This is a genomic window from Streptomyces sp. NPDC020379 (genome assembly GCF_044387105.1).
Taxonomy (GTDB): Bacteria; Actinomycetota; Actinomycetes; order Streptomycetales; family Streptomycetaceae; genus Streptomyces.
Window position 1 is genome coordinate 113,330 of sequence record NZ_JBIRVR010000006.1, and the last position, 113,177, is coordinate 226,506.

A 113,177-nucleotide genomic window follows, 5' to 3' on the forward strand; every position below is an offset into this window, starting at 1 on the left:
CGTGGCGAGCTGCCGGGCGTGACCAAGAGCTCCTGGTAACAACCCACTTGGGTTGACCAGGACTCTCGGTAAGCATCTGGTCGGCGGGCGCCCGCCCCACACTCCCGTAGAGTGGAAGGGTTGGGCGCCTGCCGCCCGAGACCGCCCGTGGGCGTACGCCCACTTAAAGTCGCTTACTACGCCGTAGGTCCCCGCGCCGCACCCGTCCCGACTCTGCTCGGGGAGAGGGATGGCGCAGATAGGAAACCCCGGCGAGAGAGGCCGAAGGCCAAACATGACCATGACCGATCCGATCGCAGACATGCTGACCCGTCTGCGAAACGCTAACTCGGCATACCACGACACCGTGTCGATGCCGCACAGCAAGATCAAGTCGCACATCGCGGAGATCCTCCAGCAGGAGGGCTACATCACCGGCTGGAAGGTCGAGGACGCCGAGGTCGGCAAGTCCCTGACCCTCGAGCTGAAGTTCGGCCCGAACCGCGAGCGCTCGATCGCCGGCATCAAGCGCATCTCGAAGCCGGGTCTGCGGGTCTACGCAAAGTCCACCAACCTGCCGAAGGTCCTCGGCGGCCTGGGCGTGGCGATCATCTCCACGTCCCACGGTCTCCTGACCGGCCAGCAGGCCAGCAAGAAGGGCGTGGGTGGGGAAGTCCTCGCCTACGTCTGGTAATCGGGAACGGAGGAATAGCCAATGTCGCGTATTGGACGGCTGCCCATCCAGGTTCCCGCTGGTGTGGACGTCACCATCGATGGCCGTACGGTGCACGTGAAGGGCCCCAAGGGTTCCCTCACGCACGCCGTTGCCGCGCCCATCGAGATCGCTAAGGCCGAGGACGGCACTCTTGTCGTCTCGCGTCCCAACGACGAGCGTCAGAACAAGGCCCTGCACGGCCTGTCCCGCACGCTGGTGGCGAACATGATCACCGGCGTGACCGCGGGCTACAGCAAGGCTCTTGAGATCAGCGGTGTCGGTTACCGCGTCCAGGCGAAGGGCTCCAACCTGGAGTTCGCCCTGGGCTACAGCCACCCGATCCTGATCGAGGCGCCCGAGGGCATCACCTTCAAGGTGGAGTCCCCGACCAAGCTCAGCGTCGAGGGCATCGACAAGCAGAAGGTCGGCGAGGTCGCGGCGAACATCCGCAAGCTGCGGAAGCCCGACCCGTACAAGGCCAAGGGCGTCAAGTACGCCGGCGAGGTCATCCGCCGCAAGGTCGGAAAGGCTGGTAAGTAAGCCATGGCATACGGTGTGAAGATCGCCAAGGGCGACGCTTACAAGCGTGCCGCCAAGGCCCGCCGCCATGTCCGCATTCGCAAGAACGTGTCGGGTACGGCGGAGCGTCCGCGCCTCGTCGTGACCCGCTCGAACCGCGGTATCACCGCTCAGGTCATCGACGACATCAAGGGTCACACCCTGGCGTCGGCGTCGACCCTGGACGCGTCGATCCGTGGTGGCGAGGGCGACAAGTCCGCGCAGGCCAAGCAGGTCGGTGCCCTGGTCGCCGAGCGTGCGAAGGCTGCCGGCGTCGAGACCGTCGTGTTCGACCGTGGTGGCAACAGGTACGCCGGGCGCATTGCCGCTCTGGCTGACGCCGCCCGCGAAGCCGGGCTGAAGTTCTAAGCCCCGGTTCCGGAGCTAGCGGACGTAACAGAGAGAGGTAAATCCAATGGCTGGACCCCAGCGCCGCGGAAGCGGTGCCGGTGGCGGCGAGCGGCGGGACCGGAAGGGTCGCGACGGTGGCGCTGCCGCCGAGAAGACCGCGTACGTTGAGCGCGTTGTCGCGATCAACCGCGTCGCCAAGGTTGTCAAGGGTGGTCGCCGCTTCAGCTTCACCGCGCTGGTCGTGGTGGGCGACGGTGACGGCACCGTAGGTGTCGGATACGGCAAGGCCAAGGAAGTTCCCGCGGCCATCGCCAAGGGCGTGGAAGAGGCCAAGAAGAACTTCTTCAAGGTCCCCCGCATCCAGGGCACCATCCCGCACCCGATCCAGGGCGAGAAGGCGGCCGGTGTCGTCCTGCTCAAGCCCGCGTCCCCCGGTACCGGTGTTATCGCCGGTGGCCCGGTGCGCGCGGTGCTCGAGTGCGCCGGCGTCCACGACATCCTGTCGAAGTCGCTCGGTTCTTCGAACCCGATCAACATCGTGCACGCCACGGTGACCGCGCTTCAGGGCCTTCAGCGCCCCGAGGAGATCGCGGCCCGTCGTGGCCTGCCGCTGGAGGACGTCGCCCCCGCCGCACTGCTGCGGGCGCGTGCAGGGGCGGGTGCGTAATGGCTCGCCTCAAGGTCACGCAGGTCAAGTCCTACATCGGTAGCAAGCAGAACCACCGCGACACCCTTCGTTCGCTTGGTCTCAAGCGTATGAACGACGTGGTCGTCAAGGAGGACCGTCCCGAGATCCGCGGCATGGTGCAGACCGTCCGCCACCTCGTGACGGTTGAGGAGGTCGACTGACATGGCGGAGCAGAACCCGCTGAAGGTCCACAACCTCCGGCCCGCCCCGGGCGCCAAGACCGCCAAGACCCGTGTGGGTCGTGGTGAGGCGTCCAAGGGTAAGACCGCAGGTCGTGGTACCAAGGGCACCAAGGCCCGTTACCAGGTTCCGGAGCGCTTCGAGGGTGGGCAGATGCCCCTCCACATGCGTCTCCCGAAGCTCAAGGGCTTCAAGAACCCGTTCCGCACCGAGTTCCAGGTCGTGAACCTGGACAAGCTGGCCGCGCTCTACCCGCAGGGTGGCGAGGTCACGGTGGCCGATCTGGTCGCCAAGGGTGCGGTTCGCAAGAACCAGCTCGTCAAGGTCCTGGGCCAGGGCGAGATCTCCGTGGCGCTGCAGGTGACGGTCGACGCCGTCTCCGGCTCCGCCAAGGAGAAGATTGCCGCCGCCGGCGGCACCGTCACCGAGCTCGTCTGAACTCGTTGATCTGACAACCGGGGATGTCCCAAAAGGGGCATCCCCGGTTGGTCGTTCCAAGGGGGGCACGGTCGCCGGTAAGGTGGCGTGCACTGTTAACCTCCGCGCGGCCCCTGTCCGTGCGGATTTTGACTGATATGTATTCGTCGATCCTCAAGACCGTCACCTCTCGCGTCCCGCGTGAGAGGCGCAGGAGGCACCGTGCTCACCGCGTTCGCCCGGGCGTTCAAGACGCCCGACCTGCGCAAGAAGCTGCTGTTCACGCTGGGCATCATGGTGCTCTTCAGGCTCGGTGCGCATGTACCGGTCCCGGGCGTCAGCTACTCCAACGTCCAGACGTGTATGGACCAGGCCAAGAGCGGCCAGGGCCTCTTCGGCCTCGTGAACATGTTCAGCGGTGGCGCGCTGTTGCACATCACGATCTTCGCGCTCGGGATCATGCCGTACATCACGGCAAGCATCATCCTGCAGCTGCTCACCGTGGTCATTCCCCGGCTGGAGGCCCTCAAGAAGGAGGGGCAGTCCGGGCAGGCCAAGATCACGCAGTACACGCGCTATCTGACCGTCGCGCTCGCCATCCTGCAGGGCACCGGCCTGGTGGCCACCGCGAGCAACGGCGCGCTGTTCAGCGGCTGTGCGGTCGGCAACCAGATCGTTCCGGACAAGTCCATCTTCGCCACCGCCACCATGGTCATCACCATGACCGCGGGCACCTGCCTGATCATGTGGCTCGGTGAGCTGATCACCGACCGCGGCATCGGCAACGGCATGTCCATCCTGATGTTCACGTCCATCGCGGCGGGCTTCCCGAGCGGCCTGTGGGGCATCAAGCTCCAGGGCAAGCTGATGGGCGGCTGGCTGGAGTTCGGGCTCGTCATCATCTGCGGCCTGGCCATGGTCGCGCTGGTCGTCTTCGTCGAGCAGGCCCAGCGCCGCATCCCCGTGCAGTACGCGAAGCGCATGATCGGCCGCCGGTCCTACGGCGGCACGTCGACCTACATCCCGCTCAAGGTGAACCAGGCCGGCGTGATCCCGGTCATCTTCGCCTCGTCGCTGCTGTACATCCCGGCGCTGCTGGTGCAGTTCACCGGCTCCAAGGCGGGCTGGGCGACGTGGGTCAACTCCAACCTCGTCAAGGGTGACCACCCCGTCTACATGGTCACGTACTTCCTGCTGATCGTCTTCTTCGCCTTCTTCTACGTCGCCATCTCCTTCAACCCCGAAGAAGTTGCCGACAACATGAAGAAGTATGGTGGGTTCATTCCGGGCATCCGGGCCGGCCGTCCCACCGCGGAGTACCTGAGCTACGTGCTGAATCGCATCACGTGGCCCGGCTCTCTCTACCTGGGCCTGATCGCCCTGGTGCCCACCGTGGCACTGGTCACACTCAACGCAAACCAGAACTTCCCGTTCGGGGGAACCAGCATCCTGATCATCGTGGGTGTCGGTCTGGAGACTGTGAAGCAGATCGAGAGCCAGCTTCAGCAGCGCAACTACGAAGGGTTCCTCCGCTGATGCGAATCGTCCTCGTCGGGCCGCCCGGCGCCGGCAAGGGTACGCAGGCCGCGTACCTCGCCAAGAATCTCGCGATCCCGCACATCTCGACGGGTGACCTGTTCCGGGCGAACATCAGTCAGGGCACGCCGCTCGGGCAGAAGGCGCAGGAGTACATGCGCGCCGGTCAGCTCGTGCCGGACGAGGTCACCATCGGGATGGCCAAGGACCGCATGGAGCAGGCGGACGCCGAAGGCGGCTTCCTGCTGGACGGCTTCCCGCGGAACCTCGTCCAGGCCGAGGCCCTGGACGAGATCCTCAAGGCCGAGAACCTGGCGCTGGACGCCGTCCTGGACCTGGAGGTCCCGGAGGACGAGGTCGTCAAGCGGATCGCCGGCCGCCGGATCTGCCGCCGGGACAGCAGCCACGTCTTCCACGTGATCTACAACGCGCCGAAGACCGAGGGCGTCTGCGACGCCTGCGGCGGCGAGCTCTACCAGCGTGACGACGACCACGAGGACACGGTCCGTGACCGCCTCGAGGTCTACCACACGCAGACCGAGCCGATCATCGACTACTACAAGGCCCAGGGCCTCGTGGTGACGATCTCCGCGCTCGGCCCGGTCCACGAGATCACCGAGCGCGCGATGGCGGCTCTGGACCGCGCGAACGCCTGACGGACCCCGGTCCTCCCACGGCCGCGATGCCTCACCCGGCATCGCGGCCGTAGTGTTGTCCGAGCAGTTTTTAGTTTGCGGCACCATCCGTGACGCGGCACCGAGAGAGGCAGCACCCCATGGTGGAGATCAAGACTCCCGAGCAGATCGCGAAGATGCGCGAGGCGGGGCTGGTCGTCGCCGCCATTCACGCGGCCACCCGGGAGGCGGCCGTGCCGGGTGCGACGACCAAGGACCTGGACGAGGTCGCCCGCAAGGTGCTCGCCGAGCACGGCGCGAAGTCGAATTTCCTCGGCTACGGCGGCTTCCCCGCGACGATCTGCACCTCGGTGAACGAGGTCGTCGTCCACGGCATCCCGGACACGAAGACCGTCCTGAAGGACGGCGACATCATCTCGATCGACGCGGGCGCGATCGTGGACGGCTGGCACGGTGACGCGGCCTTCACGGCCTTCGTGGGCACCGGTCACGCTCCGGAGCTGGTCGAGCTCTCCCGGGTGACCGAGGAGTCGATGTGGGCCGGCATCGCGGCCGTGAAGAACGGCAACCGCCTGGTGGACATCTCCAAGGCCATCGAGGGCTACATCCGCCGCCAGCCCCGCCCGGCCACCGGGAAGTACGGGATCATCGAGGACTACGGCGGGCACGGCATCGGCAGCGAGATGCACATGGACCCGCACCTGCTGAACTACGTCTCGCGCAAGCGCGGCAAGGGCCCCAAGCTCGTCCCCGGCTTCTGTGTCGCGATCGAGCCGATGGTGAGCCTCGGCACGGCGCGCACGCACGTCCTGGAGGACGACTGGACGGTCCTCACGGACGACCTGACCTGGTCCTCCCACTGGGAGCACTCCGTCGCCCTGACGGAGCAGGGCCCGCTGGTGCTGACGGCGGTCGACGGCGGCAAGGCGAAGCTGGCGGAGTACGGCATCACGGCGGCGCCGGACCCGCTGGCATAAGGATCTCTGCGGCTGGGCAGTCACCCCTGGATTAGTCTTTCGGGTTGCCCTGACGTAGACTGACGCGTCGGCTCTCGTGTATCCGCATGCCTGCTTTTCGCAGGTGGTGTTCGATCACGAGAGTTGATCAAGGTAGCCGATTCGAAAGGCGAAGCGTGGCCAAGAAGCAAGGTGCCATCGAGATCGAGGGCACCGTGATCGAGTCTCTGCCGAACGCAATGTTCAAGGTGGAGCTCCAGAACGGTCACAAGGTCCTCGCGCACATCAGCGGCAAGATGCGGATGCACTACATCCGCATCCTCCCGGATGACCGGGTCGTCGTGGAGCTCTCTCCCTACGACCTGACGCGTGGCCGGATCGTCTACCGCTACAAGTAGATCTTGTCGACGCCCCTTCGCGGGGTGACGGCACTGACCCGGAGAACCTGACATCCCATGAAGGTCAAGCCGAGCGTCAAGAAGATCTGCGACAAGTGCAAGGTGATCCGCCGCCACGGCCGGGTCATGGTCATCTGCGACAACCTGCGCCACAAGCAGCGCCAGGGCTGACGCAGAACCTGCACTTCGCAGTTACTTCGCGCGACGCACAGCAATACGTACATACGCAGGGCCCGTCCAGCCTTGGCTGGCGACACCTCCGGCGGGGGCCGGGGACTCGGAACGTACCACCGCTCCTGATCCAGGACGGTCGGCGGTCGAGAGCGGCACTGTGGAAGACCCCCGAGAATCAACTGGAGCCATTCAATGGCACGCGTTTCCGGTGTTGACATCCCGCGTGACAAGCGCGTGGAGGTTGCACTCACCTACGTCTTCGGTATCGGCCGTACCCAGTCGCAGGCGACTCTCGCCGCGACCGGTGTGAACCCGAACACCCGCGTTCGTGACCTTCCCGAAGAGGACCTGGTCAAGATCCGCGAGTACGTGGACGCCAACCTCAAGACCGAGGGTGACCTCCGTCGCGAGATCCAGGCCGACATCCGCCGCAAGGTCGAGATCGGCTGCTACCAGGGTCTGCGTCACCGTCGTGGCCTGCCGGTCCACGGTCAGCGCACCAGCACGAACGCTCGTACCCGCAAGGGCCCGCGTCGCGCGATCGCCGGCAAGAAGAAGCCGGGCAAGAAGTAGTCCTCAGCGGACGCTCACCAGCGGTCTTCGCTGTAGGACCGATCACCTCCACTCCACAGGAGTAAGACATGCCCCCCAAGGGACGTCAGGGCGCAGCCAAGAAGGTGCGTCGCAAGGAAAAGAAGAACGTCGCTCACGGCCACGCGCACATCAAGAGCACGTTCAACAACACCATCGTTTCGATCACGGACCCGTCCGGCAACGTGATCTCCTGGGCCTCCGCCGGCCACGTCGGCTTCAAGGGCTCCCGCAAGTCCACTCCGTTCGCCGCGCAGATGGCCGCCGAGTCGGCTGCCCGTCGCGCGCAGGAGCACGGCATGCGCAAGGTTGACGTCTTCGTCAAGGGCCCGGGTTCCGGTCGCGAGACCGCCATCCGTTCGCTCCAGGCGACCGGCCTCGAGGTCGGCTCGATCCAGGACGTCACCCCCACCCCGCACAACGGCTGCCGTCCGCCGAAGCGCCGCCGCGTCTGACGCTGTCGCGTGAGGCGTGACCGCTTCGCGGTTGCCTTGAGGGTCTGGGCGGTACGGCTCTTCGGAGCCGTACCGCCCGTACCCTTGTAGTACCTCAGGACATCAAATAGTGGGTGTCCATGACTGAAGGATGCTTCGCATGCTGATCGCTCAGCGCCCCTCGCTGACCGAAGAGGTCGTCGACGAGTTCCGCTCCCGGTTCGTGATCGAGCCGCTGGAGCCGGGCTTCGGCTACACCCTCGGTAACTCCCTGCGTCGTACGCTCCTCTCCTCGATTCCCGGTGCGGCGGTCACGTCCATCCGGATCGACGGGGTCCTGCACGAGTTCACCACCGTGCCGGGCGTCAAGGAGGACGTCACCGACCTCATCCTGAACATCAAGCAGCTGGTCGTCTCCTCGGAGCACGACGAGCCGGTCGTGATGTACCTGCGCAAGCAGGGTCCCGGCCTGGTCACCGCGGCGGACATCGCCCCGCCGGCCGGCGTCGAGGTGCACAACCCCGACCTGGTCCTGGCGACGCTGAACGCCAAGGGCAAGCTGGAGATGGAGCTGACCGTCGAGCGCGGTCGCGGCTACGTCTCCGCCGTCCAGAACAAGCAGGTGGGCCAGGAGATCGGCCGTATCCCGGTCGACTCCATCTACTCGCCCGTTCTGAAGGTCACCTACAAGGTCGAGGCGACCCGAGTCGAGCAGCGCACCGACTTCGACAAGCTGATCGTCGACGTCGAGACCAAGCAGGCCATGCGCCCGCGTGACGCCATGGCGTCCGCCGGCAAGACCCTGGTCGAGCTGTTCGGTCTGGCCCGCGAGCTCAACATCGACGCCGAGGGCATCGACATGGGCCCGTCCCCGACGGACGCCGCCCTGGCCGCCGACCTGGCGCTGCCGATCGAGGAGCTCGAGCTCACCGTTCGGTCGTACAACTGCCTCAAGCGCGAGGGCATCCACTCCGTGGGTGAGCTCGTCGCCCGCTCCGAGGCCGACCTGCTCGACATCCGCAACTTCGGTGCGAAGTCGATCGACGAGGTCAAGGCGAAGCTGGCCGGCATGGGCCTGGCCCTCAAGGACAGCCCGCCCGGATTCGACCCGACCGCCGCCGCCGACGCCTTTGGCGCCGACGACGACGCGGACGCGGGCTTCGTGGAGACCGAGCAGTACTGATCGGTCTTCGGCTGCGGGTCGGCCGTGGCTGATCGCGCAGTTCCCCGCGCCCCTTACGGGGCGCGGGTCTCCGACGGGCAACCGCCCGCTCGGATACTGACCCCGGTACCTGATACGGCCGGGGCAGACACCTAGGAGAAACACCATGCCGCGTCCCACCAAGGGTGCCCGTCTGGGCGGCGGTGCCGCGCACGAGAAGCTGATGCTGGCGAACCTCGCCAAGTCGCTCTTCGAGCACGGCCGCATCACCACCACCGAGGCCAAGGCCCGTCGCCTGCGCCCCGTGGCCGAGCGTCTGATCACCAAGGCGAAGAAGGGCGACATCCACAACCGTCGCCAGGTTCTTCAGACGATCACGGACAAGAGCATCGTCCACACGCTCTTCACCGAGATCGCTCCGCGCTTCGCCGAGCGTCCGGGTGGCTACACCCGTATCACCAAGGTCGGCAACCGTCGTGGCGACAACGCCCCGATGGCCGTGATCGAGCTCGTCGAGGGTGAGATCGCGAAGAAGGCGACCGTCGCCGAGGCCGAGGCCGCCACCAAGCGTGCGGTCAAGGAGTCCGAGGCTGCTGCCGAGGCTCCGGCCGAGGAGTCCAAGGACGCCTGACGCATCTGATGCGCGCAGTGGACGGGTCCGCTCCCTTCGGGGGCGGGCCCGTCCCGCATTTTCTGAAAGAGGAACGCGGTGAGTGACGAAGTTGAGCCCGGCTTTGTGCGGGTGCGGCTGGATCTGTCGTACGACGGCAAGGACTTCTCCGGCTGGGCCAAGCAGCGCTCGGGCCTGCGTACCGTGCAGGGCGAGATCGAGTCCGCCCTCCGCACGGTGACGCGGTCGTCCGAGACCTATGAGCTGACGGTCGCCGGCCGTACGGACTCCGGGGTGCACGCCCGTGGCCAGGTCGCGCACGTCGACCTGCCGGCCGAGGTGTGGGCCGAGCACGAGGAGAAGCTGCTCCGCCGGCTCGCCGGACGGCTGTCGCACGATGTGCGGGTGTGGAAGGTCGCGGAGGCGCCGGCCGGTTTCAACGCGCGCTTCTCGGCGATCTGGCGGCGGTACGCCTATCGGGTGACCGATCACGTGGGCGGCGTCGATCCGCTGCTGCGCGGTCATGTCCTGTGGCACGACTGGCCGTTGGACGTCGACGCGATGAACGTCGCCTCGCGCGCGCTGCTCGGGGAGCACGACTTCGCCGCGTACTGCAAGAAGCGCGAAGGCGCGACCACCATCCGCACGCTCCAGCAGCTGAGTTGGGAGCGGGACGCCTCTGGTGTCGTCACCGCGACGGTGAAGGCCGACGCCTTCTGCCACAACATGGTGCGTTCGCTGGTGGGTGCGCTGCTGTTCGTCGGTGACGGGCACCGGCCGGTGGACTGGCCGGGCAAGGTGCTCGCCGCGCGGGTGCGCGATTCGGCGGTGCATGTGGTGCGGCCGCACGGGCTGACGCTCGAAGAAGTGGGTTACCCCGAGGATTCTCAACTGGCCGCGCGCAACCGGGAAGCGCGCAACAAGCGCACACTGCCCGGTGCGGGTTGCTGCTGAGTTCCGGGTTCCGCCACGAGGTCCGCGGCACGGCTCCGCCGTGTCGTCCTCAGACGCCGGACGGGCTGGTCGGGGCTGAACTCAGCCCAACCAGCCCGTCCGGCGTTTGACGTTCCGTCAGGCCGCCTCAGGGGCGGGGCAGCTGACGGCCAGATCGCTGTTGACCGTGAAGTACGGCTTGATGCCGTCGATCACCGGATAGATGTCGGTCTTGTTGCGGTCGACGATGTCACCGATGAGCCGGGCGATACGGATCGGCTCGGCGTCGGGGGCCGGGCGCACGGCCAGGTCCCAGACGGTGTTCTCGTCCCCGGCGCGGGCGTGGCGCAGGTCGGCGTACGGCAGGTTGAAGGTGAAGGCCGTGCCGTTGACGACCGTCACGGGAACCGTGACCGCCGAGGCCGCCTCGACGCGCGGGGTGGCGACGAGGACGGGTTCGCTGCCGGGGGTGAACTCCGCGCCGTGCAGGGTGCCTTCGACCGTCAGGGCGTTGTTGCCCTGCCGGACCGTGCGGGCCTCGGCGTGCTGCCCGCGGTTCCAGGCGCGCAGCGCGAGGAAGCCGTCGACGGTCGGATAGGGCACCCACCAGGTGAACGGGGAGCCGGTCAGCGGCTCCAGCTCCACCAGGCCGCGGCCCTCGGCGAGGTGCGAGACGACCCGGCGGCGGGCGCCGTCGTCGCCCCGTACGACGTGGAAGTCCCAACGGCCTTCGCCCAGGCGGAGTTCGCGGCGGTCGAGCACCGCGGTGTAGGGGCCCTTGCCGTCGGCCGCGGCCTTGAGGGGCACGCTGATCGGCTTGCCCTCCTTGCGGCGGGTGACCGTCAGGGAGAGCTTCTCGCCGGACAGGCCCTTGCGGTCGACGAGGACCACGAGATTGCCGTCGGCGTCGACGCGGCAGGACGCGGTGCAGCGCAGCGGCTTGCGGACGATCTCCTTTATGGCCGCCTTGACCGCCGGGGTGGCGGGCTTGGCCACGGAGCGGCGCAGCGGGCGGAGGAGCTTGCCGGCGGTGCGGCGCAGCACCTTCGACAGCGGCACGGGCGCCGGCTTGCGCGGCTCGCTCGGGGCGCTGCCGACGGGGGCGGCGGTGGTGCCGGTGTCGCCGCCGAGGCTCTCGATGAGGTCCTCGTAGCGGCGGGCGATGGCGTCCGGCTGATAGCGCTCGGCGGAGACCAGGGCGGCCTTGCCCATGGCGTGCCGGAGTTCGTCGTCCTCGATCAGTTTGAGCAGGCCCTTGGCGATGGCGTCACTGTCGAGGTTGGTGACGAGCAGGCCGTCCTTGCCGTCGCTGATGATCTCGCCGGGGCCGTGCGGGCAGTCGGTGGCGACGACGGGCACGCCGCAGTTCATGGCCTCCACGATCGTCATGCCGAAGGACTCCTCGCGGGAGGTCACGGCGGCGATGGAGCCCTTGGCCCACTCGGTCTCGATGGGGGAGTGGGGGCCCATGAGGCGGACGTGCTCGTTGAGGCCCAGCTTGTCGATCTGCTCGCGCAGCTTGGCCTGCTGGGGGCCGCGGCCGTAGATCCGCAGCTTCCAGTCGGGGCGGGCGGCGGCGACGGTGGCCCACGCCTTGACCAGCAGGTCGTAGCGCTTGACGGGGATGAGGCGGCCCGCGGCGACGACCAGCTTGACGGTGCTGTCGGAGGGCTCGACCTCGGACGGCGGGACGCCGTTGGGCAGCGCGATCAGCTTGGTCTTCACGCCCGGGAAGTGCTCGCGGTGGGTGGCCGCGTCGGCCTCGGAGACGGCGGTGTGCGCGTCCAGCAGCGGGATGGCGCGGTCCTGGGCGGCGCGGATGTTCGGCTCGTGCGTGCCGTAGATCCGGTGCTCCTGGCCGATCTTGAGGTAGCGGTCCTGGCCGAACTCCGCGAGATACATCACCAGGCCGGGGCGGGTGGCGATCACGACATCGGCGTCGGTGCGGGCGAGGTGCTCGGCGACGCGCTTGTCGGTGAGCGCGCTGAACTGCGCGCCCTTCGCCTCGACGGGCGGGATCAGCGCGCTGTCCTGCTCCAGGGCCGGGTTGTCCCGGTCGGCGCCGGTCTCGGCGCGGGTGTCGATGAGGTGGACCAGCTTGACCTTGCGGTGCAGGGGGAGCTTGGGCGTGCCACCGGTTCTGTGGATCGACACGATCTCCACGTCGTGGCGGGCCGCGAGGGCACCGGCGACGTTGAACGTGGAGCGGATCGTGCCGCCGATGCCGTAGGCGTTCTGCAAAAGGAAAGAGATCTTCATGGCGGTGTGTGCGCGGCACGTCGGCGCCGCGTCCGTCCTTCCCCCTGGCCTGGGTGTCCGGGTCTGCCCCTTGTGCGGACCGCTGGGCCAAGTGTGGGTCGGGTGCGGTCCGATCCGTCGGTAAAGACCGTTGGGAGGGGTATCGGTTGCCTGCGAAGCCTACATTGTGGCTTGAGTCACAGGCCGTGGGTCAAGGGGGTGATCGCCCCCGCCGGCCGTGCGCCGGAGGCGCTCGGACAGCCGTCCAGAGGGTAACCGGAGCGCCGGGCGTGGCGCCCGGACGGACCCCGCGGGCGCTGGGACGCTGGGGGTGTGAAGGCGATGGTGGCGGTCTCCGCGGTCGTGGCCCTCGGGCTGACTGCCGGGTGTGGTGTCGATGGCGGCGGGTCTCGTGGGGCGTCCCGCCCGGAGAAGGCGGCGGTGCCGGGTCCCGCCGAACTGGGACGTGTGGAGCTGGGCGCGCACGAGGTGCCCGGCTTCCGGATCGAGAAGGCGGGCGAGGGCGCGGCGGGCGCGGGCACGCCCCGTACGGACACCGAGGCGTGCCGGCCGCTGGCCGACGCGCTGGGCTTCCGGCTGCGGCCCGCGCCCACCGCGACGCTGGTGCGCACCTTCGCCAAGACCGGCGAGGACATGGACTTCGAGGGCCTCATGGGCATGATCCGTGTCTCGGAGTACGCGGGGGACGGCGCGGCCGACACCCTGGAGGCCCTGCGCACGGCGGCCGCCGCCTGCGCGGACGGTTTCCGGATGCGAACGGGCGAGGGCGAGCCGCAGGAGTTCGAGGCGGTCCGCACGCTGTCGCCGCCCGAGCTGGGGGACGAGGCCGTGGCGATCCGCCTGGAGAACGTGGCCGAGCGGGCGCCCAGCCTGATCACCGCCGTGCGGTCGGGGACGACGCTCGCGATGTTCTTCGCGACGAGTCTTTCGGATCCGGACGGGGTGACGGTGCCGCTCGCGCTCGTGCGGGCGCAGGTGGCGAAGCTTCGGGGGGTGGCGGTGGGCGGGAGCTCTCCGGCCTCGGCGCCTGTGGGGGGCGGGGAGGATGACGAGGACGAGGATCCCTCGGGGTGAGCGTGCCCGGCGCTTGCGGCGGGCTTTTTCCCCTGCCCGCCCCTTCCCGGCTTGCCCCCCACGCGGCGGAGCCGCACATCGGTGCGGCCGGGAAGGGGCGGGGCTGGGGAACGAAAAGCGCTACGCCCGCGGCGGTGCAGACCGCACCGAATCCGCCGCCTGGGCCTGAGCCCGGTACATGATGCGGCGGAACGTGTAGTCCGACACGTCACGACCAGCCGTCAGCGCGGCGGTGTCGCTCTCACCCACCGCTTTCCCGTTCGCGTACCCCGCCACCGTGAAGTACGCGTAGCGCCCCTGCGCGTTCGCCGTCAGGCGGCAGGCCGTCGCGCGGCAGAAGGCGGGGTCGTTGTCGCCGGAGAGGGAGGCGATGTTGCCGGAGGACTGGTCCTTCGCCTTGGCCGCGGCCGCCTTGTCGTCGAAGACGGCGACGCCGACGGTGACCGCGATGCCGTCCCGCACGTACGTGGCGCGCAGCACCTCGCGGCAGCCGTTGTCGGTGAGGACGGAGCCGAGCGCGCCCTGGGTCGCGGAGGCGCAGTCCGTCGTGGTGGCGGTGGCGGTCTGCTCGTATTTGCGCTTGTACAGGACCGGCTTGGTGTGCGGGAAGAGCGTCTTGGTGCTCAGCGGCGCCTTGTCCTTGTCGGCGCTGGATATGAAGTCGAGGGGGTTCGGCGGGGGCGGCGGGGCGGATTCGGAGAAGGACGGTTCCGGGCCGCCGGAGGAGCTGGGCAGCTTCTGGGGCGCGGGCAGGCCGGACTGCTTGCCGCCGCCGTGCGAGCCGGTGACCGCGAAGGTCACGGCCGTGGCGACCGCGGCCGTGGCGAGCGCGCCGCCGCCACCGAAGAGGAGCCACCTGCGGCGGCGGTCGCGGGCGGCGGTGTCGTCGGCGAGGGCCGACCAGTCGGGTGTCCGCGGCGCGTCGGCCGCGGGCCCCCAGGGCGGTGGCTGCGGGGGCGGGCCCCACTGCGGAGTCGGCCGATGGGGTTCCCCCGGGGCCCCGTGCGGCCCTCCCTGCCCAAAGCTCATGGCGTGCATCGTAATCCGGTTGGTCGCACCCCTCACCAGCGGCGACAATCCCACCCATGGGACACGTCGAAGCAGCGCACCTGGAGTTCTATCTTCCGGACGGCCGGGCGCTGCTCGGCGACGTCTCCTTCCGGGTGGGGGAGGGCGCGGCGGTCGCGCTCGTCGGTGCGAACGGCGCGGGCAAGACGACGCTGCTGCGGCTGATCTCCGGAGAGCTCCAGCCGCACGGCGGCACGGTCTCGGTCACCGGCGGGCTCGGCGTGATGCCGCAGTTCGTGGGCTCCGTGCGTGACGGGCGTACGGTGCGTGACCTGCTGGTATCCGTGGCGCAGCCGAGGATCAGGGAAGCGGCGGCGGCCGTGGACCGGGCCGAGGACGCGATCATGACGCGGGACGACGAGGCCGCGCAGATGGCTTACGCGCAGGCCCTCTCCGACTGGGCCGAGGCGCGTGGCTATGAGGCGGAGACCGTCTGGGACATGTGCACGATGGCCGCGCTCGGTGTCCCGTACGAGAAGGCGCAGTGGCGCGAGGTGCGCACGCTCTCCGGCGGTGAGCAGAAGCGGCTCGTCCTGGAGTCGCTGCTGCGCGGTACGGACGAGGTGCTGCTCCTCGACGAGCCGGACAACTACCTCGACGTGCCCGGCAAGCGCTGGCTGGAGGAGCGGCTGCGCGAGACGAAGAAGACCGTGCTCTTCGTCTCCCACGACCGTGAGCTGCTCGCCCGCGCCGCCGAGAAGATCATCAGCGTCGAGCCGGGCCCGGCCGGGTCGGACGTCTGGGTGCACGGCGGCGGCTTCGGCACGTACCACGAGGCCCGCAAGGAGCGCTTCGCCCGCTTCGAGGAGCTGCGCCGCCGCTGGGACGAGAAGCACGCCCAGCTGAAGAAGCTGGTGATCAACCTCCGGCAGGCGGCCGCGGTCAGCCACGAGATGGCCTCGCGCTACGCCGCCGCGCAGACCCGGCTGCGGAAGTTCGAGGAGGCCGGCCCGCCGCCGGAGCCGCCGCGCGAGCAGGACATCCGGATGCGGCTGCGCGGCGGGCGCACCGGGGTCCGGGCCGTGACCTGCGAGAAGCTGGAGCTCACCGGCCTGATGAAGCCGTTCGACCTGGAGGTCTTCTACGGCGAGCGGGTCGCGGTGCTCGGCTCGAACGGCTCCGGCAAGTCCCACTTCCTGCGGCTCCTCGCCGGTGACGACGTGGCCCACACGGGCACGTGGAAGCTGGGCGCCCGCGTGGTGGCCGGGCACTTCGCCCAGACCCACGCGCACCCCGAGCTGCTGGGGCGCACGCTGGTGGACATCCTGTGGACCGAGCACGCGAAGGACCGGGGCGGCGCGATGTCCGTGCTCCGGCGGTACGAGCTGGAGAAGCAGGGCGACCAGCCCTTCGAGAAGCTGTCGGGTGGGCAGCAGGCGCGCTTCCAGATCCTGCTCCTGGAGCTGGCCGGGACGACGGCCCTGCTGCTGGACGAGCCGACGGACAACCTGGACCTGGAGTCGGCGGAGGCGCTTCAGGAGGGGCTGGAGGCGTACGAGGGGACGGTGCTCGCGGTGACGCACGACCGGTGGTTCGCTCGTGCGTTCGATCGATTTGTGGTGTTCGGCTCGGACGGCCTGGTCCGGGAGGTTCCGGAGCCGGTGTGGGACGAGGCGCGGGTGGCGCGACGGCGGTAGCTCCGCGCCCGCGGGCTGCTGAAGCCCGCCGCGGGAGTCACCGCCCCGCCGCGGCCGTAGCCCGTACGGCCTAGCTGGCGGGGCCGTGCCACCGGTGAGACCATGTGTTTTGACCCCGCCGGTAGGCGACCGGTACTCTACGAGTTCGTTATGCGTATTGGCTTGGTCGTTCTCACGCGAGGGGCCCTTACGCTTGCTCATCGGGCCGAAAACCACCGGTGCGCGTTCGGGTTGCGTCCCCGAGTCGCCGCCAGTGTCGGTTGACCGCCCGGAGAGACGTGTCAGGACCCACACTCACTGAAGAAGCGAAGGCTACGACCGTGCGTACGTACAGCCCCAAGCCCGGCGATGTCACGCGCCAGTGGCACATCATCGACGCGCAGGACGTCGTCCTGGGCCGTCTGGCCTCCCAGGCCGCCAACCTGCTGCGCGGCAAGCACAAGCCTGTGTACGCCCCGCACATGGACATGGGTGACTTCGTCATCATCATCAACGCCGACAAGGTGCACCTGTCCGGCAACAAGAAGACCCAGAAGCTGGCGTACCGCCACTCCGGCTTCCCGGGTGGTCTCCGTGCCGTTCGTTACGACGAGCTGCTCGACAAGAGCCCCGAGAAGGCCGTCGAGAAGGCCATCAAGGGCATGATCCCCAAGAACTCCCTCGGCCGTCAGATGCTCTCGAAGCTGAAGGTCTACTCGGGCAGCGAGCACCCGCACGCCGCCCAGCAGCCCGTCCCGTTCGAGATCACCCAGGTCAAGCAGGGCTAGTCCCGGCCACCGCCGACCAGACAGAAAGTATCTGAGGAGAATCGTGGCTGAGACCACCGCCGAGACCCCCGTCATCGAGGACGAGGTTGGCGTCGAGGAGTACACCACCGAGACCGAGATCGTCGAGGGGGAGTACACCTCTGAGTCGCTCGCGTCCCGTTTCGGTGACCCGCAGCCGGCCGCCGGCCTGGGTCGTCGTAAGAACGCCATCGCCCGCGTCCGGATCATCCCGGGCACCGGCAAGTGGAAGATCAACGGCCGCACCCTTGAGGACTACTTCCCCAACAAGGTGCACCAGCAGGAAGTCAACGAGCCCTTCAAGGTGCTCGAGCTCGACGACCGCTACGACGTTGTCGCCCGCATCGCGGGTGGCGGCGTGTCCGGCCAGGCCGGCGCCCTGCGCCTCGGTGTGGCCCGCGCGCTGAACGAGGCGGACGTGGAGAACAACCGCGGCCCGCTGAAGAAGGCCGGCTTCCTGAGCCGCGACGACCGTGCGGTCGAGCGCAAGAAGGCCGGTCTGAAGAAGGCCCGCAAGGCTCCGCAGTACAGCAAGCGCTAAACAGCGGCTTCGCTGCTTCTGCTCGAACGCCCCGGCGGCACGCTCCGTGCCCGCCGGGGCGTTCGGCTATCGGCGGCACGGGGCGTATACCTGGATGTACCCGGGCGCAACGCTCCGGTTCCGGATTCGACACCTTTCTTTCGCGGGGGCCCCTCCCGGGCCCCGTAACCCCCGCGTTTTTTCGGAGGACACCAGTGGGACGACTCTTCGGTACGGACGGTGTGCGCGGTGTGGCCAACGCCGATCTGACAGCCGAGCTGGCGCTCGGTCTGTCGGTCGCCGCGGCGCATGTGCTCGCCGAGGCGGGTACGTTCGAGGGCCACCGCCCCGTGGCCGTGGTGGGACGGGACCCGCGCGCGTCCGGGGAGTTCCTGGAGGCCGCCGTGGTGGCCGGGCTCGCCAGCGCCGGTGTGGACGTCCTGCGGGTGGGCGTGCTGCCCACGCCGGCCGTCGCGTATCTCACGGGGGCGCTCGGCGCGGACCTCGGCGTGATGCTGTCCGCCAGCCACAACGCCATGCCGGACAACGGTGTCAAGTTCTTCGCCCGCGGCGGCCACAAGCTCGCCGACGAGCTGGAGGACCGGATCGAGAAGACCTACCGGGCGCACGCCTCCGGCGAGCCCTGGGACCGGCCCACCGGCGCCGGTGTCGGCCGGGTCCGGGAGTACGACCAGGGCTTCGACAACTACGTCGCCCACCTCATCGGCGTGCTGCCCAACCGCCTGGACGGCCTCAAGGTCGTCATCGACGGCGCCCACGGCGCGGCCGCCCGTGTCTCCCCCGAGGCGTTCGCGCGGGCCGGCGCCGAGGTGATCACCATCGGCACCGAGCCCGACGGCCTCAACATCAACCACGAGTGCGGCTCCACCCACCTGGACAAGCTGCGTGCCGCCGTCGTCGAGCACGGCGCCGACCTGGGCGTCGCCCACGACGGTGACGCCGACCGCTGCCTGGCCGTGGACGCCAAGGGCAACGAGGTCGACGGTGACCAGATCCTTGCCGTCCTCGCGCTCGCGATGCGCGAGGCGGGCTCGCTGCGCCAGAACACCGTCGTCGCCACCGTGATGTCCAACCTCGGCTTCAAGCTGGCCATGGAGCGCGAGGGTGTCGACCTCGTCCAGACCGCGGTCGGCGACCGCTATGTGCTGGAGGAGATGAAGGCCCACGGCTTCGCCCTCGGCGGCGAGCAGTCCGGCCACGTCATCGTCCTCGACCACGCGACGACCGGCGACGGCACCCTCACCGGCCTGATGCTGGCGGCCCGCGTCGCCGCGACGGGCCGGTCGCTGGCCGACCTCGCCGGGGTCATGGAGCGGCTGCCGCAGGTCCTGATCAACGTGCGCGATGTCGACAAGTCGCGTGTGAAGACCTCCGAGGAACTCGGCGCGGCTGTCGCCGCGGCGGAGGCGGAGCTCGGGGCTACCGGGCGGGTGCTTCTGCGTTCCTCGGGGACGGAGCCGTTGGTGCGGGTCATGGTGGAGGCGCCGGACATCGAGCAGGCGAAGTCTGTCGCGGAGCGGCTCGCTGACGCGGTCAAGTCGGCGCTGGGCTAGGGCTTTTCTCCCCGGCCCCGCCCCTTCCCGGCCGCACATCGGATGCGGCCGGGAAGGGGCGGGGTGGGGAAACAGCGCGCCGCGGGCCCCCACCCGCGCATACCCCTAAAGCTTGCGCAGCGACAGCCGCTGCACCTTGTGGTCCGGACCCTTGCGCAGGATCAAGTTCGAGCGCCCCCGAGTCGGCGCCACATTCTCCAGCAGGTTCGGCTTGTTGATGGTGCGCCAGTTGCGTCTCGCGTAATCCAGCGCCTCCTCCTCCGGCACCTGCGTGTACCGCCGGAAGAACGAGTGCGGGTCCTGAAACGCCGTCAGGCGCAGCTTCTTGAAGCGGTCGTAGTACCACCGCTCGATGTCCTCCGCCCGCGCGTCCACGTAGACGCTGAAGTCGAAGAAGTCGGCGAGCCCCACCCGCGTGCGCCCGTCCTTGCCCGGCAGGGCGGGCTGGAGGACGTTGAGGCCCTCGATGATCAGGATGTCCGGGCGGTGCACGGTCAGCCGCTCGCCGGGGACGATGTCGTAGATCAGGTGGGAGTAGACCGGCGCGGTCACCTCCTCCTTGCCCGCCTTCACATCGGCGACGAAGCGGGTGAGGGCCCGGCGGTCGTAGGACTCGGGGAAACCTTTCCGCGACATCAGGCCCCGCCGGTGCAGCTCCGCGTTGGGCAGCAGGAAGCCGTCCGTGGTGACCAGCTCGACGCGCGGGTGCTCGGGCCAGCGGGCCAGCAGCGCCTGGAGGAGGCGCGCGGTGGTCGACTTGCCGACGGCGACGCTGCCCGCGACCCCTATGACGAAGGGCGTGCCCGGCTGCGAGCCGTGGCCACGGGTCCCGGCCTCGCCGAGGAAGGTGTTGAGCGTGCCCCGCAACTGGCTGGTGGCGCCGACGTAGAGATTGAGCAGCCGGGAGAGCGGCAGATAGACGTCCCGCACCTCGTCCAGGTCGATGACGTCGCCGAGCCCGCGCAGCCGCTCGACCTCCTCCGCGGTCAGGGGCAGCGGGGTGTTCTCGCGCAGGGCGCTCCATTCCGCGCGGGTCAGGTCCACATAGGGGGACGAGTCGCGGCGGCGCTGCTGCTGCTCTGAGGTGGTCGGCACGGGCCCATTCTGCGCGGGCGCGGCGCGCGGCTCACTTCCGGGTGGCGGAAGCGGGGGTTCTCACCGGTTTCGGGTGACTCGTGTGGCGCCGGACGGTGAAGTTCCGCGGAGGCCCTGTACCTACTGGCGGGTCAGGACTACGGTCCCCCTCTCCGGCCACCGGCACCCACCACCGGCCGCCGCACCCCCGCTAGGAACGCCGTGTTCGTTCTCCTCGCCCTGCGTAACTCCGTCAGGGTCTCCCTGCGCCACTTCGTACGCCGCCTCGCGCGCCGCCTGCGCCCCGCCCCGGACGTCCGGGTGGCGGCGGACCCGCGCCCCGACTTCGCCGCGCTGGTCGCGGGCGAGCTGGCCGCCGAGCTGCCGGACGAGGACCTCGGCCAGGACCTGGACGACTGCCTGGACCGCTATGAGTTCGGCAGCAAGCCGCGGTGCGAGGAGATCGAGTACCTCGAACTGGTCCAGGACGCGATCGACCGCATCGAGCGGGGGCGTTGAGGGGCCCACGGGGGCGCGTGGACACTTCGGTGCGCCCACGTTCCGCCATTGGGGGCACCCGCCCGCCCCTGGGCCGTACGCTGCTGCGCATGTGCGGAATCGTTGGCTATGTGGGAGGGCAGTGCGCCCTCGACGTCGTATTGGCCGGGCTGAAGCGCCTGGAGTACCGCGGCTATGACTCGGCCGGGGTCGCCGTGCTCGCCGACGGCGGGCTCGCGGCCGCGAAGAAGGCGGGCAAGCTCGCCAATCTGGAGAAGGAGCTCGCCGACCGCCCGCTGCCGTCCGGCCCGACCGGCATCGGCCACACCCGCTGGGCCACCCACGGCGGCCCCACCGACGCCAACGCGCACCCGCACCTCGACAACGCGGGCCGCGTCGCGGTCGTCCACAACGGCATCATCGAGAACTTCGCCGAGCTGCGCGCCGAGCTGGCCGGCCGCGGCCACGCGCTGGGGTCGGAGACGGACACCGAGGTCGTCTCGCACCTGCTGTCCGAGGCGTTCTCCTCCTGCGGGGACCTCGCCGAGTCGATGCGGCAGGTGTGCCGCCGGCTGGAGGGCGCGTTCACCCTCGTCGCCGTGCACGCCGACGAGCCGGACGTCGTCGTCGGCGCCCGCCGCAACTCCCCGCTGGTCGTCGGCGTCGGGGACGGCGAGTCCTTCCTCGCCTCCGACGTCGCCGCCTTCATCGCCCACACCCGCGACGCCCTGGAGCTCGGCCAGGACCAGGTCGTGGAGCTGCGCCGCGACGGTGTGACCGTCACGGACTTCGACGGCGCGCCCGCGGACGTCCGCGCGTACCACGTGGACTGGGACGCCTCCGCCGCCGAGAAGGGCGGCTACGACTACTTCATGCTCAAGGAGATCGCCGAGCAGCCGAAGGCCGTCGCGGACACCCTGCTCGGCCGGATCGACGCGGCGGGCACGCTGGCGCTGGACGAGGTGCGCATCCCCGCCTCCGTGCTGCGCGAGGTCGACAAGGTCGTCGTCGTGGCGTGCGGCACGGCGTACCACGCGGGCATGATCGCGAAGTACGCCATCGAGCACTGGACGCGGATCCCGTGCGAGACGGAGCTGGCGAGCGAGTTCCGCTACCGCGACCCGATCCTCGACCAGCGGACGCTGGTGATCGCGATCAGCCAGTCCGGCGAGACGATGGACACCCTGATGGCCCTGCGGCACGCGCGGGAGCAGGGTGCGCGGGTGCTCGCGATCTGCAACACCAACGGCTCGACGATCCCCCGCGAGTCGGACGCCGTGCTCTACACCCACGCCGGGCCCGAGGTCGCGGTGGCGTCCACGAAGGCGTTCCTGACCCAGCTGGTCGCCTGCTACCTCGTCGCGCTGTATCTGGGCCAGGTGCGCGGCACGAAGTGGGGCGACGAGGTCCGCTCGGTCGTGCGCGAGCTCTCCGCGATCGCCACGCAGGTGGACGAGGTGCTGGAGACGATGGAGCCCGTACGGGAGCTGGCCCGCTCCCTGGCGGACAAGAACACGGTGCTCTTCCTCGGCAGGCACGTCGGCTATCCGGTGGCCCTGGAGGGCGCCCTGAAGCTCAAGGAGCTGGCCTATATGCACGCCGAGGGCTTCGCCGCCGGTGAGCTGAAGCACGGCCCGATCGCGCTGATCGAGCGGGACCTGCCGGTCGTCGTGGTCGTCCCCTCGCCGCGCGGCCGCTCGGTGCTCCACGACAAGATCGTCTCCAACATCCAGGAGATCCGCGCGCGGGGCGCCCGGACGATCGTGATCGCCGAGCGGGGCGACGAGGCCGTACGCGCCTACGCCGACCACCTCATCGAGATCCCGCGGACTCCCGTGCTGCTCCAGCCCCTCGTGGCCACCGTGCCGCTCCAGGTCTTCGCCTGCGAGCTCGCCACCGCGCGCGGCAACGAGGTCGACCAGCCCCGCAACCTCGCGAAGTCGGTGACCGTCGAATGATCGTCGGAGTGGGCATCGACGTCGCCGAGATCGAGCGCTTCGACGCGGCCCTGCGCCGCACGCCCGGCCTGGCCGGCCGGCTCTTCGTCGAGCGCGAGCTGTATCTGGCGAGCGGCGAGCGGCGGGGCATCGCCTCCCTCGCCGCCCGCTTCGCCGCGAAGGAGGCCGTGGCCAAGGCCCTGGGGGCGCCCGGTGATCTGCTGTGGACGGACGCGGAGGTGACCACCGAGCCGACCGGCCAGCCGCGCCTGGTGGTCACGGGCACGGTCGCGGCGCGCGCGGAGGAACTGGGCGTGCGCTCCTGGCACGTCTCGCTGAGCCATGACGCGGGCATCGCGTCGGCTGTGGTGATCGCGGAGAAGTGAGGGGGCGTCCTCGGAGGCCGTACGGGCCTGTCCGTGCCGCGCGTTGACGATCAGGTGCGGCGTATCCCGCCCGTCCGGCGTCCGGGGATGTTCAGCGCGTGGTCCAGCCGCCGTCGACGGGGACGGTCGCGCCCACGACGAAGGACGCGCGGTCGCAGGCGACCCACGCGGCCGCCTCGGCGATCTCCTCCGGCCGCGCGCCGCGCGGCAGCGGCGACGACCTGTGCATCGCCTCCGCCGCCTCCGGAACGCTCCGCAGGTATCCGGCGGCCTCCTCGATCAGGGTGACGCCGGGCGCGAGGGCGTTGATCCTGATGCCCTGCTCCGCGTATTCGGCCGCCGCGGCCTCGGTCAGCCCGATGACGGCGTGCTTCGCGGCGATGTACGGCGCGGCGGCGGGGATGGCGACGAGCCCCGCGACGCCGCTGTTGTTCACGATGGTGCCGCCGCCCTGGGCGAGCATCGCGGCGATCTCGGCGCACGCAGTTCCGGACGCCGTGCACGCTGGTGTCCATGATCCGGTCGTAGACGTCGTCGGCCACCAGGTGCATGGGTGACGGGGCGGTCCACACACCGGCGTTGTCGAACGCGATGTCCAGCCCGCCGAAGTTCCCGGCGGCGGCCTCGACCGCGTGCGCGGCCTCGCGGGGGACGGCGATGCCGGCGAGCTCCTCGGTGAGCGCCGGCTTCTCCTCGCTCCGCGCGACAAGGGTGACGGCCGCTGACGGCAGCTACTGGTACGCGAGGAATGGAGCCCTGACCGGCCTTCGTCCCGGGGGCGGTTGACGGGGGTGCTGAGTAGCCTGTGCCCGTGCATCCAGCGAAGGAACACATAGCGGCCGTCATCGGGCAGCGGGCGCAAGGCAGCGGCTATCTGCTCGCCCCACGTCTCGTGCTGACGGCCGCCCACGTCACGGAGGAGTCCGTGCGGGTGGCTGTTCCCGGTGGCGTCGGCCTCGTGAACTGCCGGACGCTGTGGACCCGGGGCGACGAGAAGGGTGACGTCGCCCTGCTCCTCGCCGAGCGGGACCTGGTGCCGCCGGAGGTGGCGGCCGCCTTCGAGCCGGTCGTCTGGGGGCGGGTCGGTGACCTGCGGGTCTGGCGCGGGGCGCAGGCGGTCGGCTTTCCGCAGGTCGCCCGGGACGCGTACAACGAGCTCGACACCGAACAGCTCATCGGCACCCTCAAGCCCGGCAGCGGGCTGCTCGGCGGCCACCACGTGCTCGACAGCGACCACAGCGCACCGGCCGCGCCGCCGGACCGTGGCTCGCCGTGGGCGGGGATGTCCGGCGCGGCGGTCTTCGTGGGCGGCCTGTTGTGCGGTGTTGTCCGAGAGGACCCGAGCGGTTGGCGGCACGGACGACTGGTGGTGACGCCCATGTTCCGCATCTGGTCGGATCCGGAATTCCTGGACCTGTGTGCGGAGCATGGCCACAAGCTGGTGTCGCGTGCGCTGGCTTCCTCTTTGGAGGCCGAGGAGGAGACGTTCGAGCGGCGGCTCCGGGAGTATCTCGGCGGCCGTGCCGGGGAATTGACGATCGTCGGCCTGACGCTGTCCGACACCGAAGGGGAGGCATGGCCGCTGGACCCGGCCTACCTGAGCCTGGAGATGACGGGCGTCGAGCGGCTCGCCCCGCGGCCGGGGCGCGGCGCGCACTGGGACAGGGGGACGGGCTTCGACCCGGGTCACCGGCCCGGGAGCGGCTGTCCCCCGGTGACTTCCCCGCGCCGCGCCGAGGCGGCCCTCGCCGGACAGCGCCGCGTCCTGCTGCGCGGCGCCGCGGGCTCGGGCAAGACGACGCTGCTGCAGTGGCTCACCACGCTCACCGCGAAGGGCGAACTGCCGCCGGGCCTCGACCACTTACGCGGCTGCGTGCCGCTGCCGCTCCCGCTGCGTACGCTCATCCGGCAGGGCGGCCTGCCGGGCCCGGAGGAGTTCCTGCACACCGCTGCCCGGCCGCTGTCCGGGCAGCCCGCCGCCCGGGGCTGGGTGACGCGGCGGCTCGCCGAAGGACGCGTCCTGCTGCTGATCGACGGGGTGGACGAGGTCCCCGAGGCCGACCGCCGCCGCACCCTGACCTGGATCAAGGAGCTGCTCGCCGCCTACCCGGACGCCCGGTACGTCATCACCACCCGCCCCGCCGCCGTACGGGAGGGCTGGCTCGCGGACGCCGGCTTCACGGAGCTGGAGCTGCTACCGATGAGCCGTGGCGACGTCGCCGCCTTCATCGACCGCTGGCACGCGGCCGCGTGCCGGCGCGGAAGCGAGCGGATCCCGGCCTTCCGGGCGGCGCTCGCCAAGGCGGTGGTGACCAAGCCGGACCTCGGCCGGCTCGCCACCAACCCCCTGATGTGCGCGCTGATCTGCGCGCTCAACCGCTCCCGGCGCGGCAGCCTCCCGGACGGCCGGATGGAGCTGTACCGCGCCGCGCTGGAGCTGCTGCTCGTGCGGCGCGACCGGGAGCGCGACATACCTGGCCCGGGGCTCGACCACGCCCAGCAGGTCGTGCTGTTGCAGAAGATCGCGTACTGGCTGATCCGCAACGGCCGTTCCGAGATCGAGTGGCCCAAGGCCGTACGGATCGTCGAGGGCGCGCTGCCGTACATGCCGTCGCTGGCGGAGCAGGGTGACGCGGCGGGCATCCTGCGCCATCTGGTGCTGCGGAGCGGGCTGTTGCGGCAGCCGACGGCGGACACGCTGGACTTCATCCACCGCACGTTCCAGGACTACCTGGGTGCCCAGGCCGCCGTCGACGAAGGGGACTTCGGCGTCCTGGTCGAGCACGCGCACGACGACCAGTGGGAGGACGTCCTGCGCATGGCCGTCGGCCACGCGAACCGGCGCGGCCGGGACGAGCTGCTGGGGATGCTGCTGGACCGGGCCGCCCGGGACGAGCCGCACCGGCAGCGGCTGCGGCTGCTGGCGGCGGCCTGCCTGGAGCACGCGACGGAGCTCGACCCGGCCGTACGCAGACGGGTGGCCGACGCGGCGCTGCGGCTGGTGCCGCCGCGCGACGTGCAGTCGGCGAAGGTGCTGGCCCGGGCGGGCGGGGTCATCCTCGACCTGCTGCCCGGTCCCGGCAGTGAGCGGCTGCAGAGATTCGGCAGCAAGTCGGACGAGGTCGCGCACGCCGTCGTCGTGGCCGCGACGACGGTGGCGGACGCCCGGGCCATTCCCCTGCTGTCCGAATACGCCGGCCACCGGCACCTGAGGGTGCGCGCCCAGCTCGCCTGGGCGTGGGACCGGTTCGACACCGAGCACTACGCGGACGACGTGATAGCCAAACTCGCCTACGCGGGTGAGGGGTTGGAGGACCTGGAATTCGTGCTGCAGTCGAAGGCCCAGGTCTCCGCGCTGAAACGGCTCGGCGGCCGGCCGTGGGTGCGGTGCGTGGGCGCGCTCACGGCGGACGACCTGACGGACCTGGGCACGCCGGTGCTGAACACGCTGTCGTTCCGCTCGAATCCGGACGTCGTCGATCTCCGCGCGCTGAGCTCCTGCCCGCCGCCGGCGGCGCTCGGCATCGCGGAGTCGCGCGGGTGGTCGCACCTGGGCGCCGTGCACAGCGAGGCACTCCACACGCTGAACCTCGCGGTCAGTCACGACCCCGGAGACCTGGACGCCGTGGCGGACATGGCGAGGCTGGAGGTGCTGGCCCTCGACTGGCCTCCCATGGAGCCACGGCCGGGCCTGGAGCTGTCCCCGCCGCCGGGCCTCCAGTACCTGCGGCTGGGCTGGGGCCCGTCGGCCGAACTGCGGCTACGGGACGCGGAGGGGTGCCGCGCGCTGAGGTCCGTGTCGTACTTCGGCGTCGGGACCGACGTGCGCGGACGCCTGGCGCTGGAGCACCTCCCGGCGCTGCGGGAACTGAGGATCTCCGGCGAGTCCTTGATCACCTGGGCGTCCGCCGAGCCGCTGCCGGGCGTGGAGCGCCTGTTCCTCGAAGAGCCACGCGATCTCGCCGGGCTGACCCACCTGACGCGTGTCTTCCCCCGCCTTCAGGAACTCTGGTTCTACTGCGGCTCCTCGACGGAATCCCTGGACGCGGCCCGCTTGGCGGACCTGAAGTCCGCCCGCATCTCCCTAGAACACAGCGGCCCGGTCCTCAACGCCCACCGCCTCCCCGCGGGCACGGATCTGACAGTGGGGGTGGAGCGACGGCATGGATAGTGCACCGCTCGTCCGTCAGACACCCGTTCCCGGTCAACCGCCCCTCACCCCTCCGCCACATCCCGCCACACCCCCCGCAGCGCCTCCGCCACCGCCGAGGCCGTGAGCGGGGCCTGGCCCAGGGAGCGGGCCGCCAGGCCATGGAGGTAGGCGCCCACCGACGCCGCGTCGTAGCCCGTGAGGCCCGCTGCCAGGAGGGCGCCCGTCAGGCCCGACAGGACGTCGCCGCTGCCCGCCGTCGCGAGCCAGGGGGTGCCCGTGGGGTTGACGCGCACCGCGTGGCGGGCGGCGGCGATCGCCGTGGTGGAACCCTTGAGGAGGGCGGTGGCGCCGTAGCGCTCGGCCAGGGCGCGCACGGACACCAGACGGGCGGACTCGACGCGTTCGCGGGTCTGGCCGAGGAGGACGGCGGCCTCGCCCGCGTGCGGGGTGAGGACGGTTCCGGCGGCGCGGGCCCGCAGGGTCTCGGGGGAGAGCGGGCGGAGGCCGTCCGCGTCGATGAGGACCGGGACGTCCGAGGCCAGGACGTCCTCCAGCGCCTGCCGCGCGTCCGCGCCGTCACCGAGACCGGGGCCGACGACCCACGCCTGTACCCGCCCCGCCTTCGACGGCGGGCCCGCGGAGACGAGCGTCTCGGGGAAGCGGGCGATGACCGCCTCCGCCGCGGGGCCGACGTAGCGCACGGCCCCCGCGCCGCCGTGCAGCGCGCCGGCCACGGCGAGCACCGCGGCGCCCGGATAGCGGGCCGAGCCCGCGACGACGCCGACGACACCGCGCCGGTATTTGTCGCTCTCCGCCTGCGGGCGCGGCAGCAGCCGGGCGACGTCCGCGTGCTGGAGCGCCTCGGCGTCCGGCCCGGACGGCAGCCGCAGCCCGATGTCGACGAGCCGCAGCGCGCCCGCGTGTTCGCGCGCGGGGTCGAGCAGGAGGCCGGGTTTGTACGCGCCGAAGGTGACGGTCACGTCCGCGCGCACGGCCGCGCCGCGCACCTCGCCGGTGTCCGCGTCGACGCCGCTCGGCAGGTCGACGGAGACGATCGTGCCGCCCCCGGCGTACGCGGCCCGTGCCAGCGCCTCCGCCTCCGGCCGCAGCCCGCCCTTGCCGCCGATGCCGACGATGCCGTCCATGACGAGGTCGGCGCGGCGCACGGCCCGGTCCGCGGCCTCGGCGGAGGCGACCCGCCCGCCCGCGGCCCGCAGCGCGGCCAGGCCGCCCGCGTGCGTGCGCTCCGGGGCGAGCAGGACGGCGGTGACGCCCGCGCCGCGCCGGGCGAGCCGGGCGCCGGCGTGGAGCGCGTCCCCGCCGTTGTCCCCGCTGCCGACGAGCAGCGCGACGCGCGCCCCGTACGTACGCCCCAGCAGGTCCGCGCAGGCGGCCGCGAGCCTGGCGGCCGCGCGCTGCATCAGGGCGCCCTGGGGGAGCTGTGCCATGAGCGCGCGCTCGGCGGCCCGTACGGTCTCGACGCTGTACGCAGTCCTCATGCACCCCAGTGTCACCTTCGGGCCTTCCGCACGCTCCTGTATCGCGGCGGATCCGGCAGTGGGAGCGCATGGAAACGGACACCTGAGAGACTGACGGGGATGAACGAGACACCGATGCGCGCCCGTGCCCTGGTCGACCTGGCCGCCCTGCGGGCCAACGTACGCCTGCTGCGCGCCCGTGCGCCCCGGGCGCAGCTGATGGCTGTGGTCAAGGCGGACGCGTACGGCCACGGCGCGATCCCGTGTGCCAGGGCGGCCCGTGAGGCGGGCGCGGCCTGGATCGGCACGGCCACGCCGGAGGAGGCGCTGGCGCTCCGCGCGGCCGGTGACCGGGGCCGCCTGATGTGCTGGCTGTGGACGCCGGGCGGGCCCTGGCGGGAGGCGATCGAGGCGGACGTCGATGTGTCGGTGAGCGGTCTGTGGGCCGTGCGCGAGGTGAGCGAGGCGGCCCGCGCGTGCGGCCGCGCCGCCCGCGTACAGCTGAAGATCGACACCGGTCTCGGCCGCAGCGGCTGCCAGCCCGACGACTGGCCGGAACTGATCGCCGCCGCCCGCGCCGCGGAGGACGCGGGCCTGATCGAGGTCACCGGTGTGTGGTCGCACTTCGCGTGCGCGGACGAGCCGGGCCACCCGTCCATCCAGGCGCAGCTGCGGGTCTTCGAGGACGCGGTGTCCTACGCCGAGGCGCAGGGCATCGAGCCGGAGGTGCGGCACATAGCCAACTCCCCGGCGACCCTCACGCTGCCGGAGAGCCACTTCGACCTCGTCCGCACCGGCCTGGCGATCTACGGCGTCTCGCCGGGCCCCGAGCTCGGCACGTCCGCCGAGCTCGGCCTGCGGCCCGTGATGACGCTCTCCGCGTCCCTCGCCTCCGTCAAGCGCGTGCCGGGCGGGCACGGTGTCTCATACGGGCATCACTACGTCACGCCGGGGCCCACTACTCTCGCCCTCGTTCCCGTCGGCTACGCGGACGGGATCCCGCGCGCCGCTTCCGGGACGGGGCCCGTGCTGATCGGGGGCAAGTGGCGGACGGTCGCGGGCCGGGTGGCGATGGACCAGTTCGTGGTCGACCTGGGCGGCGACAGCGCGCGTGCGGGCGACGAGGCGGTGCTGTTCGGACCGGGCGACCGGGGCGAGCCGACCGCCGAGGACTGGGCGCGGGCGACCGGAACCATCGCCTATGAGGTCGTCACGCGCATCACCAGCCGGGTGCCTCGCGTCTATGCCGGTGAGAACGTGGACGTGGACGCGGGTGTGAACGGCGCCGCGCGGGAGAACGTGAACGAGAGCACGGACGTGATCGGGCAGGAGAGCTAGGACACGGGGGGCACGGCATGAGCGACAGCGCGAAGACGGACGGGACCGGAGTGACCCGAGTGGCCGATGTGGCCGGCCTGGGGGCCGCCGCGGTCGATGCGGCCGGGAGCGCCGGGTGGCGCCGGGGCGCGGGTGTCGCCACGGCCGCGATCGGCGTGGTGGCCGCCGGAGCCGCGGTCGGCGTGGCGGTGGAACGCCTGACCGTGGGGCGCGGCGTACGTCGCAAGGCCCGGCTCGCGCTGGACTCGATGGGCCCGTACGGCACGCTGCGGGGCCGGCCGGGACGGGCGGTCGCCGAGGACGGCACGGAGCTCTACTACGAGGTCGACGAGGTGGGGGACGCCCCGGCCGGCTCCTCCGGCGGCGCGCAGGAACCGCTGCTGAAGCGGATCTTCGGGCGGCGCCCGCCCCCGCCGGTCACCGTGGTTTTCAGCCATGGTTACTGCCTCAGCCAGGACGCCTGGCACTTCCAGCGGGCCGCGCTGCGCGGGGCCGTCCGCACGGTCTTCTGGGACCAGCGCAGCCACGGCCGCTCGGAGCGCGGCCGCTCCCAGCTGGACGGGAGCGTTCCGGTCTCCATCGACCTGCTCGGCCGCGATCTCAAGGCGGTCATCGACGCCGCCGCCCCCGAGGGGCCACTGGTGCTCGTGGGGCACTCCATGGGCGGCATGACGATGATGGCGCTGGCCGCGCAGTACCCCGGGCTGATCGCCGAGCGCGTCGTGGGTGCGGCCTTCGTCGGCACGTCCTCGGGCGGCCTCGCGGCCAACACGTACGGGCTGCCGGCCGCGGGCATGAGCGTGGTGCGCCGGGTGCTGCCGGGCGTCTTCAAGGTGATGGCCACGCAGCCGGAACTGGTGGAGCGCGGCCGCCGGGCCACCGCCGACCTCTTCGCGGGCCTCATCCGCCGCTACTCGTTCGGCTCCCGCGACGTGGACCCCGCCGTCACCCGCTTCGCCGAGCGCCTCCTGGAGGCGACCCCGGTCGACATCGTCGCGGAGTTCTACCAGGTCTTCGCGGGGCACGACAAGGTCGAGGCGCTCTGTACGTTCGCCGAGTGCCCCGTCGCCGTCATCGCCGGCGAGAAGGACCTGATGATCCCGAGCGCGCACTCCGAGGCGATCGCGGAGGTCCTCCCGGACGCGCGGCTGGTGCTGCTCCCCGGGGTCGGCCATATGGCGATGCTGGAGCAGCCGGAAGTGGTTTCCGGCTGCTTGACGGAGCTGCTCGCCGCGGCGGCGGGGGCGTCATGCGAGCGGGTAGCGGCGGCGCGGCGCCGGGTCTGAACCGGTTTCTCCGGAACCGGGGGCTTGCCCCCACGCGGCGGTGCCGCACATCAGACGCGGCGGGAAGGGGCGGGGCGGGGGAACAAGCCCGCCGCGGGCGCGAACCCGGCCCGCAGCCGAGGCCGGGGCACGCGCCCCCACGCGGCGGAGCCGACCCGCACCCGAAAACTCAGCTCAGGCCGGCCAGGTCCGCGGCAGCCCACCGCTCGCCCACACCCTCGAAGCGAACCCCCCGCACATCGTCCGCGTCCTCGGAGAGATCCGCCTCCGCCCCCACGGCCCGCTCGATCACCACGTGCAGGCGGTCGTCCGAGAGCTCCTCGACCTTGCCGTCGCCCCACTCCACGACGATGACCGACTCGGGCAGGGAGACGTCCAGGTCGAGGTCCTCCATCTCGTCCAGGCCGCCGTTCAGCCGGTAGGCGTCGACGTGCACGAGGGCCGGGCCGGAGCCGAGCGGCGGGTGGACGCGGGCGATCACGAAGGTGGGTGACGTGACCGCGCCCCGCACGCCCAGGCCCTCGCCCAGCCCGCGGGTCAGCGTCGTCTTGCCCGCGCCCAGCTCACCGGTGAGCAGGACCAGATCGCCGGGCCGCAGCAGCGCGGCCAGCCTGCGGCCCAAGTCCCGCATGTCCTCGGCGGACTTGACGGTCAGATGGGCGATGTTGGCGGTGGAGATGTCATGCGGGGCGTTCATACCCGTCGATGGTACGGGGCCCGGCGCCGTACGCCGTTTCATTCCGACAAGCCGTCGGCAAGATGTTGCGCGGGCGGTCTCCGGCGTGGTCACATGGAAGACAGAGACACGGTTAGGTCTACCTAACCTTGCCCAGCTGCCCCAGGAGGCACTCATGACGGCCCGAGAACCAGCCGCCGAGCCTGCGCCTGCTGCCGACCGCCATGACGAGCGGTCCGAAGAGCGGCCCCTGTCGATGCGGGATCTCCTGGCGGCGTGCGCGGCGGCGGACGCGGTGTCCACGCCCCCGCGGGCCCCCGGGCCCGAAGAGGAACGCGACCGTCCGGCGGCATGAACGAGCCTCCGGCCGGAGCCGGGAAAAAGAAACCCGTCAGGGTGAACGGCGCGTAGCCCCCGACGGCCGGTGCCCCCCTACGGGACGCCGGTGCCCCCTTACGGGACCACCACCACGCTCGCCCCGCTCACCGCGAACTCCCACATGGCCCGCCCGTCCGCCGGCTGCTCCCGGATACCACCGGTCTTCTGTGTGGCGGACGGCTTCGGCGACGAGCCGTCGACCGCCGCGCTGAAGCCGAAGACGACCCCCGCCGCGTCCTGGTGGAAGCGCACGATGTGCTCGATCGGGACCCCGTCCGAGCCGTTGCCGGTGGGCGTCCGCGAGGTCACCTTGTAGGACCCCGGCAGCGGGTTCACCGCGCTGGGCGCGACCTCGAACGACCGGGTCGGCTGCGCGTTCGCGCCGACCAGCCACACCCGCTTGGCCCCGAGCGCGTACACGACCCGCTTCCCGGTGCCGGAGTTCGCCGGGACGGTCGTGGCGGGGTCCTGCGCGGGCTTGTCCTTGCCGCCGGCGTCCTGGTCGGGGGACGTCGTGCCGGAGCCGGACGGGGCGGCGGAAGCGGCCGCGTGCGGGCGTCCGGGCGCGGCGTCCGCCTGGTAGGCGAGAAACCCGACTCCGGCCAGCGCCACCGCGGTGAGCGCCGTCACCATCGCTCCCGAGCTGCTGCGTGCCACGCTGCGCACCCTTTCGTCCTGCGTACGGCTATGCGGCTGACCGTAGCACCCGCGTACGCCCCCGCCGCGCCCTCGGCGAGAGCGGGCGCGGGCACCGTCCGCCCCATGGCGCGCCGTAGGCTGTCAGTGTGCTGCTGCTCGCTCTTGATACCGCAACCCCCGCCGTCACCGCCGCCCTCCACGACGGCGACAAAGTCATCGCCGAATCGCGTCAGGTGGACGCTCGCAGGCACGGTGAGCTGCTGCTTCCCGCCGTCGACCGGGTGCTCGGCGAGGCGGGTCGGACGCTGGCGGACGTGACCGGCATCGTCGTCGGCGTCGGCCCCGGCCCCTACACCGGCCTGCGTGTCGGCATCGTGACCGCCGCGACCTTCGGCGCCGCGCTCTCCGTGCCCGTCCACGGGCTGTGCTCGCTCGACGGGATCGCGTACGCGGCGGGGCAGCAGGGGCTGGAGGGCGAGTTCGTCGTGGCGACGGACGCCCGCCGCAAGGAGGTCTACTGGGCGCGGTACAGCGACGCGCGTACCCGCGTCACCGAGCCCGCCGTGGACCGCCCCGCCGACCTCACCGAGCCGCTCGCCGGGCTGACCGTCATCGGCGCGGGCGGGCTGCTCTATCCGGACGCGTTCACGGACGTGCGCGCCGACATGCCCGAGCACCAGTCGGCGGGCGCCCTGGCGTCGCTGGCGGCGGAGAAGCTGCGGACGGGCGGGGAGTTCCTGCCGGCCCAGCCGCTCTATCTGCGCCGTCCGGACGCGCAGGTGCCCGCGAACTACAAGGTGGTCACACCGAAGTGACCGAGACAGTGCGTATCCGCGAGATGCGCTGGTGGGACATCGGGCCGGTGCTGGAGCTGGAGCGCGTGCTCTTCCCGGACGACGCCTGGTCCAAGGGCCTGTTCTGGTCCGAGCTCGCCCACGCCCGCGGCGCCGGTGCCAACCGCCGCTACGTGGTCGCCGAGGCCCCCGACGGCCACATCGTCGGCTACGCCGGCCTCGCCGCGATCGACGGTACCGGCGACGTACAGACCATCGCCGTCGCCCACGAGCACTGGAGCACCGGCCTCGGCGCCCGGCTGCTCGCCGAACTGCTCACCACCGCGACCGCCTTCGAGTGCCGTGAGGTGCTCCTGGAGGTGCGCGTCGACAACACCCGCGCCCAGCGGCTCTACGAGCGCTTCGGCTTCGAGCCGGTCGGCGTCCGCCGTGGCTACTACCAGCCCGGTAACGTCGACGCGCTGGTGATGCGCCTTTCCGATCCGAACTCCGCAGTGCAAGGAATGACCCATGGCTCCCAGAGCTGACGAACCCCTCGTCCTCGGCATCGAGACCTCCTGCGACGAGACGGGCGTCGGCATCGTCCGGGGCCACACGCTGCTCGCGGACGCCGTCGCCTCCAGCGTCGACGAGCACGCCCGCTTCGGCGGCGTGGTGCCCGAGGTCGCGAGCCGCGCCCACCTGGAGGCGATGGTCCCGACCATCGAGCGGGCGCTCAAGGAAGCGGGGGTCAGCGCCAAGGACCTGGACGGCATCGCCGTCACCGCGGGCCCCGGCCTCGCCGGCGCGCTGCTCGTCGGGGTGTCGGCCGCGAAGGCGTACGCGTACGCCCTCGGCAAGCCGCTTTACGGCGTGAATCACCTCGCCTCGCACATCTGCGTCGACCAGCTCGAACACGGCGCGCTGCCCGAGCCGACGATGGCCCTGCTGGTCTCCGGCGGGCACTCCTCGCTGCTCCTCGCGCCGGACATCACCTCCGACGTCCGCCCGCTGGGCTCGACGATCGACGACGCGGCGGGCGAGGCGTTCGACAAGGTCGCCCGCGTGCTGAACCTCGGCTTCCCCGGCGGCCCGGTCATCGACCGGTACGCGCGTGAGGGCGACCCGGAGGCCATCCGCTTCCCGCGCGGCCTGACGGGCTCGCGCGACCCCGTCTACGACTTCTCGTTCTCCGGTCTGAAGACCGCCGTGGCCCGCTGGATAGAGGCCAGGCGCGCGGCGGGCGAGGAGGTGCCGGTCGCGGACGTGGCGGCGTCCTTCCAGGAGGCGGTCGTGGACGTCCTGACCCGCAAGGCCGTGCGGGCCTGCAAGGACAACGGCGTCGACCACCTCATGATCGGCGGCGGTGTCGCCGCGAACACGCGGCTGCGTGCCATGGCCGCCCGCCGCTGCGAGGACGCCGGCATCACGCTGCGCGTGCCGCGCCCGAAGCTGTGCACGGACAACGGCGCGATGGTCGCGGCACTGGGCTCGGAGATGGTGGCACGGGGGCGGTCCGCGTCGTCGTGGGACCTCTCGGCGGACTCCTCGCTGCCGGTGACGGAGACGCACGTACCCGGCCACGACCACGCGCACGACCACGCCCACTCCCACGACCATGTGCACGAGCTGAGCAAGAAGAACCTGTACGAGTCGTGAGCCGGTAGCGGGTTGTCCACAGCCCTGCCGGGCCCGAACGGGGAACACCTATTCTGGAGGCCGGGCAGGGCGGAGGGGGAGGAGCCGGGTATGGAATGGCTCTGGTGGGTATTGATCTTTTTCGGCGTCGGAGGCTTCACCAAGGCGGCCGACATGGGCCGCACGGCCCTGCGCACGCGCCACGAGCGCAAGCTCGAACTCCTGGAGACCGAGCGCGAGCAGCGCGAGGCCCTGGAATCCGCGTCCAAGCCACCACAGCCGATCTGCGGCTGCACCCACCACCTGGCCAAACACGACAAGCAGGGCCGCTGCCACGAATCGGTGGAGCTCCCGTCGGCCTGGGACGCGGACAAGAAGCCGACGAGCTATGAACGGGGCCAGTGCAACTGCCAGCAGTACATAGGCCCCCAGCCGCTGACGACGTTCTACGCGGAGGATCTGACGGATCTGGCGTGAAGGTCCTGGAGCGCTACGGCAGAGCCGCCCGCTTCCGGCTATGCCCGCTATCGACCGCGGGCCGTGACGAATGACGCGGAGTCAGTCGAACCGGCGGTCATACGAGCCTCCGGCGGTCATTGACTTCCGAGACCTGCGCGTGCAGGTATGCGCGGAGTGTCGTGGCCTGGACGGAGGCTGCCGGACAGATCCACTCCTTGCCGCCACCGGGCGGACGTAGGTGGACGAAGTCGCCTGTGTGGTCCATGACTTGGCCGACCCGGTCGGTCCGGGTATCGATGACGTATGCCCCACGAGGCGGAATCTCACTGATCACGGCGACCAGCTTCCCGGGGCGCGGACGGCCGCGTAAGCAACCCTCGCGGTACCTGCTCAGGGGTACCGCGAAGTCCCGTTCGGCCCATGGCTCCGTGCGCGCCCCGCACCCGCGTGTCAGCGTGGTGGGACCGTGTCGGCGCGCAAGGAGGCCCACCCGTGAGCGGCAGCAAGGTCTGGACTGTCGAGGTCAGCATCAAGGAACACGATCACGTGGTCACCGCCGAGGCCCGCCTCACGGGCAGGGCACCGGGCCCGATGGTCGGCGACGGCACCGCGCACTGCCACCCCGCCGACGAGAACGTCCCGGCGATCGGCGACGAACTGGCGGCCTCGCGCGCCCTGCACCACCTGTCCAGCCAGCTGCTGGACATCACGATCAAGGACATCCAGGCACACACCCGCGAGCGCGTGCACGGCATCAGCGACGAGTGATGCCGCGGCGGGATCCGGGTGTCAGCCTTCCAGCAGGAACGCGGTGTCCGGCACGGGGCAGGGATCCGGGGGGCCTGCGGCCTCTTCACCGGCTCGGTGACGGGATCGGCGGTCATCGCGTCCTCCCCTGTCGCTGTTGCCCTGCTACGCCTGGGCCGGATGCCCCAGCAGCATTGCCGGAGCCCCCGCCACGCGCGTAAGGACGATCACACAGGAGTTCACCCCTTCGAGCCTCAGCTTCTTGCGCAGTTCCTCCGGCTCCACCGCCGAGCCGCGCTTCTTGATGACCGCGACGCCGATCCCCCGTTCGCGCACCAGCTTCTTGAGGTGCTTGAGGTTGAAGGGGAGCACGTCGGTGATCTCGTACGGCGTCGCGTACGGCGTCGGGCGGAGTTCGTCGCCCGTCACATACGCGATCGTCTCGTCGATCAGGCCGCCGGCGAGGTCCTCCGCGACCTCGGCGACGAGGTGGGCGCGGATGACGGCGCCGTCCGGTTCGTAGAGATAGCGGCCGACGGGGCGGACCGCGGGGTCGGGGAGGCCGCGGCCGGTGAGGGTCGCGCCCGAGGGGAGGAGCGTCGAGCGGTGCGTGCCGGGCGCGGTGCCGAACCACAGCACCGCTTCCTTGACGTCGCCCCCGTCCGAGATCCACTCGGCCTCCGCCTCGGCGGGGATCGCCTCGTGCGGAATGCCGGGCGCGATCTTCAGCGCGGCGCGCGGGGCCGCGAGGGCGGCCCGCACGGCCCAGGACAGCGGGGGCGAGTACGCCTCCGGGTCGAAGATCCGGCCGCGTCCGCCACGGCGGGCGGGGTCGACGAAGACGGCGTCGTACGCGGCGGTGTCGATCTCCGTGACGTCCGCGCAGCGCACCTCGATGAGCTCGGCCAGGCCGAGCGCCTCCGCGTTGGCGGTCGCGACCGCGCAGGTCAGCGGGTCGCGGTCGACGGCGAGGACCCGTACGCCCGCGCGGGCCAGCGCGAGCGCGTCGCCGCCGATGCCGCAGCAGAGGTCGGCCACGGAGCGGACGCCGAGCGCGGCGAAGCGGGCGGCGCGGTACTCCGCCACGGTCCTGCGGGTCGACTGCTCGACGCCGTTGGGGGTGAAGAACATGCGGTACGCGTCCTCGGCCCCGAACTTCGCGACGGCCCGCTGCCGCAGCCGCGCCTGCCCGATCGCGGCGGAGACCAGCTCGGCCGGGTGCTCACGGCGCAGCCGGGTCGCGGTGGCCAGCTCCTGGGCGGGGTCGTGGTCGCGGAGCTCGTCCAGGAGGTGGCGCCCCTCGTCGGTGAGAAGGGCGGCGAAGGCTTCGGTCGGCTGGTTCGGTGCGGGCACGGTTTCATTCTTTCCCCAGCCCCGCCGCTTTCCGTAATCGGCTTCCGCGGCCGGCCTCCGGGACGCGGCCACCCGTACCCGCCTCGCCTCACTCGAACGAGTGCACAAGAATCGGATGGGTGAGTCCTTCCATATCCGGCCCCCGGGCCGTCGCCGTCGCCCTGCTGCTCGCCGGACTCGTCTCCGGGTGTTCCGGATCGTCCTCCGGACCGGGGAAGGCCGCCCCGTCGGCCACCGGCCGCACGGAAGCGCCCTCGGCGTCGCCCTCCGCCGACACCGGCGCATACCGCCGCTGGGGGCTCGACGCGCCCCTCGCCGCGCCGCCCGCGCCGCCCGCGGTGAAGGTGACGGACGGGATGAAGCCGGGGGAGAAGCCCAGGATCGTGCGGCGGGTGGACACCAAGGACAAGGTCGTCTTCCTGACCTTCGACGACGGGGCCGAGAAGGACCCGGAGTTCGTGAAGATGACGAAGGACCTGAAGCTGCCCTACACGATGTTCCTGACGGACGACATCGCCCGCGCGGGCCGCGGCTACGGCTACTTCGAGCAGCTCCGGGGCGACGCCGGCCACCCCGACACCATCCAGAACCACACCCTCTCTCACCCCAACCTGCGCACGCTCTCGCCCGACGCCCAGCGCCACGAGATATGCGGGCAGCAGGACCGGCTGAAGAAGCGGACCGGGGTCGAGCCGTGGCTGTTCCGCCCGCCTTACGGCAATTACAACGACGCGACGCTCAGTGCGGCCGGGAGCTGCGGGGTGAAGGCACTCGTGCTGTGGGAGGCGACGATGCAGATCAACGACATGCGCTACGCCGAGGGCGACAAGCTGCGCCCCGGCGACATCGTCCTCGCGCACTTCCGCGGGCCGCGGGAGCTCAAGGGCACCTCGATGACCGAGATGGTGACGAACATGCTGCGCAGCATCCAGCGGCAGGGCTACACGGTGGCCCGCCTGGAGGACTACGTCTGAGCGAGGGGCGCGGCTCCGTCGCGGGCGGCCGACCGGACGCGGTGCATCAGGCCCGCGAAGGAGACGCACCGCCGCGAAGCGGTGGCGCGGACGACGATTACGGCCGGTGGCACAGGGGAAGATCCACCCCCGCGCCACGGCGCGCGCCGCACGGCGAATTGGCACTCCGCTTGACCGAGTGCTAACCGCGTCATAGTCTCGCTTCCGTTGGCACTCTCCACCCGGGAGTGCCAAACACAGCGACGGGCAGATCCGGCACCCGCGACGACGGATCCGACCTGGTCGCCACCTCAGACAGTTAACCCCGTGAGATCTCCGAAGGGGGAGGTCGGATCGTGACGACCGCCAGCTCCAAGGTTGCCATCAAGCCGCTCGAGGACCGCATCGTGGTCCAGCCGCTCGACGCCGAGCAGACCACGGCCTCTGGCCTGGTCATCCCGGACACCGCGAAGGAGAAGCCCCAGGAGGGCGTCGTCCTCGCCGTCGGTCCGGGTCGCTTCGAGGAGGGCAACCGTCTTCCGCTCGACGTGTCCGTCGGCGACGTCGTGCTCTACAGCAAGTACGGCGGCACCGAGGTGAAGTACAACGGCGACGAGTACCTCGTCCTCTCGGCCCGCGACGTCCTCGCGATCGTCGAGAAGTAATTCACCCGAAGTTTTTTGATCTGCGCCCCGTGCTCCCGCTCTTCACCGGCCGGGCGCCCGGGGCGCAGTTCGTTTGAGCGATAGCGGCCGCCACTGCGTGGCCGAGGATCGCAACGAGAGGACTTGAAGCAACCATGGCGAAGATCCTGAAGTTCGACGAGGACGCCCGTCGCGCCCTCGAGCGCGGTGTCAACAAGCTGGCCGACACGGTCAAGGTGACGATCGGCCCCAAGGGCCGCAACGTCGTCATCGACAAGAAGTTCGGTGCCCCGACCATCACCAACGACGGTGTCACCATCGCGCGTGAGGTCGAGCTCGACGACCCCTACGAGAACCTGGGCGCCCAGCTCGTCAAGGAGGTGGCGACCAAGACCAACGACATCGCGGGTGACGGCACCACCACCGCGACCGTCCTGGCCCAGGCGCTGGTCCGTGAGGGTCTGCGCAACGTCGCCGCCGGTGCTTCCCCGGCCTCCCTCAAGAAGGGCATCGACGCCGCGGTCAAGGCCGTCTCCGACGAGCTGCTCGCGACCGCCCGCCCGATCGACGACAAGACGGACATCGCCGCCGTGGCCGCGCTGTCCGCCCAGGACAAGCAGGTCGGCGAGCTCATCGCCGAGGCGATGGACAAGGTCGGCAAGGACGGTGTCATCACCGTCGAGGAGTCCAACACCTTCGGCCTGGAGCTGGACTTCACCGAGGGCATGGCCTTCGACAAGGGCTACCTCTCGCCCTACATGGTCAGCGACCAGGAGCGCATGGAGGCCGTCCTCGACGACCCGTACATCCTGATCCACCAGGGCAAGATCTCCTCGATCCAGGACCTGCTGCCGCTGCTGGAGAAGGTCATCCAGGCCGGCGCCAGCAAGCCGCTGCTGATCATCGCCGAGGACGTCGAGGGCGAGGCCCTCTCCACCCTCGTCGTCAACAAGATCCGTGGCACCTTCAACGCCGTCGCCGTCAAGGCGCCCGGCTTCGGTGACCGCCGCAAGGCGATGCTCGGCGACATGGCCACCCTCACCGGTGCCACCGTCATCGCCGAGGAGGTCGGCCTCAAGCTCGACCAGGCCGGTCTGGACGTGCTGGGCACCGCCCGCCGCGTGACCGTCACCAAGGACGACACCACCATCGTCGACGGTGGCGGCAGCTCCGAGGACGTCCTCGGCCGCGTCAACCAGATCAAGGCCGAGATCGAGGCCACGGACTCCGACTGGGACCGTGAGAAGCTCCAGGAGCGCCTCGCCAAGCTCGCCGGCGGCGTCTGCGTCATCCGCGTGGGCGCGGCCACCGAGGTCGAGCTCAAGGAGAAGAAGCACCGTCTGGAGGACGCCATCTCCGCGACCCGCGCCGCGGTCGAGGAGGGCATCGTCTCCGGTGGTGGCTCCGCGCTGGTCCACGCCGTCAAGGTGCTCGAGGGCAACCTCGGCAAGGACGGCGACGAGGCCACCGGTGTCGCGGTGGTCCGCCGCGCCGCCGTCGAGCCGCTGCGCTGGATCGCCGAGAACGCCGGCCTGGAGGGCTACGTCATCACCTCCAAGGTCGCCGAGCTCGACAAGGGCCAGGGCTTCAACGCCGCGACCGGCGAGTACGGCGACCTGGTGAAGGCCGGCGTCATCGACCCGGTCAAGGTCACCCGCTCCGCGCTGGAGAACGCCGCGTCCATCGCGTCGCTGCTGCTCACGACCGAGACCCTGGTCGTCGAGAAGCCGGCCGACGAGGAGCCCGAGGCCGGTCACGGCCACGGTCACGCGCACTGACGCCACGCGCATCGCACGGCCGCGGCCCGGTGCCCCTTCGGGGGTGCCGGGCCGCGGCCGTTCCCGGCTGCTTCCGGCTACTTCGGTCCGTACTTGCGGCCCGTCGTGGAGGACGCCCGGCTCACGGCACCGCGCGGCGCCAGGCGCATCAGACCCGTGAGTGCCTTGTAGCGCGGGTCCGGCACGGAGAGGGTCTTGCCGTGCGCGAGGTCGCGCAGCGCCGCCGCGACCACCTTGTCCGCGTCCAGCCACAGCCAGCCGGGGACGTTGTCCGTGCCCATCCCGGCCCGCTGGTGGAACTCCGTCCGCACGAAGCCGGGGCACAGGGCCATCAGCCGCACGCCCGAACCGGCCAGGTCCCGGGCCACGCCCTGGGTGAACTGCACCACCCACGACTTGCTCGCGCCGTACGTGCCCCGCGGGGTGAAGGCGGCCACCGACGCCACATTGATGACCGCGCCCCTGCGGCGCTCCCGCATCCCCTCGGCCGCCGCCGAGGTCAGCCGCAGCACCGCCTCGCAGTGCACCTTGAGCATCCGCAGCTCGTCGGCCATCGGCACTTCGAGGTACGCGCCCTTGTTGCCGAACCCGGCGTTGTTGACCAGCAGATGCACCGGCCGCGAGCCGTCGCGGAGCCGGGCCTCGACGGACTCGATGCCCTTGTCCTCGGCGAGGTCGGCCGGGAGGGCCTCGACCTCCACGCCGTGCCGGTCGTGGAGGTCGGTCGCCTGCTCGTGCAGGCGCTCCTCATCGCGGGCGACGAGGACCAGGTCGTGGCCGTCGGCCGCGAGCTTGCGCGCGAAGGCGGCGCCGATCCCGGCGGTCGCTCCTGTGATCAATACAGTCGTCATACAGGCACGTTAGAGCCCGGGGGCGCTCCGCGGCGGTGCGCCGTCCGCTTTTTGCCGGTCCCCGACCGCGCTCAGCGGGCGGCGGTATGCGCGAGCGCCTTCTCGCGGATGCCCGCGGGCAGTGCGTCGCCAGCTGCCAGAACGCCGGGCAGCAGGTCCCTTTCGAGGGTGCGGGCGCGGTAGACGTACGAGATCGAAACGGCGTGATCCGGCCGGTGGACGACGGTGACGGGATCACCCGCACGGACCTCTCCGGGGGCTATCACCCGAAGGTAGGCGCCGGGGGCGGCCGCCTGTGTGAAGCGCTTGACCCAGCCCTCCTCGCCCAGCCAGGTCGCGAAGGTGCGGCAGGGGATGCGCGGGGAGCTCACCTCCAGCACCAGGTCCGCGCCCACGCGCCAACGCTCGCCGATGAGCGCGCCGTTGACGTCGACCCCGCTGGTGGTGAGGTTCTCGCCGAACGCGCCGTCGGGCAGCGCGCGCCCGAGCTCGCGCTCCCAGCGGTCGAGATCCTCGCGCGCGAACGCGTACACCGCCTGGTCGTCCCCGCCGTGGTGGCGCAGATTGACGACGGTGTCCCCGGCGAGGCCGCTGCCGCCCGTGCCCCGGGGGCCGGGCGCGGCCACGGCGACCGGGCCGGTGACGGGGCGCTTGTCGATGCCGGTGGCCAGCCCGGCGGCGAAGCCGGGGAGGTCCTCGCTGCGGCCGCGGCCGATGTTCACGGAGTGCAGGTGCATGGAGGGAAGGCTAAGCGACGTCGCTCAAAGTAGTGAACCGATATGTACGATCACCCCCAAGGTGGGCTTATGCTCGAAGAATGATCGAGGCTCGTCACCTGAGGGTGCTGCGCGCGGTGGCCGCCACCGGTTCCTTCTCGGCCGCGGCCCGGGAGCTGGGGTGCACCCAGCCCGCCGTCAGCCAGCAGATGAAGGCCCTGGAGCAGTCCACGGGCACCCCGCTGCTGATCCGTACGGGACGCGAGATGCGCCTCACCCAGGCCGGTGCGGCGCTGGTCCGGCACGCCTCCGGGATCCTCGCCGGGCTGACCGCGGCCGAGGAGGAGATCGCCGCGATCGCCGGCCTGCGGGCCGGGCGGGTGCGGATGGTGTCCTTCCCCAGCGGCAGCTCGACGCTGGTGCCGTGCGCCCTCGCGCGGATGCGCGCCGCGCACCCCGGCACCCGGGTCTCGCTGGTGGAGGCGGAGCCGCCGCGCTCGGTGGAGATGCTGCGCGACGGCGACTGCGAGATCGCGCTGGCCTTCCGCTATCCCGAGGTGCGGGGCGCGGACCCGGCCGCGGCGGCGGAGTGGGACGACCTGGTCGTGCGCCCGCTGCTCACCGACCGCCTCATCGGCGTGGTGCCGGAGGATCACCGGCTGGCCGGGGCGGAGCGGATAGGGATCACGGAGCTCGCCGGGGAGTCGTGGATCGCGGGCTGCCCGCGCTGCCGCAAGCACCTGGTCGAGGTGTGCGAGGGCGCCGGCTTCACCCCCCGGATCGACTTCGCGACGGATGACTACCCGGCGGTGTTCGGGCTGGTCGGGGCGGGGCTCGGGGTGGCGGTGATGCCGGAGCTGGCGCTGGAGTCCGTACGCCCCAAGGGCGCGCGCACCGTGCCGGTCGAGCCGGTGGTGCAGCGCGAGATCGTGGCCCTCACGCTGCCGGACCTGGCGCGGGTGCCGGCGGTGGCGGCGATGCTCGACCAGCTGGCGACGGCGGCCGCGCGCCCGTAGCGAGGGCCGGGCCGGAGGCGCTCAGGCGCTGGTGGGGCTCACGGCGATGACCCGGTGCCGCGCGCGGCCCATCAGCTCCTCGCGCTCGTCCTCGGTGAGGCCGCCCCAGACGCCGTAGGGCTCCCGCACGGCCAGGGCGTGGGCCGCGCACTCCGCCCGTACGGGACAGCGCATGCACACCTCCTTCGCCGAGGTCTCGCGCGCGCTGCGGGCCGCGCCGCGCTCGCCCTCGGGGTGGAAGAACAGCGAACTGTCGACCCCGCGGCACGCCGCCAGGAGCTGCCAGTCCCACAGGTCGGCGTTGGGACCGGGAAGGCGGGAGAAATCTGCCATGGCTATCCCCTCGAAGCGATCCGCCGGGGCGATCCGCCGGAGGATCCGGCGGAAGCGGCCCGGCACGAGCGATCTGATGCGGACGCACTGCCTGTGCCGTTTACGTCTGCCGTGGAAGCAGATGTAAATATGACTGATTGCGAATCTAGTCATAGACACCGGCAAATGGGAAGAAAGACTGGTCCGCCTGGGCAAATGGGGCATAGCTTGTGCGCCGCGAAGGGCGCCCCCAATGCGCCCTGCTCCGTGTCCGCGCCCTCACGTAGAGTGCCGAACGTGGCCGACCGAGCCCGTAACTCTTTCGGGTGACCGTCGTTGAGAGGGCGGAGGCGGTTGACGGATGAAGCAGTCGGGCAGATGTCCGAGCCTGCCGGACAGCGTCGATCGCACAGGTGACGATCAGTACCAGCCTGGAGGCTCAAGGTGACGCGCATCAGCTGCGGAGGACGGCCATGACATCCGTCCTCGTCTGCGACGATTCCCCGCTTGCCCGAGAGGCGCTCCGCCGTGCGGTGGCGACCGTGCCCGGCGTCGAGCGTGTGACGACGGCGGCCAACGGCGAGGAAGTCCTCCGCCGCTGGGGCGCCGATCGTTCGGACCTCATTCTGATGGACGTACGGATGCCCGGACTCGGCGGTGTCGAGACGGTCCGCCGGCTGCTCTCCGCGGACCCCGGCGCACGCATCATCATGCTCACGGTCGCCGAGGACCTCGACGGCGTCGCGCTCGCGGTCGCCGCCGGGGCGCGCGGCTATCTGCACAAGGACGCCTCGCGCGCCGAGTTGCGGGCCACCGTGACGCAGGCGCTCGCCGACCCGACCTGGCGGCTCGCCCCCCGGCGGCTGCGCTCGGCCGAGATGGGCGCCGCCCCCACCCTCACCGCGCGTGAGATCCAGGTGCTCGAGGGGATGAGTCACGGCCGTTCCAACGCGGAGATCGGCCGTGAGCTGTTTCTCTCCGAGGACACCGTGAAGACCCACGCGCGGCGGCTCTTCAAGAAGTTGGGCGCCTCGGACCGGGCCCACGCCGTGGCCCTCGGATTCCGCTGGGGCCTGGTCCGCTGAGCCGGGAGTGGCGCGCAGCGCCGTGAGGTCGCGGTGCGCGCCACCCGGGTAGGTGACCGTGCCGTGACCTCATCGCGTGGCCGTGCAGCGCCGAAACTCCGAGGGATGCCGCATCCTTGGAGTGTGACCCCTCCCCGGCCGGAGGCCGAGGCTCCGCACTCGGTCGGCGATGACCCCATGACGGACAAGCCCTGTCCTGTGCCACGCGGTACCGGCACAAGCTATCGGTGGAGTCGTGAGGGCGGGGGCGGGTATACCCGGAAGGGGGAGACGCGAGACGTGAGTACGAGGACACCTACGCGTAACGGTTCGATGCACGACTATGAAGGCGGTGCCGTGGATCGCTTGGCGTCAAGGCACCATGGACCGATGCGCGACGACGACACGACGGGGTCACCCGCGGCTGCCGCCCCCGGGGAGATCGGCGCACTCGTCACCCTCGCTGTCGAGGGGGACCGGCGGGCCACACACGATCTGCTCGCGCTGGTGCACCCCCTCGCGCTGCGCTACTGCCGCACCCGGCTCTCGCGGCTGCCGGGCGACGCCCGGCACTTCGTGGACGACCTGGCGCAGGAGGTCTGCCTCGCGGTGCTCTGTGCCCTGCCGCGCTACCGCGACACCGGCCGTCCCTTCGAGGCGTTCGTCGTGGCCATCGCCGCGCACAAGGTCGCCGACCTCCAGCGCGCCGCCATGCGTCACCCGGGCAGCACCGCGGTGCCCTCCGACGAGATGCCGGAGCAGCCCGACGACTCCCTGGGCCCCGAGGAGCGGGCGCTGCTCAGCAGCGATGCCGAGTGGGCCAAGAAGCTCCTGGCCAATCTCCCGGAGAACCAGCGCGAGCTGGTGCTGCTGCGCGTCGCCATCGGGATGACCGCTGAGGAGACCGGGCAGATGCTGGGCATGTCCCCGGGTGCCGTACGGGTCGCCCAGCACCGGGCACTGAGCAGGCTGCGGGCGCTCGCCGAGCAGTGACGGAGAGGGGTCCAAGCCGCCCGGCGCCCCCTCTTCATAGGAATATCCAAGTGATGCGGGACTCAGTCGTCGTGGAATGGGACACCTGTGACGGCCGTTAGCATGGGAGTCCGCGCTGGGGCAAGACCATTGGGAAGGTGTCATGACTGACAACGTCGACGGAATGCCCGGGAAATTCGCGATGCTCGGTCTGACATACGACGACGTCCTGCTGCTGCCGGGCGCCTCAGAGGTCCTGCCGAACGGCGTCGACACCTCCTCCCGGGTCTCGCGCAACGTCCGGGTGAACATCCCGCTGCTGTCCGCGGCGATGGACAAGGTGACCGAGGCGCGCATGGCCATCGCCATGGCCCGCCAGGGCGGCGCCGGTGTCCTGCACCGCAATCTCTCCATCGAGGACCAGGCCAACCAGGTCGACCTGGTCAAGCGCTCCGAGTCCGGCATGGTCACCGACCCGATCACCGTCCGCCCGGACGCCACGCTGGCTGAGGCGGACGCGCTGTGCGCGAAGTTCCGCATCAGCGGTGTGCCGGTCACCGACCCGGCGGGCAAGCTGCTCGGCATCGTCACCAACCGCGACATGGCCTTCGAGCTGGACCGCGGCCGCCAGGTGCGCGAGGTCATGACCCCGATGCCGCTGGTCACGGGCAAGGTCGGGATCTCCGGCGAGGACGCCATCGAGCTGCTCCGCCGCCACAAGATCGAGAAGCTGCCGCTGGTCGACGACGCCGGCGTGCTCAAGGGCCTCATCACGGTCAAGGACTTCGTCAAGGCCGAGAAGTACCCCAACGCCGCGAAGGACTCCGAGGGCCGCCTGGTCGTCGGTGCCGCCGTGGGTGTCGGCGACGAGGCGTACGAGCGCGCCCAGGCGCTGGTCGAGGCCGGTGCCGACTTCCTGGTCGTCGACAGCGCCCACGGCCACAGCCGCGGCATCCTGGACATGATCGCCAAGGTCAAGTCCAACATCAACGTCGATGTCGTCGGCGGCAATGTCGCCACGCGTGACGGCGCCCAGGCGCTGATCGACGCGGGCGTGGACGGCGTCAAGGTCGGCGTCGGCCCGGGCTCGATCTGCACCACCCGCGTCGTCGCCGGCATCGGCGTGCCGCAGGTCACCGCGATCTACGAGGCCGCGAAGGCGTGCCACGCGGCGGGCGTCCCGCTGATCGGTGACGGCGGCCTGCAGTTCTCGGGCGACATCGCCAAGGCGATCGCCGCCGGCGCGGACACGGTGATGCTGGGTTCGCTGCTCGCGGGCTGCGAGGAGTCGCCGGGCGAGATGGTCTTCATCAACGGCAAGCAGTTCAAGTCGTACCGCGGCATGGGCTCGCTGGGTGCGATGCAGTCGCGCGGCCAGGCCCGCTCGTACTCCAAGGACCGCTACTTCCAGGACAACGTCCTCTCCGAGGACAAGCTGGTCCCCGAGGGCATCGAGGGCCAGGTGCCCTACCGCGGCCCGCTGTCCTCGGTCGCCCACCAGCTCATCGGCGGCCTGCGGGCCTCCATGGGCTACGTCGGCTCGGCGAACGTCCAGGAGCTCAAGGACAAGGGCACGTTCGTCCGCATCACGGCGGCGGGCCTCAAGGAGAGCCACCCGCACGACATCCAGATGACGACCGAGGCGCCGAATTACTCGCGTCGCTGAGGCTGGGTGTCCGGCCGGGGGTCCGGGGGTTGTCCCCCGGGTGAGGCTGTCGGATGACGACCGAGGCGCCGAATTACTCGCGTCGCTGATTGTCGGAATCCACAAACGCCGGGCGGGCTGATCATTCAGCCCGCCCGGCGGTTTGCGGTCCGGGGGCGGGGGCGGAGCCCCGCGGATCCGCCGCCGCCGGAACCGCATCGCGTCAGGGATACTGGGATGCGGCAGACGAAGAAGGAAAGGCCACAAACGTGACTGAGATCGAGATCGGGCGCGGCAAGCGCGGCCGCCGGGCGTACGCGTTCGACGACATCGCCGTCGTCCCGAGTCGCCGTACCCGCGACCCGAAGGAGGTCTCGATCGCCTGGCAGATCGACGCCTACCGCTTCGAGCTGCCGTTCCTGGCCGCGCCCATGGACTCGGTCGTCTCGCCCGAGACCGCCATCCGCATCGGCGAGCTGGGCGGCCTGGGCGTGCTCAACCTCGAGGGCCTGTGGACCCGCTACGAGGACCCGGAGCCGCTCCTCGCCGAGATCGCCGAGCTGGACGAGACCGCCGCGACCCGGCGCCTCCAGGAGATCTACGCGGCCCCCATCAAGGAGGAGCTGATCGGGCAGCGCATCAAGGAGGTCCGCGACTCCGGTGTCGTGACCGCCGCCGCGCTCTCCCCGCAGCGCACCGCGCAGTTCTCCAAGGCCGTCGTCGACGCCGGCGTGGACATCTTCGTGATCCGTGGCACGACCGTCTCCGCCGAGCACGTCTCCGGCGCCGCCGAGCCGCTGAACCTGAAGCAGTTCATCTACGAGCTCGACGTCCCGGTCATCGTCGGCGGCTGCGCCACGTACACCGCGGCGCTGCACCTGATGCGTACGGGCGCGGCGGGCGTCCTCGTCGGCTTCGGCGGCGGTGCGGCCCACACCACCCGTAACGTCCTGGGCATCCAGGTCCCGATGGCGACCGCGGTGGCCGACGTGGCCGCCGCCCGCCGGGACTACATGGACGAGTCCGGCGGCCGCTACGTCCACGTCATCGCCGACGGCGGCGTGGGCTGGTCCGGCGACCTGCCCAAGGCCATCGCCTGCGGTGCGGACGCCGTGATGATGGGCTCCCCGCTCGCCCGCGCCACCGACGCGCCGGGCCGTGGTTTCCACTGGGGCATGGAGGCCGTCCACGAGGACGTGCCGCGCGGCAAGCGCATGAACCTGGGCACGGTCGGCAGCACCGAGGAGATCCTCACCGGTCCCTCGCACACGCCGGACGGGTCGATGAACATGTTCGGCGCGCTGCGCCGTGCCATGGCGACCACGGGTTACAGCGAGCTCAAGGAGTTCCAGCGGGTCGAGGTGACGGTCGCGCCGTCGCAGCACGACAACCGCTGACCTTCAGCAGGGCGAAGGGCCCGGACCGCTTCGGCGGTCCGGGCCCTCGTCGTTTCCGCGGCGGCCGGTGTTTACGGGAACCGCTGATGCCGGGGGTGACTCATGTGGTGTGTGACCTCTTGTGAGAGAGAAGGAGCAAGAGGGGGCGGGCGCCGCGGCAGTGCGGTCACCGCTGTCACCGACAGCGAGCGGCCCGCTGTGAACTCCGTATAAAAGTTCGACTGTAAGGAATAATGGCACCTTATGGCGCAAAGCAAGTCGTTCAGCGGCAGGGACATGGGGATCGACCTCGGCACGGCGAACACGCTGGTGTACGTGCGGGGTAAGGGGGTTGTGCTCAACGAACCATCAGTTGTCGCCGTCAACGCCGAGGACGGCAGCGTGCTGTCGGTCGGTACGGAGGCCAAGGAGACGATCGGCCGCACCCCCTCGAACATCGTCGCGGTCCGCCCGCTGCGCGACGGCGTCATAGCCGACTTCGAGATAGCCGAGCGGATGATGCGGCACTTCATCAAGAAGGTGCTGGGCAACCGCCGTTTCACCCGCCCGCGCGTCGTGGTGTGCGTGCCGTCCGGCATCACGGGTGTCGAGCGGCGCGCGGTCATCGAGGCCGCGTCCCGGGCCGGCGCCCGTCAGGTGCATCTGGTGGAGGAGCCGATGGCGGCGGCGATCGGCGCGGGGCTGCCGGTCAGCGAGCCGACCGGCTGCATGGTCGTCGACATCGGCGGCGGCACCACCGAGGTCGCGGTGATCTCGCTGGGCGGCATCGTCACGGCCCGCTCCGTGCGCACCGCCGGGGACGCGATGGACGTGGCGATCACCTCGTACGTGAAGAAGAAGTTCGCCCTCGCGATCGGTGAACGCACCGCCGAGGAAATCAAGATGAGCATCGGCTCGGCCTCGCCCACGGGCTCCTGGACCGCCGCCGGGCTCACCGCGCTCGCCAAGCAGCTGGAGAAGAACGACGGCCTGGAGGACGTGGGCGGCGACCCCGAGGAGACCCAGGGCCTGCTGCCGCCGGACCGCTTCACCATTCGCGGTCGCGACCAGGTCAGCGGTCTGCCCAAGACGCTGGAGCTGACGGCCGACGAGATCCGGCACGCGCTGGCCGAGCCGGTGGACGCGATCGTCATGGCGGTCCGCCAGACCCTGGACGAGACGCCGCCGGAGCTCGCGGGCGACATCATGGACCGCGGCATCGTCCTCACCGGCGGCGGCGCGCTGCTGCGCGGCCTGGACGTGCGGCTGAGCAAGGAGCTCGACATCCCGGTCATCGTCGCCGACGAGCCGCTGGACTGCGTCGCGGTCGGTACGGGGCGCTGCGTGGAGGACTTCGCGTCGCTGAAGACGGTCCTGGACGCGCAGCCGAACCGCCTGCTGGGCACGGGCCGGCTGTAGCCGGTCCGGGGCCGGGCGGTCCGGGGGCCGTGCTTCTCACAGCCGGTGGGCGGCCCCCGCCGGTGTCGCCCCGCGGGTGTCCAGCAGCAGCTGTGCCTTCACCGCCAGCCCCTGGAGGTCGTACGTGCGGTGGTGCTGGAGGAGCACGGTCAGGTCCGCCTCCGAGGCGGCCTCGTAGAGGCAGTCCGCGCGCGGCACGGGCTGCCCGAGCACGCGCCACTGCGCGACATACGGGTCGTGATAGCTGAGCTGGGCGCCCAGTTCGATCAGCCGGGAGCCGATCTCGCGGGCGGGCGAGCCCTCCTGGTCGGCGATGTCCGCCTTGTAGCTGACGCCGAGCAGCAGGACGCGCGCGCCGCGCGCGGACTTGCCGTGTTCGTTGAGGAGCGTGGCGCAGCGCTGGATGACGTAGCGCGGCATCCGACCGTTGACCTCCTGCGCGAGTTCGACCATGCGTAGCGGGTAGCCGAGGCTGCGGCCTTTGTAGGAGAGGTAGTTGGGGTCGACGGGCACGCCGTGGCCGCCCACGCCGGGCCCCGGGCGGAACGCCTGGAAGCCGAAGGGCTTGGTCTCCGCGCAGCGCACGACGTCCCACATGTCGACGCCGATGTCGTGGCAGAAGACCGCCATCTCGTTCGCGAGCGCGATGTTGACGTGCCGGTAGTTGGTCTCCAGCACCCGCACCGTCTCCGCCTCGCGCGGTCCGCGCGCGCGGACGATCTTCTCGCAGATCCGGCCGTAGAAGGTGGCGGCGGCCTCCGTGCAGGCGGGCGTGAGTCCGCCCAGCACCTTGGGGGTGGTGATGTAGCTGTGGCGGCGGTTGCCGGGGTCGGCGCGGCTGGGGGAGTACGCCAGATGGAAGTCGCGCCCGGCGCGCAGCCCGGAGCCGGCCTCCAGCAAGGGAAGCAGGTATTCCTCTGTGGCTCCTGGGTAGACGGCTGACTCCAGGAGCACCGTGGTGTGCGGGCGCAGTCGTGCCGCGAGCGTACGGGCCGCGTCCCCGACGGGCGTCAGGTCCAGCGCCCGGTCCTCGCCGAGCCGGGTGGGGGCGCAGATCACGGCCGTGCGGACCCTGCCCAGCTCGGCGTCCGCGGTCGTCGGCCGGAAGCCGGCGGCGAGCATGCGGCGGACGTCGGCGGCGGTGAGGGTGCCGTCGACGCCCTCCGAGGGCAGCCGCCCGGCGCGGAGCTCGGCGACCGTGTAGGGGTCGGGGTCGTAGCCGATGGTGGCGATGCCGGCGGCGGTGGCTGCCCGGACGAGAGGGAGGCCGAGGGGGCCCAGACCGATGACGGCGAGATCTGCGGGCATGGCGAGGCGGTCCTTCCCGGAGGGCCGGTCCCTGGACGACCTGGAGGGCATACATCAGGTTAAGCGGATATATGACTGTTATGAGGGATTGCGGCGCCGTGGCTCGCACCCGGGTCCTTCCGGCCCGGCCGAAGCGGGCGATCTGGGGCAGCATCGAAGGAGAGCGGGTGCCCGCTCCCCACGGCGGGCCCTCCGGACGGCAGGGACACAGTCGGATCAGAGGCTCGGTGGACGGCCGCGACCCGGACGGAAGCGCGGCTGAAGTGAACGGCAGTGACAGCGGTCGAGCGGGAGGCAGCGGTGAGGACAGCGACACTCGGGCCGGTCGAGCGCGGTGAGGCGCTCGCCCGTATGGCGGAGCGGGAACTGGACATCCTGGTGGTCGGCGCCGGAGTCGTCGGCGCGGGCACCGCGCTGGACGCGGCGACCCGCGGCCTGTCGACGGGGCTCGTCGAGGCGCGCGACTGGGCGGCGGGCACCTCCAGCCGCTCCAGCAAGCTCATCCACGGCGGCCTGCGCTATCTGGAGATGCTCGACTTCGCGCTCGTGCGTGAGGCGCTCAAGGAGCGCGGGCTGCTGCTGCAGCGCCTCGCGCCACACCTGGTCAAGCCCGTCCCCTTCCTCTATCCCCTCCAGCACCGCGGCTGGGAGCGCTTCTACGCGGGTTCGGGTGTCGCCCTCTACGACGCGATGTCCGTCTCCTCGGGCCACGGCCGCGGCCTGCCCACCCACCGTCACCTCACCCGCAAGCGCGCGCTGCGGGTCGCACCGTGCCTGCGGAAGGACGCCCTCGTCGGCGCGCTGCAGTATTACGACGCGCAGATGGACGACGCCCGCTATGTCACCACCCTCGTGCGCACGGCGGCGGCCTACGGCGCCGATGTGGCCAACCGGGCGCGCGTGGTGGGGTTCCTGCGCGAGGGCGAGCGGGTCGTCGGCGCCCGGGTGCACGACCTGGAGCAGGGCGGCGAGTTCGAGATCCGGGCCCGGCAGATCGTCAACGCCACGGGCGTGTGGACGGACGACACCCAGAAGCTGATCGCCGAGCGCGGCCAGTTCCACGTACGGGCGTCGAAGGGCATCCATCTGGTCGTGCCGAAGGACCGCATCCACTCCAGTTCGGGCCTGATCCTGCGGACGGAGAAGAGCGTGCTCTTCGTGATCCCCTGGGGCCGGCACTGGATCATCGGCACGACCGACACCGACTGGGACCTGGACAAGGCGCACCCGGCGGCGTCCAGCGCCGACATCGACTATCTGCTGGAGCACGTCAACTCCGTGCTCGCGGTGCCCCTCACGCGTGACGACGTGCAGGGCGTCTACGCCGGGCTGCGCCCGCTGCTGGCGGGGGAGTCGGACGCGACCAGCAAGCTCTCCCGCGAGCACACCGTGGCGCACCCGGTGCCGGGGCTGGTGGTCGTCGCGGGCGGGAAGTACACGACCTACCGGGTCATGGCCAAGGACGCCGTGGACGAGGCGGTGCACGGACTCGCGCAGAGGGTGGCCGACTGCGTCACGGAGGACGTGCCGCTGGTGGGCGCCGAGGGCTACCGCGCGCTGTGGAACGGCCGCGCGCAGCTCGCCCAGCGCACCGGCTTGCACGTGGCGCGCGTCGAGCACCTGCTCAACCGCTACGGCTCGATGGTGGACGAGGTGCTGGACCTCATCACGTCCGACCCGGCCCTGGGCGACCCGCTCACCGGGGCCGACGACTATCTCCGGGCGGAGGTCGTCTACGCCGCCTCGCACGAGGGCGCGCGCCACCTGGACGACGTCCTGACGCGCCGTACGCGCATCTCCATCGAGACCTTCGACCGCGGCACCCGCACCGCGCGCGAGGCCGCCGAGCTGATGGCACCCGTGCTGGGCTGGGACCACACACAGGTCGAGAAGGAGATCGAGCGCTACGAGAAGAGGGTCGAGGCGGAGCGCGAATCGCAGTTGCAGCCCGACGACCTGACGGCCGACGCGGCACGGCTGGGCGCGCCGGACGTACAGCCGATCTGAGACGCGACCGGGGACCGGTCCGCGCGGAAGCGATCGTCTTCGTGTGGGTGAGTCAGGAGTGTCTTTGTTGACGCGATAACTGAGGGAGTGTCGCCTGCGGATGCCTACATACACGGTGTTAACAGGGCACCCATGAGCATCCTGTGACAGCCCGGCCGGTCCGGGAACCGCTCCGGCCGAAAGCAGGTCCCTCAGGAGAGACCGGTCCGCGTGGCCCATCGCTGTGCCACCGTCAGCACCGGTGCCGTGACGGCGCAGGTCAGGCAGGGTCCGCGCGGCGGTGGCCGAGGCGCGGTGGGCGGTGGCGCCGGGGTGTCAGCATGCGGCCATCATCCGGGGGCCCGTGGACCCTGGCCTTCCACCGGTCCGCGGATGAGAGACAATGGTGGCTCTGCCAGGGTGGGTTGGTCGCAGAGCTGATTGCCAGAGGGGACGCATGTCGGAGGCGGAGCAGACGCAGGGCACGGCAGGGCGCCTCCTGGCCGGGCGGTACCGCCTCGGGGACGTCCTCGGGCGCGGCGGCATGGGCACGGTCTGGCGGGCGACAGACGAGACCCTGGGGCGCACGGTCGCGGTGAAGGAACTGCGGTTCCCGGCCAACATCGACGAGGACGAGAAGCGCCGCCTGATCACGCGCACGCTGCGCGAGGCCAAGGCCATCGCCCGCATCCGCAGCGCGGGCGCCGTCACCGTCTACGACGTGGTGCACGAGGACGACCGGCCGTGGATCGTCATGGAGCTCATCGAGGGCCGGTCGCTCGCCGACGTCATCCGTGAGGACGGGCCGCTGAAGTGGCGGCGCGCCGCAGAGGTCGGGCTGGCCGTCCTGGACGTGCTCGGCGCCGCGCACCGCCAGGGCATCCTGCACCGCGACGTGAAGCCGTCCAACGTGCTGATCGCGGACGAGGGCCGCGTGGTGCTCACCGACTTCGGCATCGCGCAGGTCGAGGGCGACCCCTCGGTCACCTCGACGGGAATGCTGGTCGGCGCGCCCTCGTACATATCCCCGGAGCGGGCGCGCGGTCAGAAGCCCGGCCCCCCGGCGGACCTGTGGTCCCTGGGCGGCCTGCTCTACGCGGCCGTCGAGGGCGCCCCTCCGTACGACAAGGGTTCGGCCATAGCCACCCTCACCGCCGTGATGACCGAGCCGCTGGGCCCGCCCCGGAACGCGGGACCGCTGGCGGAGGTCATGTACGGGCTGCTCGCCAAGGACCCCGAGAAGCGGCTGGACGAGGCCGGTGCCCGGGCGCTGCTGAACGGCGCGGTCAACGCCCCGGACGAGCGGCTGCCGAAGCCGCCGGAGCCCGGGCCCGAGCTGGACGCGACGCAGGCGATCGCCATCCCGGCGATCCCCGAGCCGGCGTCGCGGTCCGCCGCGGCCCGGCCGGGGGAGAAGGCGACGGCGAGGTCCTCGGGCAAGCCGTCGCTGAAGCCGTCCTTGAAGCCGTCCTTGAAGAAGGCCGGTGTCGCCGCTTCCGGCGGTTCGCCGAAGACGTCGGCGGCGGAGCCCGCCGTCGCGGGTGACGCCGGTGTCGCCGCGCAGGTCTCCCACGACGGCGCGCCCCGCACGGGCGGGCTGCAGCGGGTGACGTGGGAGCGGGCCTCGGTCCTGGAGGTCGTGCCGCGCCGCACGCTGGTCATCGTGGCGGTCGTGGTCGTGCTCGCCGTGGTCGGCACGGTGCTCGCCTTCGCGGTGGGCAACGACGGGAACGGCGGCGGGGACAAGGGCGCGAAGAACGGCAAGCCCGTCAAGTCCGCCGCCGCGTCGGCGACGGGCGGGCTCCCGGGCGCCGTGGACCGGCAGTCGCCCGGTGGTGCCGAGTCCGGCTTCGGGCGGGTCGAGAACGACGCGTACGAGTTCGAGATCGACATGCCCAAGGGCTGGAAGCAGACCGGCACGGCGGGCGACCACTCCGGGGCCGTCTACAGCGCCGACGGCGGCTTCCCCCGGCTGCAGGTCGACTTCGGGCCCGAACCGCAGGCGGACGCCGCCAAGGCGTGGCGCGAGGCGGAGTCCGGCGCGAAGCACAGCATGAAGAACTACAAGGGCCTCGGCATCAAGGACGTCTACTCCTGGAACGGCCATGACTACCCCACCGTGGCCGACTGGTCCTTCGAGCGCGACCAGGACGGCAAGCGCGTCCAGGTCCTCAACCGCGGGTTCAAGGTGGACGACGAGCACGGCTACGCCATCATGATCACGTGTGAGAAGGCCAAGTGGAACGGCGTGGAATGCCGCTCCCTGCGCGACATGGCCTTCAGGACGTTCACGCCGGAGGACTGACCGGAGGACTGAGGGGCCCGGAGCCCGCTCCGGTCGCCGGTGAGCACGTGACCTGAGGGAGTGTGGTCCGCTCCGCGGGCCCGTGGGGCGGAACCTGACGGCGTACGCGGCGACGTACTGAGCCGTACGGCCCCGAAGGGGTGGGTTGGGCACGTATCGTGAGTCGTCGTGGACGGTACGCAACCACAATAGGCAGCAACTTGACCGGTGTTGACGGCCGCTCGGCCGTCAACCGGGCGACGGTGCGGATCACGCGCGTGGGGAGGCGTCGTGGACGATTACGCGGGACGGGTGCTCGCCGACCGCTATCGCCTGCCGCTGCCACCGTCCGATGTGTTCGAGCTCGTGGAGACCCGCGCCTTCGACACCTACAGCGGCCAGGAAGTCCTCGTCCGCCAGATCCCGTTGCCCGAGGTCGTGGAGGCCGAGGTCGTCGAGGGCGAGCGGGCGCACGGCGCCGGATCCGAGCGCGGGGACACCGCCGCCCGGCAAGGCTCCGGTGACCCGGCGGTGCGCCGCGCGCTCGCGGCCGCGAGCGCCGCCGCGCAGATCCCCGACCACCCCAGGCTCGACCAGGTCTTCCACGTCTTCGCGGAGGGGGGCAGCCTGTGGATCATCAGCGAGCTCGTCTCCGCCCGGCCGCTCGCCGCGCTCCTCGCCGAGCGCGCGCTCTCCCCGCACCGCGCCGCCGAGGTCGCCGCCGACGTCCTCACCGCCCTGCGCGCCCTGCATGCCCAGGGCTGGACCCACCGCAACATCACCACCCGCACGGTCCTCATCTGCGACGACGGCCGCGCCATCCTCACCGGCCTGGCGGCGGGCGCTGCGGAAGAGGCGCTGTGCGGCTACGACCCGGTGCCGGGCGGCCCGGCTTCGGGTGCGGGGGCGGACGCGGGTGCGGGTGCGGACGCGGGGTCGCGGCCGGGTGGTGCTGTTCGGCCGGGATCGGCGGGGGCGTCAGATGGCGGCCGGGTATCCCCGCGCCCGGGGGCCGCGCTGAGGGGGGGCGGCCTTCCCGGCGGCCCCGCGGCGCCGGCCGGGCCGTCGGCGTACGGTGCCTCCGGCGGCGGCCGGGTGCCGGGACCGGGCGCCCCGGGCCCCGCGCGGGGCAGGCCGGCGTATCGCGATCAGGGCGCTGCGGGCGGATTCCTTCCGGCGGGCGGCACAGCGCCCGGCGGGCTCGGGGGAGGCGCGTCCGGGCACGTGCCGCAGGACCCGCGGGCGGCGCGGGCCGGAGCCATCGCCGCGTACCGCGCGGGGGCCCGGGCCGCGGCCGCGCGGGCGGCCGCGGAGAGCGCCGCGCACAGCCCGGCCGGGACCTCCACCTGGGGCGGCGGCAGCGCGGCCAGCGGCACGGCCCCCGCGCCCGCTCCCGCCGGCCGTGCGCCGTCGCCCCGCCCGGGCCCCGGCGCGCCCCGCGTCCCCGGCCCGGAGCCGGCCCTTCCCACGCCGGATTCCTTTCCGCACTCCCCAGCAGGCCCGGTCTCCCCGGCCGAGGGCGGCGAGGCCCCCGGGGCCGGCCCTGCCGGATGGGACGGCCCCGGTCCGGCGGGGAGCGCGCACGCGGCCGAACGGGCGCGGCAGGCAAGGATGGTGGTGGTCGGAGCGGTCACCGAGCGCTGGTCGCCCGAGCAGGCGTGGCCGGTGCAGGAGAACTGGCAGCTCGCCCCTCCGGTCGGCCCCGCGGCCGACCTGTGGGCCCTGGGCGCGCTGCTCTTCCGCGTGGTGCAGGGCCACGCGCCGTACCCGGAGAACAGCACGGCCGACCTCCTCCAGCTCGTCTGCGTGGAACCGCCCGCGTACGCCGAGGAGTGCGGCGCGCTGCGGCCCGTGGTCGAGTCCCTCATGCGCAAGGACCCCGCCGAGCGGCCGGAGTTCGAGGAACTGCGCGGGTGGCTGCGGTCCCTCATCCGCTCGGCGCCCGAGCCCGACATCGGCAGCCGCACCGTCACGGTGCCCTCGATCGGGCCGGGCGTCCCCGCCGACCAGCACCGGCTGCCGGCCATACGGCGCAAGGGCGAACTGGTGCGCCGCAGGCGCGGTCGTCCGGCCGCGGCGGTGGACGCTGCCTCTCTCGCGCACGGGCGGCACAAGAAGAGCGCCAAGGACCAACTCCAGCCGCGCGCCCGGGCGCACACCACGGGGCACCTCCAGGAGCAGCGCGTACGGCGCAGCCCGCTCAGCCTCGGCCGGTTACTCCTGGGGCTGATCCTGCTGTTGCTGATCGGGGTGGTGCTGTACGCCATGCTGCTGATGCCGGGCGCCGACAAGAGCGAGGGGAAGGCGCCGACGGAGCACACGGGCACGTCCTCCGGCGTCCCGAGTGCCCCCGCCACCGGCAAGGTGGGCCAGGCTTCGGCGGGTTCGGACGACGTGACCCCCGAGAGCGAGGGGCTCGCCAAGGGCTTCACCCTGCGGCAGGACCCCAAGGGCTTCACCGTGGCGGTGGCCAAGGACTGGCAGCGGCGTGGCGAGAACGACCGGGGCCAGGTGGTTTATTCCGGCGGCGACTGCCAACTGCTGGTCGTACCCGGCCGGGACAAGGTCGCCGAGTTCGGCAGCGACCCCATGGCCTATCAGCAGGACAAGGAGCCGGAGCTCGGCGCCTACCGCTCGTCCTCCTGGGCGGGCGCCTCCGGGCTGCGCCGTATCGACGTCGGGCAGCGGGCGTCGGCGGAGGGCACGTTCAACTGGAACGACAGCAGCGGCCGGCAGGTCTATGTGCGCAATTCCGCGATGATCCTCGGCGGCCGCTATCACGTGCTCCAGGTGATCGGTCCGGCGGACGAACAGCGCACGGTCGACGGATACTTCGACCAGGCCACGGCCACCTACCGGACCCGGTGAGTCAGTCCTCGGAGAAGCGCTCGCGCAGCCGCTGCTTGAGGACCTTGCCGAGGGCGGCGTCGCGCGGCAGCTCGTCGACCAGCTCCAGCTGCTCGGGGAGCTTGTGCACGGCCAGGCCCGCGTCCCGCAGGTGGGCGACGATGCCGGCGAGGGTGAGGGTGGTGCTCCCGGCGGCCTGCCGGACGACGGCGCAGACGCGCTCCCCGCGTGCCGGGTCGGGGAGTCCGATCACGGCGACGTCCTCGACGGCGGGGTGTTCCTGGAGGAGGTGCTCGATCTCACGGGCGGAGATGTTCTCGCCCTTGCGGATGATGACGTCCTTGGCGCGTCCGGTGAGCACGAGGTGCCCGGTGGCCGTGAGGTGGCCGCGGTCGCCGGTGCGGAGGAAGCCGTCCGCGTCGAACGCCTCGGCGGTCTGCGCCGGATCGAGATAGCCGCGGCAGACGGCCTCGCCGCGCAGCCGTACGTCCCCGTCCACGCCCGGCGGGACGGGCAGCCCGTCGGCCCCGGTGACCCGGATCTCCATCCCCGTGGCCGGGCGGCCTTCCGTGGTGGCGAGGTTCTCCGGGGTGTCGTCCGGGTCCCCCATGGTGATCATCGGGGCTTCGGTCATGCCGTAGCCGTGCGTCAGCCGGCAGCCCAGCTCGCGGACGACGTCGTGGTACAGCGCGGGTGGCTTAGGCGCTCCGCCTCCCGCCATCAAGCGGAGCGTGGGGACGATCCGGCGGCCCGGGTCCTTGCGTTGCTCGGCGAGGAACATCGCGTAGAAGGCGGTGGAGCCGCCCGCGATCGTGACGCCGTGGCGGCGGTAGGCGTCCAGCGCGGCGGGGAGCGCGAAGTGCTCCAGGAGGAGCGTGGGGAAGCCGCACAGCAGCATCATCACGGTGTAGTCGGGCCCGGCGACGTGCGCGTAGGGGAAGGCCATCGAGCCCATGTCCGCCGGGGTGGGGCGGAGGGCGCGGGCGAGGCAGGCGCCGGCGGCGATCAGGCCGCGGTCGGTGTGCAGGGCGCCCTTGGGGTCGGCGGTCGTGCCGGAGGTCCAGTAGACCCAGCGGACGGCGTCGCCGTCGGCGGGCGGTGGCGGGAGGACCGCCGGATCCCCTTGCGGGAGTGTGCCGTAGGCGGTGAACACCAGCGGCGGCGTGGGCATCCGTCGCGCCAGCCGGGAGGCCATGGCCGCGTGGTCGTAGCCCCGCCAGGTGCCGGGAATCGCGAAGAAGGCCGCCTCGACGGCGCGTAACGCGTGACCGGTCTCGCGGTCGCGGTGGAAGGGAATGACGGGCGACTGCACGGCGCCGAGGCGGGCCAGGGCGAAGGCCAGCACGACGGTTTCGATGCGCGTGGGCAGCTGCCAGGCGACCCGGCCGCCGGGGCGCACTCCGAGCTCGTACAGCCCGGCCGCCGTGCGCTCCGCCCGCTCCCGCAGCGCGCCGAAGGACAGCCGCCGGTCGGCGCCCGTGGGGCCGGGGTCGTCGGCCTGGACGAGCGCGGTGGCGTCGGGGGTGCGGGCGGCGCGGCGCGTGAGCAGCTCCCACAGGGTGCGGGAGGCGGCGAGGTCGTCATCGGTACCGGTCATGGGGGCTCCCAGCGTCGGCTGCTCCGGCGGCGGGCGTGGCGCGAAGCGCGGGGCGCCACGCCTTGTCGGTCCATGGAGTGGAGGCTAGCCTCATTTCTGACGGAGCGTCAGATGAGCTGGAGGGCCGCCGTGGAACTGCCCCGCATCGTCAGCGTCGACGACCATGTGATCGAACCGGCCCACCTCTTCGCCTCCTGGCTCCCCGCCCGCTTCCACGACCGCGGTCCTCGCCCGCTCACCACCGGCATCGGCGAACTCGTCTACAAGGGCGGCAAGTACACCGTCTCCATGGACCCCGACGGCCGGCCCGCCGACTGGTGGGTCTACGAGGACCTCGCCTTCCCGTACAAGCGCAACATCGCCGCCGCCGGCTTCGACCGCGACGACATGACCCTGGAGGGCATCACCCGAGGGGAGATGCGCCCCGGCTGCTTCGACCCGGCGGAGCGCCTCAAGGACATGGACCTCAATCATGTGGAGGCGTCCCTGTGCTTCCCGACCTTCCCCCGCTTCTGCGGCCAGACCTTCGCGGAGGCCCATGACAAGGAGGTCGCGCTCGCCTGCGTGCGCGCCTACAACGACTGGATGGTCGAGGAGTGGTGCGGCGACAGCGGCGGCCGGCTCATCCCGCTCTGCCTCATCCCGCTGTGGGACGTCTCCCTCGCCGTCACCGAGATCCACCGCAACGCCGCCCGGGGCGTGCGCGCGGTGACCTTCAGCGAGATCCCCACCCACCTGGGCCTGCCCAGCATCCACTCGGGCTACTGGGACCCCTTCTTCGCCGCCTGCCAGGAGACGGGCACCGTCGTCAACATGCACATCGGGTCGTCCTCGCAGATGCCCGCCGCGTCGCCGGACGCCCCGGTCGCGGTGCAGGCGACCCTGTCCTTCAACAACGCCATGGCCTCGCTGGCCGACTTCCTCTTCAGCGGCGTACTGGTGCGCTTCCCGCGCCTCAAACTCGCCTACAGCGAGGGACAGATGGGCTGGATCCCGTACGCCCTGGAGCGCGCGGACGACGTCTGGCGGGAACACCGCGCCTGGGGCGGGGTGCGCGACCTGATCCCCGAACCGCCCTCCAGCTATTACTACCGACAGGTCTTCTGTTGCTTCTTCCGCGACAAACACGGCATCGCGTCACTCGATGAGGTGGGCCGCGACAACGCCACCTTCGAGACCGACTACCCCCATGTCGACTCCACCTTCCCGCACACCAAGGACGTCGCGCTCGACCACGTCCGCGGTCTGGACGAGGAGACCGTCCACAAACTGATGCGCGGCAACGCCATCCGCATGCTCGGCCTCGACCTCGACCGGCCGGGCAGGTGAGGCGCGGTGGACATCGGCGCCACGGCCGAGGAGGAGGCATTCCGGCACCGGCTGCGCGCATGGCTGCGCGAGACGCTGCCGAAGCTGCCGCCGCGGCCGCCCGCCACCGACTGGCCCGCGCGGCGCGCCCACGACTGCGCCTGGCAACGGGCCCTGTACGACGCCGGATACGCGGGACTGCACTGGCCTTCCGAGGCCGGTGGCCGCGGCGCCTCCCCCACGCGGCACCTGATCTTCCTGGAGGAGACGGAACGGGCCGGCGCGCCCTATGTGGGCGCCAACTTCGTCGGTCTGCTGCACGCGGGGCCCACCATCGCCGCGGAGGGCGACGCCGCGCAGCGGGCCCGGTGGCTCCCGCCCATCCTGCGCGGCGACGAGATCTGGTGCCAGGGCTTCTCGGAGCCCGAGGCGGGATCCGACCTCGCCGCCCTGCGCACCCGCGCCGTCCGCGACGGTGACTCCTACGTCGTCACCGGCAGCAAGATCTGGACCTCGCACGCCGAGGTCGCCGACTGGTGCGAACTGCTCGTCCGTACCGACCCTTCGGCCCCCCGGCACCGGGGCCTCAGCTGGCTCGCCCTGCCGATGGACGCGCCCGGCGTGACCGTACGGCCCCTGCGGACCCTCGCCGGGTCCGACGAATTCGCCGAGGTCTTCCTCGACGGGGTGCGGGTGCCGGTCGCCAACCGGGTCGGCGCGGAGAACGACGGCTGGCGCGTCACCATGGTCACCCTCGCCTTCGAGCGCGGCACCGCCTTCGCGGGCGAGGTCATCGCCTGCCGCCGCACCCTCACCCGGCTCGCCCGCACGGCCCGCGCGAACGGCCGCTGGGACGACGCCGTGCTCCGCCGCCGCCTGGGGCGGCTCAACGCCGAGTTCGCGGCGCTGTGGCGGCTCATCCAGTGGAACGTGAGCGAGGCGGACCACGCGGCACGCACCGGCGGCAGCGGCGTACCGGGCGAGACCGGTTCGGTCTTCAAGCTGCGCTACTCCGAAGCGCGCCAGGAGCTGTACGAGGCCGCGGCCGCCGTCCTGGGCCCGGAGTCCCTGGACGCCGATCAGGCGTGGACCGCCGACCGGCTCTCCTCGCTCTCCTACACGATCGCCGCGGGCACCTCCCAGATCCAGCGGAACATCGTCGCCGAGCGCGTCCTCGGCCTGCCGAAGGCGCGGTGACCATGGACTTCCGGCTGACCGACGACCAGCGCGCCCTCCAGGCGGGAATGCGCACGCTCCTGGCGGCCCGGTACCCGCGCGAGAGGCTGCGGGCGGCGGTGGACGCTCCACACGGCCGGAGCGAGGTGCTGGGGACCCAGGAGGGCGCCGGGGCCCCAGGGGTCCATGGGGCAGCGGAGCCTGCCGTGGACCGGCGGCTGTGGGCGGCGCTCGGGGAGACCGGCTTCTTCGCGCTGCGGCTGCCCGAGGAGGACGGCGGGGCGGGCCTCGGACTCCCGGAAGCGGTACTCCTCTTCGAGGAAGCGGGACGAGCCCTGCTGCCCGGCCCCCTGGCCGCCACCCAGCTGGCCGCCGGCCTGGTGCCCGGCGCGGCCGACGGCACCCGGATCGTCACCGCCCTGGACGGCCCCGGCGTCACCGCACACCTCGCGTCCGCCGATGCCGTACTGCTGCTCACCGGCGACACCGCCCGGCTGCTGCCCGTGGAGGGCGGTACGGGCCCGCGCGCCCTGGCGGCCGCCCCCTTCCGCTCCGTCGATCCGCTCACCCCCCTGCACCGCGTACGGGAACTGCCATCTCCCGCCCGCACGGCCGCCCTTGGCCCGGCGGCCGATGCCGCACGGCTGCGCCGCGAGGCGGCACTGCTGACCGCCGCACAACAACTCGGCAGCGCCCGCGCCACCCTCGCGCTCGCCGTCTCCCACGCGCGCCACCGCACCCAGTTCGGCCGCCCGGTCGGTTCCTTCCAGGCTGTGCAACACCTGTGTGCCCAGATGCTCGTACGTACTGACCTCGCTCGCGCGGGCGTCTACGCCGCGTCATTGACGGAGGCCCCAGCCGAGATCATGGGCGCGAAGCTGCTTGCGGACAGTGCTGCTATCCGCAACGCCCGTGACTGTCTGCAAGTGCACGGTGGCCTGGGCTTCACATGGGAAGCCGACATTCATCTGCATCTCAAACGCGCCTGGGTAAGGGCCTGTCAGTGGCAGTCGACCGAAGAATCGGAGGAATTCCTTGCGAATGAACTGTTGATGGACGCCGCCGGAGAAAATGCGCCAGGTGTTTGGTGGGACACCCTGGGTGAGGAAAATGTCCAGGCTTAATCGGCATGGGTGGAATGCCGGTCATGTCATCACTAACGGCTCGCAGAACGTCGATATCAGGCTGTGTCCTGTGCGTTACTCGTCACTGGGTGGAGTCGGTCCCGCCCTCGGGTACTCTCCCTTGGATGCGAGTGGTTCAGGGGCGCAACAAGTCGGGTGTTGTCCACGCGGCAACGCCGGGCGGGAAAATGTCCGGCGCTCGTCTCGGAACGGGGCCTCTGGCCCTCCGATGTTCGAGTCTCCGCGGCGCGCGTCGCACAGTATGCAGTACCCATACTCCTTTGCGCCGGAATATGCCCGAAGCGCTTGTTGAGGTGACTGTGCGTCAACCATGCTGTCTCGGAGCGGGGTCACGTTCCGTGACCCCACGGAGACGCGAGGCGTTGTGTCCGCCGGTTCGGATGGTGTGAGCGGTGCAGGTGCTTCAGATGCAGATGGAAGTCCGGGCCGATCCCGCGGAGGTGGGACGGGCCCGCAGGTGGGCGCGGTCGCGACTGGCCGGCTCCGGCATAGGCGTCGATGAGCCCCTGGCGGAGACGCTGATCCTGCTCATCTCGGAGCTCGTCACCAACGCCGTGGTGCACACCGGCTGTCCGGCCGTGCTGCGCATGCTCTTCCCGGACGCCGCCGACACCTCCGGCCAGGCCGGGCTCTGCGCGGGCACCGTCCGCGTGGAGGTCGCGGACATCAGCGCCCGCCCGCCCCGCCCGCGACGTGCCGAGGGCGACGACACCGGCGGCCGGGGCCTGGAGCTGGTGGACGGCCTCGCCGACCGCTGGGGCTGGCAGCCCGAGGGGACGGGCAAGCGCATCTGGTGCGAGGTCGACCGGAGGCGGGCCCCCTGGGTCGGCGCTTTCGAGTCGCCACGCGCCGTCACAAATCGGGCTTAGTCGACAAAGTCCAGACCAGGTGTTGACGTGAAGTGTCCACGTGATCACCCTTGGACGCAGCGATTCGTTGCGAGGGGACGTCGAGGGGCCCGTTCGTACTGGGCTGCTTGGCGAGTACGGGTCGCGGTCCGGCGCAAACAGCGCTTGCGCGCCGGAGCCGGCGGCGGCGTGCGGTGCCGTGCTCGGGGTGCGCATCGGTGCGCCGCCGCCCGCCCACTTCTTCGTGGGCGAGGGTGAGTTCCCCGGAGCCGCCCCTGTGATCGCTCAGTGAGCCTCCTGCGGTTGCTCCAGCCGGGGGAAAGTGGCCGGCCGAGGTGCAGCCGGCCCGGCCGTCAGATGGTCGCGCCAGTCAGAGGATCGCGACCGGTGCGACCGGCGAACCGGTCCCGCCCGTGAAGGGCTCCGGCGTCGCGGTGAGCAGGAAGGCATAGCGCCCCTCTTCCGCGCATGCCCGCGACAGTTCCTCCAGGTTCCAGCTCTGCCCCTGCGGCATCCCCATCTCGACGAGGTCGAGTGCGTGCACCGGAAGCCAGAGCCCGGCGATCTCCGGCGGGATGATCTCGAAGGTCAGGGTGTCGTTGGCGACCGCCGCGACATCCCGGGCGTGGAACCACTCGGGTGTGCGGAACGACAGTCCGGGTGACGGATGGCCGTACGCCCGCCGGGAGCCCGTCAGATACACCTGGATCTGCCCCGTCCGCACCAGCACGACGTCCCCCGCCCGCACCGTGATCTCCGCGAGCTCCTCAGCGGCGTTCAGATCCTCCGGGCCGACCGCGTGCCCGGCGGCGAGCCGCTCGACTCCGTGGGCACGGGCGACGTCGAGCAGGACCCCGCGCGAGACGATGTGCCGGACCTTCTCGATGCCGTGGTACGCCGCGCCCCCATGGGCCGTGATCGAGCTCGCCGGACGGCCGTTGTAGATCTTGCCGCCGTGCGAGATATGGGCGAGCCCGTCCCAGTGCGTCCCCGCCTGAAGGCCCATGGTCACGACGTCGTCGCTGCTGGCGACGGCACCCGCGCCGAACAGTTCGAGATTGATCGAGACCATGGTGTGCAGGGGGTTGACCCTGCCGGGGATCAGTCCGGTCTGGATCCCCTCCTGTCGCAGCGGCACGGCCAGCGGGACGCGGCGGCCCGTGCGTACTGTCGACACGGCGTCGCGGACGACCTCGTTCGTGATCAGGTTGAGGGTCCCGGTCTCGTCCTCTCCGCCCCAACGGCCCCAGTTGTTGACGCGCTTGGCCATGTCGTAGAACTCCGCCGGCAAAGACATGCGTCCCCTCCCCGGATCCGGGCCCCGCCGGGTCTTGTGTCCGGGCCCGCTCTGCTCAAAAATCTAACGGTCCGTCAGAAACGCGGAAGGGGTGCCGCATGGGTGACTTCCTGACCGGCAAGGTGATCGCCGTCACCGGTGCCGGGCGTGGCATCGGCCGTGCGGTCGCCCTGGCCTGCGCGGCCGAAGGGGCGAGCGTCGTCGTCAACGACTACGGCGTGTCCGTCGACGGCGCGGAACCGGCGAGCGAGGTCGCCGCCGCGGTGGTCAAGGAGATCGAGGCGGCGGGCGGCCGGGCGATCGCGCTCGCGGACGACGTGTCGACCATGGCGGGCGGCCGGAGGATCGTCGAGACCGCGGTGGCCCGTTACGGCCGGCTCGACGGAGCAGTGTGCGCCGCGGGCATCCTCCGGGAACGGATGCTCTTCAACATGAGTGAGGAGGAGTGGGATCCGGTCATCGCCACCCACCTCAAGGGGACCTTCACCGTCTTCCGTGCCGCCTCCGCGCTCATGCGCCGCCAGGGGCACGGCGCGCTCGTCGGCTTCACCAGCGGCAACCACCAGGGCAGCGTGGCCCAGGCCAACTACTCCGCCGCCAAGGGCGGCATCATCTCGCTCGTCCGCAGCGCCGCCCTGGGGCTGCACAAATACGGCGTCACCGCCAACTGCGTGGCTCCCGTGGCCCGTACGCGGATGTCCGCCGGGGTGCCGATGGAACTGACCGAGACCGGCGAACCCGAGGACGTCGCCACCATGGTGGTCTACCTCCTCAGCGACCGGGCGCGCGAGCACGGCATCACCGGACAGGTCTACACCGTGGCCGGTCCCAAGATCGCGGTCTGGGCCCAGCCGCGCGAACTGCGCGCCGCGTACGCCGACGGCGCCTGGACCCCGCAGAAGATCGCGGACCACCTCCCCGGCACCGTCGGCACCGACCCGATGCCGCTGCTCGCGAGGCTGGAAGCGATGGCCAGGGCCGCTGCCGCCCATGAGCGCCCCAACGCCTGACCGCGTGCCCGGGCCGCGTACCCCCGGGCCGTGGCCGCTCTCGGGCGCCATGGATCGCGGTCACCCATCGTCCTCGCGCCGAGTGAGCGCGGCAGGGCGCCGCAGGGAGAGGACAGAGCGTGGACTTCGCATTCGGGCCGGAGGATCAAGCCTTCCGGGAAGAGGCGCGCGGCTGGCTCGCCGGACACCTCGCCTCCCACCCGGCCCCCTCGCCCCGCGCCTGGGAGCGTGAACTCGGGACCGGCGGTTGGATCGGCCTTGCCTGGGACACCTCTCACGGCACCTACGGCAACCGCACCATTGGCCTGACCGGACAGGTCGTCTGGGCCGAGGAGTACGCGCGGGCAGGGGCGCCCGCCCGCCTCGGCCACATGGGCGAGAACCTCCTCGCCCCCACGCTCCTCGCCCATGGCACCCCCGCCCAGCGCGGCCGGTTCCTGCCCGCCATCGCCCGGGGAGAAGCCATCTGGTGCCAGGGCTACAGCGAGCCCGGCGCCGGCTCGGACCTCGCCGCCCTCCGCACTTCCGCCGTCCTCACCGACACGGGCGGGACCTACCGCATCACCGGACAGAAGACCTGGACCTCCCACGCCCATGAAGCGGACTGGTGCTTCCTGCTGGCCCGCACCACCGAAGGGGCGCGGCGGCACCACGGACTCTCCCTTCTGCTCGTGCCGATGGACCAGCCCGGCCGGATCGAGGTCCGCCCGATCCGCGACATGTCGGGGGCGGCCCACTTCAACGAGGTGTTCTTCGACGGGGCCGAGGCCCGCGCCGAAGACGTCGTCGGCGAGGCGGGCAACGGCTGGCTGGTCGCGATGGACCTCCTCGGCCGGGAGCGCGGGCTGTCCACCCTCGCTCAGCAGATCGGCTTCGCCGCAGAGCTGGACGGGCTCATCCGCCTCGCCCTGGAGACGGGGGCCGCAGCGGATCCGGTCACGCGCGACCGGATCGTACGGCACTGGGCCCGGTTGCAGACGATGCGCTGGAACGCCCTGCGCACCCTGGGATCGTCCGGCGATCCCGGGGCCCCCTGCGTCGCGAAGCTCCTGTGGGGCCGCTGGCACCAGGAGCTCGGCGAACTGGCGATGGCGATCCGCGGCCCGGCTGCCACCCTGGGGCCGGGCGCCTGGGATGCCGACCGCCCCTATGAACTCGACGCACCGCAACGCCTGTTCCTCTTCTCGCGTGCCGACACCATCTACGGCGGTTCGGACGAGATCCAGCGCACCGTCATCGCCGAGCGGGTGCTCGGCCTGCCGAAGGAGCCGCGTCCATGACGGCGTACGGGCTGTGGATCGACGGTGCGTGGCGCTCGCCGGAAAAAGGGCACTATGCAGTTGTCAATCCGGCGACCGAAGAGGTCGTCGGGGAGGCCCCGGAGGCGACTCCCGCCGAAGTCGCCGATGCCGTGGCCGCCGCGCGGGCCGCTCAGGACGGCTGGTCCCGTACGGATCCGCGCGAGCGCGCGGCCGTTCTGGACCGGACAGCGGAACTGCTCGATGAACGTGCGAAGGAACTGATTCCTCTCCTCCAGGCGGAGACGGGCGCGACGGTCCGCGTCGCGACCGCCTTGCAACTGCCCCCGGCGGTCGACCGGTTCCGCCGTTACGCGCGGGGCGCGCTCGAGCCGGGCGTCGTCCCGCTCGCGCCCCGCCCCGTCAAGGGGACCCCGTCGGCGCCCGGCGGCCTGCTGGGCGCCGCCGCGGTCCGGCGCCCCGTGGGCGTCGTCTGCTGCATCACCTCCTACAACTTCCCGGTCGTCAATCTCGCGGGCAAGGTCGCGCCCGCCCTGGCCATGGGGAACGCGGTCGTCGCCAAGCCGGCGCCGCAGGACCCGCTCTGCTGTCTCGCGCTGGGGCCGGTCCTCAAGGAGGCGGGCCTTCCGGACGGCGTCTTCAACGTCGTCACCGGCTCGCACCCCGCCACGGGCGAGGCGCTCGTGTCCCACCCCGGTGTCGACATGGTCAGCTTCACCGGGTCCACCGCTGTCGGGAAGAAGATCGCCGAAGCCGCGGGGAGGTCGATGAAGCGCACCCTGATGGAGCTGGGCGGCAAGGGCGCGGCCATCGTCCTGGAGGATGCCGACGATAACGTGCTCAAGTCGGCGATCGGGGCGGTCGGTTCGGTCTGGTCGTTCCACAGCGGGCAGATCTGCACGGCGCCGACCCGGGTGCTCGTCCACCGGTCGTCGTACGAGAAGGTCGTCACCGGCCTCTCACACTACGCGCGGGCGCTGAAGATCGGGAGCCCTGTGGATAACTCCACGATCGTGGGCCCGTTGATCTCCGCCGCGCAGCGCGACCGCGTCGAGGCGTACATCGCCGGAGCCCGCGCGCAAGGTGCCCGCGTCGCGGTGGGCGGCGCCCGCCCCGGCCTCGACCGCGGCTTCTATGTCGCACCCACCTTGATCACGGACGCCACCCCGGACATGACCATTGCCCGCGAGGAGTTGTTCGGGCCCGTCGTCGTGGCCCTTCCCTTCGAGGACGAGGATGAGGCCGTCCGCATCGCCAACGGCACCTCGTACGGCCTCTACGACTACGTCTTCAGCGCCGACACCGGCCGCGCCTGGGCCCTCGCCGCCCGCCTGCGCTGCGGCAACGTCGGGATCAACACGCTCCAACGGCACCCCGAGACACCGTTCGGCGGCTTCAAGGAGAGCGGGGTCGGCCGGGACGGCGGCTCCTTCGGACTGGACGCGTACAGCGAACTCCAGTCCGTCGTCTGGCCCGCCTGAACCGCCCAGCCCGCCCCGTACCCCAGCCGCCGAGAGGACGGACCAGCCATGAGAGGTGTCATCTTCGACGGCGAGCGTGCCCAGGTCGTCGACGACCTCGTCGTCCGCGCGCCGGGACCCGGCGAGGTGCTCGTCGCCGTGGCCGCCGCCGGTCTCTGCCACAGCGATCTGTCGGTCATCGACGGCACCATTCCCTACCCCGTTCCGGCGGTGCTCGGGCACGAGGGGGCGGGAGTGGTGGAAGAGGTCGGCGTCGGGGTCACCCACGTGGCGCGCGGCGATCACGTCGCGCTCTCCACCCTCGCCAACTGCGGTGCGTGCGCCGAGTGCGACCGCGGCCGCCCGACCATGTGCCGCAGGTCGATCGGCATGCCCGGCAGGCCCTTCGCCCGGCGCGGGGGCAAGCTCTACCAGTTCGCGTCCAGCTCCGCCTTGGCCGAGCGGACGGTCGTCAAGGCTGTCCAGGCGGTCAGGATCCCCTCCGACGTGCCACCGGCCTCGGCGGCCGTCATCGGGTGTGCCGTCGTGACCGGCGCGGGCGCGGTCCTCAACCGGGCCCGGGTCCGCCAGGGCGATTCCGTCGTCGTCATCGGAGCGGGCGGCGTCGGGCTGAACGTCCTCCAGGGAGCGCGCGTCGCCGGGGCCTCGGTCGTCGTCGCCGTCGACGCGAATCCCGGGAAGGAGGGCGCGGCCCGGCAGTTCGGGGCCACGCACTTCGTCGATGCCTCCGCCCCCGACGGCGTCCGGGCGGCCGTGCGCGCGATCCTGCCCAGCGGCGCGGACCACGCCTTCGAATGCGTCGGGGACGTGGGCCTCGTACGGGAGGCGGTCGGCCTGCTCGACCGGCACGGTCAGGCGGTGCTGCTCGGGGTGCCGCCGGCGACCGCCGAGGCGTCCTTCCCCGTCTCTTCCCTCTATCTGGACAAGTCGATACTGGGCTGCCGTTACGGCTCGTCCCGTCCGCAGCACGACATCGCCCTCTACGCCCGGCTGTACGCCGAAGGCCGTCTCCTGCTGGACGAACTGGTCACCGCGGCCTACCCGGTCGAGGACTTCGCGAAGGCCGTCGACGACACCCTGGGCGGACGGGTGGCACGCGCCGTACTGACCTTCACCTGACCGCTGTCGCGCCACCGCCGGGCGGGCGGCGGGACCGGAGACGGATCAGCGGTGGGAGGCCGCCGGTGCCGTCCGGAACGTACGCCGGTACGCCGTCGGCGACACACCCAGCGCGGCCTGGAGGTGCTGCCGCATGGACGCCGCCGTGCCGAATCCCGCGTCCCGCGCCACCTGGTCCACGGAGAGGTCGCTGTCCTCCAGCAGGTGCCGCGCCCGCTCCACCCGCTGCTGGGTCAGCCACTGCCCGGGGCTGATCCCGACCTCCTCCCGGAAGCGGCGCGTGAAGGTCCGTACGCTCATCGCCTCCTGCTCGGCCATGTCCCGCAGCTGGATGGGCTCGTGCAGCCGCCCCAGCGCCCACGCGCGCGCCGCCGTGGTCGTCGCGAACTGCGGCTCCGGCACGGGCCGGTGGATGTACTGCGCCTGGCCGCCGTCGCGGTGCGGAGGCACCACACTGCGCCGGGCCACCTCGTTGGCCACCGCGGAACCGTGGTCCCGCCGCACGATGTGCAGGCACAGGTCGATGCCGGAGGCCACCCCCGCGGAGGTCAGCAGATCGCCGTCGTCGACGAACAGCACGTTGGCGTCCACCCGGACCGAGGGGAACAGCCGCTGGAAGTGATCGGTGCTGCTCCAGTGGGTGGTGGCCGGACGCCCGTCGAGGAGTCCGGCGGCCGCCAGGATGAACGACCCGGTGCAGATGGACACCAGGCGCGTGCCAGGGCGTATGTGCGCGAGGGCGGCGGCCTGGGCGTCCTCGAGTCTGCCCTCGGTGTAGGGGAGGCCAGGCTCGTGCGACGCGGGGATGACGACGGTGTCGGCCTCCGCGAGAGCCTCCGGGCCGCGTTCGACGATGATGGAGAAGTCGGCGTCGGTCCGCACGGGGCCCGGTGCGAGCGCGCACGTCACCACCTCGTACAGCGGCTCCCCGGACGGCGTCCTCGCCTTGCCGAAGATGCGGTAGGGGATGGAGAGCTCGAAGGGGATGACGCCCGTCAGGGCGAGCACCGCGACGCGGTGCGGCCGTCCGTCCGGGCGGCGGACCGTACGCCCGGCCTCGGTGGTCTGCGGCATGTCCATAGCGTCCCCCCACGTCCTTCCCGGGCGGTCTCCCGCCCTGCTCCGACCAGTCTGCGGCCGGCCACTGACAATCCCCGGCCCGCTTTCCACAAGGCTGCCGCAGACCTGCGGCCTACCGGACCATCATGGCCCGATCCTTGCGAATGCTGTCCTTCCGGCCGCTCGTTCGTCTCCAGTGTGCTCCCGATGCTGATGACGTGACCCAGACAACTCCTCGTCCCGCCCGTGCGGCGGAGCGCTCGCCGCGCGGTGAGCGGCGGACCCGGATCCACCGCGCCTGGTTCGTCGCCCTCGTCACCTTCGTGGCCATCGTCGGAGCTGCCGGGTTTGCCTCCCTGCCCAGCCTGCTGATCGAACCGCTGCACGCGGAGTTCGGGTGGTCACGCGGCACCATCGGCTTCGCCGCCTCCGTCAACCTCGCCCTCTACGGGCTCACCGCGCCCTTCGCCGCGGCCCTCATGGACCGCTTCGGCATCCGCAGGGTCGTCGCCTGCGCTCTGACCGTGATCGCGACGGGCGCGGGGCTGACCGTCTTCATGACGGAGAGCTGGCAGCTCGTCCTGTGCTGGGGTGTGCTCGTCGGCCTCGGCAGCGGCTCGATGGCTCTCGCTTTCGCGGCGACCGTCACGAACCGGTGGTTCGTCGGCAGGCGCGGACTGGTCACCGGCATCCTCACCGCCGCGGGCGCCTCCGGGCAACTGGTCTTCCTCCCGCTGCTCTCCTGGATCGTCGAACACCACGACTGGCGGCTCGCGGCGCTGATCGTGACCGCCGCCGCGCTCGCCGTCGTCCCCTTCGTCTGGCTGCTGCTGCGCGACCACCCGGCGGACGTCGGCCTCGCCGCGTACGGGGCGCCGGAGTACACGCCGAAACCGGCGCCGGTCTCCGGCGCGGCCCGGCGTGCGGTGCGCGCTCTGGTGAAGGCGGCCCGCACCGGTCCCTTCTGGCTGCTCGCCGGCACCTTCGCGATCTGCGGCGCGTCCACGAACGGGCTGGTCAAGACCCACTTCGTGCCCGCCGCCCACGATCACGGGATGCCGGTCACGGCGGCCGCCGGGCTGCTCGCGGTGGTCGGTGTCTTCGATGTCGTCGGGACGATCGCCTCCGGCTGGTTCACCGACCGGTTCGAGGCGCGCAGGCTGCTCGCCGTCTACTACGGGCTGCGGGGCGTCTCGCTGATGTTCCTGCCGATGCTGATGGCCCCGGCGGTGCACCTCCCGATGGTCTTCTTCATCGTCTTCTACGGGCTCGACTGGGTGGCCACCGTGCCGCCGACCATCGCCCTGTGCCGCGAGCACTACGGGGACGACAGCGCGATCGTCTTCGGCTGGGTGCTCGCCTCCCACCAGGTGGGTGCCGCCGTGGTCGCGTTCCTGGGCGGTGTGGCCCGCGACGCCCTCGGCTCGTACGACCTCGTCTGGTACGCCTCCGGAGCACTGTGCGCGGTGGCCGCGTTGATGGCTCTGGTCATCCGGAGGAGGCCGTCCCGGGTCCCGGCGGCCGCCCCCGCTGTGTGATCCCTCTTGCGATCCGTGTCCGCGGTCTTGCGCCGGTCACGGCCGCGAGGTGTTGTTGGCTCGTGTCTGTCGAAGTCTTTCCGGCCCTCCGGAAGCGTGCGGCCGCATCGGGCCTCATTCCGGTCAAGGCGGGCAATCGGTAAGAATGGTCCGACGCGGCCCGCGCCGGTGCGGTGTGCGTGCGGACCTCCTCGCCGGTGCGAGCCGGCAGTCCGGAGGGCAGTACTGGTCACGGTCTGTGCGCGGAAGCAACCTCCCGGCCTCTGGGGGAATCTTTCTTGGGGAGAGGGGCGGTTATGACACAGCAGGCCGAGCCGGACGCCAAGCCGGCCGATGCGGAGGCGGCAGCGGCACCCGAGCGGTCCGCTCGCGCGCCGAAGCGTGCGGTGCACGCGGACGGATTCGGCGCGGCGTTCTGCGCGTCGATGGCCGGGCTGTGCGCGGAGGCGGTGATCGGCGGGACGGTCGCCGTCCTGGTGATGCTCTCGCGCGAGCACGACGGGCTGCCGCACAACGTGGCCGTGATCATCGCGGCGGCCCTCGGCATCGCGTTCTTCGCCGTCCTCGTCAGCGGCTTCGTCACGGGTGTCGCGGTGATGCCCGCACTGGGGCTCGCGCGGCGCGTGGCACGGCGCATGGGCAGGGCCGAGCGCCTGCGCCTGGATCTCGCCGCGGTGCCGGTGGTGGCGGCCCTGCTGGTGATCGCTTTCGGGGGTGTGGCGGCGCTCGGCAGCCTCGCGTTCGCCCCGGCGCTGTCCTACGTCCTGTGGTGGGCCGGTCTCACCGCCGGGCTGCTGCCCGCCGCCTTCGTCGCGGCTGTCGCCGGCCGGCGCGTCCGCGGGGGCCGCCCCAAGGGCCTGGTCCGCAGGATCGCGCGCGACGGGGCACTGACGTGGCTGGCGGTCGCCGTGGTGGGCGCGGGCGTCTACGGCACCGGCCTGGTGAAGGTGTACGAGCCGCCGCAGCTGCACAAGTCGGACCTGGCCGGCACCTGGACCGACGGCCACGGAGGCACGGTCAAGTTCGACGCGGACGGCGGTGCCGTCGCTCAGGGGCTCGACAACTATGTCTGGGACGAGACGGGCAAGGACCGGCCGAAGGACTGCGACGGCTCCGGGAACTGGAAGCCCCTCCGGGAGAACGGCAAGATCGAAAGCGTGGCCCTGCGCATCAAGTCCTGCGAGCTCAGCCGCGACTGGAGCGTCGGCGGCACGCAGAAGAAGCCGCGGATCTACCACGAGATCGGCAAGCCCGGCTCCGGCAAGCGCTATGTGCTGACGAAGGTGGCCGGGCACAAGAAGTAGCCCGGCTGGGCGCCCTCAGCGGGTGAACGTCCCGAGCGTGCCCCTGTGGAAGAGCAGCGGCCGCGCTCCGGCCGCGCCCGCGTCCGCCCCGAGTGCCTCGACGTTCCCGACGACGATCAGGTGGTCCCCGCCGGTGTGCACGGCGTGCACCGTGCAGTCGGCCCATGCCGGGACGTCCGCGAGGCGGGGTGAGCCGGTCGCGGGGGACGGCTCGTGCCGTACGCCCGCGAACTTGTCGGCCGTCCGCGCGCCGCTGACCGCGAAGGCGCGGCAGAGCTCTTCCTGGTCCGCGCCGAGGATGTTGACGCAGAAGACGCCGGCGCGGGCGATGCGCGGCCAGGTGGAGGACGTACGGGCCACCATGAAGACGACCAGCGGCGGGTCGAGGGAGAGGGCGGCGAAGGACTGGCAGGAGAAGCCCGCGGGCGGCTCGCCGTCCCGGCCCGGCGCGGTGACGACCGTGACGCCGCTGGCGAAGTGGCCGAGTACGCGCCGGAATTCGTCCGGGGCCGGCGGAATCCGCTCGTCCGCTCGTACGGCCCGCAGTTCCGGTCGTGGCATGGGATCGACACGCGGTGGCTCCGGGCGGGGCGGGAGGGCCGGCCCCGGAGGTGCGGAGGTCGGCGCTCCGGTCGACCGCAGATAGCGCACGGCGGCTGCCGCCATGCCCGCGTGTCCCATCATGGCTCCATTGAAACTGACGGGGGGTCAGCTTGGAAGGGCCGCGCGCTAACGGCCCCGGAAGCGCGGGGCGCGCCGTTCCGTGAAGCTCGCCAGGCCCTCCCGGGCGTCCGCCGTCGTCATGTTGATCTCCTGCGCGGCGGCCTCCGCGGTGAAGGCCGCCGCCCGGTCGGCGTCGAGGGAGACGTTGACCAGCTGCTTGGTCAGGGCGAGGGCGCGGGTCGGCCCGGCGGCCAGCCGCTCCGCCCAGGCGTGGGCCGTCCCGGCCAGTTCGCCATCGGGCACCACCCGGTTCACCAGCCCCAGCCGTTCCGCCTCTTCGGCGGAGAGGGCGTCACCGAAGAACAACAGCTCCTTCGCGCGCCGCGGGCCCACGAGCCGCGGGAGGAGATAGGCGCCGCCCCCGTCGGGGACCAGGCCGCGGCGCACGAACACCTCGATGAACTGCGCCGATTCGCCCGCCAGTACAAGATCGCAGGCCAGCGCCAGGTGCGCGCCGAGCCCGGCGGCGACGCCGTTCACGGCGGCGATCACGGGCTTCTCGCAGTCCAGGACCGCGCCGATCAGCCGCTGCGCGCCGCGCTGGATCAGGCGGGCGACATCGCCCGGTACGGGCCCGCCGGGCCGGGGCCGGGAGGCCGGGCGAAGATCCGCGCCGGAGCAGAAGGCCCGGCCCGTCGCGGTGACGACGACGGCCCGCACGGCCGGGTCGGCGGAAGCGTAAAAAAATCTTGAAATTAGTTGTTCTCGCAGGTCAGCGGTGATGGCGTGGAGAGCTTCGGGGCGATTGAGCGTGATCCGCAGAACTCCGTTGTCAGTGGCGTGGAGTATCACTGAGGCATCGGAGCGGACGGGCCCGGGGGGCTCGGTGGGCCCGTCCGCTCCGGGAGTGCCGTCGGACGTTTCACGGGGGGAGACGGGCATGGGGAAGCTCCTGGTTCTCAGGGTCGCCGCGAGCGGCTCAGCGGCAGAAGGCCAGCGCGTCCAGGGCCACGGCACCTGGGCCGCGGTCCAGCACCACGAGGGGGTTGATGTCGAGCTCGGCGAGCTCGCCGTCCAGCTCCAGAGCCATGCGCTGCACGCGCAGGACGGTCTCCACGAGCGCGTCCACGTCGGCCGGGGGCGCTCCCCGGACCCCGTCCAGCAGGGTGCTGCCGCGCAGTTCGCCGAGCATCGCGCGGGCCCGGTCCTCGCCGAACGGCGGTACGCCCACGGCGATGTCGCGCATCACCTCGACCAGCACCCCGCCCAGGCCCACCGTCACGGTGGGGCCGAAGAGGGGGTCCGGCGAGATCCCGACCGCCATCTCCACGCCATGACCGACGAGTTGGCAGACGAGAACGCCGTCCAGGGGCAGGCCCTCGTAGCGGGCGATGTCGGTCAGCTCGCGGTAGGCGTCGCGGACCTGGCTCGCCGAGGTCAGGCCGATCTTCACCAGGCCCAGTTCCGTCTTGTGGGCGAGCTGGGGGCCCGACGCCTTCATCACCACGGGGTAGCCCACCAGCCCGGCGGCCCGTACGGCAGCGGCGGCGCTGGTCACCAGCTGTTCCCGGGGCACGCGGATGCCGTACGCGCGAAGGAGCTGCTTCGCCGCGTGCTCGCTGAGCTGTTCGCCCGGCCGCATGAGCGCCTGTGCCTTGCGGGCGGAGGGGGAGAGGGCGCGGGGGGCGTCCTCGAACGGGGAGCGGTAGTGGGCGACGAAGCGGTGGTGGTCGAGATAGGCGCGCACGGCGGTGACGCAGTTGGCGAAGGTGCGGAAGGTGGCCACGCGGGAGGAGCCGAGGAGCACTTCGCGGTAGGCGTCCTCGGTGCCCACGGGGGAGCCCCAGACCACGCAGACGAGCTTGTCGGTCTCCTCCGCGGCCGCCACCAGGTCGCGTACGAGGGTGTCGCTCATGGGTGGGAAGGGGCCGGGGATCGGGCAGATGAGCACGCCGACGGAAGGGTCGTCGAGGACGGCGTCGATGATCTTGCGGCCGCGCCAGTCGCCGACGGGGTGGCCGCCGCTGTCGACGGGGTTGGCGACGGAGAGGTAGTCCGGGATCCACTGGTGGAGCTCGTGCTGCTTCGCGGCGGGGAGGACGGGGAGGTCGAGGCCGGCCGCGGTGGCCAGGTCGGCGAAGTGGGCGCCCGTGCCGCCGGATATCGAATAGACGGCGACCCCGGTGGCCCGTGGCGGCCGGGCGCGGGCGAGCAGGGCCGAGGTGTCCTGGAGCTCGTCGAGACCGTTGACGCGGATCACGCCGAACTGCCGCATCGCCGCGTCCACCACGTCGTCGGCGCCGGTCAGCTTGCCGGTGTGGGAGGCGGCCGTGCGGGCACCGGTCTCGGTGCGGCCGACCTTGACGGTGACGACGGGCACCTTGTGCCGGGCCGCCCGGTCGGCGGCCAGCAGGAAGGAGCGGCCGTCCTTGAGCCCTTCCACATACGCGGCGATGGCTCCGACCTCCGGCCGGGTGGCGAAGTAGGAGATGAAGTCCGCGCACTCCAGGTCGGCCTCGTTGCCGGTCGGGGCCCAGTGCGAGAGCCGGACGCCGATTTCCTGGAGGGAGAAGACGGGGCGGCCCTGGTGGCCTGACTGGGTCACCAGCGCGATCGCCGGGCCGTCGAGGTCGGTGCGGAAGCGCTCGAAGGCGTTGAGGTTGGTGTTCGGGCCGAGCAGCCGGACTCCTGCCCGTCGCGCCGCGGCCGCGAGCCGGGCCTGGGCGGCGGCGCCTTCCGGTCCGGTCTCCGCGAAGCCGGAGGCGAACGCGACGGCGAACGCCGCCTTGCTGTCCGTGGAGTCCGTTCCGGAGGCGGCCAGTTGATCGATGACGGGAAGGGGGTCGCCCACGAGGAGGACGGCGAGATCGATCCGCTCGGGCAACTCGGCGACGGACGGATGACAGGGGCGGCCGAAGACGCTCCCGCGGGTCGGGTGCACGGGGTGCAGGCGGGCGCCGACCCGGTCGGCCCAGGCGATGAGCTGCCGGGTGATGCCGGAGTTGGGCCGGCCCTCCGCGTCCGAGGCGCCGACGACGGCGACGGTCTCGGGCCGGAAGAAGCGGTCCAGGTCGGGCACGTCCGAGCGCAGGGGGCGCCCGCTGACATCGAGGTCCTCGACGCCGTCGGCCAGGCCGTGGACGGCGGGGCTCCGGCGTTCGCCGCAGGCCGCCACGCGGGCCGGGCGGGAGGTGGTGGTGAGGGTGCCATGAGTCGATCCAAGCATCGTTCTCGTCCACTCCTGCTCAAGGGCCGACGGGCTGACGTAAGTTCAGGCTACCGATCTGACGTCACGTCAGGAAAGATGTGCGAGACGCTCCGGGGCGGCTCGATGGGCGTCAAGTGGCAGGGAAATGCAGGAGGTTGAGCGGTTGGAGGCTGAGGTGCGCCACGATGTGCCCGAGGTGGACGCGTTCACGAGGCCCTACTGGGACGCCGCCGCGCGAGGCCGGTTGCTCATACGCCGCTGCCGCGCCCCGGAGTGCGGCAGAGCGCATCATCACCCACGGGAGATCTGTCCGCGCTGCTGGGGCGAGGACGTCGTCTGGGAGGAGGCGTCCGGCCGCGCCACGCTCTACACATGGTCGGTCGTCCGCGTGAACGACCTTCCGCCGTTCGGCGAGCGGCTGCCGTATGTGGCCGCCGTCGTGGATCTCGCGGAGGGGCCGCGCATGACGACCGAGATCGTCGACTGCCCCGAACACCGGCTGCGGATCGGCATGGACCTGCGGGTGATGTTCCGCGCGGTGCCCGAATCCCCGCTGAAGCTCCCTGTCTTCCGCCCGTGTTGAATGCCGGACATGAAGGGATCGAAGGCATTGGCTCCCGCCCGGATCGGTGAGTCCGACCTCCTGCTGCGCCCGTGGAGGACGGGGATCTCGATGCCGTACTGCGGGGAATGGCGGACCTGAGTTCCGGCGCTGGAACGCCATCACCGTTCCGCCACCGGACGAAGAGGGCGCGCGGGCCTTCCTGGGGAGCCGTACGGACGGGTGGCGGCAGGGCGATTCGGTGGGGTTCGCGGTCACCGCCCGGGCGGAGGGCCCGGATGCCGCCGTGGGCAGCGTCGGCCTGTCCATGATCGACCACATTCGGCGGAACGCGCGGGTCAGTTACTGGATCCTGCCCGAGTTCCGCGGCCGGGGCTATGCCTCCCGGGCCCTGGAGGCCCTGACGCGGTGGGCGTTCCACGAGCGGCTGCGGCCGCACCGGCTGGAGCTGGGGCACGCGCTCGGCCATGACGCCTCGTGCCGGGTGGCCGAACGGTGCGCGTACGGCCTCGAAGGCACGCTGCGGGGCGCCTTGCCGGGCGGTGACGGAGGGATGTGGGACATCCGTCTCCACGCCCGGCTCGCCACCGGCCCGGAGCCCGAACTCACGGCCAGAGGAGCTCGGTGACCCAGCGGCCTCCCCGGCCGCGGCGGTAGTGGAGGCGCACGTGGCGGCGCCGGTCGTCGCCCTGGAAGAACTCGACCTCGTCCGCCTCCAGGACATAGAGCGTCCAGCTGTCCACCGGGGCGTCGGGCTCGCGCAGGGCCCGTTCCCAGGCCGCCACCGAGGCGCGTTCCAGCTCGGCGAGGGAGGACAGCGGCTCGCTCTGCCTGCCCACCAGCGCGGCCGCCAGGGCGCCGGGGGAGCGCTTGGCCAGGTCGGCCCGGCTCTCCTGGGGGCTCGCGGCCGTCACGGTGCCCAGCACCCGCACCTGACGGCCGACCGCGGGCCAGTAGAAGCCCAGTGCCGCCTCGGGCCGGGCGGCCAGCTCCCGGCCCTTGCGGCTCGTACGGTGGGTGGCGAAATGCCAGCCGTGCGCGTCCGCGTCGTGGAGCATGACGGTCCGCACGCACGGTGTGCCGTGCGCGTCGGCGGTCGCCAGGGTCATCGTGTGCGGCTCGGGTGTCCCGGCCTCGGCGGCCTCGCGCAGCCACTGCTGGAAGAGGGGCAAGGGTTCGGCGGGGGCCTGGGCGGGGTCGAAGTGCGGCAGCTCGGTGTCCCACACCCGCAGGGAGCGCAGCAGCTCGTGGAAGGACTCCTGGCGGCTGTCGGCCGTTTCGTCGCTCATGGCGTCCATCCAACCCGCTGCGGGCGATTCGTTCGACCCTGTTGTCTCGACCCTGTCTGCGGCGGGGGCCTGGGGCGGTGGAGGCAGGGGCGGTGTTCGGTGTGGGTGGGCCGCGCCTGCGGCGGGCTTTTCCCCTGCCCGCCCTTCCCGGAACTGGGGAGACCCTCAGGCCCCCACCGCGCTGACGCGCGGTGTCCTCAAATGCCGGACAGACTGATTTTTGAGCCCGGCAGCCGACAGGGGACGGATCTGGGACGCGAGCCCGCCGCAGGCGCAACCGGACCGAACTCAGTCCCGTGCCAGGACCAGCGTCCCCGAGGAGCAGAACCAGCCGCCCGTCCCCGAGACGACGGCCAGCTGTGGGAGGGTGCCGTCGCCTCGCCGTACCTGGCGGCCCTCCTCGGCCTCGCCCCTGAGCTGGCGTACGGCCTCGACGAGGAGGAAGAGGCCCCGCATGCCGGGGTGACAGGCGGACAGCCCGCCGCCGTCGGTGTTGACCGGCAGTCCGCCGCCGGTCGTCAGCCGGCCCCCTGCCACGAACGCGCCGCCTTCGCCTTTCGCGCAGAAGCCCAGGTCCTCCAGCGTCACCAGCGTCATATAGGTGAACGCGTCGTACAGCTCGGCCAGATCCATCTCCTGGGGGGTGACGCCCGCGCGCTGGAAGGCGAGCCGCCCGGAGGCCGCGGCCGGGGAGACCGTGAAGTCGTCCCACTCCGACAACGTGGAGTGGGAGAGCGCGGTTCCGGCTCCCAGCACCCACACGGGTGACTTCGCCGTACCGGTCACGTACTCCTCCGCCGCGAGGAGCACGGCGCAGCCGCCGTCGGACCGTATGCAGCACTGGAGTTTGGTGAAGGGGTCGGCGATCACCGGTCCGCCGAGCACGTCGTCGACCGTGATCGGATCGCGGTACATGGCGTGGGGGTTGAAAAAGGCGTTGGCGCGGGTTTGAACCGCGACGTCGGCAAACTGTTCAAGCGTGGTCCCGTACTCATGCATGTGGCGACGTGCGGCCATCGCGTACTTGGCGATGAGCGTGTGTCCGTACGGTGCTTCGAACTGTGCGGGGCCCCGGCTGCCGAAGGAGAGGGCCGCGGTGCGGCGGCCCGCCTTGAGGTCGGCGCGGGCGGTGGAGCCGTAGACGAGCAGGACCGCGTTCGCGTGGCCCAGGGCGATGGCGTCGGCCGCGTGCGCGGCCATGACCTCCCAGGTCGCTCCTCCGACGCCGGTCGAGTCGGCCCACAGCGGCCGCAGCCCCAGATAGTCCGCGATCTCCGTGGGGGCGAGCGTGCCCAGCCCGGCGGAGGCGAGTCCGTCGACGGCGTCCCGGCCGAGGCCGGAGTCGGCGAGCGCGCGGCGGGCGGCCTGGGCGTGCAGTGCGTACGCGGTGGCGTGGTCGACACGGCCGCAGTCCGAGAGGGAGACACCGACGACGGCTACCTTGCGCGGGCGGTCCGGGCTCATAAACCTGACGGTACATCAGATCAGCTCTGGGAAAGTGTGGTTGACCTGCCTACCATGACGGCCCTTCGGCTTCGGAAGGAATCCGCCATGGATGCCGCGTTGAGCGACGAGCAGAACGAGATCCGGCGCACCCTGCGCGAGCTGCTGCTCAAACGCTGCGGGCCGGAAGAGGTCAGGGCGGCGGTCCGTACGGCGACCGGTTACGACGAGGCCCTGTGGGCGCTTCTCGCGGAGCGGCCGGGGCTGCCCGGCCTGACGGTGGAGGCGCGCTACGGCGGAGCGGGCTGCGGGCCCGCGGAGGCGGCTCTGGCCGCCGAGGAGACGGGCCGGGTGCTGCTGCCGTCCCCGCTGCTGGCCACCGCCGGACTGGTGGCACCGCTCGTCGCGGCACTCGGCACGGAAGCGCAGCGCGCCGGGCTGCTGCCGTCCCTGGCCAACGGTGAGCTGACGGGAGCGCTGGTGCTGCCGGGCGGCCACCTGACGGCCGTGCTCGGACTGACCGGGGCGAACGACGGGCAGTGGGCGGGAGGCGGCCGGGCGGGCGGCATCCAGGCGCGGCCGGCCGCCTCCGGCACGGGCTGGCGGCTGTACGGCGAGGCGGTACAGGTGCTCGACGGGCACAGCGCGGGCCTGCTGCTCGTCGCGGCCCACGCGGGAGGGTACGCGCGCGGCAGGACGCTCCTGTTCGTCCTTCGGCCGCAGGGAGCGCGGGGCGTGACCCGTACCCGGCTGACCGCCTTGGACGAGACGCGGTCACAGGCCCGCGTCGAACTGCGCGATGCCGCGGCCGAACTCCTGGGGCCGACCGGGGAGGATGCCGACGTGCCGGGCGCGCTCGCCCGGCTGGGCGGCGGTGTGGCGGCGGCTGTCGCGGCGGAAGCCGTGGGGGCGGCGGACCGGGTGCTGGAGCGGACGGTCGAGTACGTGTGTTCCCGCGAACAGTTCGGCAGGCCGATCGGATCCTTCCAGGCGGTCAAGCACCGGCTGGCCGACATCCACGTGGTCGTGCAGACGGCACGTTCGGCCGCGTACTACGCGGCCTGGGCCGCCGGGGAGCGGCCGTCGGCGGCCGTCGGAGGGCTCGCGCTCGCTCAGGCGCTGGAGGCGCAGCGGATGACCGCGGCGGAGGCCGTCCAGCTGCACGGCGGCATCGGGGTCACGTGGGAGCACGATGTGCAGCTGTACTTCAAGAGGGCCGCTTCGGACGAGTTGCTGTTCGGACCCGTGCACAGGCTGCGGGAACGCGCCGCGGAGAGAGCCGGGCTGTTTGCCGCCCGGAGCGGACGGGAAGCCGTGGCGCTATGACTGCCACCGTGGAGCGAGTGGTGCAAAGAGTTTCCTCGACCCGTGCGTTCGCGCGGATCGCGCCGCACGTCGTGCCGGCGCTGGATCGGGCGGTGCACCGGTTGTCGGGTGGGAAGTCGATGCTCAGCGCGCGTCTGTTGCCGAGTGTCGTCCTCACCTCGACGGGCGCGCGGACGGGACAGCGGCGGCGGACTCCGCTCGCCTGCATGAGGGAAGGCGATCCGGCGAGCGCCTGGGTGCTGATCGGCAGCAATTTCGGCAGGCCCGGTCACCCTGCCTGGACGGCGAATCTGCTGGCGCACCCCGACGCGGAGATCAGCTGGAAGGGGCGGGACATCCCGGTGCGGGCACGGCTGCTGAGCGGCACGGAGCGGGCGGCCGCGTGGGCGGCGGTGGTGAGGTTCTGGCCTCCGTACGCGCGCTACCAGGCGCGCGTGGAACGGGAGATCCGGCTGTTCCGGCTGGAGCGGCGGTAGGCCGTGCCGTCGTCCCCGCCGGAGGCGAGGAAGAGGTGGGGGATGTCACTGCGGCGGGCCGCTCCGGCCCGAGCCGGGAGTGGCCCGCCGCTGCGATGACAGGACGTGCGAGGCGCGGACGCGCTACTTGGTCGGCTTCTTGCCGGTGATGCCCAGGTGCACGAGCAGCGCGAGGTTCGGCTTGAGCTCGGCCTGCTTCACGCCCCAGCTCTGGAAGCCCTTCTGATGCGAGGCCACGGCGGCGAGCATCGCGACGAGCGAGCCGGCGACGGCGGCCGGGCTGACGTCCTTGTCCACCTTGCCCTTGGACTGGAGCTCCTTGACGGAGTCCGTCAGGGAGTTGGTGACGGCGTTGAGGATCTTCATGCGGATCTTGTAGAACCGCTTGTCGCCCTCGGCCGCCCCGAGATCGACGACGCGCAGGATGGCGTCGTGCTTGCGCCAGAAGCCGAGGAAGCCGTCGACCAGTTCCTCGGCGGCCTGCCAGCCGGACTTGCCGACCCAGGAGCGCCCGGCGACGAGATCGGTCAGGCTCGCGCCCTCCTTCGCCATCTCCTCCGCGATCTCCAGGACGGCGCCTTCGACATCCGGGAAATACTGGTAGAAGGTGGCGGGCGAGGTGCCGGCCTTACGCGCGACGTCGATCACCTTCACGTCGCGGTACGGCGAGGAGCTGAGCATTTCACTGAGGCAGTCGAGCAGCTTCTGCCGCGTCGCCTGTCCGCGTCGTCCGGCCACGCGGCCGTCGACGGTGCGTACTTGTCCTGTCATGCCGTCAGCTTACCGAGGGGTGATCGGAGCGCGATCCGGCCGCATGCAAATGGGGGGAGGGGTGCGAGGTGGTACGTAAGGCCAGCTCAGGCGGCATGTGAGGGTCGCTGCGGGCGGCGGAGCGGATTGGCCCGTACCGGTGAATCGTCCTATCGACAGGCTGTGGACAAGGCCGCTCGGGACGCTCTTCGCACAGTTATCCACAGGCCGCGTGGAAACCGCGAGACCCCGATAACGTTGCGGTCGGAACACCTCGCGGAGCGGCGGACGCGCCTCGCGGCGGCTACGCGGAGTCACGAGGCGGAAGTGGGGGGTGTGACGGGCGGGGCCGGGCGTTCCGCATGTGGTGGAGACACGGCGATGCGCGACCCGGGTTCGCAACCGCGCCCGTCGCCAGGAAGAATCAGTATGCGTACCCCGGAGATAATTCGCGGTGAGACGCTGCACGGGGCTGAAACCCTTCAAGCCCCCACGGGGAGGTGGCAGGCCAGTGGTGGAGCAGCTTACGCAGCACGACCCGAGACGGATCGGCCCGTTCGAGGTGCTCGGCCGACTCGGCGCCGGCGGCATGGGGCTGGTCTATCTCGCCCGCTCGGCCTCCGGCCGGCGGGTCGCGATCAAGACGGTGCGCACGGAGCTCGCCGAGGACCAGCTCTTCCGGGTCCGCTTCACCCGTGAGGTGGAGGCGGCCCGCGCGGTCAGCGGCTTCTACACCGCCGCCGTCGTCGACGCCGACCCGCGCGCCGCCGTGCCCTGGCTGGCCACCGCCTATGTGCCGGCGCCCTCGCTCGAAGAGATCATCAACGAGTGCGGCCCGCTCCCGGCCCAGGCCGTCCGGTGGCTGGCCGCCGGTGTCGCGGAGGCGTTGCAGTCCATCCACGGCGCGGGCCTCGTGCACCGCGACCTCAAGCCGTCGAACGTCCTGGTGGTGGAGGACGGCCCCAGGGTCATCGACTTCGGCATCGCCTCCGGCGTCTCCAACACCCGGCTGACGATGACGAACGTCGCCGTCGGCACGCCCGCCTATATGTCTCCCGAGCAGGCACGCGACTCCCGCAGCGTGACGGGGGCCAGCGACATCTTCTCGCTCGGCTCGACGCTCGTCTTCGCCGCGACCGGCCACGCGCCCTTCCATGGCGCGAACCCGGTGGAGACCGTCTTCATGCTGCTGCGCGAGGGCCCGGACCTGACCGGGCTGCCGGACGAGCTCCGCCCGCTCATCGACTCCTGCATGCAGATGGCCGCGGAGCACCGCCCCACCCCGGCCGACCTCCAGGCGCAGCTCGCCCCGCACCTCTTCGCCTCCGGCGGGGACGACGACAGCGGCACGGCCTCGGCCTGGCTGCCGGACAACGCCGTCACCCTCATCGAGCAGCGCCGGGCGGGGAACCGGCCCGCCCCCGCCGCCGCGGCCGCGAGGAGCGGCCGCAACCGCTCCGGCGTGCCGCCCCGACCCGCGCAGCCCCCGACGCCGTCCCGCGCGCCCGCCGCCTCCTACGCGCCGCCCGGCGCGCGCAGCGGGCCCGCCTGGGGCGACGGTCACCTGGGCGGCGCGGACACCGGTCGTTCCGGCATGGCAGGTGCCCCCGATCCGCGCGGCGGACCGGGCGGGTCCGCCGAGGCTCCCGTCGTGGCCGCCGCGCACGGCCGGCACGCGGGGGCGCCCGCCGCGTCCGCGCACGACGGCTCCGTACGGCTGGCCGGATCGCAGGTCCCCATCGGGCCCGGTCCGCGCGTCGCCGACGTGCGCGAGCCGCAGGCCCACCCCGGCGCGGGACCCACGACCGGCTGGGTGCGCCCGCCCGCCGGGATGACGGGCGCGGCGTCCGCTTCCGTGCCCCCGCAGTCCGCCGCTCCCGCGATGGACGGCGGCAACGCCCAGCCGGACCAGGGCCGTTGGCGGCCCTGGCGGTTCCGCATGTCCAACGACGTGTGGGGCACGCCGACCGTCGCCGGAGAGCTGCTCTATGTGACGTCGTTCGAGGTCCACGCGCTCGATGTGGCCAGCGGGCGGAGGCAGTTCAAGACGCGGGACGTGGCCTGGGCCATGGCCGTCGCGGACGGCCGCATCCACGCCTCCGACGGCCCCACGCTCTACGCGCTCGACGCGGCGGACGGCGCCGAGCGCTGGCGGCTGGCCACCGACGGCTGGGTGTATTCGCTCCGGGCCGACCGGGGCACGATCGTCACCGGCACGCGGGGCGGCGGTGTCCAGGCGTGGGAGGCGGCCAACGGCGAGCTGCTGTGGGAGATGAGCGGCCTCCAGACCGACTTCGAGACCCCGGACTGCGGCCCGTTCGCGCAGGACGGCACGGTGTATGTGTGGGCCGACGGGCGGCTGCGCGCCCTGGAGGCGCGCACGGGCGCGGAGCGCTGGTCGTATCCCGTGGGTGACACCGCGTCCTGCGGCGGTGTGCCGGTGCGGCTGCTGGCCGCGCCGGACGGCGTGGTGTACGTGGCGGCCGGTACGCGGGTCCTCGCGATCGACGTGGCGCGCGGGGACGTGCGCTGGCGGTTCGAGGCGCCCGCGGTCTTCCTGAGCCCGCCCGCCTTCGCGCCGGGCCCGGCGGTCACGGGCGGCGGTGTCTACATCGCGGACTATCTGGGCACGGTCTACGCCCTGGACGCGGCGACCGGCCGGGACCGCTGGCGCATCGCCACGGAGCCCCGGCAGTCCACGGAGCCGGTGCTCGTGGCGTCCGGGGCCGTGCACCTGGGCAGCGGCGGCGCGCTGTACACGCTGGACGCCGTCACGGGCACGCCCAGGTGGCGTTTCGCGGCCGGTGGCGATGTGGTGGGCGCGCCCGTCGTCGCCGAGGGCCGGGTCCACTTCGGCTCCGCGGACCACTGTCTGTACACGGTCGACGCGGCGGGCGGTCAGCTCCGCTGGAAGCTGGCCACCGGCGGCGAGATCACCGGGTCCCCGGTGGCCATGGGCGGCGTGGTCTACGCCTGTAGCAAGGACCGCTGTGTGTACGCGCTGGACGCGGCCAAGGGGACGGGGCTGTCCCGGCGTTGAGGTGATCCCGTCGCACGGTCGGGTCCGGCCGATCGTCGGGTGCCCTCACTCGGACCCGCCTGGTGGTTTCAGGAAGTGGGCTTTCCGCTGTTCGCTGTCGGTGGGCCAGAGGCAGGTGCCGCGTCCGGTCGGGCCCAAGGCGGCAGGAAGGTCGCGGCGTTGAGGTGATCGATGTGTGGGTGCGGGTGCGTGCTCTGACCCGGGCCCGCCCGGCGGTGGTCACGTAGTGGGCCTTCTACCGCTCATCGTCGGTGGTTCACCGCAAGCGGTACGTCCGGTCGCGGCCGGTGAAGAGTCGGTTCTGGCTATCCGGCGGCAGATTGCCGAGGGAGATCAGGTGGGGGGCCAGGGCGAGGGCGTGGGCGCGGGCCGCTTCCTTGGCCGCCCACAGGGCCCGTACGGTCCCCTGGACCGCCTCGGTGGGGCAGGAGGCGATGACGCGGGCGGCGCGCAGGGCCGCGGCCACGGCCTCGCCGGGCGCGGTCAGTTCGGAGACGAGGCCGATCTCGTACGCGCGGCGCGCGGAGAGGCGTTCGGCGGTGCCCATCAGCGCCGTGCGCGCGGCCTCGCCGAACGGCATCCGCTGGGCCATGTGGATCGATTCGTACGCACTGACCATGCCGTAGGTGGTGTGCGGGTCGAAGAACGTCGCGTTCTCCGAGGCGACCACGAACTCCGCCTCGCCGAGCAGATAGAAGGCGCCGCCGCAGGCCAGCCCGCCGACCGCGGCGATCACCGGCTTCCACAGGTCGGCGGCCTTGGGGCCGACGGTGAGGAGCGGGTCGTCGACGGAGTAGGGCGAGCCGGGCTGGGGCGCGGTCACCGACCGGTCGATGCCGGAGCAGAACGCCCGGTCGCCGGCGCCGGTGAGCACGACGGCGCGCACGTGGCCGTCGCGGCGCAAGCGGCGCCACACGGCGGCCAGGGCGGCGGCCGTGGCCAGGTCGATCGCGTTGTGCCGGGCGGGCCGGTCGAGGGTGACGAGCGCGACGCCGTCCTCCGCCACCTCCGTACGCACCGGTGCGTCGTCGGCCGTCATGGGCGCTCCAGCAGCCAACACGGCACCGTCACACCCGCCGTGAGCTCCGTGAAGGCGACGCGGACGGGCGCGCCGATGCGCAGCCGGGCCGGATCGACGGAGTCGGGCGGCGCGCCGGGGGAGGCGACCACATTGCCGACGAGGCGGATGAGCGGGGCGTCGGCGAGTTCCACGACCACGACGTTGTACGGGGCGTGCGCGGCATAGGCGGGCAGGAGGGGCGGGTGGGGCAGCACGTACGACCAGATGCGGCCGCGGCCGCTCATCCCGCGCCACGCGACGGCGAAGGACTGGCAGTGCGGGCAGCAGGGCCGGGGCGGGAACCGCAGCCGCCCGCAGTCGGCGCACGCCTGTATCCGCAGCTCACCGCGGGTGGCGAACTCCCAGAAGGGGGCGCCGTCCGGGTCCGGCACGGGCACGAGGAGCCCGTTGTCAGTGGTGCCCTTCATCATGGAGGACATGAAGACTCAACTCCTCAGCAGCAGCGCCGAAGTGGGGACCCCCTCGCCCGCCGTGACCAGGCAGGTCGAGGCTCCGGGCACCTGCGCGGTGGAGCTGCCGCGGAGTTGCCGGACTCCTTCGTTGATGAGGTTGAAGCCATGGACGTAAGCCTCGCTGAGCCCTCCGCCCGCCGTGTTGAGCGGGAGGCGCCCGCCGGTCTCCAGGGCGCCGCCCTCGGTGAAGGCCGCCCCTTCGCCGCGCCCGCAGAAGCCGTAGCCTTCGAGGGAGAGCAGCACGAGCGGGGTGAACGCGTCGTAGATCTGGGCGACTTCGACATCCTCGGGGCCGAAGTCGGCCGTCTTCCAGAGGTGCCGGGCGGCCGTCCAGGCGGGGCCCGACAGCGGATCGGCGTTCCAGTAGTTGACCATGCCGTGGTGCTGGGCGGGGAGGCCCTGCGCGACGGAGTGGATGAGCACGGGGGTCTCGCGGCAGTCGCGGGCCCGCTCGGCGGAGGTGACCACGCAGGCGAGGGCGCCGTCGGTCTCCAGGCAGTTGTCGAAGAGGCAGAGCGGCTCGCTGATCCAGCGCGAGGTCATGTACGTCTCCCGGGTCAGCGGGCGCCCGTGCATGATCGCCACGGGGTTCTGGTGGGCACGGTTGCGGCACGCGAGCGCGACGTTGAAGAAGTGATCGCGCGTCGCGCCGTATTCGTGCATATAGCGCCGGGCGAGCATGGCGATCTCGTCGACGGGGCGCAGCAGGCCGTACGGCCGGGTCCACTGCGCGGGCGTGGGGAGCTGGACGGCGGTGTCGCGCCAGGGGCGCGGGCCGGAGCCGCGCTTGCGGGAGCGCCAGGCCACGCCGACGGTCGCCTGGCCGGTGGTGATCGCGGCGGCGAGGTGGGCGACGGTCGCGCAGGAGCCGCCACCGCCGTAGCCGGCCTTGGAGAAGAAGGTCACGTCCCCCGCCCCGATGGCCTTGGCGACCTCGACCTCGTCGGTCTCCTCCATGGTGTAGGAGGCGAAGGCGTCGACCTGGGAGGGAGGGATGCCCGCGTCGTCCAGCGCGGCCAGGATCGCGCGGCAGGCCAAATCCTTCTCCGATGACGGGAGTTGACGTGCGAAAGGAGTCTGCCCTATGCCGACGATCGCCGTGGAGTCCTTGAGTGTCGCCGCCATCGTCACCTCCACGCTGTGGGTGCTTTCGCTGCTGACAGCGCGGAAGGCTATCGCTAATCTGACGTTTAGTCAGCTAGTGGGCGAGGGGGCGCGATGCGCGGGGACCTGGAATTCATGTCCGTACCCCGGCTGGTCCGCACGGCCGCCGCACGGTACGCCGACCGCGAGGCGGTGGTCTGCGGCCGGACCCGGATCAGCTACGGCCAGCTCGGCGCCCGTGTCGAGCGCGCCGCCGCCGGCTGCCTCGCCGCGGGGGTCGAGGCGGGCGACCGGGTGGCCGTCTGGGCCCCGAATACCCTCGACTGGGTCGTCGCGGCCCTGGGCGCCGTCTCGGCGGGCGCGGTCCTCGTCCCCCTGAACACGCGGCTGAAGGGCGCCGAAGCGGTCCAGGTGCTGAAGCGCACACGGGCCGAGCTGCTCTTCGTGACCGGCACCTTCCTCGGTACGTCGTACGTCGCCGCGCTGCGCCGTGCGGCGGGGGCCGGGGAGCGGATGCGGGGCGACGGGCCGCCGCTGGCGGAGCTGCCCTGTCTGCGGCAGGTCGTGGTCCTGGGCGGAGAGGCTCCCGCGGAGTTCCTTACGTGGAAGGAGTTCCTGGCCGCGGGTGACGAGGTGCCGGCCTGGGCCGTGCGGGCACGGGCCAACGCCGTGGCCCCGGACGCGCCTTCCGACATCGTCTTCACCTCCGGCACCACGGGCGAGCCGAAGGGGGTCGTCGCCACCCAGGCCCAGAGCCTGCGCGCCTTCGGCGCCTGGGCGGATCTCGCCGGGCTCAGGGCGGGGGACCGCTGCCTGATCGTCAACCCCTTCTCGCACACCTTCGGTTACAAGGCGGGGGTGCTCGCCTGCCTGATGCGGGGCGCGACGATGGTGCCGCAGCCGGTCTTCGCCGCGGACGAGGTGGCGGCGCGCATCGCCACCGAACGCGTATCGGTGCTGCCGGGGCCGCCCACGCTGTTCCGGTCGCTGCTCGATCACCCGGCCCGGTCGCTGTACGACCTCTCGTCACTGCGGGTCGTGGTGACGGGTGCGGCGACGGTGGACCGGCGGCTGGTCGGCCGGCTGCGGGACGAGCTGGGGCGGGTGACGGTGCTGACCGCCTACGGGCTCAGCGAGGCGACCGGGCTGGTCACGATGTGCCGGCGCGGCGACCCGGACGAGGTGGTGGCCCGCACGTCGGGCCGCGCCGTACCGGACACCGAGGTCAAGGTGGTCGGGGCGGACGGCGGGACGCTGCCGGCCGGCGAGCGCGGGGAGATCCTGGTGCGGGGATATCAGGTGATGCCGGGCTACTTCGAGGATCCCGAGGCGACGGAGCGGGCGGTCGACGCGGAGGGCTGGCTGCACACCGGGGACGTCGGCGTGCTGGACGGCAAGGGCAATCTCCGCATCACGGACCGGCTCACGGACATGTACGTGGTCGGCGGCTTCAACGTCTACCCGGCCGAGGTGGAGCGGGTGCTGACGCGGCACCCCGGTGTGGTCGAGGCGGCGGTCGTCGGGGTGCCGGATCCGGAGGGGCGGCTGGGGGAGGTGGGCAGGGCGTTCGTCGTCCGGCGGGCGGCGGCCGATTCACCGACGGAGGAGGAGCTGATCCGCTGGGTGCGGGCGGAGTTGGCGAACTACAAGGTGCCGAGAGAGGTGGCGTTCCTGAGGGCGCTGCCGCGCAACGCGATGGGGAAGATACGCAAGGGGGAGCTGCGGGGGCCGGCGGACGGCGGCGTGTGAGAGTGGTGTTCCCCGCCCCCGCACGAAGCCCCGCGGATCCCGGGGCGCCGCCGTGCGGACGCGCCGGACGCGCCGGACGGGCCGGATATGCCGGATGACCCGGACGCGCCGGACGGGCCCGACCCGGGTGCGCCTTGTGGGAAGTGCGGTGGCCGAGCCCGTCCGGGTGGTGTCAGCCGAGGTCGCCGGAGGTGGTGTGGTCGTCCGCGCCGCCTGTCGTGTGGTCGTCCGCGCCGAGGGTGCTGTGGTCGTCCGTGCTGCCCGTCGTGTGGTCGTCGTGCGGGCTCGCGTGACCGGCGAACGGTGTCTGGAGATGGACGCCCGCGAGCGTCGTGTGGTCGTCGGCCGCGGCCGGGACCGCGGCGGCGACGGCGGCGGCCACCGCCAAGGCGGCTATGACGGCGGGCTTCTTCACGCGTGTGCTCGAGTTCTTCATTCCTGACTCCTCTGGATCGGGGGTGGCAATGCGGTGGTGACGCGCTCGGCGCCTGCGGTCCTGACGGATTCCGACGTCGCTGGAACATGACCGCAGGGGCCGGCGTCGACGGCTCCCCCTCCGTGCTGCCGACGCCGGCCCCTGACAGTCCCCCGTTGGTCTGTCCCCCCGTTGGGACGTCCCTTTTCAGTTGTCGTATTCAGTTGTCGTGCGTGGAACTTCCCCCGTCGAGCCGGCCCGTGGAGCGCCCCCGTGGAACCCTCCTTGCGGAGGGTTCCCGTCGCTCCTCGGGCCTGATCGTCGCTCTGTTCCTGATGGAACGGTCCCCCCGTGGAACGATTCCCCCGTGGGGCCGTCCCCCGTTTCGGCCGGCCCCTTCGAACGTTCCCGTTTCCGTTCGCGCTTCCCCCGTCGCGCTTCCCCGTCGCGCTTTTCCCCGTCGGTTTCCCCCGTGTGTGGTCGGCCCCCTCCGTTCTTCCCCCCGTCGGTGTCCCCCGTGATCAGGGCCGGCCCTTGTCCGTTCGCCTTCCGTCCCCCTGGACGGGTCCCCTGCCGAACGTCCCCCGTAGGGCCTTCCCTGGTGACCGGGCCGCGGCCCCCGTGTTCCCCCGTGTCGCTCCGCGGCCCTGTCGTCCTTCTGCCCTCCCGGGCCCGGCCGGTGTCGCCACCCGGGCGAGCCCGGTCGGATCAGGTCTCAGGAAAGCGGGCTGTCCGTCGCGTGGTCGTCCAGCTTGACGATCGGCTCACCTATGGTCGCGTGGTCGTCCGGCGGCGGCGCGAATTCCGGAGCGAACCCCGGGGCGAAATCCGGCGCGAATTCCGGGGTCGCGGCGAGGGTGCCGCCGCCTCCGCCCGTCACGTGATCGTCCTGCGGTGTGGCCACGACTGGCTTGAGCTTCCGCTCATCGCTCATGTCGATCAACTCCGTTGGTTCAGTGCGAGTCTCTGGGTGTGAAGGGGAAGGTGATCCTCGGGGATTGCAGAACCCGCCCGGCGACTCCCCCGAGGATCGCCGGACGGGTATGAGGGCTGATCAGGTTGATCACCCCTAGGTGAGGTTTCACCTACGACCCGCCTGCCCCCCGACGCGACGGATCGACATGAGTAAGACTGCCGTGCGGCGATAAACGATCGATGAACGGGCACGTGACAGCGTTGTGCGGGGGGCTGGGCGGGGGTGTTCGCTTCGCGGGGGCCTGATGGGGTGGGGCCCGCGGCGGGTGTGTCCGGCGGATATTCCCCATCCCGCCCCTTCCCGAAACCGGGGCCTGGCCCCGGGCCCCGTCGTGTTCGGGCTCCGTAATGTCCGCTTGCCCGGGTGGTTGTCGGCCGGAGGGGTGCGGGCCCGGCTGGCGCCTGCGGGGCCTTTCCCCTGTCCCGCCCCTTCCCGAAACCGGGGCGCTGCCCCAGGCCCCGGCCTGCGGGCCGGTTCGCCGCCCGCGGCGCGAGCGGCCTGCGGCCGCGTCCTCAGACGCCGGACGGGCTGGATTTCGCACCTGGAAACCGGGAGGCAAGCCCCCAGCCGCCCACAACGTTGCGCGCCCGGAACCGGGGCTCTGCCCCGGACCCCCGCGACACGGCTGCGCCGCGTTGTCGTCAAGCGTCGGACGGGCCGGTTGGGCACCCGCCCCGCCCCTTCCCGAAACCGGGGCGCTGCCCCAGGCCCCGGCCTGCGGGCCGGTTCGCCGACCGCGGCGCGAGCGGCCTGCGGCCGCGTCCTCAGACGCCGGACGGCTGGATTTCGCACCTGGAAACGGGGGGCAAGCCCCGGACCCCCGCGAACGTTGCGCACCCCGGAACCGCGCGCACCCCAGACCTTGACCGCTGACCGTCGCCGCCTGCGGCCGCGTCCTCAAGCGCCGGACGGGCGGTTGCGCATGCATCCGCCCCGAAACCGGGCTTGCGTCCCAACCCCCGCCCGGCCAGCCCTCCGTCGCCGCCCGCGCCCCCGGCGGGAGTGCCCTTGAAACGCGCCTCTGGACGAAGTCCGGGCCCAACGCCCAGGCCCCGGCCGCCCCTATGCCGCCGCCACCACCCCCGCCAGCAGTCCCCGAACCTCCTCCGCCTCCGACGCCCCCAGCTGTTCGTACATGCCGAGGGCCTCTGTCCAGCAGGCGCGGGCTCGGCCCGGTTGGCCGAGGGCGTCCAGGGAGCGGCCCAGGAGGGTGAGGATGTTGCCGCGGCGCCAGGCGCCGCCGATGTTGCGGAGTTTGAGGGCCTGTTCCGCGTGGTGGGCGGCCGCGGCGGGGCGGGAGGCGCCCAGGTGGGCGTCCGCCATGCGGTAGTGCGTCATGCCCTCCCACAGCCGCTGCCGGTTGTCGCGGAAGACCGGCAGGGCCTCGGCCAGGCGGCTCAGCGCCTCCTCGTAGCGGCCGGCGTGGGTGAGGGCGACGCCCAGCGCGTAGAGACCGTTGGCGATGCGCCAGGACGTGCCGAACTCGCGGTAGCGCGCGACCGCCTGCTCCGCCATCTGCACGCCCTGCGCGATGCGGCCGGTGTCGAGCAGGACGCGCGAGAGGTTGCTCAGCGCGCTCGCCTCGCCCGGGCGGTTGCCGTCGCCGCGGAAGGCGGCCAGGGCCTGCTCCAGATAGAGCTCCGCGTCGTCGTAGCGGTGCTGGTAGATGGCGATGATGCCGCGGATGTTCGTGGCGTGGCAGACGGGGACGATGTCCGCGCAGGCGTCCCCGAGCAGGATCGCCAGCCGGGCGTGCTCGTCGGCGGGGGCGAACCGGCCCGCGATGCGGTCCACATGGGCCAGCACGGTCCGGGCCCGCCCCTCCGCCAGGGTGTCCCCGGTGGCGCGGGCCGTGTTCAGCAAGGCGGTGGCGGCCTGCTCGTACTGCCGGGAGTCGGCGCCGGACTCGGCGAGGTCCTTCGCCGCCAGCAGCAGGTCGACGGCGCGCCGCAGCGTGCCGCCGCCCTCGCCCGCCTGCTGGCGCACGCAGGCGAGCAGGCACCCGGCCTCGGCGAAGAGCCAGTCGCTGGCGGCCCCGCCGTCGGTGAAGGTGAGCCCGGGGTGCGTGGTGGGCGCGAGGTGGGTGAGGAGCTGCTCGCCGGGGCGCTCCAGGACGTACGCGCCGGCGGCCGTGACCAGATAGAAGTCCAGCAGCCGGGACATGGCGGCGCAGCGTTCGGCCGGCGGCTGCTCGTCGCGCTCGGCGCACGCACGCGCGTAGAGGCGGACGAGGTCGTGGAAGCGGTAGCGGCCCGGGGCGGCGGATTCGAGGAGCGAGGTGTCGACGAGCGACTCCAGGATCTCCTCGGTCGCGTCGGCGTCCAGGTCGAGCACGGCGGAGGCGGCGGCCAGGGAGATGTCGGGGCCGTCGGCGAGGCCGAGCAGGCGGAAGGCGCGGGCCTGGGCGGGCTCCAGCTGGCCGTAGCCGAGCTCGAAGGTGGCCTTGACGGCGAGGTCGCCGGCGCGGAGCTCGTCCAGGCGGCGGCGCTCGTCGGCGAGCTTGCGGGCGAGGACGGAGACGGTCCAGGTGCGGCGGGCGGCGAGCCGGGAGGCGGCGATGCGGATGGCCAGTGGCAGGAAGCCGCAGGCGGCGACGACGTCCATCGCGGCGTCGCGCTCCGCGCCGACCCGCTCGGACCCGACGATGCGGGTGAAGAGGACCAGCGCTTCCTCGGGGCTCATCACGTCGAGGTCGACGAGGTGGGCGCCCGCGAGGTCGACCATGCGCGAGCGGCTGGTGACCAGCGCCGCGCAGCCCTCCGTGCCCGGCAGCAGCGGCCGGATCTGGGCGGCGTCGCGGGCGTTGTCGAGCAGCGCGAGGACGCGGCGGCCGTCCAGGGTGGAGCGGAAGAGCGCGGCCCGCTCCTGGAGGCCGTCGGGGATCGCGGCGTCCAGGATGCCCAGCGCCCGCAGGAAGGACCCCAGGACGGCCTCCGGTTCGGCGGGCACCGGCCCGGCCCCCTGGAGGTCGACGTAGAGCTGGCCGTCGGGGAAGTGGTGCCGGGCGGCGTGCGCGACGTGCACGGCCAGCGTCGTCTTGCCGACGCCGCCGATGCCCGCGACGGCCGAGACGGCCATGATCCGCCCCTCGGCGGTGACCAGCTGGTCGCTGAGCTCGTCCACGAAGCCGGTGCGCCCGGTGAAGTCGGAGACGGTGGCCGGGAGTTGCGCCGGCCGGATGAAGGTGGGGCCCGCGTGCGGCCGGTCGTCCGGTGTGAGGTGCAGGGTGAGATCCGCGTCGGCCTGGAGGATGCGCTGCTGGAGCTCGGCGAGTTCGGGGCAGGGGTCGACGCCGAGCTCCTCGGCGAGGAGCTTGCGGGTGTCGGCGTAGACGGCGAGGGCCTCGGCCTGCCGTCCGCTGCGGTAGAGGGCGAGCATCAGCAGCTCGCGCAGCCGCTCGCGCAGCGGGTGGGCGGCGGTCAGGGCGGTGAGCTCGGAGACGGCCTCGGCGTGGGCGCCGACCTCCAGGTCGAGGTCGAGGCGGGTCTCGATGAGGGTGAGCCGCCACTCCTCCAGCCGGGCGCGCTGGGTCTCGGCGTACGGGCCGGGCAGGCCGGCCAGGGGCTCGCCGTCCCAGACCCCGAGCGCCTCGTTGATCAGCTCGCGGGCGCGGGTGCGGTCGCCCGCTGCGCGGGACTTCTCGGCCTCGGTGGCGAGGTGTTCGGCCTTGTCGATGTCGAGGCAGCCGTGCCCCACCCGGATCGCGTAGCCGCCGGACTCGCTGACCAGGGCGTCGGCGTCGGGGCCGAACGCCTTGCGCAGCCGGGAGGCGTACGTGCGCAGCGCGGCGAGGGCGGCGTGCGGGGGTTCGTCGCCCCACAGCGCGTCCACCAGCTCGGGCGCGGTGGCGGTGCGGCCGCCGCGCAGCAGCAGGGCGGCGAGGAGTGCCCGCTGCTGGGGCGAGCCGGTGTGCAGCAGTTCCCCGCCGCGCCGGGCCCGCACGGGCCCGAGCACGGTGAAGCGCAGATGGTGCCCGTGCCCTGTGTCGCCGGCCATTGTGACCCCCTGCCTGTCCCCGCTCGGTCGCACCGGCCAGTCTGCCTTGTCCGTGGCCTCTACGTCAGCAGTGGTCCGGCCTCTCCACAAGCCCTGCAAGAGACTGCCCTGCCGCACTGCTGACGGATCGTCAGTTCGTCGCTAACGTGTCAGCCATGGTGAGCTTCCCCAGGATCATCTCGGTGGACGACCACACGGTCGAGCCCCCGCACGTCTGGCGGAACAGGCTTCCGGCGAAGTTCCACGACGTCGGACCACGTGTCGTACGCGCGCCGGTGAAGGAAATGACCTTCACCGGGGGCCGGTTCACGCCGGTCATGGGCGCTCCCGGGGGCGACGGTCCGGTGGCGGACTGGTGGGTCTATGAGGATTTGCACCGTCCGCTCACTCGGCTGGATACCGCCGTCGGATACTCCAGGGACGACATCAAACTGGAGGCCATCACCTACGAGCGGATGCGCCCGGGGTCCTACGACGTCCCGGAACGTTTGGCCGATATGGATCGTAACCATGTCCAGTCCGCGCTCTGTTTCCCCACCTTTCCGCGTTTCTGCGGACAGACGTTCACCGAGGCGAAGGACCGCGGACTCGCCCTGCTGGCCGTCCGCGCCTACAACGACTGGATGGTCGAGGAGTGGTGCGGTCCGGACGCGCGCGGACGCCTGATCCCCCTCGCCATCGTCCCGTTGTGGGACGCGGACCTCGCCGCCGAGGAGGTGCGGCGCAACGCCGCGCGCGGAGTGCGGGCCGTGTGTTTCTCGGAGATACCGCCGTACCTCGGCCTGCCCTCCGTCCACACCGACGCCTGGGACCCCTTCCTGCGCGCCTGCGCGGAGACCGGGACCGTCGTCGCCATGCACATCGGATCGTCCTCGCGCATGCCGTCGACCTCCGACGACGCCCCGCCCGCCGTCAGTTCGGCGCTCACCTTCGCTAACTGCTGCTTCTCGATGGTGGACTGGCTGATGTCGGGCGCCTTCGAGCGGTTCCCCGGGCTGCGCGTCATGTACGCGGAGGGGCAGATCGGCTGGATCCCGTACATCCTGGAGCGCGCGGACGCCGTGTGGTCCGAGAACCGCGGCTGGGGCGGCGTCGCCGACAAGGTCCACCGCCCGCCCTCCGAACTCTTCGCCGGGCACGTCCACGGCTGCTTCTTCGACGACCCGGTCGGCCTGCGCAACCTCGACGCGATCGGCGCGGCGAACGTCCTCTACGAGACGGACTACCCGCACTCCGACTCGACCTGGCCGCGCTCGCGGGAGGTGGCGCGGGAGCAGATGGGGCACCTGGCACCGGATGTGGTCGAGGCGATCGTCCGGGGCAACGCGATCTCCCTGCTGGGCCTGACGGAGGACGGCCTGTGGGCGGGCTGAACGCGAACGGTCTGGATGTGCTGCCGGCGGGCCGCCTGGCCTACGGCATGCAGGTGCCCATCACCTCGCTGAGCACCCTCTACGCCGAGCCCTGGGAGGTCGAGGCCGGGCCCGCCGAGCTCCGCGACATCGCCCGCGCCGCCGACCGCCTCGGCTTCACCTACCTCGCCACCTGCGATCACGTCGCCGTCCCCGTGCGGCTCGCGGCCGCCATGGGCACCACGTGGTACGACCCGGTGGCGACCCTCGCCCACCTCGCCGCCGTCACCGAGCGGACCCTGCTGCTCAGCCACGTCTCCGTCGCGGCGCTGCGGCACCCGCTGGCCCTGGCGAAGCAGTACGCCACCGTCGACCGGCTCTCGGGCGGGCGCCTGGTGCTGGGGGTGGGCGCCGGGCACGTGCCGGAGGAGTTCCGGGCGCTGGGCGTGGACTTCCACCGGCGCGGGGCGATCCTGGACGAGACCGTCGACGCGCTCAAGGCGGCGCTGGGGCCGGAGGAGTTCCCGGAGTTCCACGGCCCCCGCTTCGCCTTCCGCGGCCTGGGCCAGGCCCCGCGCCCCGTCCGCACGCCGCGTCCGCCGATCTGGGTCGGCGGCTCCTCCCCGGCGGCCCTGCGCCGCGCCGCGCTGCGCGGTGACGGCTGGCTGTCGCAGGGTGACTCCCGCGAACAGCTGCCCCTGCGCGTCGCCGAGCTCCGCCGGCTGCGCGCCGCGGCGGGCCGCGAGGGCCCGTTCGCCGTCGGCGCCATCACGGAGGCGCTCTACATCGGCACGCCGGGCTGGGACGTCGGCCCGCGCACACTGTCCGGCAGGCCGGGGACGCTGGCGGAGTCGCTGCGCGTGTACGGCTCGCTGGGCGCGGACCAGATCCAGGTCCGCTTCCGGTGCCGGGGGCCCGCGGAACTGCTGGAGCAGATGGAACGGTTCGCGTCCGGGATCGCCCCCCTGCTGGCGGAGTGAGAGGCGTAGGCCCATGTCCCAACTGAACGGCCGGGTCGTGCTCGTCACGGGCGCCGCCCGTGGTCAAGGGGCCGAGGAGGCCCGCCTCCTCGCCGCCGAGGGCGCGCGGGTCGTCCTCGCCGACGTGCTGGACGACGCGGGGCGGGCCGTCGCCGCGGAGATCGGCCGGGACAGGGCCGTCTACGTCCACCTCGACGTCTCCGGGGAAGCCGGGTGGGGCGCGGCCGTCGCCGCCGCCAAGGACGCCTTCGGGAAGCTCGACGGGCTCGTCAACAACGCCGGCATCCTCCGCTTCAACGCGCTGGTGGACACGCCGGAGGAGGAGTTCCTGGAGGTCTTCCGCGTCAACCAGCTCGGTACGTTCCTCGGCATGCGCGCCGCGATCCCCGAGCTCGTGGCGGCGGGCGGCGGGACGATCGTCAACACCGCCTCGTTCGCCGCGCTGGCCGGGCTGCCGTATGTCGCCTCCTATGCCGCGAGCAAGGCCGCCGTCGTGGCCATGACCCGCGTCGCGGCGCTCGAACTCGCCGCCGACGGGATCCGCGTCAACGCCGTCTGCCCCGGCGGCGTCGACACCCCGATGACCGATCCGGGCCTGCTCGACGCGGCGGTGGACGCCGAGCGGGCCGGTGCCGGTGCCGCGGCCGGTGCCGGGGAGTTCTACCGCAAGGTCGTGCCGATGGGGCGGATCGGGCGGCCGGCGGAGGTGGCCCGCATGGTGCTGTTCCTGACCTCCGACGCCTCCTCGTACGTCACCGGCCAGCCGTTCGTCGTGGACGGCGGGTGGCTGGCCGGGACGCGGCTGTTCTCCTGACCCGTGTTCCCCTGGCCAGGGCGCCGCCCACACGATCCCTTGACGCTCCCTGGAGCCGATGCCACAGTCGTTCATCTGACGATGCGTCAGAAATCTAGGGACGGTGAACCTCCGTGGAATTCGGGATCTTTGTGCAGGGTTACGTTCCCGCGAGCAGGCAGCGGACCGACCCCGAGGCCGAGCATCACGCGCTGCTGGAAGAGACCGAGTACGTCATCCAGGCGGACCGGTCCGGCTTCAAATACGCCTGGGCGTCCGAGCACCACTTCCTCGACGAGTATTCGCACCTCTCCGCCAACGACGTCTTCCTCGGCTATCTCGCGCACGCCACCGAACGCATCCACCTCGGCTCCGGGATCTTCAATCCGCTGCCCCAGGTCAATCATCCCGTCAAGGTCGCCGAGAAGGCGGCCATGCTCGACCATCTCTCCGGCGGGCGCTTCGAGTTCGGCACCGGGCGCGGCGCGGGCAGCCACGAGATCCTGGGCTTTCTCCCCGGCGTGACCGACATGGACCACACCAAGGAGATCTGGGAGGAGACGATCGCCGAGTTCCCCCGGATGTGGCTCCAGGACGAATACCCCGGCTTCCAGGGCAAGCACTGGTCACTGCCGCCGCGGAAGATCCTGCCCAAGCCGTACGGCCCTGGGCATCCGGCGATGTGGTACGCGGCCGGTTCCCCCTCCTCCTACTCCATGGCCGCCCGCAAGGGCCTCGGAGTCCTGGGCTTCAGCGTGCAGAAGGTCTCCGACATGGAGTGGGTCGTCGACTCCTACAAGAACGCCATCAAGGACGCGAAGCCGGTGGGGGCCTTCGTCAACGACAACGTGATGGTGACGTCGACGGCGATCTGCGCCGAGACGCACGAGGAGGCCGTGGCCACGGCGGTCAGCGGTGGGCTGCATTACCTTCAGTCGTTGCTCTTCCGCTATCACGACACGTTTCCTCGTCCTGAGGGGATCCCTCAGTGGCCCGAGCTGCTGCCGGAGTACACGGAGGAGATCATCGAGCTGCTCATCGCCGAGGAGTTGATGATCTGCGGGGATCCTGACGAGGTGTTCCGGCAGTGCAAGAGGTGGGAGCAGGCGGGGGCTGATCAGCTTGCCTTCGGCTTGCCGATCGGGGTGCCTCGGGAGGGGGCTTTGCGGACGCTTCGGTTGATCGGGGAGCATGTGATTCCGAAGATTGATGTGGATCCTGTGCATCGGACTACGCGTCTGCGGCGGGGGGTTTAGGGCTGTTGTCTGGTGCGGGTGTGTTGCCGCCTGCGGCGGGGGCGCCCTGCCGGGTTGGCCGTTGCTGGGTGCGGGTTGTGTGTGGTTGCGGTTCGTGTGGCCTCAATCGCCGGCCGGGCTGGGTTGTGGTGGGTGCCGGGGGTGGGTCTTCCGGGCTGGGGACCTGGAACGCGGTGCGGTGCGGGTCACGCGTATGGAGTGCCCTGAAAACGCACCGCGTTCCAGAACCCCACCCTCCAGCCCCACCCCCTCCCGCCGGAGGGCGACATTCGGTTGTGGGGTGCGCCGGTCTTCTCTTTCGGCTTGTCAGGGGCGCCCGTCTTTTCTTTTCAGCCTGTCCGGCGTTTGAGGACAACGCGCGAAGCGTGTTGCGGGGGTCTGGGGGCTTGCCCCCAGTTTCGGGAAGGGGCGGGGCTGGGGAACAAACCAGCCCGTCCGGCGTTTGAGGACGCGGCCGCAGGCCGCTCCCGCCGCACGCGGCAACGTCATCCATCCGTCAGAGACAGAGGTGACCGACCATGCTCGACCATCTCATCCGCCGCGCCACGGTCATAGACGGCACAGGAAGCGCCCCCTACGTCGCGGACGTAGGAATAAAAGACGGCCGTATTGCGACAATCGGCCGTCCAGGGCGGGCACTGGCCGGCCGCATAGGCGAGCGCGCCAGGACGGAAGAGGACGCGAGCGGGCTGATGCTCAGCCCGGGGTTCGTCGACCCCCACACGCACTACGACGCTCAGCTGTTCTGGGATCCGTACGCCACGCCGTCCATGAGCCACGGCGTGACCACCGTCGTCGGCGGGAACTGCGGCTTCACGCTCGCGCCGCTCAATCCCGCGTGCCCCGAGGACGCCGACTACACGCGGCGGATGATGAGCAAGGTGGAGGGCATGTCGCTCACCGCGCTCGAACAGGGCACGCCCTGGAGCTGGTCGTCGTTCGGGGATTATCTGGGCGCGCTGGAGGGGCGGATCGCGGTCAACGCCGGTTTCATGCTGGGGCACTGCGCGCTGCGCCGCTATGTGATGGGTCCCGAGGCTGTGGGCGGGGTGCCCGACGCGGGGCAGCTGGCGCGGATGACGGCGATCCTCCACGACGCGATGGACGCCGGTGCCTGGGGGCTGTCCACGACGCGGTCGACCACCCACTCCGACGGCGACGGCAGGCCCGTCGCCTCGCGGCATGCGCGGCCCGAGGAACTGATCGCGCTCGCGCGGGCGGTCGGGGAGCACGAGGGCACTCAGCTGGAGGCCATCGTCACCGGCTGTCTCGACCGCTTCTCGGACGCCGAGGCCGATCTCCTGGTGGAGCTCACGGCCACCGCCGGGCGGCCGCTGAACTGGAACGTCCTCACCATCGACGCCGCCGTCCCCGACCGCGTGCCCCGGCAGCTCGCGGCGAGTGAACGGGCCCGGGCGGTGGGGGGCCGGATCGTCGCGCTCACGATGCCGGTCCTCACGCCGATGAACATGTCCCTCGGCACCTTCTGCGCGCTCAACCTGCTGCCCGGCTGGGGGGAGGTCCTCGCCCTCCCGGTGCCGCGCCGCATCGCCGAACTGCGCAAGCCGGAGGTACGGGCGGAGCTGCTGCGCCGGGCGCGGAGCGAGGAGGCGGGAGTGTTCCGGCGGCTGGCCGACTTCGGGCGTTACGTCATCGGGGACACGTACGCGCGGGAGAACGACGGCCTCACCGGCCGCGTCGTCCGCGACATCGCCGCCGAGCGCGGCCTGGAGCCGTTCGCCTGCCTGGTGGAGATCTGCGCGGCCGACGGGCTGCGTACGGTCCTGTGGCCCATGCCCACCGACGACGACCCCGCCAGCTGGGAGCTGCGCCGCCGCACCTGGGAGCACGAGGACGTGCTGCTCGGCGGCTCGGACGCGGGCGCGCACCTGGACCGCATGTGCGGGGCGCCGTACACCACGCGCTTCCTCGGCGACTGCCTGCGCGGCCGCAAGCTGGTGCCGCTGCCCGCGGCCGTACGGATGCTGAGCGACGACCCCGCGCGGCTCTTCGGGCTCCGGGGCCGGGGGCGGATCGCGGAGGGCTGGTGCGCCGACCTCGTCCTCTTCGACCCCGAGCGCGTCGACGCGGGCCCCGCCACGCTCGTCCACGACCTGCCCGGCGACGGTCCCCGGCTGGACGCGCGGGCGGTGGGCGTGGTGAGCGTACGGGTCAACGGCGTGGAGACCGTGCGGCACGACGTGGTGACGGGCAAGGTGCCCGGGAGGGTGCTGCGGTCGGGGCGGGACACGGAGACGGTGGCCACGAAGGGCTGAGCGCGTGGCCGGTACGCGTGCCCGCCCCGGCCGGGCGCGGGAAATTTTCGAAACGGGGCAAAAGGTGCGGGGCTGCGGTTATCGCAGGGTGATCGCTGGGGGGTTACTCCTGGGTGTTACCTGACGTAAGTGTCGAGCCGCCTTTCAAAGCCAGGTCAACTGCCGGTAAGGCGGCCCATATTCAAGGGCCCCCGTCTGGATCGCGAGGCTCCGGTTGCGGAAACAGCAGCCCTTAACGTCCTGTTCATGGTTCAGACAGCCCCACGGCCCAGGGCCGGAGACACGGTAACGAGCGTCGGCGACCGGCGCGCCAAGGGCCTCAGCGGGAACTCCGTCGGGCTGCTCGGCAGCGCCGTCATCGGGGTCTCCACGGTCGCCCCCGTCTACTGTCTGACCTCGACGCTCGGCCCGACCGTCGGGCAGGTCGGCGTGCAGATGCCCGCCGTCTTCCTCGCCGGCTTCCTGCCGATGCTGCTGGTCGCCTTCGCCTACCGCGAGCTCAACAAGGCCGTGCCCGACTGCGGGACGTCCTTCACCTGGACGGTGCAGGCGTTCGGGCCCCGGGTCGGCTGGATGTGCGGCTGGGGCCTGGTCATCGCGACGATCATCGTGCTGTCCAACCTCGCGGGCGTCGCGACCTCCTTCTTCTATCTCCTCCTCGGCCGGATCACCGGCAGCGATCACCTCGCCGGCCTGGACGGCAATCGCCCCGTGCACGTCCTGACGTGCCTGGTCCTCATCGCCGTCGCGACCGCCGTCAGCTATCGCGGGATGACCGCCACCAAGGGCGTGCAGTACGCGCTCGTCGGCCTCCAACTCGCCGTGCTCGCCGTCTTCGTGACCATGGCGCTCGTCAAGGCCCGCAACGGCGGCCTGCCCGGGTCCGTCGGCTTCTCCTGGAGCTGGCTCGACCCCTTCGCCGTGCGGTCCTTCGCGGCCTTCACCGCCGGGCTCTCGCTCTCGATCTTCATGTTCTGGGGCTGGGACGCGTGCCTCACGGTCAACGAGGAGACCCAGGGCAGCGCGAAGACCCCCGGCCGGGCCGCGCTGATCTCCATGGCCGTGCTCGTCGGCTCGTATCTGCTGACCGCCGTCGCCGCCCAGATGTTCGCCGGCGTGGGCACCGAGGGCACGGGCCTGGGCAACCCCGGTACCGCCGACAACGTCTTCGCCGCCCTCGCCGACCCCGTGCTCGGCACGGTGCTGGGCGTGCTGCTCTTCGTGGCGGTGCTCGCCTCGGCGGCCGCCAGCCTTCAGACGACCTTCCTGCCCGTGGCCCGCACGGTGCTGGCCATGAGCACCTACCAGGCCCTCCCGCCGTCCTTCGCGCGCATCCACCCGCGCTTCAAGTCACCGGGCCGCGCGACCGTCGCCGCGGGCGTCGCCACCGGCGTCTTCTACGCCGCCATGAGCTTCCTCAGCCAGAACGTCCTCATCGACACCATCTACGCCCTCGGCCTCATGATCTGCTTCTACTACTCGATCACGGCCTTCGCCTGCGCCTGGTACTTCCGCGGCGAGCTCGGCCGCTCGGTGCGCGACGCGCTCTTCAAGGGTGTCTTCCCCCTGCTGGGCGGCGTGCTGCTGGCGGCCGTGTTCGGCAAGACGCTGTACGACATGTGGAACCCCGCGTACGGCAGCGGCAGTTCGGTCATGGGCGTGGGGTCGGTGTTCGTGATCGGCGTGGGCCTGCTGCTGCTCGGGGTGGTGCTGATGCTGCTGATGCGGCGCCGGAGCCCGGCGTTCTTCCGCGGCGAGGTGCTGACGCGGTCGACCCCGGCGCTGGTGGTGGAGGACTGACGGCGTCGTTTCAGCCGAAGCCTGAGCCGGATCCTCGGCCGATGCCGATGCCGATGCCGATGCCGATGCCGATGCCGGCGCCCAAGCCGGACATCGCCGCCTGAGCCGACGCCGCCGCCTCAGCCGCCCAGCAGCGTCCGCCCCAGCCAGTCGTGGGAATCCCTGACGCCGGGCAGTGCGAAGAAGTAGCCGCCGCCGGTCGGCGAAATGTAGTCGACGAGCGGTTCGTCGATCAGCCGCTCCTGCGTGGCCTCGAACTGCCGCCGTACGTCCTGCTGGTAGGCGCAGAAGACCAGGCCCATGTCGAGGTTGCCGACGGCGTCGATGCCCCGGTCGTAGTTGTAGCCGCGGCGCAGGAGGCGGGAGTCGTCGGTCTTCGCCGTACGGGGGTTGGCCATGCGGATGTGGGCGGTGAGCGGAATGGCCTCGCCCTTGGGGTCCTTGGCGTAGTTGGGGCTGTCGGTCTCCTTCGCCCCGTCCAGCGGCGCGCCCGTGTCCTTGCGGCGGCCGAACATCTTCTCCTGCTCGGTGAGCGAGACGCGGTCCCAGAACTCCACCAGCATCCGGATGACGCGGATCACCTGATAACTGCCGCCCACGGCCCAGGCGGGCTCCCCGAGCCGCTCCGTCACCCACACCAGACGGCTCATCTCGCGCGAGGAGTCCGTGTCCGGATTGGCGATGCCGTCCTTGAAGCCGAGCAGGTTGCGCTGCGCGCCGGTCGGGCGCGGCGTGCTCTGGAAGCCGTCGATACGCCATTTGACCTGCATCGCGCCGCGCGTGTGCCGGGCGATGTCGCGCAGGGCGTGCAGCACGACGTCCTGCCGGGCCGCACAGATCTGGAGCGACAGGTCGCCGTGGCACTCCGCCGCGCGCAGGTTGTCGTTGGGGAAGGTGCGCATCGGCGTGAGGCGGCGCGGCCTGGCACCGGCGAGCCCGAAGCGCCCGTCGAAGAGGGACGCCCCGACGCCGAGCGTGACGGTGAGGTCGTCGGCGGGGACGGTCGGGCCGAGGATCCCGCTGTCCGAGGGCGGTGCGCCGACGCCGAGGTCGGCGGGCGCGCCGCCCGCCGTCAGGAAGCGGGCCCGCTCGGTGATCGTCCTGAACAGCTCGGCCAGGTCCTTGCGGCTCTCGCCGATCACGTCGAACGATATGAAGGCGGCGGCCGCGGGCTGCGGGGTGGTGATGCCCGCCTGGTGCACGCCGTGGAACTCCGTCTTCCCCGGCGCCTCGCTGCCGGCGGCCCGCGCCGGCTGCGCGCCGACGGTCTGGCCGAGGGCGAAGCCGCCACCGGCGAGGGCGACCCCGGCCGCGCCCGTGCCCAGCGCCGTCTTGACGAAGCCGCGGCGGCCGGTGGGGAAGCCACCCTGCGGGCGGGCGGAATCGGCGGTCATGTTCGTGTTCCCTTCGGGGCGGTCGGCGTTGGGCACGGTTCAGCCGGCCTTGCGGATCTCGAGGAGGTCGGGGATCGGGGCGAGATCCTCCAGCAGCTGCCCCGTCGCCCCGTCGAGCCGGGCACGGGTGCCCGCGTCGAGCTTGTCGACCGGCGTCCACTGGTCGTCGTGGTGCGCGCCGTCGAGCAGCTTCTGCACGCGGTCGATGCCGGCGTCCACCGTCGGGAGCAGCTTGGTGTCCCGGGCGGTGAGCAGCGGGCGCAGCACGTCGAGGAGTTCGCGGGTGCCCGCGAGGTTGGCGTCGGCGGTGGCGAGGTTCGTGCCGCTGCCCTGGTCGGAGTCGCCGGTCAGCTCGAACTGGAGCGTGTTCTCCAGGATCTCGTGCGTGCGCAGCGGCAGGTCACCGGGGTCGAAGTCCTGGGTGGGGAACGCCTTGCGCAGACCGTCGACGTCCTTCGCGAGCTGCTGCGCCGGGCCGCGCAGGTCGTCGGCCGACTGCCCGTGCCACAGGCCGTACTCGATCCGGTGGAAGCCGGAGAAGTCCTTGTCCTTGACGCCGTCGGGGAGCCCGGCCGTCCGCCCGTTGATCTTCTTGTCGAAGTCCTGGAAGGTGCCGTAGGCCGCGCCGAGGGAGGAGTACGAGAGGTGGGCGGTGAGCCAGTCCTTGCGGGCGGCGTCGAGGTCGCCGCTCTCGATGTCCTGGTCGAGCCTGCCCGTCTGCTCGGTCAGGGCGGCCAGGCCCTTGTTCACGTAGTCCTTGTATGTGCCGAGCGGCGCGGCCAGGTCCTTCCCGGAGACCGGCACGACGGCCTTGGCGGCCGCGCCGTTGACGCGCACGGGCGTGGAGGTGACCGTCCTGCCGCCGGTGGGGACGCAGCGCCAGGCGTACTCCCCGCCGCCGACGGTGGCGACCAGCTCGCGGGTGGTGCCGGGCGCCAGGCCCTCGATCTCGCCGTGGACGGCGTTGGTCGCGGGCTCGACGAGATAGACCTCGGAGACCTTGTCGCCGGTGTTGTGCATCTGGAAGGTCCGGCGGCCCGGTTCGGGGGCGGTGAAGCCCTTGCCGCAGTCCTTCTCGGAGACGGCGACGGTCTGGTCGCCCGCGGGCTTCGAGCCGCTGAACGCGACGACGGCACCGGCGACGACGGCGGGCACGGCGACGACGGCCGCGGGCACGACCCACGCGGGTCGGCTGCCGGGCGCCTTCTCGGGCTTCTCGGCCTTGGGGGCCCGCGTCCTGGGGGCCGTCGTGCGCACGCCGCGTACGAAGAGGGTCATCACCACGGCCAGGTAGGCGACGTAGGCGATCACCTGCAACCAGGTCATGGACGGGGTCAGGTTGAGGACGCCCTGCACGAGCGTGCCGTACCAGGAGCTCGCGTCGATGCTCTGGCTCAGGTCGAACGCGAACGCGCTCCGCCCGGGCAGCACGCCGCCCTCCTGGAGATCCCGCAGGCCGTATCCGAGCACGCCCGCCGCGATGACGATGAGGACGATGCCGGTGGCGGTGAAGAACTTCGTGAGGTTGATCTTCAGTACGCGCCGGTAAAGCCCCCAGCAGAGCACTGCGGCGATGACGAGCCCGGCGCCCGCCCCGGCCATCGGCCCGGCGGACTCACCGGCGGCGCGCGCCGTCGTCCACAGGAACAGCGCCGTCTCCAGTCCCTCGCGGCCGACGGCCAGGAACGAGGTGACGATCAGCATCCCCGTGCCCATGGCGAGCGCGCTGGTGACCTTCTCCCGGATCTCCCCGGAGAGATTGCGGGCGGAGCGCCGCATCCAGAAGACCATCGCGGTGACGAAGGCGACGGCGATGACACTGAGCGTGCCGCCGAAGGCTTCCTGCGCGGTGGCGGAGAGCGTGGCGGCGGTGAAGGTGAGCACCGCGCCGAAGCTCAGCGAGAGGGCTATCGCGCCCAGGACTCCCGTCCACACCTGCGGCAGCCGCGATTTCGCGTCCGCCCGCACGAGCGTGGCGACGAGCACGGAGACGATGAGCCCGGCTTCGAGCCCTTCCCTCAGCCCGATCAGAAAACTGGGAAACGCGTCGTCCCACATAGGGCGTCCTCCCCGGCACGACGCCGGCTTTGTCTCTGGGCCGGGAACGGCACGGTTCGGTTAGCGAAGCCAAACCTAAGTGAGGGCGGGTGGGGGTGACTATCAGGCGGCGGTCAAGAAAGTGTTTACTTACGGTAATCCCCTTGACTACTGCCTGACCTTTCTGGGCGGCCGCTCGCCGTGCGGCGGTCAGGCGGCGTTGTCAGTGGTCGCTGCCAGACTGCGGACATGACTGAAACCGTGAAGGGCCCTGCCAGTTACTTCCCCTCGATCGAGAAGAAGTACGGCCGGCCGGTGGCCGAATGGAAGACGCTCATCCGCAGCTCACCGCTGACGAAGCACATGGAACTGGTCACCTGGCTCAAGACCGAACACGGCCTGGGCCACGGCCACGCGAACGCGTTGGTAGCCCACACGCTCGCGGAGCCGACGGAGGGGTAGGGCGGCCGGATGCCGTTTGTCCGGGGCGGGGTGCTTGCTCCGGGATCACCCACGCCGCCCCCTCGACGGCTCCAGGCATCCCGCCGGGGCTGCTCCGGTCACCAGCAGCCCTGCTCACCGGGCGAGATCGATATCGATCGCGAAGGCGATGCGCCAGAAATGGCGGATACCGGCGCGGGCGTACTTGAAGGGTTTGGTTTCCCGGTCGCGGGACCATGACTCCTTACGCGAGATCAGTGGCCGAGTGTGCCGGATTGAACATCGCGGATGAACGAGGACCAAGCGGCCGGGGAAACGGTGATGGCGGGGCCGCCGGGGTGCTTGGAGTCGCGTATGCCGATCCGGGCGGTGAAGTCCGCCACCTCCACGCACATGGCCCCACTGGTCTCCGTGCTGTATGAGGACTTGAACCAGTGGGCTGTCGCGTAGGAGCTAGTCGTCATCGATCTCTCTTGCCAGTCGGTGCAGGAATTCAGAGGTCATGGCCGGAGCCAGAGCGCCTTCGCGCATGGCGTCGAACCTTCGCGCGTACTTCCAGACCTCACGCGGTTTGTCGGACACGGTTACGGTCGGCCCGTCCCCCATGACGACGGAGTCGTGCCCCTCGTCGAAGTCGAGAATGACGAAGCTGTCGAACGAGCGGTACGTGGCGAGTTTCAGCGGAAGGATCTGCACGGTCACGTGATCGAGTGCTGCAAGCTTCTCGATCTCCTCGTACTGCTCAAGCATGATGTCCCGCCCCCCGATCACGCGGCGCAGCGATCCCTCTTCAATGATCACCCGCAGTTCGATCGGATCATCGCCGTAGACGATTTCCTTGCGTTTCATGCGGAGGGCTACGTTCTCGTCGACGAACTGAGTGGTCCTCTCGTCGACAGGCTTCGCTGTTGTGAAAATGGCTCGGGCGTAGTTCTCGGTCTGCAGGAGCCCGAAGACGACCTGTGAGTGCCACGCTCGCAACGCGTGGGCATCGGACTCCAGCCCGACGTAGACCGTATGCCCGGATGGCAGAAGGTATTGGTACGGCCTGTACCAGTCGGCGCTGAGCGAGTCCCGGTGCAGCGCCAGGATGTGCTCCTGGTCGGCGCGGTCGGTGACGCCGTAGAACTCGAGCAGGTCCTCCAGATCGCGCACTCGGGGCAACTGGTTGTGGCCGCTCTCCACCCTGTTGATCTTGGTTTCCGAGCTCTCGATGGCTGCTGCCGCTTCCTTCGTGCTGTATCCCTTCCGCTCTCGCAGGCGCCTGAGCTCCTTCCCCAGTTCCCTCCGACGGAACGTCGGACCGCGTCGTGCTGCCACTTTCGAGCCCTCCCGGTGTGTACCCCGGTGTCGCGCCTCTGTTCCCCGGTGACGCGTCCCTGTGTGCCTTCGGCGGTTCGCTGAAGCCCCTTGAGAACCGCCCAGTTGGCAGTCTTCCACCCCCTGTGCCCCGCCCGAGGGCCCTTGCTCGGATTCGACATATGCCAGTTTTCCCTGGATTCTCTGCGCAGGTTGCACCTGAAGTCAGCGCTACGGGAACGTTGTTCTTGCCCCGGTCCTGATCAGCCGGAGGCGGACGTCTCCCCTCCCCACCGCTGCCCTAGGAGCTCCCCCATGCCTCCGTTCCCCCACACCAGCCACCTCGGCGGAGGGCTCACCCCACCCGACGACACCGTCATCGATGACGTGATCCGCGAGGCCAACGCCATGCAACGGCTGCTCGCACCCCCAGGCCGACTGACATGGCTCACGGCCTGTCTCCGCCGCTTCATCACCACGACCGCCGCCGACGTCGAGACCGCCGCGACCGCGCGCCCCGTCGGAGACCCCGTGCGGCTGGAGGCCCTCGCCGTCGTGCGGGAAGCCCGCTACCGGCTGCGGCTCGGGCCCGGTGACGGATACGTATCCGCGATCGCCTGCGTCAGAAGCCTGGGCCGAGCCGCCGAAGCCCTTCGCCATGAGCAGCGCCGCCTGCGCCGCGGCCTCGTCGCCGTGGCCGGCTCGTCAGGGCCCGGCGTCATCGTCCTCGCCCCGTCCGAGACCTGCCCCGCCTGCCTTGAACTCGTCGAGCTGCGCTACCAGTTGGAGGTGCGTAAAGACTGGCTCGGCATGCGCGAGGCGAACACCCGCCTCGCCTCCCACCGAACCGCCGCGCACGGCCTCGCGTAAACCCCGGCGCGGACGCCGGTCACCGCGAAGGCGCACGCCTAAAGATCCGCGTGCTCCCCATGCGCATTCTCCGGCTGCCGAACCCACGCGCCCAGCAGCCGCAGGGCCTCTTCCGAACTGGAGCCTTCCTCGGCCGTGTAGACGCTCAGCCGCTGGTCCGGGTCGGCCGGCAGGGTGAGGGACTCGTAATTGAGGGTGAGCGGGCCCGCGACCGGGTGGTGGAAGTGTTTGCTGCCGTGCGTGTGGCGGTAGACGTTCTGGTCGGCCCACCAGCGGCGGAAGTCCTCGTCGGCGATGGAGAGTTCGCCGACGAGTTCGGCCAGCAGCGGATCGTGGGGATGGCGTCCGGCGTCGCGCCGGAGCGAGGCGACGATGTCCTGGGCGTGGGTCTCCCAGTGGGTGTACAGCGAGCGCGCGGTCTCGTCGCGGAACATGAACCGCACCAGATTCCGCTCGCGGTGCGGCAGCGCGTCGAAGTCGGTGAGCAGCGCGCGTGCCATCCGGTTGGACGCGAGTACGTCCAGCCGCCGCCCCAGCACCAGGGCGGGGGTGTGCTCCAGGATCCGGAGCAGGTCGCGCAGCCCCGGGCGGACCGGCTGCGGACGCGTCGCCGCGCGGCGGGGGCGGCCCGCGGCGGGCCTGGCGAGCTGGAAGAGGTGGGTGCGTTCGACGGGATCGAGGCGCAGCGCGCGGGAGACGGCGTCCAGCACGGTCTCGGAGACGTTCAGCGGGCGTCCGCGCTCCAGGCGTATGTAGTAGTCGACGCTCACGCCCGCCAACTGCGCGACCT

At 71.7% G+C, this 113,177-nt stretch carries 101 protein-coding genes (2 of these 101 running past the window's edge); 69 read left to right on the forward strand and 32 right to left on the reverse strand.

Annotation, left to right across the window (positions count from 1 at the left end):
* The 17 genes from ACH427_RS10270 to truA form a co-directional block, all read left to right on the forward strand.
* Positions 1-39, forward strand: partial view of a type Z 30S ribosomal protein S14 gene (locus ACH427_RS10270; RefSeq protein ID WP_030368403.1) — the 3' end only. Its footprint begins 147 nt before the window's first position; only the last 39 of its 186 coding nucleotides appear in the window; its start codon lies off the left edge, out of view; the stop codon is at positions 37-39.
* Between the two features lie 235 nt (positions 40-274).
* On the forward strand, positions 275-673 hold the full coding sequence (gene rpsH, locus ACH427_RS10275; RefSeq protein WP_116212436.1) for a 30S ribosomal protein S8: 399 nt from the start codon (positions 275-277) through the stop codon (positions 671-673).
* Positions 674-694: 21 nt separating this feature from the next.
* On the forward strand, positions 695-1,234 hold the full coding sequence (gene rplF / locus ACH427_RS10280) for a 50S ribosomal protein L6 (RefSeq protein WP_235484794.1): 540 nt from the start codon (positions 695-697) through the stop codon (positions 1,232-1,234).
* 3 nt (positions 1,235-1,237) lie between these two features.
* Positions 1,238-1,621 (forward strand): 50S ribosomal protein L18, encoded by a 384-nt coding sequence (rplR, locus tag ACH427_RS10285; protein ID WP_366003543.1) that lies wholly within the window; start codon positions 1,238-1,240, stop codon positions 1,619-1,621.
* A gap of 46 nt (positions 1,622-1,667) precedes the next feature.
* Positions 1,668-2,270 (forward strand): 30S ribosomal protein S5, encoded by a 603-nt coding sequence (gene rpsE / locus ACH427_RS10290; RefSeq protein ID WP_116212431.1) that lies wholly within the window; start codon positions 1,668-1,670, stop codon positions 2,268-2,270.
* On the forward strand, positions 2,270-2,452 hold the full coding sequence (gene rpmD / locus ACH427_RS10295; RefSeq protein WP_030368398.1) for a 50S ribosomal protein L30: 183 nt from the start codon (positions 2,270-2,272) through the stop codon (positions 2,450-2,452). Before rpsE ends, rpmD begins: the two co-directional genes overlap by 1 nt.
* 1 nt (position 2,453) lies before the next feature.
* Entirely contained in the window at positions 2,454-2,909 is a 456-nt protein-coding gene (gene rplO, locus ACH427_RS10300; protein ID WP_361521864.1) for a 50S ribosomal protein L15, read from the forward strand.
* A 201-nt stretch (positions 2,910-3,110) separates the two neighbouring features.
* Positions 3,111-4,424: a preprotein translocase subunit SecY gene (secY, locus tag ACH427_RS10305; RefSeq protein WP_361521861.1), complete on the forward strand. Its 1,314-nt coding sequence runs from the start codon at positions 3,111-3,113 to the stop codon at positions 4,422-4,424.
* Positions 4,424-5,080, forward strand: coding sequence for an adenylate kinase (locus ACH427_RS10310; RefSeq protein ID WP_398868990.1), 657 nt, complete (start codon positions 4,424-4,426; stop codon positions 5,078-5,080). The genes secY and ACH427_RS10310 overlap by 1 nt, the downstream gene beginning before the upstream one ends.
* Positions 5,081-5,199: 119 nt before the next feature.
* Positions 5,200-6,036, forward strand: coding sequence for a type I methionyl aminopeptidase (map, locus tag ACH427_RS10315; RefSeq protein ID WP_398868991.1), 837 nt, complete (start codon positions 5,200-5,202; stop codon positions 6,034-6,036).
* Positions 6,037-6,191: 155 nt separating this feature from the next.
* Positions 6,192-6,413 (forward strand): translation initiation factor IF-1, encoded by a 222-nt coding sequence (infA, locus tag ACH427_RS10320; RefSeq protein ID WP_003956442.1) that lies wholly within the window; start codon positions 6,192-6,194, stop codon positions 6,411-6,413.
* A 57-nt stretch (positions 6,414-6,470) separates the two neighbouring features.
* The gene (rpmJ, locus tag ACH427_RS10325) at positions 6,471-6,584 is read left to right on the forward strand and encodes a 50S ribosomal protein L36 (protein ID WP_003956441.1); all 114 of its coding nucleotides are present in this window, start codon (positions 6,471-6,473) and stop codon (positions 6,582-6,584) included.
* A gap of 195 nt (positions 6,585-6,779) precedes the next feature.
* Positions 6,780-7,160 carry a 30S ribosomal protein S13 gene (gene rpsM, locus ACH427_RS10330; protein ID WP_030368393.1) on the forward strand — a complete coding sequence of 127 codons (381 nt, stop codon included), beginning with the start codon at positions 6,780-6,782 and terminating at the stop codon, positions 7,158-7,160.
* Positions 7,161-7,228: 68 nt separating this feature from the next.
* Positions 7,229-7,633, forward strand: a complete 405-nt coding sequence (gene rpsK, locus ACH427_RS10335; RefSeq protein ID WP_003956432.1) for a 30S ribosomal protein S11 — start codon at positions 7,229-7,231, stop codon at positions 7,631-7,633.
* Between the two features lie 139 nt (positions 7,634-7,772).
* Entirely contained in the window at positions 7,773-8,795 is a 1,023-nt protein-coding gene (locus tag ACH427_RS10340) for a DNA-directed RNA polymerase subunit alpha (protein WP_004946635.1), read from the forward strand.
* Positions 8,796-8,940: 145 nt separating this feature from the next.
* Positions 8,941-9,405, forward strand: a complete 465-nt coding sequence (rplQ, locus tag ACH427_RS10345) for a 50S ribosomal protein L17 (protein WP_361521852.1) — start codon at positions 8,941-8,943, stop codon at positions 9,403-9,405.
* A 78-nt stretch (positions 9,406-9,483) separates the two neighbouring features.
* Positions 9,484-10,338 (forward strand): tRNA pseudouridine(38-40) synthase TruA, encoded by an 855-nt coding sequence (gene truA / locus ACH427_RS10350; protein WP_398868992.1) that lies wholly within the window; start codon positions 9,484-9,486, stop codon positions 10,336-10,338.
* A 117-nt stretch (positions 10,339-10,455) separates the two neighbouring features.
* On the opposite strand, the gene ACH427_RS10355 is transcribed toward truA, so the two are convergent.
* Entirely contained in the window at positions 10,456-12,576 is a 2,121-nt protein-coding gene (locus tag ACH427_RS10355; RefSeq protein WP_398868993.1) for a glycosyltransferase, read from the reverse strand.
* Positions 12,577-12,888: 312 nt separating this feature from the next.
* On the opposite strand from ACH427_RS10355, the gene ACH427_RS10360 reads away from it, so the two are divergent.
* Complete coding sequence (locus tag ACH427_RS10360) at positions 12,889-13,650, forward strand: hypothetical protein (protein ID WP_398868994.1); 762 nt, start codon at positions 12,889-12,891, stop codon at positions 13,648-13,650.
* Between the two features lie 120 nt (positions 13,651-13,770).
* On the opposite strand, the gene ACH427_RS10365 is transcribed toward ACH427_RS10360, so the two are convergent.
* Positions 13,771-14,679: a hypothetical protein gene (locus tag ACH427_RS10365; RefSeq protein WP_398868995.1), complete on the reverse strand. Its 909-nt coding sequence runs from the start codon at positions 14,677-14,679 to the stop codon at positions 13,771-13,773.
* A 56-nt stretch (positions 14,680-14,735) separates the two neighbouring features.
* Between ACH427_RS10365 and ACH427_RS10370 the strand changes: the two genes are divergently transcribed.
* The 4 genes from ACH427_RS10370 (at position 14,736) to glmM (ending at position 19,234) form a co-directional block, all read left to right on the forward strand.
* Positions 14,736-16,355 carry an ABC-F family ATP-binding cassette domain-containing protein gene (locus tag ACH427_RS10370; protein ID WP_398868996.1) on the forward strand — a complete coding sequence of 540 codons (1,620 nt, stop codon included), beginning with the start codon at positions 14,736-14,738 and terminating at the stop codon, positions 16,353-16,355.
* 320 nt (positions 16,356-16,675) lie between these two features.
* The gene (gene rplM / locus ACH427_RS10375; protein ID WP_361521834.1) at positions 16,676-17,122 is read left to right on the forward strand and encodes a 50S ribosomal protein L13; all 447 of its coding nucleotides are present in this window, start codon (positions 16,676-16,678) and stop codon (positions 17,120-17,122) included.
* A 43-nt stretch (positions 17,123-17,165) separates the two neighbouring features.
* Complete coding sequence (gene rpsI / locus ACH427_RS10380; protein WP_398868997.1) at positions 17,166-17,681, forward strand: 30S ribosomal protein S9; 516 nt, start codon at positions 17,166-17,168, stop codon at positions 17,679-17,681.
* Between the two features lie 194 nt (positions 17,682-17,875).
* Positions 17,876-19,234 (forward strand): phosphoglucosamine mutase, encoded by a 1,359-nt coding sequence (gene glmM / locus ACH427_RS10385; protein WP_398868998.1) that lies wholly within the window; start codon positions 17,876-17,878, stop codon positions 19,232-19,234.
* Positions 19,235-19,339: 105 nt separating this feature from the next.
* Here the strand turns inward: glmM and coaA are convergent, their stop codons facing one another.
* The gene (gene coaA, locus ACH427_RS10390) at positions 19,340-20,329 is read right to left on the reverse strand and encodes a type I pantothenate kinase (RefSeq protein WP_398869000.1); all 990 of its coding nucleotides are present in this window, start codon (positions 20,327-20,329) and stop codon (positions 19,340-19,342) included.
* 201 nt (positions 20,330-20,530) lie between these two features.
* Between coaA and ACH427_RS10395 the strand changes: the two genes are divergently transcribed.
* The 3 genes from ACH427_RS10395 (at position 20,531) to ACH427_RS10405 (ending at position 23,129) form a co-directional block, all read left to right on the forward strand.
* Positions 20,531-20,827, forward strand: a complete 297-nt coding sequence (locus ACH427_RS10395) for a hypothetical protein (protein ID WP_398869001.1) — start codon at positions 20,531-20,533, stop codon at positions 20,825-20,827.
* Between the two features lie 89 nt (positions 20,828-20,916).
* A complete protein-coding gene (glmS, locus tag ACH427_RS10400; protein ID WP_398869002.1) occupies positions 20,917-22,764 on the forward strand; it encodes a glutamine--fructose-6-phosphate transaminase (isomerizing) in 1,848 nt (615 codons plus the stop codon).
* Positions 22,761-23,129: a holo-ACP synthase gene (locus ACH427_RS10405; RefSeq protein WP_398869003.1), complete on the forward strand. Its 369-nt coding sequence runs from the start codon at positions 22,761-22,763 to the stop codon at positions 23,127-23,129. Before glmS ends, ACH427_RS10405 begins: the two co-directional genes overlap by 4 nt.
* Positions 23,130-23,220: 91 nt before the next feature.
* On the opposite strand, the gene ACH427_RS10410 is transcribed toward ACH427_RS10405, so the two are convergent.
* Complete coding sequence (locus tag ACH427_RS10410; protein WP_398869004.1) at positions 23,221-23,592, reverse strand: SDR family oxidoreductase; 372 nt, start codon at positions 23,590-23,592, stop codon at positions 23,221-23,223.
* A gap of 348 nt (positions 23,593-23,940) precedes the next feature.
* Between ACH427_RS10410 and ACH427_RS10415 the strand changes: the two genes are divergently transcribed.
* A complete protein-coding gene (locus tag ACH427_RS10415; RefSeq protein ID WP_398869006.1) occupies positions 23,941-27,300 on the forward strand; it encodes an NACHT domain-containing protein in 3,360 nt (1,119 codons plus the stop codon).
* Positions 27,301-27,344: 44 nt separating this feature from the next.
* Here the strand turns inward: ACH427_RS10415 and ACH427_RS10420 are convergent, their stop codons facing one another.
* Complete coding sequence (locus tag ACH427_RS10420) at positions 27,345-28,781, reverse strand: NAD(P)H-hydrate dehydratase (protein WP_398869007.1); 1,437 nt, start codon at positions 28,779-28,781, stop codon at positions 27,345-27,347.
* A gap of 99 nt (positions 28,782-28,880) precedes the next feature.
* Between ACH427_RS10420 and alr the strand changes: the two genes are divergently transcribed.
* Positions 28,881-30,098, forward strand: a complete 1,218-nt coding sequence (gene alr, locus ACH427_RS10425) for an alanine racemase (protein ID WP_398869008.1) — start codon at positions 28,881-28,883, stop codon at positions 30,096-30,098.
* Between the two features lie 17 nt (positions 30,099-30,115).
* Positions 30,116-31,384, forward strand: a complete 1,269-nt coding sequence (locus tag ACH427_RS10430; RefSeq protein ID WP_398869009.1) for an alpha/beta fold hydrolase — start codon at positions 30,116-30,118, stop codon at positions 31,382-31,384.
* Positions 31,385-31,553: 169 nt separating this feature from the next.
* Here ACH427_RS10430 and tsaE read toward each other — a convergent pair whose 3' ends face one another.
* Together tsaE and ACH427_RS10440 are read right to left on the reverse strand one after the other, a co-directional pair.
* Positions 31,554-32,081 carry a tRNA (adenosine(37)-N6)-threonylcarbamoyltransferase complex ATPase subunit type 1 TsaE gene (gene tsaE, locus ACH427_RS10435; RefSeq protein WP_398869011.1) on the reverse strand — a complete coding sequence of 176 codons (528 nt, stop codon included), beginning with the start codon at positions 32,079-32,081 and terminating at the stop codon, positions 31,554-31,556.
* A 432-nt stretch (positions 32,082-32,513) separates the two neighbouring features.
* Positions 32,514-33,095 (reverse strand): hypothetical protein, encoded by a 582-nt coding sequence (locus tag ACH427_RS10440; protein WP_398869012.1) that lies wholly within the window; start codon positions 33,093-33,095, stop codon positions 32,514-32,516.
* Between the two features lie 128 nt (positions 33,096-33,223).
* Here ACH427_RS10440 and tsaB point away from each other — a divergent pair, with 128 nt between their 5' ends.
* The 5 genes from tsaB to ACH427_RS10465 all read left to right on the forward strand — a co-directional run bounded on the left by tsaB (position 33,224) and on the right by ACH427_RS10465 (position 36,715).
* A complete protein-coding gene (tsaB, locus tag ACH427_RS10445) occupies positions 33,224-33,892 on the forward strand; it encodes a tRNA (adenosine(37)-N6)-threonylcarbamoyltransferase complex dimerization subunit type 1 TsaB (RefSeq protein ID WP_398869013.1) in 669 nt (222 codons plus the stop codon).
* 23 nt (positions 33,893-33,915) lie between these two features.
* A complete protein-coding gene (gene rimI, locus ACH427_RS10450) occupies positions 33,916-34,398 on the forward strand; it encodes a ribosomal protein S18-alanine N-acetyltransferase (protein ID WP_398869184.1) in 483 nt (160 codons plus the stop codon).
* Positions 34,382-35,509, forward strand: coding sequence for a tRNA (adenosine(37)-N6)-threonylcarbamoyltransferase complex transferase subunit TsaD (gene tsaD / locus ACH427_RS10455; RefSeq protein WP_398869014.1), 1,128 nt, complete (start codon positions 34,382-34,384; stop codon positions 35,507-35,509). The genes rimI and tsaD overlap by 17 nt, the downstream gene beginning before the upstream one ends.
* Before the next feature lie 90 nt (positions 35,510-35,599).
* Positions 35,600-35,965, forward strand: a complete 366-nt coding sequence (locus ACH427_RS10460) for a hypothetical protein (protein ID WP_398869015.1) — start codon at positions 35,600-35,602, stop codon at positions 35,963-35,965.
* Between the two features lie 474 nt (positions 35,966-36,439).
* Positions 36,440-36,715, forward strand: coding sequence for a DUF1876 domain-containing protein (locus ACH427_RS10465; RefSeq protein WP_398869016.1), 276 nt, complete (start codon positions 36,440-36,442; stop codon positions 36,713-36,715).
* Between the two features lie 144 nt (positions 36,716-36,859).
* On the opposite strand, the gene ACH427_RS10470 is transcribed toward ACH427_RS10465, so the two are convergent.
* Positions 36,860-38,047 (reverse strand): methyltransferase domain-containing protein, encoded by a 1,188-nt coding sequence (locus tag ACH427_RS10470; RefSeq protein WP_398869017.1) that lies wholly within the window; start codon positions 38,045-38,047, stop codon positions 36,860-36,862.
* A 119-nt stretch (positions 38,048-38,166) separates the two neighbouring features.
* Here ACH427_RS10470 and ACH427_RS10475 point away from each other — a divergent pair, with 119 nt between their 5' ends.
* From ACH427_RS10475 to groL, 3 genes are all read left to right on the forward strand, one after another.
* Positions 38,167-39,021, forward strand: a complete 855-nt coding sequence (locus ACH427_RS10475) for a polysaccharide deacetylase family protein (protein ID WP_398869018.1) — start codon at positions 38,167-38,169, stop codon at positions 39,019-39,021.
* 335 nt (positions 39,022-39,356) lie between these two features.
* Entirely contained in the window at positions 39,357-39,665 is a 309-nt protein-coding gene (groES, locus tag ACH427_RS10480; RefSeq protein ID WP_398869019.1) for a co-chaperone GroES, read from the forward strand.
* A 134-nt stretch (positions 39,666-39,799) separates the two neighbouring features.
* Positions 39,800-41,422, forward strand: a complete 1,623-nt coding sequence (gene groL / locus ACH427_RS10485; protein ID WP_398869020.1) for a chaperonin GroEL — start codon at positions 39,800-39,802, stop codon at positions 41,420-41,422.
* A gap of 77 nt (positions 41,423-41,499) precedes the next feature.
* Here the strand turns inward: groL and ACH427_RS10490 are convergent, their stop codons facing one another.
* The gene (locus ACH427_RS10490; RefSeq protein WP_398869021.1) at positions 41,500-42,273 is read right to left on the reverse strand and encodes an SDR family NAD(P)-dependent oxidoreductase; all 774 of its coding nucleotides are present in this window, start codon (positions 42,271-42,273) and stop codon (positions 41,500-41,502) included.
* A 71-nt stretch (positions 42,274-42,344) separates the two neighbouring features.
* Positions 42,345-43,010, reverse strand: coding sequence for an MOSC domain-containing protein (locus ACH427_RS10495; protein ID WP_398869022.1), 666 nt, complete (start codon positions 43,008-43,010; stop codon positions 42,345-42,347).
* Between the two features lie 80 nt (positions 43,011-43,090).
* Here ACH427_RS10495 and ACH427_RS10500 point away from each other — a divergent pair, with 80 nt between their 5' ends.
* Positions 43,091-44,005, forward strand: a complete 915-nt coding sequence (locus ACH427_RS10500; RefSeq protein ID WP_398869024.1) for a LysR family transcriptional regulator — start codon at positions 43,091-43,093, stop codon at positions 44,003-44,005.
* Positions 44,006-44,026: 21 nt separating this feature from the next.
* Here the strand turns inward: ACH427_RS10500 and ACH427_RS10505 are convergent, their stop codons facing one another.
* Positions 44,027-44,338 (reverse strand): WhiB family transcriptional regulator, encoded by a 312-nt coding sequence (locus tag ACH427_RS10505; RefSeq protein WP_398869025.1) that lies wholly within the window; start codon positions 44,336-44,338, stop codon positions 44,027-44,029.
* Positions 44,339-44,790: 452 nt separating this feature from the next.
* Between ACH427_RS10505 and ACH427_RS10510 the strand changes: the two genes are divergently transcribed.
* From ACH427_RS10510 to ACH427_RS10530, 5 genes are all read left to right on the forward strand, one after another.
* Positions 44,791-45,402 (forward strand): response regulator transcription factor, encoded by a 612-nt coding sequence (locus ACH427_RS10510; RefSeq protein ID WP_003948568.1) that lies wholly within the window; start codon positions 44,791-44,793, stop codon positions 45,400-45,402.
* Between the two features lie 369 nt (positions 45,403-45,771).
* A complete protein-coding gene (locus ACH427_RS10515; protein ID WP_301886704.1) occupies positions 45,772-46,374 on the forward strand; it encodes a sigma-70 family RNA polymerase sigma factor in 603 nt (200 codons plus the stop codon).
* Positions 46,375-46,516: 142 nt separating this feature from the next.
* Positions 46,517-48,019, forward strand: a complete 1,503-nt coding sequence (gene guaB / locus ACH427_RS10520; RefSeq protein WP_361531092.1) for an IMP dehydrogenase — start codon at positions 46,517-46,519, stop codon at positions 48,017-48,019.
* A 248-nt stretch (positions 48,020-48,267) separates the two neighbouring features.
* The gene (locus ACH427_RS10525; protein WP_116212340.1) at positions 48,268-49,395 is read left to right on the forward strand and encodes a GuaB3 family IMP dehydrogenase-related protein; all 1,128 of its coding nucleotides are present in this window, start codon (positions 48,268-48,270) and stop codon (positions 49,393-49,395) included.
* 243 nt (positions 49,396-49,638) lie between these two features.
* A complete protein-coding gene (locus tag ACH427_RS10530; RefSeq protein WP_398869026.1) occupies positions 49,639-50,793 on the forward strand; it encodes a rod shape-determining protein in 1,155 nt (384 codons plus the stop codon).
* A 36-nt stretch (positions 50,794-50,829) separates the two neighbouring features.
* On the opposite strand, the gene ACH427_RS10535 is transcribed toward ACH427_RS10530, so the two are convergent.
* Positions 50,830-52,101, reverse strand: a complete 1,272-nt coding sequence (locus tag ACH427_RS10535; protein WP_398869027.1) for a nucleotide sugar dehydrogenase — start codon at positions 52,099-52,101, stop codon at positions 50,830-50,832.
* A 300-nt stretch (positions 52,102-52,401) separates the two neighbouring features.
* On the opposite strand from ACH427_RS10535, the gene ACH427_RS10540 reads away from it, so the two are divergent.
* The 3 genes from ACH427_RS10540 to ACH427_RS10550 all read left to right on the forward strand — a co-directional run bounded on the left by ACH427_RS10540 (position 52,402) and on the right by ACH427_RS10550 (position 59,239).
* Positions 52,402-54,108, forward strand: a complete 1,707-nt coding sequence (locus ACH427_RS10540; protein WP_398869028.1) for a glycerol-3-phosphate dehydrogenase/oxidase — start codon at positions 52,402-52,404, stop codon at positions 54,106-54,108.
* Positions 54,109-54,544: 436 nt separating this feature from the next.
* Positions 54,545-56,392 (forward strand): protein kinase, encoded by a 1,848-nt coding sequence (locus ACH427_RS10545; protein ID WP_398869029.1) that lies wholly within the window; start codon positions 54,545-54,547, stop codon positions 56,390-56,392.
* A gap of 270 nt (positions 56,393-56,662) precedes the next feature.
* Complete coding sequence (locus tag ACH427_RS10550) at positions 56,663-59,239, forward strand: protein kinase (protein ID WP_398869030.1); 2,577 nt, start codon at positions 56,663-56,665, stop codon at positions 59,237-59,239.
* A gap of 1 nt (position 59,240) precedes the next feature.
* On the opposite strand, the gene ACH427_RS10555 is transcribed toward ACH427_RS10550, so the two are convergent.
* Complete coding sequence (locus ACH427_RS10555) at positions 59,241-60,815, reverse strand: class I adenylate-forming enzyme family protein (RefSeq protein ID WP_398869031.1); 1,575 nt, start codon at positions 60,813-60,815, stop codon at positions 59,241-59,243.
* 111 nt (positions 60,816-60,926) lie between these two features.
* Here ACH427_RS10555 and ACH427_RS10560 point away from each other — a divergent pair, with 111 nt between their 5' ends.
* The 4 genes from ACH427_RS10560 to ACH427_RS10575 all read left to right on the forward strand — a co-directional run bounded on the left by ACH427_RS10560 (position 60,927) and on the right by ACH427_RS10575 (position 65,313).
* Positions 60,927-62,144 carry an amidohydrolase family protein gene (locus tag ACH427_RS10560; RefSeq protein ID WP_398869032.1) on the forward strand — a complete coding sequence of 406 codons (1,218 nt, stop codon included), beginning with the start codon at positions 60,927-60,929 and terminating at the stop codon, positions 62,142-62,144.
* 6 nt (positions 62,145-62,150) lie between these two features.
* A complete protein-coding gene (locus ACH427_RS10565; protein ID WP_398869033.1) occupies positions 62,151-63,320 on the forward strand; it encodes an acyl-CoA dehydrogenase in 1,170 nt (389 codons plus the stop codon).
* Positions 63,321-63,322: 2 nt separating this feature from the next.
* Positions 63,323-64,423 carry an acyl-CoA dehydrogenase family protein gene (locus ACH427_RS10570; RefSeq protein WP_398869034.1) on the forward strand — a complete coding sequence of 367 codons (1,101 nt, stop codon included), beginning with the start codon at positions 63,323-63,325 and terminating at the stop codon, positions 64,421-64,423.
* Between the two features lie 413 nt (positions 64,424-64,836).
* The gene (locus tag ACH427_RS10575; protein ID WP_398869035.1) at positions 64,837-65,313 is read left to right on the forward strand and encodes an ATP-binding protein; all 477 of its coding nucleotides are present in this window, start codon (positions 64,837-64,839) and stop codon (positions 65,311-65,313) included.
* Positions 65,314-65,662: 349 nt separating this feature from the next.
* Here the strand turns inward: ACH427_RS10575 and ACH427_RS10580 are convergent, their stop codons facing one another.
* Positions 65,663-66,589, reverse strand: a complete 927-nt coding sequence (locus tag ACH427_RS10580) for a cyclase family protein (protein ID WP_398869036.1) — start codon at positions 66,587-66,589, stop codon at positions 65,663-65,665.
* Between the two features lie 98 nt (positions 66,590-66,687).
* Here ACH427_RS10580 and ACH427_RS10585 point away from each other — a divergent pair, with 98 nt between their 5' ends.
* The 4 genes from ACH427_RS10585 (at position 66,688) to ACH427_RS10600 (ending at position 71,458) form a co-directional block, all read left to right on the forward strand.
* Positions 66,688-67,599 (forward strand): SDR family oxidoreductase, encoded by a 912-nt coding sequence (locus tag ACH427_RS10585; RefSeq protein WP_398869037.1) that lies wholly within the window; start codon positions 66,688-66,690, stop codon positions 67,597-67,599.
* 119 nt (positions 67,600-67,718) lie between these two features.
* Positions 67,719-68,879: an acyl-CoA dehydrogenase family protein gene (locus tag ACH427_RS10590; protein WP_398869038.1), complete on the forward strand. Its 1,161-nt coding sequence runs from the start codon at positions 67,719-67,721 to the stop codon at positions 68,877-68,879.
* Positions 68,876-70,339: an aldehyde dehydrogenase family protein gene (locus ACH427_RS10595; protein ID WP_398869039.1), complete on the forward strand. Its 1,464-nt coding sequence runs from the start codon at positions 68,876-68,878 to the stop codon at positions 70,337-70,339. Before ACH427_RS10590 ends, ACH427_RS10595 begins: the two co-directional genes overlap by 4 nt.
* 48 nt (positions 70,340-70,387) lie before the next feature.
* Entirely contained in the window at positions 70,388-71,458 is a 1,071-nt protein-coding gene (locus ACH427_RS10600) for an alcohol dehydrogenase catalytic domain-containing protein (RefSeq protein WP_398869040.1), read from the forward strand.
* 45 nt (positions 71,459-71,503) lie between these two features.
* Here ACH427_RS10600 and ACH427_RS10605 read toward each other — a convergent pair whose 3' ends face one another.
* Entirely contained in the window at positions 71,504-72,532 is a 1,029-nt protein-coding gene (locus ACH427_RS10605; protein WP_398869041.1) for a GlxA family transcriptional regulator, read from the reverse strand.
* Between the two features lie 203 nt (positions 72,533-72,735).
* On the opposite strand from ACH427_RS10605, the gene ACH427_RS10610 reads away from it, so the two are divergent.
* Positions 72,736-74,055: an MFS transporter gene (locus tag ACH427_RS10610; RefSeq protein ID WP_398869042.1), complete on the forward strand. Its 1,320-nt coding sequence runs from the start codon at positions 72,736-72,738 to the stop codon at positions 74,053-74,055.
* A 296-nt stretch (positions 74,056-74,351) separates the two neighbouring features.
* Positions 74,352-75,359 carry a hypothetical protein gene (locus ACH427_RS10615; protein WP_398869043.1) on the forward strand — a complete coding sequence of 336 codons (1,008 nt, stop codon included), beginning with the start codon at positions 74,352-74,354 and terminating at the stop codon, positions 75,357-75,359.
* A 15-nt stretch (positions 75,360-75,374) separates the two neighbouring features.
* Here ACH427_RS10615 and ACH427_RS10620 read toward each other — a convergent pair whose 3' ends face one another.
* The 3 genes from ACH427_RS10620 to ACH427_RS10630 form a co-directional block, all read right to left on the reverse strand.
* Positions 75,375-76,025, reverse strand: coding sequence for a flavin reductase family protein (locus tag ACH427_RS10620; RefSeq protein ID WP_398869185.1), 651 nt, complete (start codon positions 76,023-76,025; stop codon positions 75,375-75,377).
* Positions 76,026-76,088: 63 nt separating this feature from the next.
* Complete coding sequence (locus ACH427_RS10625) at positions 76,089-76,964, reverse strand: enoyl-CoA hydratase/isomerase family protein (protein ID WP_398869044.1); 876 nt, start codon at positions 76,962-76,964, stop codon at positions 76,089-76,091.
* A gap of 37 nt (positions 76,965-77,001) precedes the next feature.
* Positions 77,002-79,248: an acetate--CoA ligase family protein gene (locus ACH427_RS10630; RefSeq protein ID WP_398869045.1), complete on the reverse strand. Its 2,247-nt coding sequence runs from the start codon at positions 79,246-79,248 to the stop codon at positions 77,002-77,004.
* Positions 79,249-79,375: 127 nt separating this feature from the next.
* Here ACH427_RS10630 and ACH427_RS10635 point away from each other — a divergent pair, with 127 nt between their 5' ends.
* Both ACH427_RS10635 and ACH427_RS10640 read left to right on the forward strand, forming a co-directional pair.
* Entirely contained in the window at positions 79,376-79,813 is a 438-nt protein-coding gene (locus tag ACH427_RS10635; RefSeq protein ID WP_398869046.1) for a Zn-ribbon domain-containing OB-fold protein, read from the forward strand.
* A 46-nt stretch (positions 79,814-79,859) separates the two neighbouring features.
* Positions 79,860-80,420, forward strand: a complete 561-nt coding sequence (locus ACH427_RS10640; RefSeq protein ID WP_398869047.1) for a GNAT family N-acetyltransferase — start codon at positions 79,860-79,862, stop codon at positions 80,418-80,420.
* On the opposite strand, the gene ACH427_RS10645 is transcribed toward ACH427_RS10640, so the two are convergent.
* Both ACH427_RS10645 and ACH427_RS10650 read right to left on the reverse strand, forming a co-directional pair.
* Complete coding sequence (locus ACH427_RS10645) at positions 80,398-81,081, reverse strand: pyridoxal 5'-phosphate synthase (RefSeq protein WP_398869048.1); 684 nt, start codon at positions 81,079-81,081, stop codon at positions 80,398-80,400. The two genes, ACH427_RS10640 and ACH427_RS10645, sit on opposite strands and share 23 nt — an antisense overlap.
* 288 nt (positions 81,082-81,369) lie before the next feature.
* Entirely contained in the window at positions 81,370-82,545 is a 1,176-nt protein-coding gene (locus ACH427_RS10650; RefSeq protein ID WP_398869049.1) for a thiolase C-terminal domain-containing protein, read from the reverse strand.
* A gap of 87 nt (positions 82,546-82,632) precedes the next feature.
* Here ACH427_RS10650 and ACH427_RS10655 point away from each other — a divergent pair, with 87 nt between their 5' ends.
* Positions 82,633-83,850 carry an acyl-CoA dehydrogenase family protein gene (locus ACH427_RS10655; RefSeq protein ID WP_398869050.1) on the forward strand — a complete coding sequence of 406 codons (1,218 nt, stop codon included), beginning with the start codon at positions 82,633-82,635 and terminating at the stop codon, positions 83,848-83,850.
* The gene (locus ACH427_RS10660; protein WP_398869051.1) at positions 83,847-84,326 is read left to right on the forward strand and encodes a nitroreductase family deazaflavin-dependent oxidoreductase; all 480 of its coding nucleotides are present in this window, start codon (positions 83,847-83,849) and stop codon (positions 84,324-84,326) included. The genes ACH427_RS10655 and ACH427_RS10660 overlap by 4 nt, the downstream gene beginning before the upstream one ends.
* A gap of 123 nt (positions 84,327-84,449) precedes the next feature.
* Here ACH427_RS10660 and ACH427_RS10665 read toward each other — a convergent pair whose 3' ends face one another.
* Positions 84,450-85,097 (reverse strand): TetR family transcriptional regulator, encoded by a 648-nt coding sequence (locus ACH427_RS10665; protein ID WP_366003910.1) that lies wholly within the window; start codon positions 85,095-85,097, stop codon positions 84,450-84,452.
* Between the two features lie 490 nt (positions 85,098-85,587).
* Here ACH427_RS10665 and ACH427_RS10670 point away from each other — a divergent pair, with 490 nt between their 5' ends.
* Positions 85,588-88,116: a PQQ-binding-like beta-propeller repeat protein gene (locus ACH427_RS10670; RefSeq protein ID WP_398869052.1), complete on the forward strand. Its 2,529-nt coding sequence runs from the start codon at positions 85,588-85,590 to the stop codon at positions 88,114-88,116.
* Between the two features lie 256 nt (positions 88,117-88,372).
* Here the strand turns inward: ACH427_RS10670 and ACH427_RS10675 are convergent, their stop codons facing one another.
* Genes ACH427_RS10675 through ACH427_RS10685 form a run of 3 tightly spaced genes read right to left on the reverse strand, consistent with a single transcriptional unit; the run spans position 88,373 to position 90,774 of the window.
* The gene (locus tag ACH427_RS10675; protein ID WP_398869053.1) at positions 88,373-89,155 is read right to left on the reverse strand and encodes an enoyl-CoA hydratase/isomerase family protein; all 783 of its coding nucleotides are present in this window, start codon (positions 89,153-89,155) and stop codon (positions 88,373-88,375) included.
* Complete coding sequence (locus ACH427_RS10680; RefSeq protein WP_398869054.1) at positions 89,152-89,616, reverse strand: Zn-ribbon domain-containing OB-fold protein; 465 nt, start codon at positions 89,614-89,616, stop codon at positions 89,152-89,154. The genes ACH427_RS10675 and ACH427_RS10680 overlap by 4 nt, the downstream gene beginning before the upstream one ends.
* A gap of 6 nt (positions 89,617-89,622) precedes the next feature.
* Positions 89,623-90,774 (reverse strand): lipid-transfer protein, encoded by a 1,152-nt coding sequence (locus tag ACH427_RS10685; RefSeq protein ID WP_398869055.1) that lies wholly within the window; start codon positions 90,772-90,774, stop codon positions 89,623-89,625.
* A gap of 93 nt (positions 90,775-90,867) precedes the next feature.
* On the opposite strand from ACH427_RS10685, the gene ACH427_RS10690 reads away from it, so the two are divergent.
* Positions 90,868-92,502 (forward strand): FadD3 family acyl-CoA ligase, encoded by a 1,635-nt coding sequence (locus ACH427_RS10690; protein ID WP_398869056.1) that lies wholly within the window; start codon positions 90,868-90,870, stop codon positions 92,500-92,502.
* A gap of 172 nt (positions 92,503-92,674) precedes the next feature.
* Here the strand turns inward: ACH427_RS10690 and ACH427_RS10695 are convergent, their stop codons facing one another.
* From ACH427_RS10695 to ACH427_RS10705, 3 genes are all read right to left on the reverse strand, one after another.
* Complete coding sequence (locus ACH427_RS10695) at positions 92,675-92,938, reverse strand: hypothetical protein (RefSeq protein ID WP_398869057.1); 264 nt, start codon at positions 92,936-92,938, stop codon at positions 92,675-92,677.
* Between the two features lie 694 nt (positions 92,939-93,632).
* Positions 93,633-93,860: a hypothetical protein gene (locus tag ACH427_RS10700; protein ID WP_398869058.1), complete on the reverse strand. Its 228-nt coding sequence runs from the start codon at positions 93,858-93,860 to the stop codon at positions 93,633-93,635.
* A 1,095-nt stretch (positions 93,861-94,955) separates the two neighbouring features.
* Positions 94,956-97,889 carry a BTAD domain-containing putative transcriptional regulator gene (locus tag ACH427_RS10705; RefSeq protein ID WP_398869059.1) on the reverse strand — a complete coding sequence of 978 codons (2,934 nt, stop codon included), beginning with the start codon at positions 97,887-97,889 and terminating at the stop codon, positions 94,956-94,958.
* Between the two features lie 155 nt (positions 97,890-98,044).
* On the opposite strand from ACH427_RS10705, the gene ACH427_RS10710 reads away from it, so the two are divergent.
* The 6 genes from ACH427_RS10710 to ACH427_RS10735 all read left to right on the forward strand — a co-directional run bounded on the left by ACH427_RS10710 (position 98,045) and on the right by ACH427_RS10735 (position 106,346).
* Positions 98,045-99,262, forward strand: coding sequence for an amidohydrolase family protein (locus tag ACH427_RS10710; RefSeq protein ID WP_398869060.1), 1,218 nt, complete (start codon positions 98,045-98,047; stop codon positions 99,260-99,262).
* Positions 99,263-99,309: 47 nt separating this feature from the next.
* Positions 99,310-100,221, forward strand: coding sequence for a TIGR03619 family F420-dependent LLM class oxidoreductase (locus ACH427_RS10715; RefSeq protein ID WP_398869186.1), 912 nt, complete (start codon positions 99,310-99,312; stop codon positions 100,219-100,221).
* Between the two features lie 13 nt (positions 100,222-100,234).
* Complete coding sequence (locus ACH427_RS10720) at positions 100,235-101,035, forward strand: SDR family NAD(P)-dependent oxidoreductase (RefSeq protein WP_398869061.1); 801 nt, start codon at positions 100,235-100,237, stop codon at positions 101,033-101,035.
* Positions 101,036-101,148: 113 nt separating this feature from the next.
* On the forward strand, positions 101,149-102,270 hold the full coding sequence (locus ACH427_RS10725; RefSeq protein ID WP_398869062.1) for an LLM class flavin-dependent oxidoreductase: 1,122 nt from the start codon (positions 101,149-101,151) through the stop codon (positions 102,268-102,270).
* Between the two features lie 518 nt (positions 102,271-102,788).
* Complete coding sequence (locus ACH427_RS10730; RefSeq protein WP_398869063.1) at positions 102,789-104,546, forward strand: amidohydrolase family protein; 1,758 nt, start codon at positions 102,789-102,791, stop codon at positions 104,544-104,546.
* A gap of 246 nt (positions 104,547-104,792) precedes the next feature.
* A complete protein-coding gene (locus ACH427_RS10735) occupies positions 104,793-106,346 on the forward strand; it encodes an APC family permease (protein ID WP_398869064.1) in 1,554 nt (517 codons plus the stop codon).
* Positions 106,347-106,465: 119 nt separating this feature from the next.
* On the opposite strand, the gene efeB is transcribed toward ACH427_RS10735, so the two are convergent.
* Complete coding sequence (gene efeB, locus ACH427_RS10740; protein ID WP_398869065.1) at positions 106,466-107,740, reverse strand: iron uptake transporter deferrochelatase/peroxidase subunit; 1,275 nt, start codon at positions 107,738-107,740, stop codon at positions 106,466-106,468.
* Positions 107,741-107,779: 39 nt separating this feature from the next.
* Positions 107,780-109,798 (reverse strand): iron uptake transporter permease EfeU, encoded by a 2,019-nt coding sequence (efeU, locus tag ACH427_RS10745; protein WP_398869066.1) that lies wholly within the window; start codon positions 109,796-109,798, stop codon positions 107,780-107,782.
* 228 nt (positions 109,799-110,026) lie between these two features.
* Here efeU and ACH427_RS10750 point away from each other — a divergent pair, with 228 nt between their 5' ends.
* On the forward strand, positions 110,027-110,239 hold the full coding sequence (locus ACH427_RS10750) for a DUF4287 domain-containing protein (protein WP_398869067.1): 213 nt from the start codon (positions 110,027-110,029) through the stop codon (positions 110,237-110,239).
* 233 nt (positions 110,240-110,472) lie between these two features.
* Here the strand turns inward: ACH427_RS10750 and ACH427_RS10755 are convergent, their stop codons facing one another.
* Together ACH427_RS10755 and ACH427_RS10760 are read right to left on the reverse strand one after the other, a co-directional pair.
* Positions 110,473-110,682 carry a DUF397 domain-containing protein gene (locus ACH427_RS10755; protein WP_398869068.1) on the reverse strand — a complete coding sequence of 70 codons (210 nt, stop codon included), beginning with the start codon at positions 110,680-110,682 and terminating at the stop codon, positions 110,473-110,475.
* Positions 110,672-111,538 (reverse strand): helix-turn-helix domain-containing protein, encoded by an 867-nt coding sequence (locus tag ACH427_RS10760; protein ID WP_398869069.1) that lies wholly within the window; start codon positions 111,536-111,538, stop codon positions 110,672-110,674. Before ACH427_RS10760 ends, ACH427_RS10755 begins: the two co-directional genes overlap by 11 nt.
* 294 nt (positions 111,539-111,832) lie before the next feature.
* Here ACH427_RS10760 and ACH427_RS10765 point away from each other — a divergent pair, with 294 nt between their 5' ends.
* A complete protein-coding gene (locus ACH427_RS10765) occupies positions 111,833-112,387 on the forward strand; it encodes a DUF6415 family natural product biosynthesis protein (RefSeq protein WP_398869071.1) in 555 nt (184 codons plus the stop codon).
* Between the two features lie 38 nt (positions 112,388-112,425).
* Here ACH427_RS10765 and ACH427_RS10770 read toward each other — a convergent pair whose 3' ends face one another.
* Positions 112,426-113,177: the 3' portion of a helix-turn-helix transcriptional regulator gene (locus ACH427_RS10770; RefSeq protein WP_398869072.1), read on the reverse strand. 121 nt of this gene lie beyond the right edge of the window; the window shows 752 of its 873 coding nt (coding positions 122-873); its start codon lies beyond the right edge, outside the window — the gene reads right to left on this strand; it ends in the stop codon at positions 112,426-112,428.

Bases quoted from the DNA above. Each gene is read 5' to 3' on its own strand.
- rpsH (WP_116212436.1), top strand. From the start codon at position 275: ATGACCATGACCGATCCGATCGCAGACATGCTGACCCGTCTGCGAAAC.
- rplF (WP_235484794.1), top strand. From the start codon at position 695: ATGTCGCGTATTGGACGGCTGCCCATCCAGGTTCCCGCTGGTGTGGAC.
- rplR (WP_366003543.1), top strand. From the start codon at position 1,238: ATGGCATACGGTGTGAAGATCGCCAAGGGCGACGCTTACAAGCGTGCC.
- rpsE (WP_116212431.1), top strand. From the start codon at position 1,668: ATGGCTGGACCCCAGCGCCGCGGAAGCGGTGCCGGTGGCGGCGAGCGG.
- rpmD (WP_030368398.1), top strand. From the start codon at position 2,270: ATGGCTCGCCTCAAGGTCACGCAGGTCAAGTCCTACATCGGTAGCAAG.
- rplO (WP_361521864.1), top strand. From the start codon at position 2,454: ATGGCGGAGCAGAACCCGCTGAAGGTCCACAACCTCCGGCCCGCCCCG.
- ACH427_RS10310 (WP_398868990.1), top strand. From the start codon at position 4,424: ATGCGAATCGTCCTCGTCGGGCCGCCCGGCGCCGGCAAGGGTACGCAG.
- map (WP_398868991.1), top strand. From the start codon at position 5,200: ATGGTGGAGATCAAGACTCCCGAGCAGATCGCGAAGATGCGCGAGGCG.
- rpmJ (WP_003956441.1), top strand. From the start codon at position 6,471: ATGAAGGTCAAGCCGAGCGTCAAGAAGATCTGCGACAAGTGCAAGGTG.
- rpsM (WP_030368393.1), top strand. From the start codon at position 6,780: ATGGCACGCGTTTCCGGTGTTGACATCCCGCGTGACAAGCGCGTGGAG.
- rpsK (WP_003956432.1), top strand. From the start codon at position 7,229: ATGCCCCCCAAGGGACGTCAGGGCGCAGCCAAGAAGGTGCGTCGCAAG.
- ACH427_RS10340 (WP_004946635.1), top strand. From the start codon at position 7,773: ATGCTGATCGCTCAGCGCCCCTCGCTGACCGAAGAGGTCGTCGACGAG.
- rplQ (WP_361521852.1), top strand. From the start codon at position 8,941: ATGCCGCGTCCCACCAAGGGTGCCCGTCTGGGCGGCGGTGCCGCGCAC.
- ACH427_RS10355 (WP_398868993.1), bottom strand. From the start codon at position 12,576: ATGAAGATCTCTTTCCTTTTGCAGAACGCCTACGGCATCGGCGGCACG.
- ACH427_RS10365 (WP_398868995.1), bottom strand. From the start codon at position 14,679: ATGAGCTTTGGGCAGGGAGGGCCGCACGGGGCCCCGGGGGAACCCCAT.
- ACH427_RS10370 (WP_398868996.1), top strand. From the start codon at position 14,736: ATGGGACACGTCGAAGCAGCGCACCTGGAGTTCTATCTTCCGGACGGC.
- glmS (WP_398869002.1), top strand. From the start codon at position 20,917: ATGTGCGGAATCGTTGGCTATGTGGGAGGGCAGTGCGCCCTCGACGTC.
- ACH427_RS10405 (WP_398869003.1), top strand. From the start codon at position 22,761: ATGATCGTCGGAGTGGGCATCGACGTCGCCGAGATCGAGCGCTTCGAC.
- ACH427_RS10410 (WP_398869004.1), bottom strand. From the start codon at position 23,592: ATGCTCGCCCAGGGCGGCGGCACCATCGTGAACAACAGCGGCGTCGCG.
- ACH427_RS10420 (WP_398869007.1), bottom strand. From the start codon at position 28,781: ATGAGGACTGCGTACAGCGTCGAGACCGTACGGGCCGCCGAGCGCGCG.
- alr (WP_398869008.1), top strand. From the start codon at position 28,881: ATGAACGAGACACCGATGCGCGCCCGTGCCCTGGTCGACCTGGCCGCC.
- ACH427_RS10430 (WP_398869009.1), top strand. From the start codon at position 30,116: ATGAGCGACAGCGCGAAGACGGACGGGACCGGAGTGACCCGAGTGGCC.
- tsaE (WP_398869011.1), bottom strand. From the start codon at position 32,081: ATGAACGCCCCGCATGACATCTCCACCGCCAACATCGCCCATCTGACC.
- rimI (WP_398869184.1), top strand. From the start codon at position 33,916: ATGCGCTGGTGGGACATCGGGCCGGTGCTGGAGCTGGAGCGCGTGCTC.
- tsaD (WP_398869014.1), top strand. From the start codon at position 34,382: ATGGCTCCCAGAGCTGACGAACCCCTCGTCCTCGGCATCGAGACCTCC.
- ACH427_RS10460 (WP_398869015.1), top strand. From the start codon at position 35,600: ATGGAATGGCTCTGGTGGGTATTGATCTTTTTCGGCGTCGGAGGCTTC.
- groL (WP_398869020.1), top strand. From the start codon at position 39,800: ATGGCGAAGATCCTGAAGTTCGACGAGGACGCCCGTCGCGCCCTCGAG.
- ACH427_RS10490 (WP_398869021.1), bottom strand. From the start codon at position 42,273: ATGACGACTGTATTGATCACAGGAGCGACCGCCGGGATCGGCGCCGCC.
- ACH427_RS10495 (WP_398869022.1), bottom strand. From the start codon at position 43,010: ATGCACCTGCACTCCGTGAACATCGGCCGCGGCCGCAGCGAGGACCTC.
- ACH427_RS10500 (WP_398869024.1), top strand. From the start codon at position 43,091: ATGATCGAGGCTCGTCACCTGAGGGTGCTGCGCGCGGTGGCCGCCACC.
- ACH427_RS10505 (WP_398869025.1), bottom strand. From the start codon at position 44,338: ATGGCAGATTTCTCCCGCCTTCCCGGTCCCAACGCCGACCTGTGGGAC.
- ACH427_RS10510 (WP_003948568.1), top strand. From the start codon at position 44,791: ATGACATCCGTCCTCGTCTGCGACGATTCCCCGCTTGCCCGAGAGGCG.
- ACH427_RS10515 (WP_301886704.1), top strand. From the start codon at position 45,772: ATGCGCGACGACGACACGACGGGGTCACCCGCGGCTGCCGCCCCCGGG.
- guaB (WP_361531092.1), top strand. From the start codon at position 46,517: ATGACTGACAACGTCGACGGAATGCCCGGGAAATTCGCGATGCTCGGT.
- ACH427_RS10530 (WP_398869026.1), top strand. From the start codon at position 49,639: ATGGCGCAAAGCAAGTCGTTCAGCGGCAGGGACATGGGGATCGACCTC.
- ACH427_RS10535 (WP_398869027.1), bottom strand. From the start codon at position 52,101: ATGCCCGCAGATCTCGCCGTCATCGGTCTGGGCCCCCTCGGCCTCCCT.
- ACH427_RS10545 (WP_398869029.1), top strand. From the start codon at position 54,545: ATGTCGGAGGCGGAGCAGACGCAGGGCACGGCAGGGCGCCTCCTGGCC.
- ACH427_RS10555 (WP_398869031.1), bottom strand. From the start codon at position 60,815: ATGACCGGTACCGATGACGACCTCGCCGCCTCCCGCACCCTGTGGGAG.
- ACH427_RS10560 (WP_398869032.1), top strand. From the start codon at position 60,927: ATGAGCTGGAGGGCCGCCGTGGAACTGCCCCGCATCGTCAGCGTCGAC.
- ACH427_RS10570 (WP_398869034.1), top strand. From the start codon at position 63,323: ATGGACTTCCGGCTGACCGACGACCAGCGCGCCCTCCAGGCGGGAATG.
- ACH427_RS10580 (WP_398869036.1), bottom strand. From the start codon at position 66,589: ATGTCTTTGCCGGCGGAGTTCTACGACATGGCCAAGCGCGTCAACAAC.
- ACH427_RS10585 (WP_398869037.1), top strand. From the start codon at position 66,688: ATGGGTGACTTCCTGACCGGCAAGGTGATCGCCGTCACCGGTGCCGGG.
- ACH427_RS10595 (WP_398869039.1), top strand. From the start codon at position 68,876: ATGACGGCGTACGGGCTGTGGATCGACGGTGCGTGGCGCTCGCCGGAA.
- ACH427_RS10600 (WP_398869040.1), top strand. From the start codon at position 70,388: ATGAGAGGTGTCATCTTCGACGGCGAGCGTGCCCAGGTCGTCGACGAC.
- ACH427_RS10605 (WP_398869041.1), bottom strand. From the start codon at position 72,532: ATGCCGCAGACCACCGAGGCCGGGCGTACGGTCCGCCGCCCGGACGGA.
- ACH427_RS10615 (WP_398869043.1), top strand. From the start codon at position 74,352: ATGACACAGCAGGCCGAGCCGGACGCCAAGCCGGCCGATGCGGAGGCG.
- ACH427_RS10620 (WP_398869185.1), bottom strand. From the start codon at position 76,025: ATGGCGGCAGCCGCCGTGCGCTATCTGCGGTCGACCGGAGCGCCGACC.
- ACH427_RS10625 (WP_398869044.1), bottom strand. From the start codon at position 76,964: ATGCCCGTCTCCCCCCGTGAAACGTCCGACGGCACTCCCGGAGCGGAC.
- ACH427_RS10630 (WP_398869045.1), bottom strand. From the start codon at position 79,248: ATGCTTGGATCGACTCATGGCACCCTCACCACCACCTCCCGCCCGGCC.
- ACH427_RS10635 (WP_398869046.1), top strand. From the start codon at position 79,376: ATGCAGGAGGTTGAGCGGTTGGAGGCTGAGGTGCGCCACGATGTGCCC.
- ACH427_RS10645 (WP_398869048.1), bottom strand. From the start codon at position 81,081: ATGAGCGACGAAACGGCCGACAGCCGCCAGGAGTCCTTCCACGAGCTG.
- ACH427_RS10650 (WP_398869049.1), bottom strand. From the start codon at position 82,545: ATGAGCCCGGACCGCCCGCGCAAGGTAGCCGTCGTCGGTGTCTCCCTC.
- ACH427_RS10655 (WP_398869050.1), top strand. From the start codon at position 82,633: ATGGATGCCGCGTTGAGCGACGAGCAGAACGAGATCCGGCGCACCCTG.
- ACH427_RS10660 (WP_398869051.1), top strand. From the start codon at position 83,847: ATGACTGCCACCGTGGAGCGAGTGGTGCAAAGAGTTTCCTCGACCCGT.
- ACH427_RS10665 (WP_366003910.1), bottom strand. From the start codon at position 85,097: ATGACAGGACAAGTACGCACCGTCGACGGCCGCGTGGCCGGACGACGC.
- ACH427_RS10675 (WP_398869053.1), bottom strand. From the start codon at position 89,155: ATGACGGCCGACGACGCACCGGTGCGTACGGAGGTGGCGGAGGACGGC.
- ACH427_RS10680 (WP_398869054.1), bottom strand. From the start codon at position 89,616: ATGTCCTCCATGATGAAGGGCACCACTGACAACGGGCTCCTCGTGCCC.
- ACH427_RS10685 (WP_398869055.1), bottom strand. From the start codon at position 90,774: ATGGCGGCGACACTCAAGGACTCCACGGCGATCGTCGGCATAGGGCAG.
- ACH427_RS10690 (WP_398869056.1), top strand. From the start codon at position 90,868: ATGCGCGGGGACCTGGAATTCATGTCCGTACCCCGGCTGGTCCGCACG.
- ACH427_RS10695 (WP_398869057.1), bottom strand. From the start codon at position 92,938: ATGAAGAACTCGAGCACACGCGTGAAGAAGCCCGCCGTCATAGCCGCC.
- ACH427_RS10705 (WP_398869059.1), bottom strand. From the start codon at position 97,889: ATGGCCGGCGACACAGGGCACGGGCACCATCTGCGCTTCACCGTGCTC.
- ACH427_RS10710 (WP_398869060.1), top strand. From the start codon at position 98,045: ATGGTGAGCTTCCCCAGGATCATCTCGGTGGACGACCACACGGTCGAG.
- ACH427_RS10715 (WP_398869186.1), top strand. From the start codon at position 99,310: ATGCAGGTGCCCATCACCTCGCTGAGCACCCTCTACGCCGAGCCCTGG.
- ACH427_RS10720 (WP_398869061.1), top strand. From the start codon at position 100,235: ATGTCCCAACTGAACGGCCGGGTCGTGCTCGTCACGGGCGCCGCCCGT.
- ACH427_RS10730 (WP_398869063.1), top strand. From the start codon at position 102,789: ATGCTCGACCATCTCATCCGCCGCGCCACGGTCATAGACGGCACAGGA.
- ACH427_RS10735 (WP_398869064.1), top strand. From the start codon at position 104,793: ATGGTTCAGACAGCCCCACGGCCCAGGGCCGGAGACACGGTAACGAGC.
- efeB (WP_398869065.1), bottom strand. From the start codon at position 107,740: ATGACCGCCGATTCCGCCCGCCCGCAGGGTGGCTTCCCCACCGGCCGC.
- efeU (WP_398869066.1), bottom strand. From the start codon at position 109,798: ATGTGGGACGACGCGTTTCCCAGTTTTCTGATCGGGCTGAGGGAAGGG.
- ACH427_RS10750 (WP_398869067.1), top strand. From the start codon at position 110,027: ATGACTGAAACCGTGAAGGGCCCTGCCAGTTACTTCCCCTCGATCGAG.
- ACH427_RS10755 (WP_398869068.1), bottom strand. From the start codon at position 110,682: ATGACGACTAGCTCCTACGCGACAGCCCACTGGTTCAAGTCCTCATAC.
- ACH427_RS10765 (WP_398869071.1), top strand. From the start codon at position 111,833: ATGCCTCCGTTCCCCCACACCAGCCACCTCGGCGGAGGGCTCACCCCA.